General features: G+C 71.8%; 102 protein-coding genes and 1 pseudogene (1 of these 103 cut by a window edge). 51 read left to right on the forward strand and 52 right to left on the reverse strand.

Annotated elements, in window-relative coordinates; all coding sequences use genetic code 11:
• Positions 1–426: 426 nt before the first annotated feature.
• The 3 genes from ACFZB3_RS12305 to ACFZB3_RS12315 form a co-directional block, all read right to left on the reverse strand.
• Complete coding sequence (locus ACFZB3_RS12305) at positions 427–1251, reverse strand: purine-nucleoside phosphorylase (protein WP_351485257.1); 825 nt, start codon at positions 1249–1251, stop codon at positions 427–429.
• A 148-nt stretch (positions 1252–1399) separates the two neighbouring features.
• A complete protein-coding gene (locus tag ACFZB3_RS12310; RefSeq protein WP_391373602.1) occupies positions 1400–1678 on the reverse strand; it encodes a type II toxin-antitoxin system RelE/ParE family toxin in 279 nt (92 codons plus the stop codon).
• A gap of 49 nt (positions 1679–1727) precedes the next feature.
• Complete coding sequence (locus tag ACFZB3_RS12315) at positions 1728–2168, reverse strand: gamma-glutamylcyclotransferase (RefSeq protein ID WP_391373605.1); 441 nt, start codon at positions 2166–2168, stop codon at positions 1728–1730.
• A 96-nt stretch (positions 2169–2264) separates the two neighbouring features.
• Here ACFZB3_RS12315 and ACFZB3_RS12320 point away from each other — a divergent pair, with 96 nt between their 5' ends.
• Positions 2265–3713 (forward strand): NAD(P)H-quinone dehydrogenase, encoded by a 1449-nt coding sequence (locus ACFZB3_RS12320; RefSeq protein WP_391373607.1) that lies wholly within the window; start codon positions 2265–2267, stop codon positions 3711–3713.
• A gap of 190 nt (positions 3714–3903) precedes the next feature.
• Positions 3904–4842 (forward strand): DeoR family transcriptional regulator, encoded by a 939-nt coding sequence (locus ACFZB3_RS12325; RefSeq protein ID WP_391374066.1) that lies wholly within the window; start codon positions 3904–3906, stop codon positions 4840–4842.
• Between the two features lie 13 nt (positions 4843–4855).
• Here the strand turns inward: ACFZB3_RS12325 and ACFZB3_RS12330 are convergent, their stop codons facing one another.
• On the reverse strand, positions 4856–5476 hold the full coding sequence (locus ACFZB3_RS12330; RefSeq protein ID WP_391373609.1) for a TetR family transcriptional regulator: 621 nt from the start codon (positions 5474–5476) through the stop codon (positions 4856–4858).
• A 71-nt stretch (positions 5477–5547) separates the two neighbouring features.
• The gene (locus tag ACFZB3_RS12335; RefSeq protein WP_391373612.1) at positions 5548–7320 is read right to left on the reverse strand and encodes a biotin carboxylase N-terminal domain-containing protein; all 1773 of its coding nucleotides are present in this window, start codon (positions 7318–7320) and stop codon (positions 5548–5550) included.
• A 375-nt stretch (positions 7321–7695) separates the two neighbouring features.
• Between ACFZB3_RS12335 and ACFZB3_RS12340 the strand changes: the two genes are divergently transcribed.
• The gene (locus ACFZB3_RS12340; protein ID WP_391373615.1) at positions 7696–8244 is read left to right on the forward strand and encodes a hypothetical protein; all 549 of its coding nucleotides are present in this window, start codon (positions 7696–7698) and stop codon (positions 8242–8244) included.
• On the opposite strand, the gene ACFZB3_RS12345 is transcribed toward ACFZB3_RS12340, so the two are convergent.
• The 4 genes from ACFZB3_RS12345 to ACFZB3_RS12360 form a co-directional block, all read right to left on the reverse strand.
• Complete coding sequence (locus ACFZB3_RS12345) at positions 8216–8818, reverse strand: Maf family nucleotide pyrophosphatase (protein WP_391373618.1); 603 nt, start codon at positions 8816–8818, stop codon at positions 8216–8218. The genes ACFZB3_RS12340 and ACFZB3_RS12345 overlap by 29 nt on opposite strands.
• A 37-nt stretch (positions 8819–8855) precedes the next feature.
• Positions 8856–8984 carry a morphogenic membrane protein MmpB gene (mmpB, locus tag ACFZB3_RS12350; RefSeq protein WP_391373621.1) on the reverse strand — a complete coding sequence of 43 codons (129 nt, stop codon included), beginning with the start codon at positions 8982–8984 and terminating at the stop codon, positions 8856–8858.
• Positions 8985–9094: 110 nt separating this feature from the next.
• A complete protein-coding gene (locus tag ACFZB3_RS12355; RefSeq protein WP_391373623.1) occupies positions 9095–9304 on the reverse strand; it encodes an acyl-CoA carboxylase epsilon subunit in 210 nt (69 codons plus the stop codon).
• 9 nt (positions 9305–9313) lie between these two features.
• On the reverse strand, positions 9314–10906 hold the full coding sequence (locus ACFZB3_RS12360) for a carboxyl transferase domain-containing protein (RefSeq protein WP_391373626.1): 1593 nt from the start codon (positions 10904–10906) through the stop codon (positions 9314–9316).
• A gap of 110 nt (positions 10907–11016) precedes the next feature.
• Between ACFZB3_RS12360 and ACFZB3_RS12365 the strand changes: the two genes are divergently transcribed.
• Positions 11017–11892, forward strand: coding sequence for a biotin--[acetyl-CoA-carboxylase] ligase (locus ACFZB3_RS12365; RefSeq protein WP_391373628.1), 876 nt, complete (start codon positions 11017–11019; stop codon positions 11890–11892).
• A 298-nt stretch (positions 11893–12190) separates the two neighbouring features.
• Positions 12191–13306, forward strand: coding sequence for an adenylate/guanylate cyclase domain-containing protein (locus ACFZB3_RS12370; RefSeq protein ID WP_391373631.1), 1116 nt, complete (start codon positions 12191–12193; stop codon positions 13304–13306).
• Positions 13307–13381: 75 nt separating this feature from the next.
• Here ACFZB3_RS12370 and ACFZB3_RS12375 read toward each other — a convergent pair whose 3' ends face one another.
• Positions 13382–14035: a hypothetical protein gene (locus tag ACFZB3_RS12375; RefSeq protein WP_391373633.1), complete on the reverse strand. Its 654-nt coding sequence runs from the start codon at positions 14033–14035 to the stop codon at positions 13382–13384.
• Positions 14036–14250: 215 nt separating this feature from the next.
• On the opposite strand from ACFZB3_RS12375, the gene ACFZB3_RS12380 reads away from it, so the two are divergent.
• The 3 genes from ACFZB3_RS12380 (at position 14251) to hutH (ending at position 18028) form a co-directional block, all read left to right on the forward strand.
• Complete coding sequence (locus ACFZB3_RS12380) at positions 14251–15045, forward strand: enoyl-CoA hydratase-related protein (protein WP_391373636.1); 795 nt, start codon at positions 14251–14253, stop codon at positions 15043–15045.
• A gap of 196 nt (positions 15046–15241) precedes the next feature.
• On the forward strand, positions 15242–16387 hold the full coding sequence (locus ACFZB3_RS12385; RefSeq protein ID WP_391373638.1) for a diguanylate cyclase domain-containing protein: 1146 nt from the start codon (positions 15242–15244) through the stop codon (positions 16385–16387).
• Between the two features lie 102 nt (positions 16388–16489).
• A complete protein-coding gene (gene hutH / locus ACFZB3_RS12390; protein WP_391374069.1) occupies positions 16490–18028 on the forward strand; it encodes a histidine ammonia-lyase in 1539 nt (512 codons plus the stop codon).
• A 126-nt stretch (positions 18029–18154) separates the two neighbouring features.
• Here the strand turns inward: hutH and ACFZB3_RS12395 are convergent, their stop codons facing one another.
• Together ACFZB3_RS12395 and ACFZB3_RS12400 are read right to left on the reverse strand one after the other, a co-directional pair.
• A complete protein-coding gene (locus ACFZB3_RS12395; protein ID WP_391373641.1) occupies positions 18155–18937 on the reverse strand; it encodes a hypothetical protein in 783 nt (260 codons plus the stop codon).
• 41 nt (positions 18938–18978) lie between these two features.
• Positions 18979–19296, reverse strand: coding sequence for a hypothetical protein (locus tag ACFZB3_RS12400; RefSeq protein ID WP_391373643.1), 318 nt, complete (start codon positions 19294–19296; stop codon positions 18979–18981).
• Positions 19297–19405: 109 nt separating this feature from the next.
• Here ACFZB3_RS12400 and ACFZB3_RS12405 point away from each other — a divergent pair, with 109 nt between their 5' ends.
• The 5 genes from ACFZB3_RS12405 to ACFZB3_RS12425 all read left to right on the forward strand — a co-directional run bounded on the left by ACFZB3_RS12405 (position 19406) and on the right by ACFZB3_RS12425 (position 27307).
• Complete coding sequence (locus tag ACFZB3_RS12405) at positions 19406–19750, forward strand: hypothetical protein (protein ID WP_388906555.1); 345 nt, start codon at positions 19406–19408, stop codon at positions 19748–19750.
• Between the two features lie 206 nt (positions 19751–19956).
• On the forward strand, positions 19957–21216 hold the full coding sequence (locus ACFZB3_RS12410) for an Ig-like domain-containing protein (protein ID WP_391373646.1): 1260 nt from the start codon (positions 19957–19959) through the stop codon (positions 21214–21216).
• A 145-nt stretch (positions 21217–21361) separates the two neighbouring features.
• Complete coding sequence (locus tag ACFZB3_RS12415; RefSeq protein WP_391373649.1) at positions 21362–22846, forward strand: ABC transporter permease; 1485 nt, start codon at positions 21362–21364, stop codon at positions 22844–22846.
• Between the two features lie 241 nt (positions 22847–23087).
• Positions 23088–23771: an ATP-binding cassette domain-containing protein gene (locus ACFZB3_RS12420; RefSeq protein ID WP_391373652.1), complete on the forward strand. Its 684-nt coding sequence runs from the start codon at positions 23088–23090 to the stop codon at positions 23769–23771.
• A gap of 290 nt (positions 23772–24061) precedes the next feature.
• Positions 24062–27307, forward strand: coding sequence for a S8 family serine peptidase (locus tag ACFZB3_RS12425; protein ID WP_391374071.1), 3246 nt, complete (start codon positions 24062–24064; stop codon positions 27305–27307).
• Positions 27308–27386: 79 nt separating this feature from the next.
• Here the strand turns inward: ACFZB3_RS12425 and ACFZB3_RS12430 are convergent, their stop codons facing one another.
• The gene (locus tag ACFZB3_RS12430) at positions 27387–28289 is read right to left on the reverse strand and encodes a helix-turn-helix domain-containing protein (RefSeq protein ID WP_391373654.1); all 903 of its coding nucleotides are present in this window, start codon (positions 28287–28289) and stop codon (positions 27387–27389) included.
• Positions 28290–28463: 174 nt separating this feature from the next.
• On the opposite strand from ACFZB3_RS12430, the gene ACFZB3_RS12435 reads away from it, so the two are divergent.
• A complete protein-coding gene (locus ACFZB3_RS12435) occupies positions 28464–29507 on the forward strand; it encodes an alcohol dehydrogenase catalytic domain-containing protein (RefSeq protein ID WP_391373656.1) in 1044 nt (347 codons plus the stop codon).
• 1 nt (position 29508) lies between these two features.
• On the opposite strand, the gene ACFZB3_RS12440 is transcribed toward ACFZB3_RS12435, so the two are convergent.
• From ACFZB3_RS12440 to ACFZB3_RS12450, 3 genes are all read right to left on the reverse strand, one after another.
• Positions 29509–30585: an iron chelate uptake ABC transporter family permease subunit gene (locus ACFZB3_RS12440; protein ID WP_391373659.1), complete on the reverse strand. Its 1077-nt coding sequence runs from the start codon at positions 30583–30585 to the stop codon at positions 29509–29511.
• 137 nt (positions 30586–30722) lie between these two features.
• Positions 30723–31715 carry an iron chelate uptake ABC transporter family permease subunit gene (locus ACFZB3_RS12445; RefSeq protein ID WP_391373661.1) on the reverse strand — a complete coding sequence of 331 codons (993 nt, stop codon included), beginning with the start codon at positions 31713–31715 and terminating at the stop codon, positions 30723–30725.
• Positions 31716–32768 (reverse strand): ABC transporter substrate-binding protein, encoded by a 1053-nt coding sequence (locus ACFZB3_RS12450; RefSeq protein WP_391374074.1) that lies wholly within the window; start codon positions 32766–32768, stop codon positions 31716–31718. It abuts the gene before it with no gap.
• Between the two features lie 91 nt (positions 32769–32859).
• On the opposite strand from ACFZB3_RS12450, the gene ACFZB3_RS12455 reads away from it, so the two are divergent.
• Positions 32860–33243 carry a VOC family protein gene (locus ACFZB3_RS12455; protein WP_391373664.1) on the forward strand — a complete coding sequence of 128 codons (384 nt, stop codon included), beginning with the start codon at positions 32860–32862 and terminating at the stop codon, positions 33241–33243.
• On the opposite strand, the gene ACFZB3_RS12460 is transcribed toward ACFZB3_RS12455, so the two are convergent.
• The 3 genes from ACFZB3_RS12460 to ACFZB3_RS12470 form a co-directional block, all read right to left on the reverse strand.
• Positions 33225–33977, reverse strand: coding sequence for a hypothetical protein (locus tag ACFZB3_RS12460; RefSeq protein WP_391373666.1), 753 nt, complete (start codon positions 33975–33977; stop codon positions 33225–33227). The genes ACFZB3_RS12455 and ACFZB3_RS12460 overlap by 19 nt on opposite strands.
• Positions 33974–35089 carry a serine hydrolase gene (locus ACFZB3_RS12465; RefSeq protein ID WP_391373669.1) on the reverse strand — a complete coding sequence of 372 codons (1116 nt, stop codon included), beginning with the start codon at positions 35087–35089 and terminating at the stop codon, positions 33974–33976. Before ACFZB3_RS12465 ends, ACFZB3_RS12460 begins: the two co-directional genes overlap by 4 nt.
• A gap of 125 nt (positions 35090–35214) precedes the next feature.
• Positions 35215–35985, reverse strand: coding sequence for an FCD domain-containing protein (locus ACFZB3_RS12470; RefSeq protein ID WP_391373672.1), 771 nt, complete (start codon positions 35983–35985; stop codon positions 35215–35217).
• A gap of 79 nt (positions 35986–36064) precedes the next feature.
• Between ACFZB3_RS12470 and ACFZB3_RS12475 the strand changes: the two genes are divergently transcribed.
• The 3 genes from ACFZB3_RS12475 (at position 36065) to msrA (ending at position 38978) form a co-directional block, all read left to right on the forward strand.
• Positions 36065–36937, forward strand: coding sequence for a nitrilase-related carbon-nitrogen hydrolase (locus ACFZB3_RS12475; protein ID WP_391373674.1), 873 nt, complete (start codon positions 36065–36067; stop codon positions 36935–36937).
• A 65-nt stretch (positions 36938–37002) separates the two neighbouring features.
• On the forward strand, positions 37003–38385 hold the full coding sequence (locus ACFZB3_RS12480; RefSeq protein ID WP_391373677.1) for an amino acid permease: 1383 nt from the start codon (positions 37003–37005) through the stop codon (positions 38383–38385).
• Between the two features lie 80 nt (positions 38386–38465).
• On the forward strand, positions 38466–38978 hold the full coding sequence (msrA, locus tag ACFZB3_RS12485; RefSeq protein ID WP_391373680.1) for a peptide-methionine (S)-S-oxide reductase MsrA: 513 nt from the start codon (positions 38466–38468) through the stop codon (positions 38976–38978).
• A 167-nt stretch (positions 38979–39145) separates the two neighbouring features.
• On the opposite strand, the gene ACFZB3_RS12490 is transcribed toward msrA, so the two are convergent.
• From ACFZB3_RS12490 to ACFZB3_RS12505, 4 genes are all read right to left on the reverse strand, one after another.
• Positions 39146–40126 (reverse strand): pyridoxal-phosphate dependent enzyme, encoded by a 981-nt coding sequence (locus tag ACFZB3_RS12490; RefSeq protein WP_391373683.1) that lies wholly within the window; start codon positions 40124–40126, stop codon positions 39146–39148.
• Between the two features lie 114 nt (positions 40127–40240).
• Positions 40241–40771, reverse strand: a complete 531-nt coding sequence (locus ACFZB3_RS12495; protein WP_391373686.1) for a hypothetical protein — start codon at positions 40769–40771, stop codon at positions 40241–40243.
• A gap of 198 nt (positions 40772–40969) precedes the next feature.
• Positions 40970–41524, reverse strand: coding sequence for a hypothetical protein (locus ACFZB3_RS12500; protein ID WP_391373689.1), 555 nt, complete (start codon positions 41522–41524; stop codon positions 40970–40972).
• Positions 41525–41933: 409 nt separating this feature from the next.
• Positions 41934–42623, reverse strand: coding sequence for a TetR/AcrR family transcriptional regulator C-terminal domain-containing protein (locus ACFZB3_RS12505; RefSeq protein WP_391373692.1), 690 nt, complete (start codon positions 42621–42623; stop codon positions 41934–41936).
• Between the two features lie 145 nt (positions 42624–42768).
• Here ACFZB3_RS12505 and ACFZB3_RS12510 point away from each other — a divergent pair, with 145 nt between their 5' ends.
• The gene (locus ACFZB3_RS12510) at positions 42769–43836 is read left to right on the forward strand and encodes a zinc-binding dehydrogenase (RefSeq protein WP_391373695.1); all 1068 of its coding nucleotides are present in this window, start codon (positions 42769–42771) and stop codon (positions 43834–43836) included.
• Between the two features lie 181 nt (positions 43837–44017).
• On the forward strand, positions 44018–44470 hold the full coding sequence (locus ACFZB3_RS12515; RefSeq protein ID WP_391373698.1) for a hypothetical protein: 453 nt from the start codon (positions 44018–44020) through the stop codon (positions 44468–44470).
• Positions 44471–44536: 66 nt separating this feature from the next.
• On the opposite strand, the gene ACFZB3_RS12520 is transcribed toward ACFZB3_RS12515, so the two are convergent.
• Positions 44537–44854 carry a hypothetical protein gene (locus ACFZB3_RS12520; protein ID WP_391373701.1) on the reverse strand — a complete coding sequence of 106 codons (318 nt, stop codon included), beginning with the start codon at positions 44852–44854 and terminating at the stop codon, positions 44537–44539.
• Positions 44855–45299: 445 nt separating this feature from the next.
• On the opposite strand from ACFZB3_RS12520, the gene ACFZB3_RS12525 reads away from it, so the two are divergent.
• Genes ACFZB3_RS12525 through ACFZB3_RS12535 form a run of 3 tightly spaced genes read left to right on the forward strand, consistent with a single transcriptional unit; the run spans position 45300 to position 47459 of the window.
• Complete coding sequence (locus ACFZB3_RS12525) at positions 45300–45884, forward strand: dihydrofolate reductase family protein (RefSeq protein ID WP_391373704.1); 585 nt, start codon at positions 45300–45302, stop codon at positions 45882–45884.
• Between the two features lie 10 nt (positions 45885–45894).
• Positions 45895–46239, forward strand: a complete 345-nt coding sequence (locus ACFZB3_RS12530; protein ID WP_391373707.1) for a YciI family protein — start codon at positions 45895–45897, stop codon at positions 46237–46239.
• 8 nt (positions 46240–46247) lie between these two features.
• Complete coding sequence (locus tag ACFZB3_RS12535) at positions 46248–47459, forward strand: sigma-70 family RNA polymerase sigma factor (RefSeq protein WP_391373710.1); 1212 nt, start codon at positions 46248–46250, stop codon at positions 47457–47459.
• A gap of 198 nt (positions 47460–47657) precedes the next feature.
• On the opposite strand, the gene ACFZB3_RS12540 is transcribed toward ACFZB3_RS12535, so the two are convergent.
• Positions 47658–50093, reverse strand: a complete 2436-nt coding sequence (locus ACFZB3_RS12540; protein WP_391373713.1) for a SpoIIE family protein phosphatase — start codon at positions 50091–50093, stop codon at positions 47658–47660.
• Between the two features lie 199 nt (positions 50094–50292).
• Complete coding sequence (locus tag ACFZB3_RS12545; protein ID WP_391373716.1) at positions 50293–51537, reverse strand: GNAT family N-acetyltransferase; 1245 nt, start codon at positions 51535–51537, stop codon at positions 50293–50295.
• A 313-nt stretch (positions 51538–51850) separates the two neighbouring features.
• On the opposite strand from ACFZB3_RS12545, the gene ACFZB3_RS12550 reads away from it, so the two are divergent.
• Positions 51851–53110 (forward strand): vanadium-dependent haloperoxidase, encoded by a 1260-nt coding sequence (locus ACFZB3_RS12550; protein WP_391373719.1) that lies wholly within the window; start codon positions 51851–51853, stop codon positions 53108–53110.
• Between the two features lie 248 nt (positions 53111–53358).
• Here the strand turns inward: ACFZB3_RS12550 and ACFZB3_RS12555 are convergent, their stop codons facing one another.
• The 4 genes from ACFZB3_RS12555 to ACFZB3_RS12570 form a co-directional block, all read right to left on the reverse strand.
• Complete coding sequence (locus ACFZB3_RS12555) at positions 53359–53667, reverse strand: hypothetical protein (protein ID WP_391373722.1); 309 nt, start codon at positions 53665–53667, stop codon at positions 53359–53361.
• Positions 53668–53843: 176 nt separating this feature from the next.
• The gene (locus tag ACFZB3_RS12560; RefSeq protein WP_391373724.1) at positions 53844–55127 is read right to left on the reverse strand and encodes a GNAT family N-acetyltransferase; all 1284 of its coding nucleotides are present in this window, start codon (positions 55125–55127) and stop codon (positions 53844–53846) included.
• Positions 55128–55204: 77 nt separating this feature from the next.
• Positions 55205–56839 carry a M48 family metalloprotease gene (locus tag ACFZB3_RS12565; RefSeq protein WP_391373726.1) on the reverse strand — a complete coding sequence of 545 codons (1635 nt, stop codon included), beginning with the start codon at positions 56837–56839 and terminating at the stop codon, positions 55205–55207.
• A gap of 175 nt (positions 56840–57014) precedes the next feature.
• Positions 57015–58133: a hypothetical protein gene (locus ACFZB3_RS12570; protein WP_391373729.1), complete on the reverse strand. Its 1119-nt coding sequence runs from the start codon at positions 58131–58133 to the stop codon at positions 57015–57017.
• Between the two features lie 119 nt (positions 58134–58252).
• On the opposite strand from ACFZB3_RS12570, the gene ACFZB3_RS12575 reads away from it, so the two are divergent.
• Positions 58253–59410, forward strand: a complete 1158-nt coding sequence (locus ACFZB3_RS12575; protein ID WP_391373732.1) for a cystathionine gamma-synthase — start codon at positions 58253–58255, stop codon at positions 59408–59410.
• 5 nt (positions 59411–59415) lie between these two features.
• Here ACFZB3_RS12575 and ACFZB3_RS12580 read toward each other — a convergent pair whose 3' ends face one another.
• The 3 genes from ACFZB3_RS12580 to ACFZB3_RS12590 all read right to left on the reverse strand — a co-directional run bounded on the left by ACFZB3_RS12580 (position 59416) and on the right by ACFZB3_RS12590 (position 60949).
• A complete protein-coding gene (locus ACFZB3_RS12580) occupies positions 59416–59664 on the reverse strand; it encodes a hypothetical protein (protein ID WP_391373734.1) in 249 nt (82 codons plus the stop codon).
• The gene (locus ACFZB3_RS12585; RefSeq protein WP_391373737.1) at positions 59661–60167 is read right to left on the reverse strand and encodes a sigma factor-like helix-turn-helix DNA-binding protein; all 507 of its coding nucleotides are present in this window, start codon (positions 60165–60167) and stop codon (positions 59661–59663) included. Before ACFZB3_RS12585 ends, ACFZB3_RS12580 begins: the two co-directional genes overlap by 4 nt.
• Before the next feature lie 281 nt (positions 60168–60448).
• Positions 60449–60949, reverse strand: a complete 501-nt coding sequence (locus ACFZB3_RS12590) for a MarR family transcriptional regulator (RefSeq protein WP_391373741.1) — start codon at positions 60947–60949, stop codon at positions 60449–60451.
• A 163-nt stretch (positions 60950–61112) separates the two neighbouring features.
• Here ACFZB3_RS12590 and ilvA point away from each other — a divergent pair, with 163 nt between their 5' ends.
• The 4 genes from ilvA (at position 61113) to ACFZB3_RS12610 (ending at position 65095) form a co-directional block, all read left to right on the forward strand.
• Positions 61113–62342, forward strand: coding sequence for a threonine ammonia-lyase (gene ilvA, locus ACFZB3_RS12595; RefSeq protein WP_391373743.1), 1230 nt, complete (start codon positions 61113–61115; stop codon positions 62340–62342).
• A gap of 217 nt (positions 62343–62559) precedes the next feature.
• Entirely contained in the window at positions 62560–63576 is a 1017-nt protein-coding gene (locus tag ACFZB3_RS12600; RefSeq protein WP_391373746.1) for an ATP-binding cassette domain-containing protein, read from the forward strand.
• Positions 63577–63593: 17 nt separating this feature from the next.
• Entirely contained in the window at positions 63594–64373 is a 780-nt protein-coding gene (locus ACFZB3_RS12605; RefSeq protein WP_391374075.1) for an ABC transporter permease, read from the forward strand.
• Between the two features lie 248 nt (positions 64374–64621).
• Complete coding sequence (locus ACFZB3_RS12610; RefSeq protein ID WP_391373748.1) at positions 64622–65095, forward strand: VOC family protein; 474 nt, start codon at positions 64622–64624, stop codon at positions 65093–65095.
• A 420-nt stretch (positions 65096–65515) separates the two neighbouring features.
• Here the strand turns inward: ACFZB3_RS12610 and ACFZB3_RS12615 are convergent, their stop codons facing one another.
• Positions 65516–66427, reverse strand: a complete 912-nt coding sequence (locus ACFZB3_RS12615; protein WP_391373751.1) for a LysR family transcriptional regulator — start codon at positions 66425–66427, stop codon at positions 65516–65518.
• A 352-nt stretch (positions 66428–66779) separates the two neighbouring features.
• Between ACFZB3_RS12615 and ACFZB3_RS12620 the strand changes: the two genes are divergently transcribed.
• Positions 66780–67568, forward strand: a complete 789-nt coding sequence (locus tag ACFZB3_RS12620; RefSeq protein ID WP_391373754.1) for an SDR family oxidoreductase — start codon at positions 66780–66782, stop codon at positions 67566–67568.
• 89 nt (positions 67569–67657) lie between these two features.
• Positions 67658–68005, forward strand: coding sequence for a carboxymuconolactone decarboxylase family protein (locus ACFZB3_RS12625; RefSeq protein WP_391373757.1), 348 nt, complete (start codon positions 67658–67660; stop codon positions 68003–68005).
• Positions 68006–68213: 208 nt separating this feature from the next.
• Here ACFZB3_RS12625 and greA read toward each other — a convergent pair whose 3' ends face one another.
• Together greA and ACFZB3_RS12635 are read right to left on the reverse strand one after the other, a co-directional pair.
• Positions 68214–68714, reverse strand: coding sequence for a transcription elongation factor GreA (gene greA, locus ACFZB3_RS12630; protein ID WP_293996585.1), 501 nt, complete (start codon positions 68712–68714; stop codon positions 68214–68216).
• A gap of 168 nt (positions 68715–68882) precedes the next feature.
• Entirely contained in the window at positions 68883–69281 is a 399-nt protein-coding gene (locus ACFZB3_RS12635; RefSeq protein WP_391373759.1) for a DUF4307 domain-containing protein, read from the reverse strand.
• Between the two features lie 138 nt (positions 69282–69419).
• Between ACFZB3_RS12635 and mca the strand changes: the two genes are divergently transcribed.
• Together mca and ACFZB3_RS12645 are read left to right on the forward strand one after the other, a co-directional pair.
• The gene (mca, locus tag ACFZB3_RS12640) at positions 69420–70301 is read left to right on the forward strand and encodes a mycothiol conjugate amidase Mca (RefSeq protein ID WP_391373762.1); all 882 of its coding nucleotides are present in this window, start codon (positions 69420–69422) and stop codon (positions 70299–70301) included.
• Positions 70294–70542 carry a hypothetical protein gene (locus tag ACFZB3_RS12645; RefSeq protein WP_391373765.1) on the forward strand — a complete coding sequence of 83 codons (249 nt, stop codon included), beginning with the start codon at positions 70294–70296 and terminating at the stop codon, positions 70540–70542. The genes mca and ACFZB3_RS12645 overlap by 8 nt, the downstream gene beginning before the upstream one ends.
• 6 nt (positions 70543–70548) lie before the next feature.
• On the opposite strand, the gene ACFZB3_RS12650 is transcribed toward ACFZB3_RS12645, so the two are convergent.
• Both ACFZB3_RS12650 and ACFZB3_RS12655 read right to left on the reverse strand, forming a co-directional pair.
• On the reverse strand, positions 70549–73749 hold the full coding sequence (locus ACFZB3_RS12650) for a tetratricopeptide repeat protein (RefSeq protein ID WP_391373767.1): 3201 nt from the start codon (positions 73747–73749) through the stop codon (positions 70549–70551).
• Between the two features lie 130 nt (positions 73750–73879).
• Complete coding sequence (locus tag ACFZB3_RS12655; RefSeq protein WP_391373770.1) at positions 73880–74284, reverse strand: hypothetical protein; 405 nt, start codon at positions 74282–74284, stop codon at positions 73880–73882.
• 329 nt (positions 74285–74613) lie between these two features.
• Here ACFZB3_RS12655 and ACFZB3_RS12660 point away from each other — a divergent pair, with 329 nt between their 5' ends.
• From ACFZB3_RS12660 to ACFZB3_RS12685, 6 genes are all read left to right on the forward strand, one after another.
• Positions 74614–75330, forward strand: coding sequence for a helix-turn-helix domain-containing protein (locus ACFZB3_RS12660; protein ID WP_391373772.1), 717 nt, complete (start codon positions 74614–74616; stop codon positions 75328–75330).
• On the forward strand, positions 75311–77347 hold the full coding sequence (locus ACFZB3_RS12665; protein WP_391373775.1) for a DUF255 domain-containing protein: 2037 nt from the start codon (positions 75311–75313) through the stop codon (positions 77345–77347). Before ACFZB3_RS12660 ends, ACFZB3_RS12665 begins: the two co-directional genes overlap by 20 nt.
• 397 nt (positions 77348–77744) lie before the next feature.
• Complete coding sequence (locus ACFZB3_RS12670; RefSeq protein WP_391373777.1) at positions 77745–79040, forward strand: glycosyltransferase; 1296 nt, start codon at positions 77745–77747, stop codon at positions 79038–79040.
• Positions 79041–79044: 4 nt separating this feature from the next.
• Positions 79045–80997 (forward strand): right-handed parallel beta-helix repeat-containing protein, encoded by a 1953-nt coding sequence (locus ACFZB3_RS12675; RefSeq protein ID WP_391373780.1) that lies wholly within the window; start codon positions 79045–79047, stop codon positions 80995–80997.
• Positions 80994–82346: a right-handed parallel beta-helix repeat-containing protein gene (locus tag ACFZB3_RS12680; RefSeq protein ID WP_391373783.1), complete on the forward strand. Its 1353-nt coding sequence runs from the start codon at positions 80994–80996 to the stop codon at positions 82344–82346. The genes ACFZB3_RS12675 and ACFZB3_RS12680 overlap by 4 nt, the downstream gene beginning before the upstream one ends.
• A gap of 143 nt (positions 82347–82489) precedes the next feature.
• Positions 82490–83836, forward strand: coding sequence for a nucleotide sugar dehydrogenase (locus tag ACFZB3_RS12685; RefSeq protein ID WP_391373785.1), 1347 nt, complete (start codon positions 82490–82492; stop codon positions 83834–83836).
• Positions 83837–83861: 25 nt separating this feature from the next.
• Here ACFZB3_RS12685 and ACFZB3_RS12690 read toward each other — a convergent pair whose 3' ends face one another.
• The 4 genes from ACFZB3_RS12690 to ACFZB3_RS12705 all read right to left on the reverse strand — a co-directional run bounded on the left by ACFZB3_RS12690 (position 83862) and on the right by ACFZB3_RS12705 (position 87650).
• Positions 83862–84584: a Mut7-C RNAse domain-containing protein gene (locus tag ACFZB3_RS12690; protein ID WP_391373788.1), complete on the reverse strand. Its 723-nt coding sequence runs from the start codon at positions 84582–84584 to the stop codon at positions 83862–83864.
• Positions 84585–84617: 33 nt separating this feature from the next.
• The gene (locus ACFZB3_RS12695; RefSeq protein ID WP_391373791.1) at positions 84618–85241 is read right to left on the reverse strand and encodes a TetR family transcriptional regulator; all 624 of its coding nucleotides are present in this window, start codon (positions 85239–85241) and stop codon (positions 84618–84620) included.
• Entirely contained in the window at positions 85238–86806 is a 1569-nt protein-coding gene (locus ACFZB3_RS12700) for a DHA2 family efflux MFS transporter permease subunit (RefSeq protein ID WP_391373794.1), read from the reverse strand. The genes ACFZB3_RS12695 and ACFZB3_RS12700 overlap by 4 nt, the downstream gene beginning before the upstream one ends.
• 127 nt (positions 86807–86933) lie before the next feature.
• Complete coding sequence (locus ACFZB3_RS12705; RefSeq protein ID WP_391373797.1) at positions 86934–87650, reverse strand: hemolysin III family protein; 717 nt, start codon at positions 87648–87650, stop codon at positions 86934–86936.
• A 353-nt stretch (positions 87651–88003) separates the two neighbouring features.
• Between ACFZB3_RS12705 and ACFZB3_RS12710 the strand changes: the two genes are divergently transcribed.
• The 3 genes and pseudogenes from ACFZB3_RS12710 to ACFZB3_RS12720 all read left to right on the forward strand — a co-directional run bounded on the left by ACFZB3_RS12710 (position 88004) and on the right by ACFZB3_RS12720 (position 92152).
• Positions 88004–89842, forward strand: coding sequence for a phosphoenolpyruvate carboxykinase (GTP) (locus tag ACFZB3_RS12710; RefSeq protein ID WP_391373799.1), 1839 nt, complete (start codon positions 88004–88006; stop codon positions 89840–89842).
• 274 nt (positions 89843–90116) lie between these two features.
• Positions 90117–91949 (forward strand): annotated as a pseudogene (locus tag ACFZB3_RS12715) (calcium-binding protein); the annotation flags it as partial.
• Complete coding sequence (locus ACFZB3_RS12720) at positions 91892–92152, forward strand: hypothetical protein (protein WP_391374077.1); 261 nt, start codon at positions 91892–91894, stop codon at positions 92150–92152. The pseudogene ACFZB3_RS12715 and the gene ACFZB3_RS12720, both read left to right, overlap by 58 nt.
• A 45-nt stretch (positions 92153–92197) precedes the next feature.
• Here ACFZB3_RS12720 and ACFZB3_RS12725 read toward each other — a convergent pair whose 3' ends face one another.
• The 6 genes from ACFZB3_RS12725 to ACFZB3_RS12750 form a co-directional block, all read right to left on the reverse strand.
• Positions 92198–92800, reverse strand: a complete 603-nt coding sequence (locus ACFZB3_RS12725; protein ID WP_391373802.1) for a hypothetical protein — start codon at positions 92798–92800, stop codon at positions 92198–92200.
• Positions 92787–94319 carry a substrate-binding domain-containing protein gene (locus ACFZB3_RS12730; RefSeq protein WP_391373804.1) on the reverse strand — a complete coding sequence of 511 codons (1533 nt, stop codon included), beginning with the start codon at positions 94317–94319 and terminating at the stop codon, positions 92787–92789. The genes ACFZB3_RS12725 and ACFZB3_RS12730 overlap by 14 nt, the downstream gene beginning before the upstream one ends.
• Positions 94316–95515, reverse strand: coding sequence for a toxic anion resistance protein (locus ACFZB3_RS12735; RefSeq protein WP_391374080.1), 1200 nt, complete (start codon positions 95513–95515; stop codon positions 94316–94318). The genes ACFZB3_RS12730 and ACFZB3_RS12735 overlap by 4 nt, the downstream gene beginning before the upstream one ends.
• A 30-nt stretch (positions 95516–95545) precedes the next feature.
• Complete coding sequence (locus tag ACFZB3_RS12740; RefSeq protein ID WP_391373807.1) at positions 95546–96634, reverse strand: hypothetical protein; 1089 nt, start codon at positions 96632–96634, stop codon at positions 95546–95548.
• A 218-nt stretch (positions 96635–96852) separates the two neighbouring features.
• The gene (locus tag ACFZB3_RS12745; RefSeq protein WP_391373810.1) at positions 96853–97260 is read right to left on the reverse strand and encodes a hypothetical protein; all 408 of its coding nucleotides are present in this window, start codon (positions 97258–97260) and stop codon (positions 96853–96855) included.
• A gap of 93 nt (positions 97261–97353) precedes the next feature.
• Positions 97354–98565: an aminotransferase class I/II-fold pyridoxal phosphate-dependent enzyme gene (locus ACFZB3_RS12750; RefSeq protein WP_391373812.1), complete on the reverse strand. Its 1212-nt coding sequence runs from the start codon at positions 98563–98565 to the stop codon at positions 97354–97356.
• A gap of 203 nt (positions 98566–98768) precedes the next feature.
• On the opposite strand from ACFZB3_RS12750, the gene ACFZB3_RS12755 reads away from it, so the two are divergent.
• Positions 98769–99410: a hypothetical protein gene (locus ACFZB3_RS12755; protein WP_391373815.1), complete on the forward strand. Its 642-nt coding sequence runs from the start codon at positions 98769–98771 to the stop codon at positions 99408–99410.
• A gap of 180 nt (positions 99411–99590) precedes the next feature.
• On the forward strand, positions 99591–100424 hold the full coding sequence (locus ACFZB3_RS12760; protein WP_391373818.1) for a trypsin-like peptidase domain-containing protein: 834 nt from the start codon (positions 99591–99593) through the stop codon (positions 100422–100424).
• Between the two features lie 80 nt (positions 100425–100504).
• Here the strand turns inward: ACFZB3_RS12760 and ACFZB3_RS12765 are convergent, their stop codons facing one another.
• On the reverse strand, positions 100505–102115 hold the full coding sequence (locus tag ACFZB3_RS12765; protein ID WP_391373820.1) for an amidohydrolase family protein: 1611 nt from the start codon (positions 102113–102115) through the stop codon (positions 100505–100507).
• Between the two features lie 19 nt (positions 102116–102134).
• A complete protein-coding gene (locus ACFZB3_RS12770) occupies positions 102135–103412 on the reverse strand; it encodes an alanine racemase (protein WP_391373824.1) in 1278 nt (425 codons plus the stop codon).
• Between the two features lie 194 nt (positions 103413–103606).
• On the opposite strand from ACFZB3_RS12770, the gene ACFZB3_RS12775 reads away from it, so the two are divergent.
• The 5 genes from ACFZB3_RS12775 to ACFZB3_RS12795 all read left to right on the forward strand — a co-directional run bounded on the left by ACFZB3_RS12775 (position 103607) and on the right by ACFZB3_RS12795 (position 108358).
• The gene (locus ACFZB3_RS12775) at positions 103607–104788 is read left to right on the forward strand and encodes a PfkB family carbohydrate kinase (protein WP_391374083.1); all 1182 of its coding nucleotides are present in this window, start codon (positions 103607–103609) and stop codon (positions 104786–104788) included.
• On the forward strand, positions 104785–105552 hold the full coding sequence (locus ACFZB3_RS12780; protein ID WP_391373826.1) for an IclR family transcriptional regulator C-terminal domain-containing protein: 768 nt from the start codon (positions 104785–104787) through the stop codon (positions 105550–105552). Before ACFZB3_RS12775 ends, ACFZB3_RS12780 begins: the two co-directional genes overlap by 4 nt.
• The gene (locus ACFZB3_RS12785) at positions 105549–105959 is read left to right on the forward strand and encodes a Rid family hydrolase (RefSeq protein WP_391373828.1); all 411 of its coding nucleotides are present in this window, start codon (positions 105549–105551) and stop codon (positions 105957–105959) included. The genes ACFZB3_RS12780 and ACFZB3_RS12785 overlap by 4 nt, the downstream gene beginning before the upstream one ends.
• Before the next feature lie 117 nt (positions 105960–106076).
• Positions 106077–107558, forward strand: coding sequence for a gluconate:H+ symporter (locus ACFZB3_RS12790; protein ID WP_391373831.1), 1482 nt, complete (start codon positions 106077–106079; stop codon positions 107556–107558).
• 65 nt (positions 107559–107623) lie between these two features.
• Positions 107624–108358 (forward strand): hypothetical protein, encoded by a 735-nt coding sequence (locus ACFZB3_RS12795; RefSeq protein ID WP_391373834.1) that lies wholly within the window; start codon positions 107624–107626, stop codon positions 108356–108358.
• Positions 108359–108442: 84 nt separating this feature from the next.
• On the opposite strand, the gene ACFZB3_RS12800 is transcribed toward ACFZB3_RS12795, so the two are convergent.
• A complete protein-coding gene (locus ACFZB3_RS12800; protein ID WP_391373837.1) occupies positions 108443–109798 on the reverse strand; it encodes a M14 family zinc carboxypeptidase in 1356 nt (451 codons plus the stop codon).
• A gap of 385 nt (positions 109799–110183) precedes the next feature.
• Between ACFZB3_RS12800 and ACFZB3_RS12805 the strand changes: the two genes are divergently transcribed.
• Complete coding sequence (locus ACFZB3_RS12805; protein ID WP_391373839.1) at positions 110184–110552, forward strand: hypothetical protein; 369 nt, start codon at positions 110184–110186, stop codon at positions 110550–110552.
• A gap of 15 nt (positions 110553–110567) precedes the next feature.
• Positions 110568–111488: an MEDS domain-containing protein gene (locus ACFZB3_RS12810; RefSeq protein WP_391373842.1), complete on the forward strand. Its 921-nt coding sequence runs from the start codon at positions 110568–110570 to the stop codon at positions 111486–111488.
• A gap of 168 nt (positions 111489–111656) precedes the next feature.
• Here the strand turns inward: ACFZB3_RS12810 and ACFZB3_RS12815 are convergent, their stop codons facing one another.
• A protein-coding gene (locus ACFZB3_RS12815; protein WP_391373845.1) for a glycosyl hydrolase family 18 protein crosses the window boundary here: on the reverse strand, positions 111657–112305 show its end. 1076 nt of this gene lie beyond the right edge of the window; the window shows 649 of its 1725 coding nt (coding positions 1077–1725); its start codon lies off the right edge, out of view; it ends in the stop codon at positions 111657–111659.

Below are 112305 nucleotides of genomic sequence, written 5' to 3' on the forward strand. Positions count from 1 at the left end.
GTGCGGGGGGGGGGGGGCCCCCGGGGGGGGGGGGGGGGGGGGGGGGGGGGGCGGGGGGGGGGGGGGGGGGGGGGGGGCGGGGGCGGGGAGTCCCCGTCCTCGGACCGGCGGTGCTGTCTCTCGTGCCGTGCGGGTCGACCGACGCCGGCCGCTGCGGGCGGGAACTCCCCGCCCCGTCCCCTTGCGTCCCATGGCGACAGACGGCTGCTTCAGCGTCCCATTGCGACAGACGGCTGCTTCAGCGTCCCATGGCGACAGACGGCTGCTTCGGCGTCCCATTGCGACAGACGGCTGCTTCGGCGTCCCATTCCCTTTCCGTCGTGGGTGACCGGAGCGCCCCGTTGCGTTTCTGCCGTGGGTGACTGCAACGCCCCGTAAGGGGCGCGGGGAACTGCGCGATCGGCCACGGCAGCCCGGACGGCGTCCTCAGAGCCTGCCCAGTACCTGCGCCAGCAGTTCGCCCATGCGTGCCGCCGAGTCGCGGCCCGCCTGGAGGACCTCTTCGTGGTTGAGGGGCTCGCCCGTCATGCCCGCGGCGAGGTTCGTCACCAGGGAGATGCCCAGGACCTCGGCGCCCGCCTCGCGCGCGGCGATCGCTTCGAGGACCGTCGACATGCCCACGAGGTCCGCCCCGATCACGCGGGCCATGCGGATCTCGGCCGGCGTCTCGTAGTGCGGGCCGGGGAACTGCGCGTAGACGCCCTCTTCGAGGCTGGGGTCGATCTCCTTGCACAGGGCGCGCAGGCGGGGGGAGTAGAGATCGGTGAGGTCGACGAAGTTGGCGCCGATGATGGGGGAGGTCGCCGTCAGGTTGATGTGGTCGCTGATGAGGACCGGCTGGCCGGGACGCATGCCCTCGCGCAGGCCGCCGCAGCCGTTGGTGAGGATGATCGTCTTGCAGCCGGCGGCCACGGCGGTACGGACGCCGTGCGCGACGGCGGCGACGCCCCGGCCCTCGTAGTAGTGCGTGCGGCCCAGGAAGACCAGCGCGCGCTTGTCACCGGAGGAGTACGAGCGGATCTTGCCGCCGTGTCCCGCTACGGCCGGCGGCGGGAAGCCGGGCAGCTCGGTGACCTGGAACTCGGCGTCGGGAGCGCCCAGGGCGTCGACGGCCGGCGCCCAGCCGGAGCCCATCACGAGGGCGACGTCGTGGGTGTCGGCGCCGGTGAGTTCGCGCAGGCGGGCGGCGGCCGCGTCGGCGGCGGCGTGGGGGTCGCCCTGGATGTCGTCCGGAAGAAGAGATGCGTTCACGCGGATGAGAGTAGCCGGTCTGGGCCTACGCGCGTAGATGACGGAGCTCATGGGATTGCGATCGTTGTCTTGTCGTTTCCGACGAGGGGTGTGACGCAGGGAACTTTTGAGCTGGCTGTGGGGGGTCTGTGCTGGTTCCGGGGCGCGGTCACTCGTCGGTGACGAGGACGTCCTTGTCGTTGAAGACCTCGACGATGAAGATCAGCAGCCGGCCGCGGCTGACCGTGTACTCCACGAGGACGTTCTGGGTGAGGCGGATGGTGCGGTCGTCCCCTGTGGAGCTTATGGGGCGGGACACGGAGAGGAACGGGTCGCGGGCGAGGAGGGCGATGCCCTTGTCGAACGCGATGCGCTGACGGTCGTCCAGCCGGTCGCGGGCGGCCGCGGCCTGCACGGTGTAGTAGACGTCGTACGTGGTGGGGGACATCCGCTCTCCCGTTGGTGCGTCGGTCACACAAGTGTAGGGACGCGGTGTCTCAGCAGGGTCGCTTGCGCAGCTCCATCACGTAATCGTGTGGTGCGCCCGCGGACTCGGCTGCGTCGGCGATCTCGCCCAGGTAGCGGGCGGAGGGCAGGCCGCCCTCGTAGCCGTCGAGGACGTAGAGCCAGGCGGTCTCCTCGCCCTCCAGGGTGTGCACGCGGACCCGGGCGCGGCGGTAGATGCCCAGGCCGACGCCCTCCCAGCGGTCCATGGACTCCTCGTCCATGGGTGCGACGTCGTACAGGCCGACGAAGACCTGGGAGACGGGGTCCTCGACGATGGTCGCCAGGGCGCCCTCCCAGCCCATCTGCTCACCGCCGAAGGTCAGCCGCCATCCGTTCAGCCAGCCGGTGGCGCGCAGGGGCGAGTGCGGGGCGCGGCGGGACATCAGCCGCGCGTCGAGATTGCCGGCGTACGCGGCGTAGAGCGACGACATGGGGAGAGGGTACGGCAGGCGTCACGGGTGTCACTCACGTACCGGGGGGCGCCGGGTGGCGGCCCCGGGCAGTAGCACCTTGAAGCGTGCGGGACAATGGAGTACGTGACTCGGATCGTGATCATCGGTGGCGGACCCGGCGGCTATGAAGCGGCGCTGGTGGCCGCGCAGCTCGGCGCGGAGGTGACCGTCGTCGACTGCGACGGTCTGGGCGGAGCGTCGGTGCTGACCGACTGCGTGCCGTCGAAGACCCTTATCGCTACGGCCGAGGTCATGACGACCTTTGATTCGTCGTACGAAGAGCTGGGGATCATCGTCGCCGACGACACCCCGCCGCTGGAGCAGGCGGCGCGGGTGGTGGGGGTCGACCTGGGGAAGGTCAACCGGCGGGTGAAGCGGCTGGCGCTGGCCCAGTCGCACGACATCACCGCCTCGGTGACGCGGGCGGGTGCCCGGGTCATGCGCGGGCGTGGGCGGCTGCAGGGCATGCAGGCCCTGGACGGGTCGCGGAAGGTCGTCGTCGCGGCCGCGGACGGGAGCGAGGAGACGCTCGTCGCGGACGCGGTGCTGATCGCCACCGGAGGGCACCCGCGTGAGCTGCCCGATGCGCAGCCGGACGGCGAGCGCATCCTGAACTGGACCCAGGTCTACGACCTCACCGAGCTGCCCGAAGAGCTGATCGTGGTCGGGTCGGGTGTCACCGGTGCCGAGTTCGCCGGTGCGTACCAGGCGCTGGGGTCGCGGGTCACGCTGGTCTCCTCGCGGGACCGGGTGCTGCCGGGCGAGGACCCGGACGCGGCCGCCGTCCTGGAGGACGTCTTCCGGCGCCGGGGCATGAACGTCATGGCGCGGTCGCGGGCGGCCGCGGCGAAGCGGGTCGGGGACCGGGTCGAGGTCACGCTTGCGGACGGGCGGGTCATCAGCGGGTCGCACTGCCTGATGGCCGTCGGCGCCATTCCGAACAGCGCGGGGCTGGGGCTGGAGGAGGCCGGGGTCAAGCTGCGCGACTCCGGGCACATCTGGACCGACAAGGTGTCGCGGACGACGGCTCCGGGGGTGTACGCCGCCGGTGACGTGACCGGTGTGTTCGCGCTGGCGTCGGTGGCCGCCATGCAGGGGCGGATCGCGATGTACCACTTCCTGGGCGACGCGGTCGCGCCGCTGAACCTGAAGACCGTGTCGTCGAACGTCTTCACCGATCCGGAGATCGCGACGGTGGGGTACACGCAGGCCGACGTGGACGCGGGCAAGATCGACGCCCGGGTGGTGAAGCTGCCGCTGCTGCGCAACCCGCGCGCGAAGATGCAGGGCATCCGGGACGGCTTCGTGAAGCTGTTCTGCCGGCCGGGCACGGGGATCGTGGTGGGCGGTGTGGTCGTCTCGCCGCGGGCCTCGGAGCTGATCCATCCGATCTCGATCGCCGTCGACAACAATCTGACGGTCGAACAGATCGCGAACGCGTTCACCGTCTATCCGTCTCTTTCGGGGTCGATCGCCGAGGTGGCGCGGCAGCTGCACACGCGGAAGACCGGCAGCGAACTCTGACGGCCGGAACCGACTCCCCGCTGGTCACGGGGAGTTGTCGGTCATGCGTGCGGCATGTGCGGGGTGGGTAGCTCCTATACCACTCCCGACCCTGCTGTGCGAACAACTTCTGCTATTCGGCGCAAACTGCTGAAAGCAGACGGTCGTTGGGGTTACTGTCAGTTTCGTGTTCGCTGCAGAACGTCGCCAATTGATCCTCGAAATGGTGCGAGCGAACGGGGCCGTGTCGCTCCGTGAGCTCGCCCGCGTCGTCCAGACCTCCGAAGTGACCGTACGGCGGGACGTGCGCGCACTGGAGGCAGAAGGACTCCTCGACCGCCGGCACGGCGGTGCGGTACTGCCGGGCGGGTTCACGCGGGAGTCCGGCTTTCCGCAGAAATCTCATCTCGCGACCGCCGAGAAGACGGCCATCGCCGATCTCGCCGCGGGTCTCGTCGAAGAGGGCGAGGCCATCGTGGTCGGGGCGGGGACCACGACCCAGGAGCTCGCGCGCCGGCTGGCGAGAGTGCCCGGGCTGACCGTCGTCACCAACTCCCTGCTGGTGGCGCAGGCGCTGGCCCATGCCAACCGGGTCGAGGTCGTGATGACCGGCGGGACGCTCCGCGGGTCCAACTACGCCCTCGTGGGCTCCGGTGCGGAGCAGTCCCTGCAGGGACTGCGCGTGTCGAAGGCCTTCCTGTCCGGGAGCGGCCTGACGGCCGAGCGGGGACTGTCCACGTCCAACATGCTGTCGGCGTCCGTCGACCGGGCGCTGGTGCAGGCCGCCGCGGAGGTCGTCATCCTCGCCGACCACACCAAGCTCGGCACGGACACGATGTTCCAGACCGTGCCGACCGATCTCATCACCCGGCTGGTCACGGACGAGCCGCCGCCCCACGACGACCGTGCCGTCACCGAGCTGCAGGCCCTTGCCGACCAGGGGGTGCAGATCGCCGTGGCCGGGGCGTCGGGGCACCCGGGGGGTGATCAGGCCCCGGCGCGGCAGCAGCATCAGCAGCAGCGTCGGGACGTCGCCCTGCCGGGGCCGCGGCGGAGCCAGGGGCCGGGGCTGCGGTCCGCTTCGATGCTGGGGGGAGAGCCGCCGACGGGGGCCGAGCGGGGGCGGGTCGCTGACATGCGGCGCCGGTGAGGGGCTTGAGCGCCTAGGCGCCGTGGGGGTGCACGTGGTCGGGCGGGAGCGGGTTGTGTCCGGTTGCCCGCGCCGTGCCCCGCGCCCCTGGGGGTTGGTGCTTGAGCCCGTTCAGAGTCAAGGTCAGCAAGCGGTCCGCCAACTGCGGGTCTCCCGGTGACTCCTCCGCTGCCAGGGCGATGGCGTGGGTGAGTTGCAGGAGATCGTCGATGTATACGTCAGCCCTTACCGTGCCCGCCTCCTGAGCGCGGGTCAGAAGGGCGTTGCCCGCCTCCCGCATCGGGGTGCCGCAGCGGGACAGGGCCGAGTCCGGGGACGCCGACATCAGGGCCCTCGACAGGCCCCGGTACGCCGCCGCGTGGACGACCACCTCGTGGAGCCAGGTCAGCAGGGCCTGGCACGGGTGCGGGGCCGTCCGCAACTCGCGGGCTCTGGCCAGGAGTTCACTCACCGCGTCCTCGAAGACCGCGCTCATCAGGGCGTGCCGGGTCGGGAAGTGGCGGTAGAGGGTGCCGATGCCCACGCCCGCCCGGCGGGCCACGTCCTCCAGGGAGGCGTCCGTGCCGTGCTCGGCGAAGACGGTGCGGGCCTCGGCGAGCAGTCGGTCGTGGTTGCGGCGGGCGTCGGCGCGCATGGGCCGTTCCGGAAGGTCGGACGCCCGGCGAACGGGGTGACGTTCGCCGGGCGATGCCGTACGGGGCGGCGTCAGTCCTTGATCTCGCAGATCACGGCGCCGGAGGTGAGGGACGCGCCGACCTCGGCGGCGAGGCCCTTCACGGTGCCGGCCTTGTGGGCGTTGAGGGGCTGCTCCATCTTCATGGCCTCCAGGACGACGATCAGGTCGCCCTCCTTGACCTCCTGGCCCTCCTCGACCGCGACCTTGACGATCGTGCCCTGCATCGGCGAGGCGAGGGTGTCACCGGAGGCCGCCGGGCCCGACTTCTTGGCCGCGCGGCGCTTCGGCTTGGCGCCGGCGGCGAGGCCGGTGCGGGCCAGGGTCATGCCCAGGGACGCCGGGAGGGAGACCTCCAGGCGCTTGCCGCCGACCTCGACCACGATCGTCTCGCGGTCCTTGTCGTCCTCGGCCTCGGCGTCGGCCGGGGCGGCGAAGGGCTTGATCTCGTTGACGAACTCGGTCTCGATCCAGCGGGTGTGGACCGTGAACGGGTCCTCGGAGCCGGTCAGCTCGGGGCCGAACGCCGGGTCGCGGACGACGACGCGGTGGAACGGGATCGCCGTGGCCATGCCCTCGACCTGGAACTCGTCCAGGGCGCGGGCGGCCCGCTGCAGGGCCTCCGCACGGGTGCGGCCGGTGACGATCAGCTTGGCGAGCAGGGAGTCCCAGGCGGGGCCGATGACCGAGCCGGCCTCCACGCCCGCGTCCAGGCGGACGCCGGGGCCGGAGGGGGCGTCGAAGCGGGTGACCGTGCCGGGGGCGGGCAGGAAGTTGCGGCCCGGGTCCTCGCCGTTGATGCGGAACTCGAACGAGTGACCGCGCAGCTCCGGGTCGTCGTAGCCGAGTTCCTCGCCGTCGGCGATCCGGAACATCTCGCGGACCAGGTCGATGCCGGCGACCTCCTCGGTCACCGGGTGCTCGACCTGGAGGCGGGTGTTGACCTCCAGGAAGGAGATCGTGCCGTCCTGGCCGACCAGGAACTCGCAGGTGCCGGCGCCGACGTAGCCGGCCTCCTTGAGGATGGCCTTGGAGGCGCGGTACAGCTCGGCGACCTGGGCCTCGGAGAGGAACGGCGCGGGGGCCTCCTCGACCAGCTTCTGGTGGCGGCGCTGCAGCGAGCAGTCACGGGTGGAGACGACCACCACGTTGCCGTGGGTGTCGGCCAGGCACTGGGTCTCCACGTGCCGGGGGCGGTCCAGGTAGCGCTCGACGAAGCACTCGCCGCGGCCGAAGGCGGCCACCGCCTCACGGACGGCGGAGTCGTACAGCTCGGGGACCTCTTCGAGGGTGCGGGCGACCTTCAGGCCGCGCCCGCCGCCGCCGAAGGCCGCCTTGATGGCGATCGGCAGGCCGTGCTCCTCGGCGAAGGCCACGACCTCGTCGGCGCCCGAGACCGGGTCCGGGGTGCCGGCCACCAGGGGGGCGCCGGCGCGCTGGGCGATGTGCCGGGCCGCCACCTTGTCGCCCAGGTCGCGGATCGCCTGCGGCGGCGGGCCGATCCAGGTCAGGCCCGCGTCCAGGACCGCCTGCGCGAACTCGGCGTTCTCGGAGAGGAACCCGTAGCCCGGGTGGACGGCGTCCGCGCCGGCTTCGCGGGCGGCGTTGAGGACCTTGGAGATGTCCAGGTAGCTGGTGGCGGGGGTGTCACCGCCCAGGGCGAACGCCTCATCCGCGGCGCGGACGTGCAGAGCGTCCCGGTCCGGTTCCGCGTAGACGGCCACGCTCGCGATCCCGGCGTCCCGGCAGGCCCGGGCCACGCGGACAGCGATTTCGCCACGGTTGGCGATGAGCACCTTGCGCACGATTGAGGCTCCCTCCTTGAAACAAGCCGAGTTTAGGGACTGCCGACACGGCACTTCGACCCGTCCCCAATGGTGACCTTGCCCACACGGAGCGTGATGCGAGGCTCACCCGACCCGGGAAATCCCTTGTCGCACCTCGGTACGCAGGACTCCTTCGGGAAACCCTAGCTCCGTCATGTGGTCAAGGTCTCTGTGAGAGCGTGCCGCGCCCCACTCCGTTTCTTTGTTGAGTCCCTACGAATGGCCCAACGATTCTTTGCTGCCGACCGGACCCTTGTCCCGCGGTTTACCCGTTAGTAGCGTTCGCGATGTCTTGAACGTACTTCAAGTAACACCGGCTCGGACCGGGCCGTGAACGAAAGTGGGTGGGGACCGGTGGTGCGGAGACCGGTGGCGTGGGTGGTGGCGTTCATACTCTTCGCCGAGGCAGTCGGCATCGCGGCGCTCAACTGGTTCATGGGAGTGGTCGTCGACCGTCAGGACATGTCCCTGGCCGGTCTCGACCCGGACCGGATGTCGACGTCCGCGAAGGCCGGCGCGGTGGTCTTCGGCCTCTACTTCGCGCTGTGCGGCCTGGTGGCCCTGCTGGTCGCCGTGCGCAACCGGCCGCCCGCGGGCCTCGGCCGGGTGCTGCTGATCAGCGTGGCGGTCGTACACGCCCTCCTGGGCGCCGTGTCCTGGGGGCTGGTCGGCTGGAGGGCGTTCCTGTTCATGGTGGTCGTCCTCGCGCTCGTCGTGCTGCTGCTGATGACGTACGACCAGGTGGACGGGGCCGGCGTGGCCGGGGCGGAGGCCGACGGCGGCGGCGAGGGCGGCTCCGGGCCCGCGAGCGACCCGGAACCGGGGCCGGGGCCGGAGCCCGGGGCGAAGAACGACACGCCGCCCGCGGGGCCGTTCACTCCACCGGCGCCCACAACTCCGTGATGCCGACGCCGAGCTCCGCCAGCAGCCGGCGGACCAGGGGCAGGCTGATGCCGATCACGTTGCCGTGGTCGCCGTCGATGCCCTCGACGAACGGCGCGCTGCGGCCGTCCAGGGTGAACGCTCCCGCCACGTAGAGGGGTTCGCCCGTGGCGACGTACGCGGCGATCTCCGCGTCGGTGGGGTCGCCGAACCGTACGACCGTGGACGCGGTCGCCGACACCCAGCGCTTGCTCGCCGTGTCCCAGACGCAGTGCCCGGTCTGCAGGGTGCCGGCCCGGCCGCGCATCGACTTCCAGCGGGCGGTGGCCTCCTCGGCGTCGCCCGGCTTGCCGAGGGCCTGGCCGTCGAGGTCCAGCACGGAGTCGCAGCCGATGACGATCGCGCCCTGGACGTCGGGGCGGGCGGCGACCACGGACGCCTTCGCCTCCGCGAGGGCGAGGGCCAGGTCGGCCGGGGTGGGGGCGGTGACGGCGTCCTCGTCGACGCCGCTGACGATCACCTCGGGGGCGAGGCCCGCCTGGCGCAGGAGGTTCAGCCGGGCGGGGGACTGGGAGGCGAGGACGAGTCTGCGCATGGGGGCAGCGTATCGGTGGGGGCCGACGGAGGGCTGCTCACCTCACGCCGAGCACGATCATCAGTACGACCATGACCAGGGCCAGGAGGACGCCGAGCCGCCGGAGGCTCTTCTGCATGTCCTGCAGGTCCTTCGGCGGCTCGTCTTCGGGGTCCGACCACAGCATGTCACCAGCGTGCGGCTTGGCCGGGGGGCGGCGCCTGAGTAGGGGTACTCAGATTGGGGGCCGGGGTTCCACTTATGTGCGCGGTTCCCCGCCCCCCGAGTCTGTTGCTCCTAGGCCGGCCAGTAAGTGCGGGTCCATGCGCTTGGGCTCGGGTGCGGGACGCGGTGTTGGGCGATGCGGCCCGGGTCGGACCAGGCGCTCGTCGTCGGCGGGGTGCCGGACGGGGCGGCCGTCAGGGTCGCCGCGCGGGCCCTTACGACCGCCAGTGCGGCGGCCAGCTCCTCCGGGGTCGGGTTGCCCCGTATGACCTTGATCGTCACAGCGGCTCCTTAGAGGGGGATGTTGCCGTGCTTCTTCGGGGGCAGGGACTCGCGCTTGGTACGGAGCTGGCGCAGGCCCCGTACGACGTGGCGGCGGGTGTCCGACGGCATGATGACCGCGTCGATGTAGCCGCGCTCGGCCGCCGTGTAGGGGTTGAGGAGGGTGTCCTCGTACTCCCGGATGAGCTGCGCCCGGGTGGCCTCGCCCTCGCCCGATTCCTCCGCCTCCGCGATGGTGCGGCGGTGCAGGATGTTGACGGCGCCCTGGGCGCCCATGACGGCGATCTGGGCGGTCGGCCAGGCCAGGTTGAGGTCGGCACCCAGGTGCTTGGAGCCCATGACGTCGTAGGCGCCGCCGAAGGCCTTGCGGGTGATGACGGTGATGAGGGGGACGGTGGCCTCGGCGTAGGCGTAGATCAGCTTGGCGCCGCGCCGGATGATGCCGTCGTGCTCCTGGTCGACGCCGGGCAGGAAGCCGGGCACGTCGACGAAGGTGATGACCGGGACGTTGAAGGCGTCGCAGGTGCGGACGAAGCGGGAGGCCTTCTCGCTCGCCTTGATGTCCAGGCAGCCGGCGAACTGCATCGGCTGGTTGGCGACGATGCCGACCGGGTGGCCCTCCACGCGGCCGAAGCCGGTGACGATGTTCGGGGCGAACAAGGCCTGCGTCTCGAAGAACTCGCCGTCGTCGAGGACGTGTTCGATCACCGTGTGGATGTCGTACGGCTGGTTGGCGCTGTCCGGGACCAGGGTGTCCAGCTCGCGGTCCTCGTCGGTGACCGCGAGGTCGGCCTCCTCGGGGAAGACCGGGGGCTCGGAGAGGTTGTTGGACGGCAGGTACGACAGCAGCTGCTTGACGTACTCGACGGCGTCCTTCTCGTCGCCGGCCATGTGGTGGGCCACGCCGGAGACGGAGTTGTGGGTCCGGGCGCCGCCCAGCTCCTCGAAGCCGACGTCCTCGCCGGTCACCGTCTTGATGACGTCCGGTCCGGTGATGAACATGTGGGACGTCTGGTCGACCATGACCGTGAAGTCGGTGATGGCCGGGGAGTACACGGCGCCGCCCGCGCAGGGGCCGACGACGAGCGAGATCTGCGGGATCACGCCGCTCGCGTGGGTGTTGCGGCGGAAGATCTCGCCGTAGGCACCGAGGGAGGCGACCCCCTCCTGGATCCGGGCGCCGCCGGAGTCGTTGATGCCGATGACCGGGCAGCCGGTCTTCAGGGCGAAGTCCATCACCTTGACGATCTTCTGGCCGTAGACCTCGCCGAGGGCGCCGCCGAAGACGGTGAAGTCCTGGGAGAAGACGGCGACGGGGCGGCCGTCGACCGTGCCGTACCCGGTGACGACGCCGTCCCCGTAGGGGCGGTTCTTCTCCAGGCCGAAGTTGGTGGAGCGGTGCCGGGCGAACTCGTCCAGCTCGATGAAGGAGCCCTCGTCGAGGAGCAGCTCGATCCGCTCACGGGCCGTCAGCTTGCCCTTGGCGTGCTGCTTTTCGACGGCGCGCTCCGAACCGGCGTGTGTCGCTTCGTGGACACGGCGCTGGAGATCCGCGAGCTTCCCCGCGGTCGTGTGAATGTCGATCTCTTCCGGCTCGGACATCGGGATGCGGCTCCCTGCCTGCTCAAAAGGGGGGACGGTTACTCATCCGTAGAGTAGTGGGGCGCCTACCAAACGGCAGTGCGGCGTACAACACACCTAGGGTGGCTTGCATGACGCCGCGAGACGCAGCAGATGCGAACAACAATCGTTGGTCCGACCTGGACCGTCCACCGCTGAACGGGGCGGGGCTGCGCAAGGCCCTGGTGCGGGACGGCGGGCACGGGGGCCTGTACACCGACATCGAGGTGGTGGACCGCACCGGCTCCACCAACTCCGACCTCGTGGCCCGGGCCGTCGCGGGGGACGCCGACGAGGGCGCGGTGCTGGTCGCCGAGGAGCAGACGGCCGGGCGGGGCCGCCTGGACCGGCAGTGGACGGCACCGGCGCGCTCGGGCCTGTTCCTCTCCGTGCTGCTGAAGCCGGCCGAGGTGCCGGTGGCCCGCTGGGGCTGGCTGCCGCTGCTCACGGGGGTGGCGGTGGCGACGGGGCTGGCGAAGGCGGCGGGCGTCGACACGGCGCTCAAGTGGCCGAACGACCTCCTCGTCACCGTCGGTGACGAGGAGCGCAAGGCCGGGGGCATTCTCGCGGAGCGGGCCGGCGACGACGCCGTGGTGGTCGGCGTCGGCATCAACGTCACGCTCCGCGCGGCGGAGCTGCCGGTGCCGCAGGCCGCTTCGCTGGCGCTGGCCGGGGCGGTGAGCACGGACCGGGAGACGCTGCTGAGGGCCGTCCTGCGGTCTCTGGAGGACTGGTACGGGCGGTGGCGCGCGGCGGGCGGCGATCCGGCCGCGAGCGGGCTCCAGGAGGCCTACGCGGCGGGCTGCGCGACGCTGGGGCGGACGGTGCGGGCGGAGCTGCCCGGGGACCGGGCGCTGGTCGGGGAGGCGGTGGCGATCGACGGCGACGGGAGGCTGGTGATCGCCACGGAGGACGGGGTCCAGGAGCCGGTGGGGGCGGGGGACATCGTGCACTTGCGGCCGGCGTGAGGGTGGGTGCGGGTGCGGGTGGGCTGGGCCGGGGGGTGGGGTCGCTTACCGGCGCTGGCAGGGTGCCGCTGCGCCCACCCGTGCCGCCCTGCGGCACGCCTGCCCGCAGCTGGGTGGCTGTGAAGCGCCCCGTCAGGGGCGCGGGGAACTGCGCGAGCAACCCCCACCCGCCCGCACCCGGAACTCGACCCCGAGCCACCCCGAAGTCGGCTTACCTCACGAAGTGAGCTACCGCACAGCTGCCGTAGAGTTGAGCCTGGTCGGTATGCGACCGCGGTAGATCGGAAGGGCAGCAGGCGTGACCGTCGACGACACGGGCTCCGGCGCGGGCGCGGACGCCGCCGACTCCGGCGAGGACCCCCTCGCGCTGCGTCTCGAAGGCCTGATCCTCGGGGCCGAGCGCCGCTACACCCCCTTCCAGGCGGCCCGCAGTGCCGGCGTCTCCATGGAGCTGGCGTCGAGGTTCTGGCGGGCGATGGGCTTCGCCGACATCGGGCAGGCCAAGGCGCTGACGGAGGCCGACGTGCTGGCCCTGCGCCGGCTCGCCGGCCTCGTCGAGGCGGGGCTGCTCAGCGAGGCCATGGCCGTGCAGGTGGCGCGGTCCACGGGGCAGACCACCGCCCGTCTGGCCGAGTGGCAGATGGATTCCTTCCTGGAGGGCCTGACCGAGCCCCCCGAGCCGGGCATGACCCGTACCGAGGTCACGTACCCGATCGTCGAACTGCTCCTGCCCGAACTGGAGGAGTTCCTCGTCTACGTCTGGCGCCGCCAGCTCGCCGCCTCGGCCGGCCGGGTCGTGCAGGCCACCGACGACGAGGAGATGGTCGACCGCCGCCTCGCCGTCGGCTTCGCCGACCTCGTGGGGTTCACCCGGCTGACCCGGCGCATGGAGGAGGAGGAACTCGGCGAGCTGGTCGAGGCCTTCGAGACCACCGCCGCCGACCTGGTGGCGGCCCGCGGCGGCCGGCTCATCAAGACCCTCGGCGACGAGGTCCTGTACGCCGCCGACGACGCCGGTGTCGCCGCCGACATCGCGCTGCGCCTGGTGGAGACCATGGCGCACGACGAGACGATGCCGGAGCTGCGGGTCGGCATGGCCTTCGGCACGGTCACCACCCGAATGGGCGATGTCTTCGGTACGACCGTGAACCTCGCCTCCCGCCTCACCTCGATAGCCCCGCGCGACGCCGTGCTCGTCGACAGCGCGTTCGCGGAGGAGCTGATCCGGGTGGGGGAGGCGCCGGCCTCGGAGGCGGCCGCGGCGGAGGAGGCGGCGACCGCCGAGAAGGAGGGCGAGGAGCCCCCGGTGTACCGCTTCGCGCTGCAGCCGATGTGGCAGCGTCCGGTGCGTGGCCTGGGAGTCGTGGAGCCCTGGCTGCTCACCCGCCGGGACGGGGCGGTCCCGGCCTCGTAGGCCCGGTCTCCTCAGCTCTCCTCCGGTCTCCTCCAGCCCCTCCGGCAGTCTGCGGATTCGGCGGTCGACGTTGCGTCAGCTGCCGGGCCCTGCCGCCGCGTCGACGCACAGGCCGATGATCGGGACGCAGAGGCCGGGCCGGCCGGGGGCGGAGGGCTGCGGGGTGGGCGCGGGGGCGGACGTGGCGCGGGGTGGCGTCGAGGCGGGTCGCGGGGTGGCCGCCGGGGGCGGCGGGGGCGGCGGGTTGGGGGACTCGGGGATGGTGGTCGGGGCCGGTGCGGCCGGTGCGGCGGGCGCGTTCGACGGTGCGGCCGGGAGGGGTACGACGGTGGAGGTCGTCGTCGGCGCGGGAGCCGCCCCGCCCGTCACCGAGGTCACCGAGGTCGGCGAGAGGGCCGGCCGGGGGATGGCCGTGGCGGTGGCGACCGTGGCGGCGGCGGGGGTCGACCGGTCCGGCCCGGTGCCCGGATCCAGCCGCGGTTCCGCCTCGGCGGCGCCGGGGCCGCCGGCGTCCGGACCGACGCCCACCCGGACCAGGCTCAGGGCCCCGGCGGCCAGCGCGATTCCGCCGGCGACGAGCAGGACCCGGCGGGGGCGGGGGCGGCGGTGCCGGCCCCGGGGGTGGGGGATGAACAGGCGCGGGCCGGCCGGGGCGGTGTCCGCGGCCGATGCCGGCTCTGCGGCTGTGAGGTCGGTGTCTCGCGTCGGCTGCGTCGACGACTCGGTCATCACGATCCCTCCCCGGTGCGCTCGCGCCCCCGATGCGCCATGGCGAGCGCACGTTATGCGCTCCCTTGGGCGGTGAGGCGGGACTTGGGCGGGATGTCACTCGAACGGGTTGCCGGGGCTGGGTGCGGGAACCGGGCGGCGGCCCTTTCCCGTTCGCAACTCGGCTGCGATGATCGAGGCCAGGCTGTTAACCCACGTTAACCGGAGGGTGTGTCGTGAGCGAGGAGCGGTTCGGGGAGTTCGTGCTGGTACGGCGGCACGGCCAGGTCGCGGAGCTTGTGCTGGACCGGCCCAAGGCCATGAACGCGGTGTCGGCGGAGATGGCGCGTTCGATCGTGGCCGCGTGTGCCGCGCTGAGCGCCGACCGGGACGCCCGGGTGGTCGTGCTGACCTCCTCGCACGAGCGGGCGTTCTGCGTCGGCGCCGACCTGAAGGAGCGCAACGCGATGTCCGACGCGGAGCTGCTGCGGTCGCGGCCGCTGTCGCGCGGGGCGTACACCGGTGTGCTGGAGCTGCCGATGCCGACCATCGCCGCCGTGCACGGCTACGCGCTCGGCGGGGGCTTCGAACTGGCCCTGTCCTGCGACGTGATCGTGGCCGACGGCACGGCCGTGGTGGGCCTGCCCGAGGTGTCGGTGGGCGTGATCCCGGGCGGCGGCGGTACGCAGCTGCTGCCGCGCCGGGTGGGAGCGGCCCGCGCGGCCGAGCTGATCTTCTCGGCGCGGCGGGTGGAGGCGCCGGAGGCGCGTGCGCTGGGGCTGGTCGACGAGCTGGTGGAGGCGGGGCGGGACCGGGAGGCGGCGCTGGAGCTGGCGGCGCGGATGGCGGCGAACTCGCCGGTGGGGCTGCGGGCGGCGAAGCGGGCGTTGCGGCTCGGACACGGGCTCGATCTGCGGACGGGCCTTGAGGTCGAGGACGCGGCGTGGCGGACGGTGGCGTTCTCGGGGGACCGGGCGGAGGGGGTGGCGGCGTTCAACGAGAAGCGGCGGCCGGAGTGGCCGGGGGAGTAGCCCTGCGGGTGGGCTGGGGCCGGGGGGTGGGGTCGCTTACCGGCGCTTGCAGGGTTCCTCCCCCAGCCTTCGGCCGGGGGAGGAACTGTGCGAGCAACCCCCACCGGGCCGCAGGCCGCGACGATGCGCCCGCCCCGCAACACCTGTTCGCCGCACCAGCGTCCCGAATCATACAAATCATCCCTAACCTGGAGTAATGGGTGAGGACAACCGGCTCGCCGCCGTCGTGGCGCTAGCGCAGGGCATGGCCGCGGCTCACACCCCACACGAGTGCTGGTGCGCCGCCGCCGCCGGTGCCTGCCGCGCGCTCGACGGCAGCTTCGCCGCGCTCTCCGTCTGGGAGCGCGAGCTCGGCCGGCTCCGGGTCCTCGTGAACGTCGGGGAGCGCGCCCCGGACGAGGAGGAGTTCCCGGAGGCCGAGGCCTATCCGGTGCACCAGTTCCCGGAGATCACCGAGTTCCTCCACGAACGCTGGGCGGGCGGCGGCGGCCCCAACGCCTGGGTCGAGACGGCCGGGGGTCCCGCCGCCGGCCGCCCCGGCTACTCCCACCAGCGCGTCGCCGCCCTGCGCCGCCGGGGCCGCGGCTGCTGTCTGGTCGCCCCGATCGTGCTGCACGGCAGGGCCTGGGGCGAGCTGTACGTGGCCCGCGCCGTCCACGCCCCCGTCTTCGACCGCGCCGACGCCGACTTCGCCACCGTCCTCGCCTCCGTCGTCGCCGCCGGGATCGCGCAGACCGAGCAGCTGGAGGAGGCGCGCCGGCTCGCGTACACCGACGCCCTCACCGGGCTCGCCAACCGCCGCGCCGTCGACGTGCGCCTCGACGAGGCGATCGAGCAGCACCGTGCGGACGGGGTCGTGGTCAGTCTCGTCGTCTGCGACCTGAACGGGCTGAAGAAGGTCAACGACACCTGCGGGCACGCCGTCGGCGACCGTCTCCTGGAACGCTTCGGCTCGGTGCTGTCGCTGTGCGGGGCGATGCTTCCGGGCGCGCTGGCCGCACGGCTCGGCGGGGACGAGTTCTGCCTGCTCGCGGTCGGCCCGCCGGCCGACGACGTGGTCAAGGCGGCCGGCGAACTCTGCCGCCGGGCCGGGGAGTTGGAGCAGGGGGAGGGGGTCGCGTGCGGGGTCGCCTCGACCGCCGACCCGATCGGTCCTGTGCGTTCGGGGCGCCGGCTGTTCCGGCTCGCCGACGCGGCCCAGTACCGGGCCAAGGCGCTGCGTGCCGAGCGGCCGGTGGTGGCCGGGCGGGAGGGGCCGGACGACCCCGTGGTGCGGCTGGCCGACGCGCCGCCGCCGGAGCGGGCCGAACGGCGGAGCTTCCGCGGGCGCCGGGGGCTGTGACGTACGGGTGTGGCGTACGGCTGTGACGTACAAGTAAGGGGCAACCCCGTACCCCACTAGTGACAGCGGCCGCATTCACTGCGTACGCTCCTGAATATGGATATGCACACTGTGGTGGTGGGGACGTCCGGTGTCACCGCGTCCGACGTTCTCGCCGTGGCGCGCGGCGGCGCCCGGATCGAACTGTCCGCGGAGGCGGTCGCGGCCCTCGCGGCGGCCCGCGAGATCGTGGACGCGCTGGCGGCCAAGCCGGACCCGGTCTACGGCGTCAGCACCGGCTTCGGAGCCCTGGCGACCCGGCACATCAGTCCGGAGCTGCGGGCCCAGCTGCAGCGCAACATCGTCCGTTCGCACGCGGCCGGCATGGGGCCGCGGGTGGAGCGCGAGGTCGTACGGGCCCTGATGTTCCTGCGGCTGAAGACCGTCTGCTCCGGACACACCGGTGTGCGTCCCGAGGTCGCCCAGACCATGGCCGACGTGCTGAACGCCGGCATCACCCCGGTCGTGCACGAGTACGGCTCCCTGGGCTGCTCCGGGGACCTGGCCCCGCTGTCCCACTGCGCCCTCACGCTCATGGGCGAGGGCGACGCCGAGGGCCCCGACGGGGTCGTGCGGCCCGCCGGCGAGCTGCTCGCCGAGCACGGGATCGCCCCCGTCGAACTGCGCGAGAAGGAGGGTCTTGCCCTCCTCAACGGCACCGACGGCATGCTCGGCATGCTGGTCATGGCCCTCGCCGACCTGGACATGCTCTACAAGTCGGCCGACGTCACGGCCGCGTTGAGCCTTGAGGCGCTGCTCGGTACGGACCGGGTGCTCGCGCCCGAGCTGCACGCCATCCGGCCGCACCCGGGGCAGGGCGACAGCGCCGCCAACATGCTCGCCGTGCTCCAGGGCTCCCAGCTGACCGGGCACCACCAGGACGACGCGCCGCGCGTCCAGGACGCGTACTCGGTGCGGTGTGCTCCGCAGGTGGCCGGGGCCGGGCGGGACACGCTCGCGCACGCCCGGCTGGTCGCGGAGCGGGAGCTGGCGTCGGCCGTCGACAACCCCGTCGTCCTGCCCGACGGGCGGGTGGAGTCCAACGGCAACTTCCACGGGGCGCCGGTCGCCTACGTCCTCGACTTCCTCGCCATCGCGGTGGCCGACCTCGGGTCCATCGCCGAGCGGCGCACCGACCGGCTGCTGGACAAGAACCGCAGCCACGGGCTGCCGCCGTTCCTCGCCGACGACGCGGGCGTCGACTCGGGGCTGATGATCGCGCAGTACACGCAGGCGGCGCTGGTGAGCGAGCTGAAGCGGCTGGCCGTTCCGGCGTCGGCCGACTCGATCCCGTCCTCGGCGATGCAGGAGGACCACGTGTCGATGGGGTGGTCGGCCGCGCGCAAGCTGCGGACGGCCGTGGGCAATCTGACGCGGATCATCGCCGTCGAGCTGTACGCGGCCACCCGGGCCGTCGAGTTGCGGGAGGGGCTGGCGCCGGCACCGGCCTCGCGGGCGGTGATCGACGCGGTGCGCTCCGCGGGGGTGCAGGGGCCGGGGCCCGACAGGTTCCTCGCGCCGGATCTGGCCGCGGCGGAGGAGTTCGTGCGGGGCGGGGGAGTTGTCGCGGCGGCGGAGAAGGTGACCGGGGCGCTGCGGTAGTTCGTCGGCCGCGGGCGGGTGGGGGCTGGTCGCGCAGTTCCTCCCCCAGCCTTCGGCCGGGGGTACCCCCAGCGCCCCTGAGTTGCTCCCCGCGCCCCTGTTCAAGGGGCGCGGGGAACCGCGCGTCTACTTCAGCTTCGCCGACTGGGCCTTGATCACTGCCGTCGGGACCGTGTACGTCTTGCCGGTCATCATCGCGCCGATGTTCATCGTGAAGTACGTGGCGACCGTGTTGCCGTAGCGGACGACCTCGACGTGCAGCGGGCCCTTGTCGCCGTCCATGTCGGTGACGGCGGTGAAGGCGACCGACTCGTCGCCCGATCCCGACGCCTTCGTGGCCGTCACCTTGGTGACCTTCTGCTTGTCGGCGGCGGTGCCGCCGGTGAAGCCCGTGGCGCAGTTCGCGAGGGCGTCCTCGACCGCCTTCAGGGCCTGCTGCGCGCCGTCGCCGTCGTACGACGACAGGTCGAGGGAGGTGATGTCCAGGTTCAGGGAGTCCTTGAGCGCGCTCTCGAACTTGCCGTCGGCCATGTCGTCGAGGGAGGTCGCGTCGTCGGTGGGGTCCTTCTTGTCCTCGCGGACCGTGCGGCCGATCTCGGTCGCCGGGTCGGCCGGGGCGAGGCCGGTGAGGACGTAGGCGAGCGGGCGGCACTTCTCGTCGCTGGACTTGACGGTGCTCCGGGTCGGTGCGGCCTCGCCGATCGCGTTGACCTTGTAGCCGTCCACCTCGCCCTGCGCGAGGATCCGCTGCTTCAACTCGCCGGTGCTCAGCGCCTTGACGGCGGACGCCGCACGCGTGGTGCCCGAGGAGTCCGTGGAACTGGCGTCGGAGCAGCCCGTGATGAGGGCGAGGGACAGCACGCCGCCGGCGGCGAGGGCGCAGGTCCGCACGCCCGATGATCTCTTCATGAGAGGACTCTGAGTCCCCGGTCAAGGATTGGTCAAGTTATTTAGAACTCCAGGCGTTCCCGGCGGACCGAATAGACCACGAAGCCCGCGCCGACGGCGAGGAAGAGGGTGCCGCCGATGACGTACGGCGTGGTGTCCGGGCTGCCGGTGTCGGCGAGTTGGGTGGCGTCCCCGGTCGCCTCCGACGTGGCCTCGGACAGTGCCTTCGCCTGCTGGGTGACGCGGATCGCCGTACTCTCCGACGTGCCGGTTCTCGCCTGGGCGTCCTGCGACGCGTGGGCGGACGGGACGAACCACAGTGCGCACAGGAGCGTGCCTGCGGCGGTGGCGGTCAGCAACGGGCGGCGAGCGGATGACACGGAATATCGATCCCCTTGTGACGCTGGCGAATTGGCCGTGTGGGCAGATGTTAGTGAAAGTCGCGGGTCACGGGAAAGTCACGGGAGGTTTCGGTCGTACGCTCCCGCCATGAGCACTCCAGAGACATCACGTTTTGTGCGGCTTCGGGTGGAGCTGGTCCTCGAAGTGGAGGACGCCGGCGAACTCACCAAGGCCGCGCTGCGCCGGATCGCCGGGGATCCCGACCTGCCCGGCGAGGAGCGGACCCAGGCCGAGGCGGCTGTGACGGAAGACACCGCCGAGGCGCTCGCCTATCTCGTCGACCCGTTCGACCTGGTCAGCGAGGTGCCCGGGGTCGAGCTCCAGCAGGCCTCCTGGTCCAGCGAGCGGATTTCCTACGATCCTGATTCGCCGGACTGGGATCTCGACGAGGATGATGGCGAGGGCGACGACGAAGAGGGCGGCATCGGCTGAGCGATCCGGGGAACCGGTGACCCCGGGCGGCAACCGCCGTCCGGGGTTTCGTCGTCTTCGGGGGCGTGTGACCGGTCCCTCCCGCACCGGCCGCCCCGGTGGGCGTGGTGTGCCCCACAGATCCGGAGAATGTGGAACGGGACGGTGCGGCCTCAGCGTTGAGACCTCCTGACGGGGACTCTCGGTGTGTTCGCGACTCGGCAACGATGGAGAAGCGTGTGATTTCGGACAGTAAGCGGCGCAAGGGCCTGGTGGCCGCGTCCGCTCTGCTCGGCGGTGTGCTGGTGCTCACGGCGTGTTCCGGCAGCGACGACAAGGCGTCCGGGGGCGGCCAGAGCTCGCAGGCCCAGGCGGACGAGGCCGCGGCCAAGAAGTCGTCGAAGGCCGACATCACCATCACGCCCAGGGACGGCTCGGCCAACGCGTCGATCAACAACTCCGCGGCCGTCACCGTCAGCAAGGGCACGCTCACCAGCGTCACCATGACCACCGCCGACGGCACCGCGGTCGCCGGCGCGCTGTCCGCCGACAAGACCAGCTGGAAGCCCTCGGCCCAGCTGGAGCGGTCCACCACCTACAAGGTCGCCGCCGAGGCCAAGGACTCCGCCGGCCTGGTCGCGCACGAGAACGCGTCCTTCACCACGGTCTCCCCGACCAACAGCTTCATAGGCACCTTCACCCCCGAGGACGGCTCGACCGTCGGCGTCGGCATGCCCGTGTCGATCAACTTCGACAAGCAGATCACGAACAAGGCCGCCGTCCAGAAGGGCATCACGGTCACCTCCACCAGCGGCCAGGAGATCGCCTGCCACTGGTTCTCCACGCAGCGCATGGACTGCCGTCCCGAGGACTACTGGAAGGAGAACTCCACCGTCACGCTGAAGCTGGCGCTCGACGGTGTCGAGGGCGCCTCCGGTGTCTACGGCGTCCAGCAGAAGACGGTCACCTTCCACATCGGCCGCAACCAGGTCTCCTACGTCGACGCCCAGACCAAGGAGATGAAGGTCACCCAGGACGGCAAGACCGTCAAGACCATCCCGATCTCCGCCGGTTCGCCCGAGAACAAGACGTACAACGGCGTCATGGTGATGTCCGAGAAGTTCAAGGAGACGCGCATGAACGGCGCGACCGTGGGCTTCACCGACAGCGACGGCAAGGGCGAGTACGACATCAAGGACGTGCCGCACGCCATCCGCCTCACCAGCTCCGGCACCTTCCTGCACGGCAACTACTGGGGCGCCAAGTCCGTCTTCGGCGCGGTGAACACCAGCCACGGCTGCGTGGGCCTGTCCGACACCAAGGGTGCCGACGACACCAGCACGCCGGCGTACTGGATGTACAGCCACTCGATCATCGGTGACGTCGTGGTCATCTCCCACACCGGGGACAAGACCGTGGCCCCCGACAACGGCCTCAACGGCTGGAACATGAACTGGGCCGACTGGAAGGCCGGTTCGGCCGTCTGACCACAGCCACAGCACAGCAGGCGCACAGCGCACCGATGCCGTCCCCAGGGGCGGCATCGGTGTTTCCGGGGACCCGCACAGCCTTCTCATGCATCTCTTATTTAGGCCTTATCGAGCCATCACGGTGCGTCCCTACCTTGCGGTCATGTTCTTCACCTACCTGAGGCGCGAACTGCGCCGCCGCAGAAAGGCGGCTCTCGTCGTCGCCTCCGGCCTCGCGCTGGGCATCGCACTGGTCATCGTGGTCAACTCCGTGTCCAACGGCATGGGGAAGGCGCAGGACAAGGTCCTCCAGTCGTTGTACGGCCTGGGAACGGACATGACGGTCACCAAGGCCGCGTCGGCGTCCACGAGCGCCTCCCAGCGGCCGCGCTTCAACTTCGACGCGCAGAACAACGGTTCGTCGAGCACGCAGAGCAGTGACCGCGTCATGGTGCAGGGCTTCACCACCCTCGCCTCCACCACCGTCACCAAGGTCGGCGACCAGAAGGGCGTCGCGACCGCGGTCGGCGGGCTGAACCTCAACGTGGTCAAGATCAGCGGCCAGTTCACCCGGGGTCAGTTCCAGCAGAACCAGGGATCCGGCGGCAACGGCGGCACCCGTGGCGGCGGTGGCACCGGGGCACCGCAGGGCGAGGTCCAGGGCGGCGGCGCCAACTTCGACGTCAACTCGTACACGGTCTACGGCACCGACGTCACCCAGACCGCGGTCGGCCCGCTGACCTCGTCGAAGATCACCAGCGGCCGTACCTTCAAGACCACCGAGACGAACTCCAAGGTGCTGGTCGCCGACTCGGCGTACGCCAAGGAGAAGAAGTACAAGGTCGGTTCGACCGTCACCATCAACAAGGTCAAGTTCACGATCATCGGCATCGCGACGGCCGACAGCGGTGACGCGGCGGCCAACCTGTACATGCCGCTGAAGCAGGCGCAGACGCTCGCCGACGAGAAGAACAAGGTCACCACGATCTACGTCAAGGCGACCGACTCCAAGCAGATCTCCTCGGTGAAGAAGACCATCCAGAGCAACGTCTCGGGTACGACGGTCACCACCTCCGCCGACCTCGCGGACACCGTCTCCGGCTCGCTGTCCACGGCGTCCTCGCTCGCCACCAACGTCGGCAAGTGGCTGTCCATCGCGGTGCTGGTGGCCGCGTTCCTGGTCGCCGGCCTGCTCACCTCCTCGGCGGTCTCCCGCCGCGTCCGCGAGTTCGGCACGCTGAAGGCGCTGGGCTGGAAGTCCGGCCGGGTCACCCGGCAGGTCATCGGTGAGGCCATGGTCAACGGCCTGGTCGGCGGTGCGCTCGGGATCGGGCTCGGTCTGGTCGGCGCCTACGTGGTCACCGCGATCAGCCCCACGCTGGACGCCTCCGTCGGCAGCGGCGGTGGCGGTGGCGGCGGCACCGGTGGTGGCGGCTTCGGCGGTGGTGGCGGGGGCGGCGGCTTCGGCGGCGGTCCCGGCCGGCAGGCCGCGAAGACGCTGGAGGTCGCCCTCACGGCGCCGGTCAGCGTGACGACGATCGCGCTGGCGGTGGGCCTCGCGGTGGCCGGCGGTCTCATCGCGGGCGCGTTCGGCGGCTGGCGCGCGTCGCGGCTCCGTCCTGCGGATGCGCTGCGGCGGGTCGAGTAGTTGACGTCGGCTGTGGCTGGGGTGGGGGTGTCGCCCGCGCTCGCGGGGTGCCTCCCCCAGCCTTCGGCCGGGGGGACCCCCAGCGCCCACCCGTGCCGCCCTGCGGCACGCCTGCCCGCAGCTACGAAGCTGACGCGACTACAGCGCCCCATTAGGGGCGCGGGGAACTGCGCGACCAGCCCCCACCCATCCGCAGCCGACGATCAAGCCGCCCCACCCCGAACACCCTCCAGGAGCCACCATGTACGAACTCAGAAACGTCACGAAGCTCTACACACGCGGCAAGGACACCGTCCGCGCCCTCGACGGGATCGACCTCACCATCGCCGACGGCGACCGCCTGGTCATCCAGGGCCCCACCGGCGGCGGCAAGTCCACCCTCCTGCAGATGCTGGGCGGCCTGGACCGGCCGACCTCCGGCGAGGTCGTCCTCGACGGCACCGACCTGGCCAAGCTCTCCGAGACCAAGCTGACGAGGGTCCGCAGCGAGAACATCGGCTTCGTCTTCCAGTCGTTCAACCTGATCCCGACGCTCACCGCCCAGGAGAACGTCGAGACCGCCCTCGTCCCGCTCGGCATCAAGACCAAGGAACGGCGTGACCGCGCCGCCGAGGCGCTGACGTCGGTCGGTCTCGGCGAGCGCCTCGGCCACCTGCCCTCCGAGCTGTCCGGCGGCCAGCAGCAGCGCGTCGCCATCGCCCGGGCCCTGGTCAAGCACCCCAAGGTGCTGCTCGCCGACGAGCCCACCGGCAACCTCGACGAGGGCATGCGCGACGAGATCATGGACGTACTGGAGCGCATGTGGAAGGAGCACGGGCTGACCTTCATCATGGTCACCCACGACTCCGCGATCGCGAAGAAGGCCCCGCGCCTCGCGACCATCCGCAAGGGCAAGATCACCGTCAAGGAGAACGCCGGCGCGTAACACCGGCGCGCCGCGTGGAACCACGCGGTTGTGTAACGGTGTTCACCCCGGCGCGTAACAGTTGTCCCGCACTCTTCTTACCGGTCTCTCATCTATTGAGCCCGCTGATCACCCCCCGGCATACTCCGTATTCCGGGGGGTTGACGTATGTGCGTACGGGACTGCCCCCGGCCGGGTGAACGGGGAATTCACCCGGCACACCGTCTCCTGGGGGAGTCTTGCGCAGACAAGTGAAAAGAGCTGCCGTGGCCACGGTGGCCACGGCGGCGGCCGTCGCGCTCGCCGCGGGCATGACCAGCCCGGCCTCGGCGAAGCCGGAATCGCGTGCCGCCACGGCCGCGGCCGCCTCTTCGCTCACCGCCAAGCACCACGTCACCCTGATCACCGGCGACCGGGTCGCCCTCGACGCCAAGGGCCGGGTCGTCGGCCTGGAGCGGGCCAAGGGGCGCCAGCACATACCCTTCCGGATCAGCAAGGTCGACGGGCACACCCTCGTCGTCCCCGGTGACGCCGTCCAGCTGGTGGCCTCCGGCAAGCTGGACCAGCGGCTCTTCGACGTCACCGAGCTGAACAAGGCCGCGATACGCAAGGCGCAGAAGAACGGCCTGAAGGTCATCGTCGGGTACAGCGGCGCCGCCACCGCCACCAAGGCCGACGTCCGGGACGCGGGCACCCTGCGGCACAGCCTGAAGACGCTGAACGCGGACGCCGTGCAGACCCCGGTCAAGGAGACGCCCGAGCTGTGGGACGCGGTCACCAACGGCGACAAGGCCGCCGCCGGTATCGCGCACGTCTGGCTCGACGGCGTCCGCAAGGCCAGCCTGGACAAGTCCGTGCCGCAGATCGGCGCGCCCGTGGCGTGGAAGGCCGGTTACAACGGCAAGGGCGTCAAGATCGCCGTCCTGGACACCGGTGTCGACGCGACCCACCCGGACCTCAAGGACCAGGTGATCGAGTCCAAGAACTTCAGCGCGGCCGCCGACGCCACCGACCACTTCGGCCACGGCACGCACGTCGCGTCCATCGCGGCGGGCACCGGTGCCAAGTCGCACGGCAAGTACACGGGTGTCGCGCCCGGCGCGAAGATCCTCAACGGCAAGGTCCTGGACGACACCGGCTCCGGTGACGACTCCGGCATCCTCGCCGGCATGGAGTGGGCGGCGGCCGAGGGCGCCGACATCGTCAACCTCAGCCTCGGCGGCTACGACACCCCGGAGATCGACCCGCTCGAAGCCGAGGTCAACAAGCTCTCCACCGAGAAGGGCATCCTGTTCGCGATCGCCGCGGGCAACGAGGGCCCCGAGTCGATCGGTTCGCCGGGCAGCGCGGCCGCCGCGCTCACCGTCGGCGCCGTCGACGGCAAGGACAAGCTGGCCGACTTCTCCTCCACCGGCCCCGCGGCCGACGGCTCCATCAAGCCGGACGTCACCGCGCCCGGCGTCGACATCACCGCGGCCGCCGCCAAGGGCAGTGTCATCGACCAGGAGGTCGGCGAGAACCCGCCCGGCTACCTGACCATCTCCGGTACGTCGATGGCGACCCCGCACGTCGCGGGCGCCGCCGCGATCCTCAAGCAGGAGCACCCGGACTGGGGCTACCAGGAGCTGAAGGCGGCCCTGACCGGCTCCGCGAAGGGCGGCAAGTACACGCCGTTCCAGCAGGGTTCGGGCCGGATCGCCGTCGACAAGGCCATCGGGCAGACCGTGCTCGCCGACCCGGTGTCGGTGAACTTCGGTGTGCAGCAGTGGCCGCACACCGACGACACCCCGGTCACCAAGCAGCTGACCTACCGCAACACCGGCACCGCCGACGTGACGCTCACGCTGACGTCGTCCGCCACCGACCCCAAGGGCGCGGCGGCCCCGGCCGGCTTCTTCAAGCTCGGCGCGACCCAGGTGACCGTCCCGGCGGGCGGCACGGCCTCCGTCGGCCTCACCGTCGACACCAAGCTGGGCGGCACCCTCGACGGCGCCTACTCGGCGTACGTCACGGCGACCGGCGGCGGCCAGAGCATCCGCACGGCGGCCGCGGTCCAGCGCGAGGTGCAGTCGTACGACGTCACCGTCAAGCACATCGGGCGCGACGGCAACCCGACCGGTGTCTACAGCACCGACCTCGTGAACTACTCGGGCCTCGGCAACGGCCGTGACTACGTCGTGCCGGTCTCCGCCACCGGGACCGTCACGTTCCGGGTGCCGAAGGGCACGTACCTGCTGGACGCCCTGATAGCCAAGGACTTCACCACCTTCGACGGCGGTGTCGACTGGCTGGTCAACCCGAAGCTGAGCGTCACCAAGGACCTCACGCTCACCGTCGACGCGCGCACCGCCAAGGCCGCCGACATCACCGTGCCGGACGCCCAGGCCAAGCCGCACATGGCGACGATCGACTACATGTACGACCCGGCGGGCGTCGGGTTCGGGATCGCCCTGGACAGCTTCGACAAGGTCCGGGTGGCCCCGCTGGGCGGCGAGGTCAGCGGTCTGACCCAGACCTGGAGCGGCCAGTTCACCAAGGGCGGCAACGAGGAGTACGACGTCGCCACCAGCGCCCGGGTCAAGAAGTTCCAAGGCGGCAAGGTCCGGCACTTCAAGACCGGCGAGCTCGCCACGGTCAGGAACGCCTTCGGCGCCTCGGCCCCGGGCAAGACCGGCTCGGTCGCCCCGTGGGGTGTCGTCGGCGACGACTTCGTCGCGGGCGACGCGGTGGAGCAGAAGCTGCCCGGCACCCGCACCTTCCACGTCTCCACCGTGGACGGCGCCCAGTGGGCCTTCGACGCCATGCAGTACTCCGGCCACGACGCCCAGGGCCTGCCGGTCGTCGACGCCTACTACACGATGGGCGACCCGAAGACCTACAAGGCCGGCAAGACCTACCGGAACACCTTCAACACGGCCGTCTTCGGACCGGAGCTGGGCAGCGGGTACGGCCTGTACCGGGACGGCAACCAGATCTACGGCATCGTCCCGCTCTTCTCCGACGGCGCCCGGCACGCCGGGTCCTCCGTCTTCCTGTCGGTGAACACCACCCTGTACCGCAACGGCACCAAGGTCGGCTCCAACAAGGACCCGCTCTTCGGTGACGGTGTGTTCACCGTGCCGTCAGGTGACGCCTCGTACAAGCTGACCACCTCGGTGGTCCGCTCGGCCGGGGTCGCCGCCGCCTCCACCCGGATCGACGCGAGCTGGACCTTCCGCTCGAAGAAGCCCGGCAGCAGCACCCCGCTGGCCCAGCTGCCCGCCTCCACCGTCCACTTCGGCGCCAAGACCGGACTGGACAGCCGCGTCGCGGCGGGCAAGAAGGTCACCTTCCCGGTCACCGTGGAGGGCTCCGCCGCCGGCCGCAACCTGAAGTCCCTCACGGTCTACGTGTCCTACGACCACGGCCGCAACTGGCGGAAGGTGACGGTCGCCCACGGCAAGATCACCGTCAAGAACCCGGCCAAGGGCAAGGCCGTCTCCTTCCGCGCCGCGATCGCCGACAAGAAGGGCAACAAGTCGACGGTCTCGATCTACGACGCGTACTACGGCAAGTGAGCCGTGGCCGCTGAGTAGCACCCCAGCGAGCGGCCCGTCGGAAGCGCGGCTTCCGGCGGGCCGTTCTCCATGCGGGCCCTCAGGCCGTGGGCGCGACCCGGGTGGCGTCCGTGCCCCAGCTGGCCAGCAGGCGCAGTGCCTCGGCCGACGGGGAGCCCGGTTCCGCGTGGTAGGTGATCAGGGTCTGGTCCTGGTCGCCCGGCATCCGGAACGACTCGTAGTTCAGGGACAGCTCACCCACCAGCGAATGGTGCATCCGCTTCACCCCGTACGACTTCTCCTTGACGTCGTGGGTCGCCCACAGCCGCCGGAACTCCTCGCTCTTCACCGAGAGCTCGCCGACCAGCGCGGAGAGCCGGCTGTCGTCCGGGTAGCAGCCCGCGTCCATCCGCAGTTGGCAGACGATGTCGATCGCCTTCTGCTCCCAGTCGACGAAGAGCTCGCGGTAGCCGGGCCGCAGGAACGTCAGCCGGGCCCAGTTGCGCTCCGCCACCGGCAGCTCCGCCCAGTCGCCGAAGAGGGCGGCCGCCATCGGGTTCCACGCCAGGATCTCCGAGCGCCGCCCCACGATGTACGCCGGCACGCCCTCCAGCGACTCCAGCAGCTGCCCCAGCGACGCCCGCACCTGCTGCGGCCGCGCCGACGCCTTCTTCTTGTGCTGCTTGCCCTTGGCGAGGTGGGTGAGATGCGCGTGCTCGGCGTCGGTGAGCCGCAGCGCGCGGGCGATCGAGTCCAGCACCTCCACCGACACGTTCCGCCCGTTGCCCTGTTCCAGGCGGGTGTAGTACGCCACCGACACCCCGGCCAGCTGCGCCAGCTCCTCGCGCCTGAGCCCCGGCACCCTGCGGTGCCGCCCGAAGTCCGGCAGCCCCACGTCCGAGGGGCGCAGCCGGGCCCGCCGGGTGCGCAGGAACTCGCTGAGCTCGGCACGCCGGTCCAGGGACGGGGAGGCGGAGGTGGGGGGCAGGGGCTGGTCTTCCATACATCCAGTATTCACGGTCGTACGCACCGGAACCTGATCCCGCCAGTGGTAGGCACGGCAGACGTACGCAGAGGCGGGGGCTGGGTGACGGACGTAGCGTGGAGGAGCCTGGAAACGTGCCCGGGACGGCAGAAGGCGACCGGGTGCGAAGACACCTCTAGGAGAACCCCCCTCATGACCACTGTTGCTGCTTACGCCGCGCCTGCCGCGAAGGCCCCGCTGGAGCGGACCACGATCGAGCGGCGCGCGGTCGGCGAGTTCGACGTCCTCATCGACATCGAGTTCGCCGGTATCTGCCACTCCGACATCCACCAGGCCCGCGAGGGCTGGGGTACGGCGATCTTCCCGATGGTGCCCGGTCACGAGATCGCGGGCGTCGTCTCGGAGGTCGGCCCCGGTGTCACGAAGTACGCGGTGGGGGACCGGGTGGGCGTCGGCTGCATGGTCGACTCCTGCCGTGAGTGCGACAACTGCAAGGCCGGTCTCCAGCAGTACTGCACCGGCGGCGGCCCGACCTGGACGTACAACGCCGTCGGCAAGGACGGGCAGCCCACCTACGGCGGCTACTCGCAGAAGATCGTCGTCGACGAGAGCTACGTCGTCCGCATCCCGGACGGCCTCCCCCTCGTCGTGGCGGCCCCCCTGCTCTGCGCCGGCATCACCACGTACTCCCCGCTCAAGCACTGGAACGCCGGTCCCGGCAAGAAGGTCGCGGTCGTCGGCCTCGGCGGCCTGGGCCACATGGGCGTGAAGATCGCCGCCGCGCTGGGCGCGGAGGTCACCGTCCTGTCCCAGTCCCTCCGCAAGAAGGACGACGGCCTGAAGCTGGGCGCCACGCACTACTTCGCGACCAGCGACCCGCAGACCTTCGCCGATCTCGCGGGCACCTTCGACATCATCCTCAACACGGTGTCCGCCCCGCTCGACTTCGACGCCTACCTGTCGCTCCTGAAGACCGACGGCGCCATGGTCAACGTGGGCATCCCGGAGGAGCCGGTGCACATCCTGCTCTCCTCGGTCTTCGGCAACCGCCGCAGCCTGAGCAGCTCCGGCATCGGCGGCATCGCGGAGACCCAGGAGATGCTCGACTTCTGCGCCGAGCACACCCTGGGCGCCGAGATCGAACTCATCGGCGCCGACCAGATCAACGAGGCGTACGAGCGGGTCGTCAACAGCGACGTCCGCTACCGCTTCGTGATCGACACGGCGACGATCTGAGTCACGGCCTCGGCCTGCGGCCGAGGAGGTACAGCAGATAGGGGCCGCCGACCAGGGAGGTCAGCGCACCCACCGGGATCTCCAGCGGAGGGACCAGGGTGCGGGCCACCAGGTCGGCGGCCACCAGCACGAGTGCGCCCGTCAGCGCCGAGCAGACCAGCGGCAGCTGAGGGGTGCGGGTGAGCCGCCTGGCCAGCTGGGGAGCGGTCAGCGCCACGAACCCGATGGGCCCGGCGGCACCGGTCGCGGTGGCGGCGAGCATGACGCCGAGAGCGGTGAGACCGAGCCGGGCCCGGTCGACGCGGAGGCCGAGGGCGGCGGCGGTGTCCGGGTCGAGCCCGAGCGGCCGCGCCGCCCGGGCCGCCCACACCAGCCCCGGCAGGGCGAGCACGAGGACGACGGCGAGCGGCCCGGCCTGCTCCCAGCCCCGCCCGTTCAGGCTGCCGGTCAGCCACAGCTTGACCTGCTCGGCGGCGTCCAGCTCGCTGTCGGTGAGATACAGCTGGACGACGGCGGAGAGGGCGACGCCGATACCGACGCCGGTGAGCACGAAGCGGCTGGGCTGCATGCCGTGGCGCCAGGCGAGCGCGTAGACGAGGGCGGCGGCCGCGAGGCCGCCGGCCACGGACACGGCGGGCATCGCGGACGGCGACGCGACGGTCCCCGTGGCCAGCGCGAGCACGGTCGCGGCGGCGGCGCCGTGCCCGACGCCGATGACGTCCGGACTGGCGAGCGGGTTCCGGGTGACGGTCTGCACGAGCGCCCCGGCGAGCCCGAGCGCCCCGCCGACGAGAGCGCCGAGCACGATCCGGGGGACGCGCAGCTCGTTCACGACGAGGCCGTAGGGGGTCTGCTCGCCGCGGAGGGTGCGCCAGACGTCGGCGGGGGAGATGTAGGTCTGGCCGACGCAGGCGGAGGCGGCCATGGCGAGGGCGAGGAAGGTGAGCAGCACGAGGGCGACGAGGATCGAACGCTTGTGGAGGACGAGGGAGAAGCGGGGGTGCGGCCGTAGTACTACGACTGCGGGCCGTCGGGGGCTGGTCGCGCAGTTCCCCGCGCCCCTTACGGGGCGCTTCACAGCTACCCAGCTGCGGGCAGGCGTGCCGCAGGGCGGCACGGGTGGGCGCTGGGGGTCCCCCCGGCCGAAGGCTGGGGGAGGCACCCGGCCAGCGCCGGTGAGCGTCCCCACCCCCCGTCCCCAGCCCCGGGTGCGCCTCACGTCACGGCCCCCTTCCGCCGTACCAGTGCCACCAGCACCGGCACCCCCACCAACGCCGTCATCACACCCGCCGGCACCTCCGCAGGAGCCCGCACCACCCGCCCCAGCACGTCCGCGGCCACCAGCAACCCCGCTCCCAGCAGCGCCGACAGCGGCAGCACCCGCCCGTAGCCCCCGCCCCTGACCAGCCGCCGCGCCAGATGCGGCACCACCAGCCCCACGAATGCGATCGGCCCGGCCGCCGCCACCGCGGCAGCGGTCAGCAGGGTCGCGCCCAGTGCCGCGCACCCCCGTACGACATGCACCCGGTGCCCCAGTGCCCGCGCCGTCTCGTCGCCGAGCGCCAGCGCGTCCAGCCCGCGGGCGCAGGCCAGCACCAGCACGGCGCCCGCCGCCAGGAACGGCAGCATCCGTACGACCGTCCCCGCGTCCCGCCCGCTGAGCGCCCCCACCTGCCAGAACCGGAACTGGTCGAGGGTGGCGGAGCTGGAGGTGAGGACGACCGTCGTGGCGCCCGCGGTCATCGCGGACAGGGCGGTGCCGGCCAGCGCCAGCTTCACCGGGGAGGCTCCGCCGCGCCCGCGCGCCGCGACGCCGTACACCAGGCACGCGGCGAGGACGGCGCCGGTGAAGGCGTACCAGACGTAGGCCCCGAAGCCGTACCCGGAGCCGCCGAGGACGATGGCGAGCACGACCCCGGCGGCCGCCCCCTGGCTCAGGCCGAGGATGCCGGGGTCGGCGAGCGGGTTGCGGGTGACCGCCTGGAGGGTGGCGCCGGCGAGGCCGAGCGCCGCGCCCGCGGTGAGGCCGACCTCGGTGCGGGGCAGGCGCAGGGAGCGGACGACCAGCGCGTCGGGGGAGGACCCGCCGTGCAGGAGGGCGTCGAACACCGTGGCCGGCGGTACGGCCCGGGTGCCGACGGCGAGGCTGAGCACGGCGACGACGGCCACCACGAGGGCGGCCGTCGGCCAGAGCAGGGCGCGGCGCACTTACCGGAGGTGCTCGGCGAGCTGCCGTACGACCAGACGCGCGGCCGTGGGACCGGCGTTGAGGTACCACGGGTCGTCGTCGACCTGCACGGCGTGCCCGGCCCCGACCGCCTTCAGGGACTTCCACAGCGGCCCGGCGAGCACGGTCGCCGCGTCCGTCTTCTGCGCGTCGCCCTGCACGGAGTAGAAGATCCAGTCGGCGTCGGCGGTGTCGACCTTCTCCGCGCTGATGTCCTGCGAAATCGCGGTGAACTGCTGCGACTTGGGGCGGGACAGGCCCATGTCGACGGCTATCGAGCCGGTGAAGGAGGAGACGCCGAACATCCGGGTGCGGTCGGGCGTGAAGCGGACCATGGACACGGTGGCCGAGCCGTCGACGGCGGAGCCGCTCGCCTTCGCGTTGCCGACGATGTCGTCGAGGAGTTCCTGGGCCTGCTGTCCTTCGCCGACCGCGTCCCCGACCAGCAGCAGGTCGCGCTTCCAGTTGATGCCCTGGCCGGCGGTGACCACGGTGGGCGCGATCTTCGACAGCTGGGGGTAGAGGTCGCCGAGCGAGTCGTTGACCAGGATCAGGTCGGGCCTGGCGGCGGCCAGGGACTCCAGGTTGGGGGACTGGCGGGTGCCCGCGTCGGTCATCGCGGCGAGCTTCTTCCTGTACTGCGGGAAGGCTTCGGCGAGGTAGTCGGGGACGAGTCCGGCGTTCTCGGCGCGGGTGCCGGCGGTCGGGACGATGCCGAGAGTGAGCAGGTCGTCGAGCTGCCCGGTGCTGAGCACCGCGATCCGCTTCGGCTCGGCCTTGATGGTGGTCTTCCCCTCGAAGTGGGTGACCGTGCGCGGGAAGACGCCGTCGGTGTCGGTGTCGGAGCCCATCCCGTCGGCGAGCGCGCTCGGCGCGGCGGACGGGCCCTCGGAGGCGCCGGCGACCTTGTTCACGGTTCCGTCGCCGTGGGCGGCGGTACCGGCACCGTCGTCACCGCCGGACGACGAGCAGCCGGCCAGCAGGCCGCCCACCACGGACACGGCGGACACGGCCAGGACGGCCCTCAACCTCAACGCACGCACGACTGACTCTCCCGATTAACGACTAAGGCGAGCCTTACCTTAGCTGGTGCCGGGAGTACGTTGGACGGGAGGAGGTCCCACGATGACCGTGAACCTGAACCACACCATCGTCGCCGCACACGACAAGCACGCGTCGGCAAGGTTCCTCGCCGACATCCTCGGTCTCGAAGTAAGCCCGGAGTACGGCCCGTTCGTCCCGGTCGCGCTGCCCAACGGCGTCACCCTCGACTACATGGACACCCCCGGGAACATCCCGCCCCAGCACTACGCCTTCCTGGTCTCCGAGGACGACTTCGACGAGATCTTCACCCGCGTCCGGGAGGCCGGCCTCAGCTACTGGGCCGACCCGCACCACAGCCGTCCCGGCGAGGTCAACACCAACGACGGCGGCCGCGGCACCTACTTCGACGACCCCAGCGGCCACCGCCTGGAGATCCTCACCCGCCCCTACGGCAGCGGCGGCTGACCCAGCGGCACGGACTCACCGGGCGCGTACGACCGTACGACCGCAGCCGCCGCGCCGCCGTCGTCCGCCGGTCGTACGACATGGACGCGCCCGCGCCCGCCGACCCGGCCGGTCCGGCCGGTCACCTCCAGCACGGTGTTCTCGTCGATCGCCACGCCGTACCGGACCGACCCGCGCGACACGGCCGCGACCAGCCGTCCCAGGGTGCCCCACTGGGCCGCGTGCACGTCCACCGCGAAGGGCACGAGACCCAGGCCCGCTCTTACTTCGACCTCTTCGAGGTCCTCCGCGGTGTCCGGCGGGCAGACCGGCACACCGTCCGCCAGCCAGCCGCCGACCACGGCCCGCCGGGCGGCGAGCACGGCACCGGCGGAGAACCCGGCGTACGGGATGCCCTGTTCGGCGAGCAGGCCGGTCAGCCGCTCCGCGCATCCGGCGAACGCCTGCTGGTACGCGGGTGTGAGTCCACCGCAGACCAGCAGCCCCGCCGGTGCGTCTGCCAGCAGCGCGTCCGGCTCGATCCGGCCGCCGGGCGGCACGAGCAGCGGCACCGCGGCATCCGCCGCCGCCCCCGCGTTCCGCAGCGCTTCCGCGTACCGCGCGAACTGCTCCTCCCCGTCGCCCTCGTCGACCACGACACACCCGATCCGGCCGCCGCCCGCGGCCCGCAGCAACGGGCCGTACACCTCGGGCGCGTCCCAGCCGCCGCCGACGAGGGAGATCCCGCCGCTCATGTCGCCCGCAGCCCCTTGAGTCCGTCCTGGGCGGCCATGACCAGCTCGATGCCCCGCTGGTCGGTGGCGGGTTCGCGCATCTGGTTCGTCACGTACGCCAGCGCCAGTCGCTCGTCCGGGTCGACCCAGACCAGCGCGCCGCCCCAGCCGCCCCAGCCGAGGGCGCTGCCGAAGAGGCCGTAGCCGAGGCCGTACCGGGCCGGCATGCCGAGGACGCGGTCCTCGCCCTCGAACTGGAGGTCCCGCGCCCGCTCGCACCCCTCCGGGGACAGCACCCGCACCCCGCCGACCGCTCCGCCGCAGGCGAGCAGGGACTGGACGAGGGCGACCGAGCGGGCGTTGCCGTAGCCGCTGGCCGCGGGAATCTGCGCGCGGCGCCAGGCGAGGCCGTTGCCGTCCCGGACGCGCAGGGCGGTGGCGGTGGTGGGGGCGGCGGCCGCGTCGCGGTTCGCCGCACTCGCCGTGTAGTCCTCGTCCCTGCCCGGCGGCGGCACGGTCAGCGCGACCCGGTGGTCGTGCCCGGGGCCGAGGCCGAGGTGGAAGTCCGCGCCCAGCGGCCCGGCCACCTCCGCGGCGAAGAACTCGCCCACGGTCCGCCCGGTGATCCGGCGCAGCACCTCGCCCACCAGGAACCCCTGGGTGAGCGAGTGGTACCCGGCCGCGGTCCCCGGCTCCCACCGCGGGGCCTGCCCGGCGAGCCGCGCCGTGGCGGCAGGCCAGTCGTACAGCTCCTCGACCGGTCCCTCCCAGTCGGGCAGCCCGGCGGTGTGCGACAGCAGATGCCGCACCAGCACGTGCCGCTTGCCGGCCGCGGCGAACTCGGGCCAGTAGCGGGCGACCGGCGCGTCCGGATCCAGCTTCCCCCGGTCGATCAGGACGAGCGCGCACAGCGCGGTCATCGTCTTGGTCACGGAGAACACGTTGACGATCGTGTCCCGCTCCCATGCCCGGGTCCGCCCGGCGTCGGCGAACCCGGTCCACACGTCCACCACCGGTTTCCCGTCCACGAAGACGGCCACGGCACCGCCCACGTCGCCGTCGTCGGCGAATCCGGCGAGCATGGAGGGCACGGCGGTGAACAGCTCGTCGTACGAGCCCTGGATGTCGGCCATGTAGGCCATTGAGCCCGCGGGGGCGCGTCCCGGCAACCGAATATCGGTGCGTATCCGTATGCGGCTCCAGCCACGACGGCGCCGCAGTCGGCGGACAGCGTGTCGCGGCACTTCCAGCGGAGCGCTCAGCGCACGAGCCCCACGAACATCGTCCGGTGCAGGGTCTCCACGTGACGGCGGGCGATGTCGGCCGCCCCGGCCGCGTCACCCGCGCGGAGCGCCGCCACCAGGGCCCGGTGCTCGTCGTTGGACTCGCGCAGGGCGGCGAGGGGGTAGGGGAGGTAGTACGCGTAGAGCCGGCGCAGCACCGTCCCGTAGGTCTGCACGCCGGCGTCGAGGCCGGTGGCGCGGGCCACGGCGAGGTGGAACCGCTCGTCGCAGGAGTGGAACTCCGCCCAGCTCTCCGCCCGGTCCATGGCCTCGACCAGCAGGTCGAGCTCGTCGAGGGCCGCGGCGGTCACGCTGCGGGTGGCGAGATGCGCGATCCCGCACTCCAGGACGGTCCGGTCGTCGATCAGGCGGTGCACCTCGGCGGTCTGCCCGTGGTACGCCTCGGCCGCGTCGACGGCCCCCCGGGCCGGCTGCTCGGCGACCAGCGTGCCGCCGTTGCGGCCCCGCCTGCGCTCCAGGACGCCGTCCGCGCACAGCGAGCTGAGCGCGCGGCGCACGGTGATCTCCCCGACGCCGAGCGCCTCGGCTATGGCGTCGGTCTGGGGCAGCCGCTCACCGGGGGAGAGCAGCCCGAGATCGACCGCCATGGCGATCCTGGCGCGCACCGTGTCCAGCGCGGTGAGCCGGCGGATCCCGTTCAGCTTGGGCGAGTTGAGGGCGAGGACGGTTCCCCCGGGGGGCGCCTCGGAGGGCGCGGGCGCGGATCCGTGCGGGGTGCCGGTCATGCCTTCAATGTAGCGGCCAGTAAAACTGCTCATAATGAGCCCATTGTATAAGGGCTCATATTGAGTTAATTTCCTGGCCATGCCCCGACCCCTCCCCGTCGCCCTGGTCCAGGCCCCGCCCCGCCCGGCCACCGACCCGCTGTCCGGCTTCGCCGAAGACGTCGCGGGAGTGCTGGCACGCTTCCCGCAGACCCGCCTCGTCGCCTACCCGGAGCTGCACCTGTGCGGCACCGACGGCCCGCCCGCCGAGTCGGAGAGCCGGCTGGCGGCCGCGGCGGAGCCGCTCGACGGCCCCCGGGTGCGCCAGCTCGCCGAGCTCGCGGGCGACCTGGGCGTCTGGCTGTTCCCGGGCACCGTCTGCGAGCGCGGCCCGGCCGGCGAGCTCTTCAACACCGCCCTCGCCTTCTCCCCCGAGGGACGGCTCGCCGCCCACTACCGCAAGGTCTTCCCGTGGCGGCCCTTCGAGCCCTACGCCCCCGGCGACCGCTTCGTCGTCCTGGACCTCCCGGACACCGGCCGCGTCGGCTTCGCCATCTGCTACGACGCCTGGTTCCCGGAGGTGGCCAGGCACCTCGCCTGGATGGGCGCCGAGGTCATCGTCAACCCGGTCATGACCACCTCGGCCGACCGCGCCCAGGAACTCGTCCTGGCCCGGGCCAACGCCATCGTCAACCAGGTCTACGTCGTCAGCGTCAACACCGCGGGCCCCGTCGGCACCGGGCGCAGCCTGGTCGTCGACCCCGAGGGACGCGTCCGCGTGGAATCCCCCGACTCCGCGCCCACCGTGCTGACCGACGTCCTCGACCTGGACGACGTGACCCGCGTACGGACCTTCGGCACCGCAGGCCTCAACCGCATGTGGGACCAGTTCACCGAGGCCGACGCCCCCATCGACCTCCCGCTCTACGACGGCCGCCTGGACCCGCGCCGCTGGCGCCCGGCCGGCAACTGACCCACCCCCGTCCCCGCCCCTGCTCCCTCCCCGCCCCGTCCCGCCCCTTCCCCGCAAGGAACGCCATGTCCGCTCCCGCCGCCCCGCCCACCCTCACCCGCAGCCTGACCCTCAGATCCGTCGTCCTCTTCGGGCTCGCCTACATGGCCCCGATCATCGTGCTCGGCACCTACGGCGTCGTCGCCGACAGCACCCACGGCTCGGTCCCGACGGCCTACCTGCTGGCCCTCGGCGCCATGCTCTTCACCGCCCACAGCTACGGGAAGATGGCCGCGGCCCACCCCGTCGCCGGGTCCGCGTACACCTACGTACGGCGCTCCATAGACTCCCGGATCGGCTTCCTCGTCGGCTGGGCCACCCTGCTGGACTACTTCTTCCTGCCCATGGTCATCTGGCTCATCGGCGGGGCCTACCTCCAGGCGCAGTACCCCTCGGTCCCGTTCTGGGTGTGGATCATCGCGTTCATCACCGTCACCACCGCGCTCAACGTCCGGGGCATCAAGACCGCGGAACGGGTCAACGACCTGCTGATGGTCTTCCAGGTCCTGGTCGTCGCGATCTTCGCGCTGCTGTGTCTGCGGCACGTCGTCCAGCACCAGGGAGCGGCCGCGATCGTCAGCACCACGCCGTTCGCGAACCACGCCACCAGCCTCGCGGGCGTCTCCGCGGGCGCCGCCATCGCCGCGTACTCCTTCCTCGGCTTCGACGCGGTCACCACGCTGACCGAGGAGACCGTCGAACCGCAGCGCACCATCCCCCGGGCCATCCTGCTGACCGCGCTGATCGGCGGCGGCATCTTCGTCGTCGTCGCCTACGCCACCCAGCTCGCCCACCCCGGGTACGCGTTCACCGACTCCAGCTCGGCCGCGTTCGAGATCGCCAAGGCGGTCGGCGGCGACCTGTTCTCCTCCGTGTTCCTGGCCGGCCTGATCGTCGCGCAGTTCGCCTCCGGGATCGCGGCGCAGGCCAGCACGGCACGGCTGCTCTACGCGATGGGCCGCGACTCGGTACTGCCCAGGAAGGTCTTCGGCAGCATCCACCCCAAGTACCGCACCCCCGCCGTGAACATCCTCCTCGCCGGTGCGGTGGGCCTGATCGCGCTGCGCCTGAACGTCGCCACCTCCACCTCCTTCATCAACTTCGGCGCCTTCACCGCCTTCACCTTCGTCAACCTCTCCGTCATCGCCACCTACGTCCGCGAGCGCCGCGCGGGGCGCCGTCCCGCCGTCTGGTCGTACGTCCTGCTCCCGGCGGTCGGCGCCGTCGTCGACGTGTGGCTGCTGTGCCACCTCGACGACCGGGCCCGCACCCTCGGCCTGATCTGGCTGGCCCTCGGCGTCTGCTACCTCGCCTACCTCACCAGGGGCTTCCGCAAGGCCCCGCCGGAGATGACCTTCGACGACGACCCGGCCCCGGTGACGGAATCGCCAGGAACCCTCACGCGTTGAGGAGGGTGAGCATCGGACGCCGCCGGTGCGCGAGCCGAGGAGCCCGGGCGACCGGGCCGACGAGAACTGGAGGGGTCGCGATGACCGTGCAGACGCAGAGGGCCGTGCTGGCGGGCGGGTGTTTCTGGGGGATGCAGGACCTGATCCGCAAGCAGCCGGGAGTGACGGCGACCCGGGTCGGCTACACCGGGGGTGACGTGGCGAACGCGACCTACCGCAACCACGGCACGCACGCGGAGGCCATAGAGATCCTCTTCGACCCGGAGAAGACCGACTACCGCGCCCTCCTGGAGTTCTTCTTCCAGATCCACGACCCGAGCACCAGGAACCGCCAGGGCAACGACATCGGCCTCAGCTACCGCTCGGCGATCTACTACGTCGACGACGAGCAGAAGCGGATCGCCGAGGACACGATCGCGGACGTGAACGCCTCCGGTCTGTGGCCGGGCCCGGTCGTCACCGAGGTGGAGCCGGTCGGCCCCTTCTGGGAGGCCGAGCCCGAGCACCAGGACTACCTGGAGCGCTACCCGGACGGCTACACCTGCCACTTCCCGCGCCCGGGCTGGAAGCTGCCCGTCCGCACGGAGGGCTGACGACCGGACGGTCCGGTGGCACGCGGAGGCCTCGCACGAGGCTCCGCGCGGCGCCGGGCCGTGTCATGACGGGGACCGACGCACTGGGCGGCGGCGGTGGCGGACACCGGCGCAGGGGGTGCTCCCGCTGCCGCAAGGACGCACGCCGTCGGGCGCGGCGCACCGCGTCAGGACCCGTGGACGGGAGCGGCGCCGACCCAGCGGTGGTAGGCGTCCACGTCGACGTTGCTGCCGCACACGATGGTGACCACGTGCCGGCCGGTGAAGCGGTCGCGGTCCTCCAGGACCGCCGCGATGCCGAGCGCGGCCGACGGCTCCACGACGAGGCCGGCGTGGTGGAGGAGCATCCGCATACCGGCGACGATCGACTCCTCCCGGACCAGGACGGCGTCGTCGGCGACGAGGAGAAGGTCGTCCAGGACCGCAGGGACGGGGTGCCGGCCGGCGACGCCGTCGGCGATGGTGTCGGCCGAGTCCGTGGTGACCACGTGCCGCTCGCGCCACGAGCGCGTCATCGCCGGCGCGCCCAGCGGCTGGACGCAGATCACCTCGACCCCGGGCGCCGCGGCCTTCACCACGTGCCCCACACCGGTGGCCAGCGCCCCGCCGCCGAGCGCGATCAGGACGGCGTCGAACGACGGCGCGGTGCCGACCAGTTCCAGGCCGATGGTCGCCGCGCCCTCGCAGGTCTCGATGTCCAGGCTGTCCTCGACCAGCCGGATGCCGTCGCGGTGCGCGATGGCCGCCGCCCGCTCGCGGGCCGTCTCGTGGTCGCCGTCGACCAGTTCGAGCCCGGCGCCCAGCGCGCGGATGCGGTCGAGCTTGGCCGCGGTCGCGAAGCGCGAGGCCACGACGGTCACGTCGAGTCCTCGGACGCGACCGGACCAGGCGAGGGCCTGGCCGAGGTTGCCCGCGCTCGCACACACCACGGCCGGCACCCCGCGCTCGACGAGCAGGCTCGCGACCACCTCGGTGCCGCGGGCCTTGAAGCTGCGGACCGGGTTCGCCGTTTCGAGCTTGACGCTCACCGCGCATCCGAGGACGGGTTCCAGCGCCTCACAGCGGTACAGCGGAGTGTCCAGAAAAACCGGGTCGATCACCCGGCGAGCCGCCCGGATCCGAGCGGTGTCGAGGCGTGTCCCCTGCATGAAGCAGCAGCGTAGCGCCGCCGGGCCGCCGGTCCCCTCCGGGAGAAGGCGCGGGACCCCGCTGCAGCCGGCCGGCAACGGGAGTGTCCCGGCCCGGCCGGAAGCTCCGTGGCGTCACATGCCCCGGCAGGCCGTGGCCTTGAACTGCGTCATGGGGACGGCGATCACGGATTCGTCGCCGTCGTCCGAGATGTTGTCGTAGAGGACCTCTCCCGGAGCGAGCCGGTCCCGGTCGGCCCGGGTGAAGGAGACGCTGCCCGCCGACCAGGAGTTGTCCTTGGTCCAGCCGTACAGGGTGTAGGTGGTTCCGGCGGTGAGCGGACGGAGAGCCCGGGTCGTGGTCCAGCCGGCGCCCGGGGAATCGAGGGACCAGATGACGAGACCGGACTTGAGGGAGCGGTCGGACGTCCATTCGCCGGCCTTCACCGCCTTGTCGGGGTCGGCGTTGTCCACGTAGAGGGTCGCGCCGTCGATGTGATGCCCGCAGATCATCATGACGCCGAGCAGATGCCCGTCGCCGGTCACGGAGACACCGGCGACGGCGTCGACGGGCACCGTGCACCCGGAGGTCGCCGCCAGAGCGACGCCGACCAGGACGGCGCCGAAGAAGCGCCGGAACACCGGCCGTGAAGTGGTCGGCCGCACAGCTCCCCCCTGCCCGGAGGGCGCACGGACCCCCTGATCCCGGATGGTAGGGGCGGGCACCGCCGGGCGGCAGCGCCGCCGCCCACCCGATGCGCCCTCGTTGCCGCCCCGTATCCGCCTGGCCTGCCACCCCCGTTGCCCGGCCGCCTCCGCGAGACGGAACGGTCCCGGCGAACCTCGGGGGGCACGGGCCCGTCGTCAGGCGCTCAGCCGCTTCCGGTCACCCATCACCACGACGGGGTGAAGACGGGGATCGAGGGTGTGCAGCAGGGCCTTCATGCCGGACTCGGGAACGGTGACACAGGCGGACGTGCCGTCGCCGTGATCCAGGTGCAGCCATATGCCGCCGCCCTTCTCCACCCCGTCGGGACGGCTCCAGTCGAACGGCGGGACACCGGTGAGCCGGTTGTAGTCGACGGCGATGACGTAGTCGAAGTCGTGGACGTGCTCGTCACCGTCCTCGATCATCGAGGCGAAGGCGTTGTCGTCGTACCAGTAGTGCAAGCGGCTGCCCGGATCCTTGAGCGACCCTCCCGCATCCGTCAGGGAGAACACGCCCACGGGACTGCGCTCGTCGTCCATGCGGTGGTCGGTCGTCCAGCCCAGCCTGCCGTTGTGCGCGGGCCAACTGCCGCTGCGTCTCCAGGCAGTGCCCTGCTTCTCGTAGAGCACGACGGTGCTCTCGGCGGAGTCCGCGCCGTCGCCGTAGACGACCACGGCCTGGTGGGCGCCGGCCGGTACCCGCTTGCTCATGCGGTTTCCGACACCCGGAAGGCGCGGGCCCCTTTCCGGGCCGGGGGAGCCGGGCGCGGCCGGGTTGTTGACACCGGGGGCACCGACGCTGCTCCTGTGCCCGCCGGTGCCGGCGCACCCCGCGGTGCCGGCCAGCAGTACCCCGCAGGCGAGAGCCACGGATATGGCATGACGCGCACCGCCGCGTCGCACCGGCAGGGAACAGGGCTGTATCTCAGAGGATGTCCGCATGAGCAGGATCCTGCGGCGGGCCGTTCCGGCACGCACTCCGAGGACGGCAACCGGCCTAGCGGCCGGGCGGACCCGCGGGCCAGGACCTGCTGTCGGGGGATCAGCCCGTCATCCGCGAAGGTGACCGGGCGGTGCCACGCCGCCCACGGCAGCCTTCACGCCCCTCCGTGCCGGTTCGTCAGCCCGCCGCCCGCTGGAGGCCGTCGAGGACGAGGTCCAGCCCGAACGCGAACTCGTCGCCGTAGGCGTACCCGGGACGCATGACGTGGGCGGTCGCGATCTCGGTCAGGTACGGGTACTCGCCGTCGCCGAAGCCGCTCATGATGGACTCCGCCAACTCGGCGGTCTGCTCCGGGGTGTCGAAGGGCAGGGTCTTCTCCTGCTGGGCGAACCCGTAGATGTAGCTGTCGAGGACCGAGACGGCGTGGGCGGTCAGGGCGAGGGAGAACCCGCCCCGGCGCAGGCAGCCGAGAACGGCGTCGTGGTGGCGCAGGGTGGCCGGGCCCGGCGCGGACCGTGACTCCATCAGCCCGATCGCCCACCGGTGACGGGACAGCACCTGGCGCATGGAGAAGGCCCGCTGCCGCATCGCCTGCCGCCAGTCGTCCCCCGGCGTGGGCAGGTCGACCTCGCCGAAGACCAGGTCGACCATGCCGTCGAGCAGGTCCTCCTTGTGGGCCACGTGGTTGTACAGGGACATCGCCTCGACCCCGACGGCCTCGCCGAGCCTGCGCATGCTGAGCGTCCCCAGGCCGCCGGCGTCGGCGATCTCGACGGCGGCGGTCAGCACCCGCTGCCGGGTGAGCGGTTCGCGGGTCGGCTGCCGGGTCGGCTGCCCGGTCGGCTGCCGGGCGGTGCGTCGGGTCACGGTGGGCGGTCACTTCCTCTCGCGGTCTCTCGCGGTCTCCCGCCGTTGACGAGCTTACGCAGTAAGTGCTGTACTTACGGCGTAAGTGAACGCTTACACCGTAAGTATCGAGGCCATGCGATGGGGGGCAGTGACGATGCGGAACGTGGGCGAGACGATCGCAACCACCGGTGGGACCCGGACGATGGCCGCCGTCGTCCAGGAGCGCTACGGCGCCGAGCCGGAAGCGGTGCTGCGCATGGCACGGCTCGCCCGGCCCGGCGCGGGACCGGGCGAGGTGCTGGTCCGGGTGCGGGCCTCCAGCGTCGACCGGGGCACCTGGCACCTGATGGCCGGCCTGCCCTACGCGGTCCGGCCGGTGAGCGGGCTGCGCGGGCCGAAGCTCCCCAACCCCGGCCGCAACATCGCCGGTGTCGTCGAGGCGGTCGGCTCCGGCGTGACGGGCTTCGCGCCCGGCGACGAGGTCTACGGCACGGCTGCCGCCGCGTTCGCCGAATACGCCGTCGCGCGGCCCGACCGGATCGCCCCCAAGCCGGCCGGGCTCACCTTCGAGGAGGCGGCGACCGTACCCGTCAGCGCGCTCACCGCACTCCAGGCGGTGCGGGACAAGGGCCGTGTCCAGGAGGGCCAGCAGGTCCTGATCACGGGGGCCGCCGGCGGCGTGGGCACCTTCGCCGTCCAGCTCGCCCGGTTCCTCGGGGCCCGTGTCACGGCCGTCGCGAGCACCCCCAAGCTCGATGCCGTACGGGCACTGGGCGCCGACCGCGTGATCGACTACACGCGCGAGGACTTCCTCGCCGGCCCGCAACGCTACGACGCCGTCGTCGACATCGCGGGCAACCGATGTCTGCGGGACCTGCGTCGGGCCCTCACACCCCGCGGCAGGCTGGTCATCACCGGCGGCGAGACGGACGGCCGCTGGCTCGGCGGCACCGACCGGCAGCTGCGCGCGCAGCTGCTGTCACCGTTCACCAGTCGTCACCTGGGCACCTTCATCGCCTCCGAGCATGCCGACGGGCTCCGCGACCTGACCGCTCTCGTCGACGCGGGCGCGCTCCGCCCTGTCGTGGACCGTGTCTACCCTCTCGCCGAGACCGCCGCGGCCGTCCGCCACCTGCTCGACGGCAGCGTCACAGGCAAGCTGGCGCTCGCACTGCCCGCCGGTGATCACCTCGGCGCCACATCCGACGCCGAGCGCGAAGCGGCCGGCTGAACCACCCAACGGCCGCTTGAACCACCCAACGGCCGACCGAGTGCCCCGAGTGAACCGAGGGCCAGAAACGACGGCTTGACCCAAGCCGAGCCTTGCTCGAAGACCTTGCCGGACGGAGCGGCGGCGCTCCGGTTTCTCCGCGGACTCCCGAACGGTTGTGCAGGCTGGCAGGATGGTCGGCATGGAGATCATTCCAGGACAGGGCGTGGCCCTCGTCAGGATCGGCGATCCGCGCTCGCAGGTCGAGGAGCGCGTCGGGGCCCCGTACCACGGCCCAGGCGGACAGCGGGCCGTCTACACCACCTCACCCACGCTGGTGATCACCTACGCGGCTGACGAGACGGTCGAACTCGTGGAGATCGGCTACAGCGGCGAGGGCGGCGATGCCGAAGCGCACTACGACGGGGTCCAGCTGACGCATCGTTTTCTGGACGACGTCGTCGCGGACCTCCACGCGCTGGGGCACTCCAGCACACCCTCGGACATCGGCCACGACTTCCACGCCGGCTTCTCCGTGTGGTCCATGCACTCGTTGTGGGCACGCGACCTCGACCCGGAGGCCGGTGAGGACGACGAACGCGCGGTCTCCGAAGGGGTCTCGGTGGCGCCGTACGCCTACTTCACCGAAGGGTAGGGAGCGGCAGGGGGGCCGCGGGCATGCCCGGGGCGCGAACGCACTCCGGTGCCGCCCCTCCGCGGCTCAGCCGGTGTGCCGGTCCGCGGAGAGCAGCCACTGCCGGCGTCGACGTTCCGTGACGAGGGCGGCGGCCACCAGGAGAGACACGAGGACTGCCGCGTAGGTCGGCCATGCCGGCCATGCGGCGATCACGGCGGCAGCGAGCCGGAGCAGCACGAGCAGGATCGTGACCGTACCCGGGACAGGGATGATCACCTGAGCCTTGTCGCCCGGAGTGGAGAAGACGGTCGGGAGCCCGATCAGCGCCACCACCGCCAGGACGGCGAGCAGCCACGAGTACGTGGACAGGGCGTAGTCGACGCGGCGGCGGGGCCCCGGCATGTGCGTGACGCTCTGTCAGCCCGTCCGCGAGCAGACGGCGCAGGGAGTAGGCCGGCACCTTGTCGCTGACACCTCCGATGACGGCACGCGACGCGCGGCGCCGGCGCGGTCCGGGGCGGAGCGCCGCCGGCACCACGGGGTCCCGGGTACGGGCGAAGAGATCGGTGCCCGCACGCAGGCGGCAGTCGGCGACCAGCTCATGACCGTGGATGTCGTCATCGGTCATCTCGCCGTCCGGCATCGCGCGTCTGTCCCGCACTGAGGGGAAGCCGCTGATCGACAGCTTTCGACGCAGGTAAAAGCCGTGATCGTGAGCGATGGCGGCTTCGGTGGTGACCCAGCCGGAAATTTGGTGGCATGGATGGTGTCGATTTCGGCGGGGCCCGTTCGTGTAGGGGGCGAGCCGGGCCGCACAAGAGCGGTCCGCCAAGGACAGGGGCAGGTCATGCGGACGATCACGGCGACGATGTCGGTCACCCTCGATGGAGTGGTCCAGGGCCTTGGCCGCCCGGACGAGGACACCCGCGGCGGATTCACCCACGGAGGCTGGGGCGGGAAGTACAACGACCAGGTCATGGGCAGGGAGATGGGCAGGAGCATGGCCAAGCCCACCGACATGCTCTTCGGCCACCGCACCTGGAACGACTTCATCGGCGCGTGGGCAGGTGCGACCGACGGCAACCCGTTCACCACGCACATGAACAAGGCCACGAAGTACGTCGTGTCCCGGACCCTGAAGGACGCCGACGCCTGGCAGAACTCGACCCTGCTCAGCGGGGAGGCGGCCGAGACCGTGGCCGAACTCAAGGCCGGCACCGGCAACGACCTGTCGATCATCGGTAGCGCCTCGCTCATCCACTCCCTGCACGCCGCCGCGCTGATCGACCACTACCAGCTGCTGATCCACCCGCTGACCCTGGGCGGCGGCACGCGCCTGTTCGAGGGCCCCGCGCCGCTGACCGAGTTCGAGCTCACCGACTCCGTCACCACCACCAAGGGCGTGATCATCGCCCGTTACTCCCGCCGATAGGGGAGGAGCCGTGCCCCAGTACCTGCTCGCCATCCAGCAGCCGGACGGTCCACCGCCCGACGCCGAGACCATGGCCGAGGTCATCTCCGCTCTGCACCGGTTGAACGAGGAACTGCGCGAGAGCGGCTCGTGGGTGTTCACCGGTGGCCTGCACCCTCCCGGCACGGCCACCGTCGTGCGCGCCGACGGCATGTTCACCGACGGCCCGTACGTCGAGGGCAAGGAGCACATCGGTGGGATCTGGGTGATCACCGCGCCCGACCTGGACGCGGCGCTCTCCTGGGGCCGCAAGGCGGCAGCCGCCACCACGCTGCCGATCGAGGTCCGCCCCTTCCAGGACGTCGAACCGTATTGAGCACCACCATGACGCCGCAGGAGATCGCGGCCGTCTTCCGCGCCGAGTACGGCAGAGCCGTCGCCGTACTCGTGCGCGGGCTCGGCGACATCACCCTGGCCGAGGACGCGGTCGCCGACGCCTTCGAGACCGCACTCGTCAGGTGGCCGGTCGACGGCGCCCCACCCCGGCCGGTCGGCTGGATCATCACCACCGCCCGCAACCGGGCCGTCGACCACCTGCGCCGCGAGAACGCCCGCGCGCACAAACACGCCGAGGCCGCCCTCATCCAGGCTCCGGCAGCCGAACCCGTCGAGGAGGGCGCCGTGCCGGACGACCGTCTGCGGCTCGTCTTCACCTGCTGCCACCCGGCCCTGGCCCGCCCCGCCCAGGTCGCGCTCACCCTGCGCCTGCTCGGCGGCCTCACCACACCCGAGATCGCCCGTGCCTTCCTCGTGCCCGAAGCCACCATGGCGCAGCGGCTGGTACGGGCCAAGGCGAAGATTCGCGACGCACACATCCCCTACCGGGTGCCGTACGACGCCGACCTGCCCGAACGCCTCGGCGCGGTGCTCGCGGTGCTCTTCCTCATCTTCAACGAGGGCTACGTCGCCACCTCCGGCGCACAGCTCGCCCGCGGCGAACTCTGCGTCGAAGCGATCCGGCTGGCCCGCCTGCTGGTCGAGCTGATGCCCGACGAGCCGGAGGCAGCGGGCCTGCTCGCGCTGATGCTGCTGACCGAGGCACGCCGCCCCGCCCGCACCGACGCCGACGGCGCCCTCGTACGCCTCGCCGACCAGGACCGCTCGCTGTGGGACGCCGACCTGATCGCCCAGGGCAGGGCGATCGTGCGCGCCTGCCTGCGCCGCAACCGGCCCGGCCGCTACCAGCTGCTCGCCGCGATCAACGCCGTGCACACCGACCCGGTCACCGACTGGACGCAGATTCTCACGCTCTACGACCAACTCGTCCGACTCGATCCCGGTCCGGTGGTCGCGCTCAACCGCGCGATCGCCCTCGCCGAGATCGAAGGCCCCGCGGCGGCGCTTCGGCTGGTGGACGACCTGGACCTCGAAGCCTTCCACCTGTTCCACGCAGTCCGCGGCGACCTCCTCGCCCGCCTCGGGCGGACCGGCGAGGCCCGGCAGGCCTTCGACACCGCGGCCTCGCTCACCGACAACCGGACGGAACACACCTACCTGACCGCCCGACGCGACCAGCTCGGCGAAACCCCCGGCTGACCTCACTGCGGCGGGTGCCCCCCCCAGACCAACTCGCCCGGCCGACTCACGCTCTACACACGCCGCGTCGCGTGCGCCGATTTCAGGGGAGTACGCCTGGTAAACGGTGATTGGGGATGGCGAGTGGGACGCACGCCCGTTCGCCGTCGTGGCACCGGTGGTCGGGCGGATGCCTTCTGTGGTGGTGGGGGACGTGGGTCACGCGGGCGGCAGTGGCTGTTCCGTCCAGACGGTCTTGCCCTCGTGGGCGTAGCGGGTGCCCCAGCGCTCGGTGAGCTGTGCGACCAGGAAGAGCCCGCGTCCGCCCTCGTCCGTGCTGCGGGCCCGCCGGAGATGCGGGGCGGTGTGGCTGGTGTCGGACACCTCGCAGATCAGGCAGTGCGTACGGATGAGGCGCAGGACGACGGGACCGGCCGCGTACCGGTAGGCGTTGGTGACGAGTTCGCTGGCGACCAGCTCGGTGGTGAAGGCGAGTTCGGACAGCCCCCATTCGGTCAGTGCCGCCGTGGCCAGCTCCCTGGCACGGGCGGCGGAGGTCGCTTCCAGGGGCAACTGCCACGAGGCGACGTCCTGGGGCCGCAGTACCCGGGTACGGGCGATGAGCAGCGCGACGTCGTCGCTGGGGAGGTGGCCCTTGGGCAGCAGCGCTTCGACAACGGCGTGGCAGGTCTGTTCCAGGGGGTCGGTGGTGTGGGTGAGACACGCGTGCAGGTCCATGAGCGCGGCGTCCACGTCGCCGTTGCGCGCCTCCAGGAGACCGTTGGTGTAGAGCGTGAGCAGGGTGCCCTCGGGGAGGTCGAGTTCGTACGTCTCGAACGGCAGTCCGCCCAGGCCCAGTGGCGGCCCCGCGGGCAGTTCGAGCACGGTCACCTCGCCGTCCGGGGTGGACACGACCGGCGCCGGGTGGCCGGCGCGGGCCAGGGAGCAGTGCCGGGAGACCGGGTCGTAGACCGCGTAGAGGCAGGTGGCCCCGAGCACCTGCTCGATCGCCGAGTGGTTGCCGTCGGCGTTCGCCTCCTGCTCGGTGGCCAGCAGACTGACCAGGTCGTCCAGCCGCGCCACCACTTCGTCCGGCTCCAGGTCGAGGCTGGCCAGGGTGCGCGCCGAGGCACGCAGACGGCCCATCGATGCCGCGGCGTGGATCCCGTGGCCGACCACGTCGCCCACCACCAGGGCGACCCGGGCACCCGACAACGGGATCACGTCGAACCAGTCGCCGCCGATGCCCGGTTCACCGCTCGCGGGGAGATACCGGCAGGCCACCTCCACCGCCGGCAGGTCGGACGCCACGCTCGGCAGCAGACTGCGCTGCAGGGTCAGGGCGGCGCTCTGCTGCTGGGTGAAGCGGCGCGCGTTGTCGATGCAGACGGCCGCCCGCGAGGAGAGTTCCTCGGCCACGGTCGCGTCGCCGTCCTCGAACGGCTCCGCGTTGCGCGACCGCCACAGGCTCACCACGCCCAGGACGAGGCCGCGCGCGACCAGGGGCACCGCGATCAGCGAATGCACGCCGAGACCCGAGGCGATCTCGATCCGCCGCCGGTCCATTGCGTACCACTCGGGGCGCAGGGACAGCAGCCCTTCGAGAATCGGGCGACGCTCGGCCAGGCACCGCGCCTGCGGAGATTCCGGCAGCAGCGGTACCACCTCGCCCTCCTGGAACGGGACCCGGCGTTCCGGTGGCGCGAGGGCGGCCCGGAGCAGCGGACCCGCCGCACCCGGCACCGGTTCGTCACCGATCGTCACCGGCTCAAGGAGGTCCACCGAGCAGTGGTCGGCCATGCCGTGGACGACGACCTCGGCCAGTTCCCGAGCGGTCTGTGTGACGTCCAGCGAGGTTCCGATCCGGGCGCTCGCCTTGTTCAGCAGGGCGAGCCGGCGTTGCGCCCGGTAACGTTCGGTCACGTCCTCGATCGTCTCCGCCACGCCGAGGACCTTGCCCGAGGGGTCCTCCATCCGGAACGCGGAGACGGACACGATCCGCTCCCGGCCCGGATCGTGGCGTGCGCGGGCGGACTGCTCCGTGAAGATCAGCGGTTCGCCGGTCTCCAGGACGTGCCGGACGCGTTCGTCCGCCGGACCCGCGTCCTCGTCGACCATGAATTCGCGGGGCCGGTGGCCCACCGGCGCCTCGGCCGGGACGCCGCTCGCCTTTTCGACCGCACGGTTGACCCGGATCACTCTCCGGTCGGGGTCGTACGTGACCAGACCGATCGGGGACCGGCGGTACAGGCCGTCCAGCAGCGCACGGTCCCGCTGCCAGGCGATGACCTCCGCGGCGGGAGCACCGACCAGGAGCCACTCCTGACCACCCCCCTCGCGGGCGACCGCCCGGGCCCGGAACGCCATCTCGGTGCGGTGTCCGTCGCGGTGCAGGACGGGCAGGACGCCGAACCAGCCCCCCGACTTCACGGCGTCCACGACCACGGACCGCACGACGGCCACGTCACGGTCGTCGACCAGGAGGTCCCGCCATGCCCGGCCGAGCACCTTCCCGGCCGGATAGCCCAGCAACTCCTCCGCGCGTACACTCCAGCCGACCACGGTGCCTTGATCGTCGAGCACGGCCGAGGCCCCACGTCCGAGGGCGAACGGATCCTCGGGGCTCTCGCTGAAATGCATCGACGGCGTCCCCATAGCCACACCACCTTGCCTCCGTCATTCCGATGTTCCTCCCCGTCGTCCCCGTCCGCGACTCTCCCGCTCCGCCCGGCCCGGGGCTTCGGCAGGAGTGCAGGGGCGGCCGGCGCGCGGTCGCAACCGGTGCGGGCGGTTCGGTACTGGCGCGGGCAGTTCGGAACCGGTGCGGGCAGTTCAGGCACCGGTGCAGGCGGTTTCAGAACCAGTGCAGGCAGTGCGGCGGGCGGTCGGCGCGGAAGAGGGCGTCGGCGAGGGCGGCCGCGTCCGGGCGGTGGGCCCGGACGTGTCCGGCACGTACGAGCGTGCTCGGGGCGGTGCCGCCGAGGTAGAGGGAGCCCAGGTCGCGCACGTCCAGGGACAGGTCGGGCCGCCGGTCCGTGGGGACGCAGTCGGCCTTGCCGTCCCGGACGGTCAGCAGGTAGCGGCCGTGTTCGCCGAGGAACGGGTCGTCGATGTCGAGGACGAGCTCGCCGTCCGCGCACCAGCCGCGCGCGGTCAGGGCCCGCGGGACGTCCAGCAGCCGTACCCAGAGCCAGTCGGTGTCGCCGCTCACCTCGCCGGCGCGGAAGTCCGCGAACTGCCAGCGCAGCGGGTGCCCGGGCGGGACGTGCTTGAACACGACCTGCGAGACCAGATCGTGCCCGAGTACGAACCGGGCCAGGTCCGTGAAGACGGCGTCGTCGGTGCCGATCGTCTCGTCGACCGTCAGGGTGCCGGACTCCAGCGAGTAGCTGGCGTACCCGTCCGGGACCCCGTCGGGGTCCCGGTGGACGGCGACGTAGCGGGGCGCCGGTGAGATCGGGGGCTGCCCGGCGCGCAGGGTCCACCAGCGGTGCGGCCGGGACAGCGCGCCGGGCTGGGCGCGGCGGTACCGGTCGTAGACCTCTTCCAGGATCTCGCCGCATTCGGCACGGCGCAGTACCTCGACCGAGCCGCTGCCCGAGCCGGTCGCCGCGGGGGCGGACGCTGCGGGGGCGGCCGCCGCGTGCGCCCGGGGAACGGTGAGGGCGGCCCGGTGGCGGGGCACCGTCAGCCGCGCCGTGTAGGTCGCCGGTCCGTAGCCGAACCTGCCGTAGATCGGGGCCTCGGAGGCCAGCAGCACGGAGAGGAACTCCCCGCGGGCCCGCAGGTCGGCGAGCTGCTGCCGCATCATCGCGCTGAGCACGCCCCGGCGCCGGTGCGAGGGCAGGACGCCGACGGCGGTCACCCCGGCGGCCGGGACGAGGGTCTCGCCGGGCAGGGTGAGCTCGAAGGAGTACGCGGCGGCGGTGCCGACGGGCCGCCCGTCCGCCGTCAGCGCGAGCAGGCAGCGGTCCACCTCCAGCGCCGACCACCAGAGCCCGCCGCCCTCGACCGGAGGTTCCGGAAAGAGCCCGAACGCGGCGTGGACCGTGTCGACGAAGACGTCGAAATCCCTGTCGGTCGTGGGACGGATCTCCATCGGTGTCGCTGCCTCCTCGGGATACGCACCACGACTCGTGGCGTCCGGCCACAGTGCAGCGTCGCCCCACAGCCCAGGGCAAGCGATTTACGGCCGCGCCAGGCGGCCCTTGCCCACTGCCCTTCGCGGCGGGTGGTGAGGCGTGCGGGCGGGGGGCACCCCGAGCCTGTCCGGTTCGCGGCGAGTTGTCTTGATCGCGCAGTGGGCCGTTGCTAAGCCTTGGGCACTCGACCCCAGTGAGGACGCCGTGTATCAAGAGCCCTCTCGCCCCGGTCCTCCGCGCTCCCGCGCCAGGGGACTCGTCTGCGCCGTCGTGGCCGCCGCCCTCGTGACGCTCACCGCCGCGACGAGCCCGGCCGGCGCGGACGCCCGGACCGCGGCGGACCCGGCAGCCGTGGTCCGCGAGTGGAACGCCGTCGCCACCGACACGATCAAGACCAGTCTCGGCCCGCGCCCCTCCGGGCAGGCGGCGATCTGGGAGGGGTTCGTCTCCGTCGCCGTGTACAACGCAGTGGTGGGGATCGAAGGCGGCTACGCCCTGTACAAGTGGCGCGAGCGCGGTCCGACCAGGGCTTCCTCCGCGGCGGCCGCCGCCACCGCGGCCCACGACGTGCTGCTCGCCTGCTTCCCCGCCTTCAAGGGGCGGCTCGACGCCGCCTACGCGGACTCGCTCGCCGCGCTTCCGGCCGGCCAGGCCAGGGACCGGGGCGTCGACTACGGGAAGCGCGCCGCCGCCCGCGTCATCGAACTCCGGGAAGGGGACGGAAGGTTCGCGGACGTCCCGTTCACCGCCTCGCCGGCACCGGGCGTCTGGCGGCCCACCCCGCCCGCGTTCCAGCCCTTCATCGACACCTGGCTCGCGAGGCTCCGCCCCCTCCTGCTCGCCTCCCCGCAGCAGTTCCGCCCCGGCGGACCACCCGCCCTCTCCTCGGCCGCCTACGCGCGGGACGTCCAGGAGCTGAAGGCCATGGGCGGGAAGACCGGCTCGGGCAGAACCGCGCGGCAGACCGAGACCGCCCTCTTCTTCAGCGGCAACCTGGTCGAACAGGCCCAGACCGCCGTACGGGACCACGCCGCCCGGCACCGGCTCGGCATCGCCGAGACGGCCCGGCTGTTCGCCGCGGTGAACGCGGCGGCGACCGACGCCGTCGTCACGGCCTGGGACGCCAAGCTCCACTACGGCACCTGGCGGCCGATCACCGCCATCCGCCTCGCCGACACCGACGGCAACCCCGCGACGACGGCGGACCCGGCGTGGGAGCCGCTGCTCCTCACCCCACCGCACCCCGACTACGTCGCCGGCCACACGACCGTCGCCGCGGCCGTGGTGCGCGCCCTGACCGGAGTCCTCGGCACCTCGCACATCGACCTCTACGTCCCCTCCGAGGTCACCGGCACCACGCGGTACTACGGTTCCGCCGACGACCTCGACCGGGACGTCGTCGACGCCCGGGTGTGGGGCGGCGTCCACTCCCGCACGGCGGACGTGGCCGGCCGCCGGGCCGGCACCCGCGTGGCCGCCTGGGCGCTGGACCACTACTTCCAGCCGCTCGCCAGGAACGGCACCACCTGAACCGCGGAGCCCGTGAGCGGGGCTCGACGACCTGCCTCAAGCCCCGCTCACAGCCCCTTCCCCGCACGGCTCGCCACCCGGTGGTACCCAGGGGTACCCACCGGTCCCCGGTGGTACCCGTGGGACGACTCAGCCGACACCGTCACCCCTCCTGCCGCCTTCGACGCCGAGGGCCTCGACCGGCTTCGAACGGCTCCGATCGCGCGCTCAGCCCGCCGAAGCTCCTCGCCGTGTTCGCGCTCATCGCGTCACAGGAGGCTCTCGTCCCGTACGACCCACCCCGCGCCCAACTCCCGGCGCAGGGTCTCCAACGCGGCGTTCGCGCGCCGCTTGAAGGCTTGCAGTTCGTCGTCGGACCACGGGGACGGATCCGGCGGATAGTCCCAGTCGATCGACGACTGGTACCACTCGCTCAGTCCCGCCAGCTCGGCCCGCGTCTCCTCGCTGATCGGCAGGCGCGACAGATCACAGGGGTAGCCGTACGGGCTGGCCATGTCCTCGGGCCACAACGGAGTGTCCACTCCGGCCTCGAAGAAGTACCGCAGACAGTGGACCATGCCCCACCCTCTCCCACGCTTGCCGATCGCCCTGCTGACCGTAACCACGACACCACGTCAGCGGGGCCGGTTGCGGACGGCGACGCCACGCAGATTCTCCGGGTACCCGCTCCGACCGCCGGTACGGTGCGTGCGGCATGGCCGCGCTACCCGGACGGTGCTGGATGCCGTCCGCCTCAGAGACGGCGGTACTTGTCGATGTCCTCCGCGAATTCCTGGATGGCCTGTGCGGTGAGTGTGGGGCGCGTGTCGGCGATGGCGCTCATGTAGTCCTCGGTCGTCGCCGGCCGGCCCTGGCGGTGGGTGACTTCGCGCTCGAATGCCGCCTGTGCGCCCTTGCGGGCGGCGAATTCGATGTCGGCCGGGGTGAACAGCTCGCTCGCCCCGACGAGTTGGGCGATGTCCACCGAATCGGCGGAGGCCTTGAGGTACCGGCTCCAGATCGCCGCGCGGGCGGTTGCGTCCGGCGGGCCGATGGGGATGACGTAGTCGAACCGGCCCGGCCGCAGGAACGCCGCGTCGAGGGAGCGGACCGAGTTGGTCGCGCAGGCCAGCAGCCGTGCGTCGTGCTCGCGGAAGATGGGGATGAGCTTGAGCAGCTCGTTGGTCACGCCGTGCCCGGGATCGACCGCCTTTCCGGAGCGCGCGCCGGCGATCTCCTCGACCTCGTCGATGAAGAGCAGGACCGAGTCCAGTTCCGCCAGGTCCGCGAAGACCTCCCGCAGCGCCACGGCCAGGCCCTCGCTGGTGTCGGCCGCGAGCCGGGACGGGAAGAGTTCCACGAACGGCCAGCCGAGCCGTGAGGCCACCGCTTTGGCGAAGCTGGTCTTTCCGGTCCCCGGCGGGCCGAACAGGATGATCGCCTTGGGCGGGGCGACGCCGTAGCGGTCCGCCAGCGCCGGTTCGGTCAGCGGGAGCACGACACGGCGTTCGACGACCTGCTTCTCCTCCTCCATGCCGGCCATGGCGTTCCAGAGGCCCTCGGGCAGCATGCGCCCGCCCAGTGCCGCGAGGACCTCCGCGTTGGCGGTGTCCACGGGTTCGAGTTTCTCGTAGTAGGTGAGCCCGTCACGGAACCGGTAGCCGGAGTTCTCCAGAGCCTTCGTCCCCGCCGCGTCGGCGGGCAGCAGCGCGCTGATGTGGCGGACGCCCAGCGCCCGCAGGCGCCGCTCCAGATCGGAGAGCAGGGCGCTCCCGATCCCGCGCTCGCGCCAGCGGGAGGAGAGCGCCACCAGGAGGATCCACCCCCGCTTTCCGTACGCCTGTGCCACCGCCATGCCGACCAGTTCGTCGCCGACGACGGCGACGACCGCCGGCTGTCCGGCCTTGGCCGCCGTCATGACCTCGGAGACCGCGAACACCTGGTCCTCGTCGGCCCGGCGGCTCTGATCCCAGATGTCGATGGCCTGGTCGAGATCGTCTTCGTGGTATTCGCGCAGGTGCCAAGCAGGCATCGCCATCACCTCACACGGCGCGGGAGTCCCATTGTTCTCTCCGCGGCCCCGCCTGACGAACCGAGGCGGGGCCCGTGGCGGGGTCAGGCCGGCTGCGGGGTCGGCGGCAGCAGTGCCCGTAGCGGGCCGGTGTCGGGGTGGTCGGCCAGCGCGGCGGCCACCGCGGCGTGGAGCGCGGCCTCCGTGCCCGCCTCGCCGTCGAGGTCGGACGCGGAGCCCGGCAGCCGTACCGCCGCCGGGCGCGACCAGGAGAACTCCCAGTGCAGCAGCGACCGCGCGCTGAACTCGGCCAGCACCATGCTCCGGAGCGCGTCCCGCAGCACCGGCCGTACGGACTCCCGGAACGCCCGGTCCTGCGCAGTCGCCGTCTGCCCCGACGAGGGCAGCCGCTGCGCCAGCTGCCACAGCTGGCCCTCGTCGATCACCCTGAGCAGCGCGGGCAGCGTCGGCCGGTCCTCGGTGTGGAAGGCGAGCGCCCGGTGCAGCGGGGTGTCGAGCGAGGCCAGCCCCGCGGCCATCGACGAACTCAGCAACTGCTCCCACTCCCCGGCCCGCTCGAACCGCCGTACCTCGTCGGTCAGCACCGCGTCCTCCAGCACGGCCAGGGTCCGGGCCGGGTCGGCGAGGAGGGCGAGGGCCGGGCCGCCGTCCTGCTCGCCGCGCCCGTCGGCGGGCAGTTCCTCGATCCGCCGCACCCGGTCGGCGATCGGCGGATGCGAGTCGTACGGCGATCGGGGCTCCACCGGCAGCTTCTCCCGCAGCCCCGCCAGTTCCGTCCCGCGCGCCGTCAGCATCCGGCCGAAGCCGCCGAAGAACTGCCCGCGCGGCGGCAGCTGCCGGGCCGGCAGGCCGAGCGTCGCGTACGCGTCGAGGTAGAAGCCGTGGGCGGCGGACAGGACCGGGATCTCACGGAGCGCCGACGCCGTCGCGTCCCGGCCGGCGATCCGCGCGGCGGCCAGGTCCGCGGCGTACTCCTGCGCGCGGGCCGTCGACAGCGTGGCCCGCATGTACAGCTTCGCGTACGCCGTGTAGACCGCCGCCATCAGCCGGTACGTGATGCCGGCGCCGGCGGTGTCGATCCTCTTGGCCTGCCTGCCCTTCGCGGTGCGCCGTGCGGCGGCCTTCTCCTGCCGGGCGCGCTCGGCGGCCTCCTTGCTGTCGGCCCGCGCGTGGAAGTGCCCGACGGTCCGCGCGATCTGCACCCGGCCGCGCACGGCGAGCGCCGACAGCCGGGTGTCACCGCCGGTGAAGTGGCCGTACTCATGGGCGAGTACGGCCTTCAGCCCGGCCTCGGTCAGCCCGGTCAGGAGCGGCACGCCCAGGTAGAGGCGGCGCGGTCCGGGGCGCAGGCCGAGCAGCCGGGGCTCCTCGCCGACCGCCGCGTTGACGTCACCGGTGAGCACGACGGCGTCCGGCGCACGTGTGCCGGTGGCCGCGGCGAGCTCCCGCAGCAGCGCCCACAGCCGGGGCTCGTCGGCCTCCGTGACCGGGAGGCCGGGCGGGTCCTCGCCCTTGGGGGAGCGCAGCATGAACATGCCTCTGACGACCGGGATCGCCAGCAGCAGGGAGACGATCACGATCTTCCCGGCGAAGGCGTCGGGCGCCCACCTCACCGCCGCCGCGTCGACGGCGGCCACCACCGCCAGCAGCACGAGGCTCAGCAAGTAGAAACCGCACAGCAGAACGAGGGCGCGCAGCGCCCGCAGAGTTGCGCCCATCGGGCAGATCCCCCCACAGGACCCCGGGAGACGGGGCCGACCACAGCCAACAGAAAACGAACGGGAGTGTGCAGGCGGCGCGACGGCGCCTCGCACGGCCGGTCAAGCGCCCGGGGTCCCGCGCGCCCCCCACCGGCCCGCACCCGGCGAACGACCGTCTCTCCGGCCGGCGCCCTCAGGTGTGCAGCGTCGCCGGGCTGCCGCCGTTCGCCTCGTAGCCCGCCACCGCCAGTGCGCGGAAGAGGGCGAACTCGGCGGCCGGGTTCGCGGACAGCGTCCAGGGGAGGGCGCCGACATGCCCGTCGACCCGTATCAGCTCGCCCATGGCCTCCGCCCAGCGCTCCGAGCGGACCAGGAAGAAGACCAGCAGGTGACGCACGTGTGCGAGCATCGGGTCGTCCTGGCGGGCCGAGTGCACCGCGTGCAGGGCGCCGTGCACCGCCTTGGTGACGACCTCGCTCTGGTACAGGCTCGCCACCAGGTTCACCTCGGGCAGGTGCTCGAAGACCGCGAACAGCGGCATCGCGGCCAGCAGCGAACCCTGCGGGGCGCGGGCGGCGGCGGCCTCGGCGAAGGAGTACGCCAGCTCGCGCGAGCCGTGCCACTTCTCGCACCAGTAGTGCAGCGCCGCCAGGTGCGCCCCCATGTGTGTCGGCGCGCGGTCCAGGATCTTCAGCCACAGCTGCTCGAACTCGGACTGCGAGTAGTTCAGCCCGCGCGCCACCGACAGCTCGACGACGTACGGCACCGGGTCGCCGGGGGAGAGCAGCGCCGCCTGCCCGCAGGCGTCCCTGGCCTCCTCCATGATGATCCGGAAGTCGTCGGTGCCGGGCGTCGACGTCCGCCACGCCTGCTGGACCAGGAACTCCGCGTGCACGGCCGCGCCGCCCGCGTCCTTGGGCTGCTCGGCCCGCCAGACCCGCAGCCACTGCCCGCCCGGCGTCTCGCTGACCCCGCCCGGCCGCTCCTTCAGCTCCAGCGCCGCCGCACCGGCGAAGGCCTGCACGCGCTGCCAGCGCAGCTCGCCCGCGATCTCCGTGCCCGCGAGCAGCTGCGCGGCCGCCCGGTAGTCCTGGGTGCGCTGCACGACGTCGAGGACGTCCAGCAGGTCCTGGTCGGGGCCGGGCATGCGGATGTCCAGGTCCTCCTCGCGCACGAAGCCGTAGTCCGCCGGGTCGGCGGCGTCCGGGTGGCTCGGGTGGACCTGCTCGATCATGCCGCGCCGCCGCCGCAGGACGGGGAGCAGCACGAAGCTCAGCAGGAGCGCCGCCATCAGGGCCCAGAGAATCGCCATGCGTCAAGCGAACCAGACGGCGCCGACAATTGGCCAACCGGTGCCCTGACCTGTGGACAACCGGCGGCCCGGCCTGTGGACGACGCACCGGGGCCGTCGGAGCACTAGGCTCGTCGACCATGAGCGACAGGCACCACATCAGTCAGCACTTCGAGACGCTCGCCATCCACGCGGGCAACACGGCGGACCCCCTCACCGGTGCGGTCGTACCGCCGATCTACCAGGTCTCGACCTACAAGCAGGACGGCGTCGGCGGCCTGCGCGGCGGCTACGAGTACAGCCGGAGCGCCAACCCGACCAGGACCGCCCTGGAGGAGAACCTCGCCGCCCTGGAAGGCGGGCGGCGCGGGCTCGCGTTCGCGTCCGGGCTGGCGGCCGAGGACGCCCTGCTGCGCACGCTGCTCAGCCCCGGCGACCACGTGGTCATCCCGAACGACGCCTACGGCGGCACCTTCCGGCTGTTCGCGAAGGTCGTCTCCCGGTGGGGCGTGGAGTGGTCCGTCGCCGACACCAGCGACCCGTCGGCCGTGCGGGCCGCGATCACCCCGAAGACCAGGGCGGTGTGGGTGGAGACCCCCTCCAACCCGCTGCTCGGCATCACCGACATCGCCGCCGTCGCCCAGGTCGCCCACGACGCGGGCGCCCGGCTCGTCGTCGACAACACCTTCGCCACGCCCTACCTCCAGCAGCCGCTCTCCCTCGGCGCGGACGTCGTCGTGCACTCGCTGACGAAGTACATGGGCGGTCACTCGGACGTGGTCGGCGGCGCGCTGATCGTGTCGGACCAGACGCTCGGCGAGGAGCTGGCCTACCACCAGAACGCGATGGGCGCGGTCGCCGGGCCGTTCGACTCGTGGCTGGTGCTGCGCGGTACCAAGACGCTCGCGGTGCGCATGGACCGGCACAGCGAGAACGCCACGAAGATCGCCGACATGCTGAGCCGGCACGCGCGCGTGACGCGGGTCCTGTACCCGGGCCTGCCCGAGCACCCGGGGCACGAGACCGCCGCCAAGCAGATGAAGGCGTTCGGCGGCATGGTGTCCTTCCAGGTCACGGGCGGCGAGGAGGCGGCCGTCGAGGTCTGCAACCGCGCGAAGGTGTTCACGCTCGGCGAGTCCCTGGGCGGCGTCGAGTCCCTGATCGAGCACCCGGGGCGCATGACGCACGCCTCGGCGGCCGGCTCCGCGCTGGAGGTGCCCGCCGACCTGGTGCGCCTGTCCGTGGGCATCGAGAACGTCGACGACCTGCTGGAAGACCTCCAGCAGGCGCTCGGCTGATCGTTTCACCAGCCGACGATGGGCGGAGTCGTCGTGGACGGCGGCTCCACCCACGGATGCACCGTCGCCGCCCAGACCGCGAACGCCACGGCCGCCGCGCACAGCAGCAGCCACAGCAGGCGGCGGGCCCTGCGCCGGCGCCGCAGCATCCGGCCGCCCCGGCGCAGCACCTCGCCGTAGAGGTCGGGCGGTACCGGGGGCGGTGTCCGCTCCATGAGCCGCCGGGCCGCGGCCTCGCGTTCGACACGGTTCACGACGGCGCCACCTTCGCCTCCAGCACCGCGGGCGCCGCCTTCCGCGGCGGATGCAGCAGGGTGGCCGTCGCCCGGTCGCACAGGGCGTGCACGCGCTCCGTGGGCAGGCCGAGCAGCGCCGCCGTCTGCTCCTCGGCGACCCCTTCGTACAGCCGCAGCACCAGGATCAGGCGTTCCCGGGGCGTGAGTCCGGCGAGGGCGCTGCCGGGGTGCGGGCGGGTGCGGCTGAACGGGCCGCCGTACTGGTGCCAGGCGGAGTTCGCGAAGCGCAGGGCGAGGTGCTGACGGGCCCGGTCGTACGGGTCCTCGCCGCGCAGCCGGTCCCAGCCCGCGTACGTGTGCGCGAGCGCGTGGGCCAGCAGACGCCGCGCGCGGGGATTGGCGTCGGGTGCCTCGGCGGTCAGCAGGGTGGCGGCATGCAGCAGCCGCCCTGCCGCGCCCGCGACGAACGCCTCGAACTCCCGGGCCCGGCGGGCGTCCTGCAGCGCCTGCCGATCACGCACCGTCCCTCCCCGACTGTGGGGGCCCGGACACGGGTACGCCGGGGCCCGGTCTCATATGAGGCCAGGGTCGGGCCCACGGTCAAGAGCCGCGCGGTACGCGCGCGTGACGGATACGGCGGATGCCTGCGGGAAGCCCGGACGGCGCCCGTGCCCGTACCCATGGCTATGCCTATGCCTATGCCTGCGCCTGTGCCCGGCCGACGGCAGGCCGGCGGTCCGGAGGGTCGGGGGTCGGGAGACCGGTCGTCGGGAGACCGGCCGTCGAGAGATCGGTGGGGCGGTCAGGAGGCCGGCGGCGTGTCCGGGCCCGGCGGCACCGCCATCCGCGCGGACAGCGCGCTGTTGAAGCGGGTGAGCAGCGCGCAGAACGTCTCGCGCTCCGCCGGCTCCCAGTCCTGCGTCAGCTCCGCCATCAACTGGCGCCGCGACGAACGCACTTCCTCCAGCCGCGACAGCCCGCGCGGGGACAGCTGGAGCACCACGGCCCGGCCGTCCTCGGGGTGCGAGGTGCGCTTGACGAGCCCGGTGTCGACCAGCGGAGCCACCTGCCGGGTGACCGTGGACGAGTCGATCCCCATGCTGGCGGCGAGCGCCTTGACCCCCATGGGGCCTTCGTTGTCGAGGCGGTTGAGCAGCAGGTACGCGGCGCGGTCCATGGAGTTGCGCACCTGGCCGACACCGCCGAGCCGGGTCTGTTCGGCACGTCGGGCGAACACCGCCACCTCGTGCTGAAGCGTGTCGAGAAGACCGCTGTCACCGACGGTCGTCATGTCCATCGACATTTCAGGTGTTGTGGGCATGGCGGGGGGCTCACTTCATGAAAGGAGTGCTGATGTGGGGGACAGAGTACGCGGACAGGGGGCGAGCCGTACCGGCGCTGCGCAAACCGGTCTCGGAGCTTGGTCACACCCGCGCCTTCGGCCTGTGAACTGCGAGACTTGAGTCATGAGCTACAGCACGGCTGACTCCTTGCGCCCCGTCACCCTCGACGATGTACGGGGCGCCCAGAAGATGCTCACGGGCGTGGCGCGGGCGACCGCGATGGAGGGCAGCAGGCACCTGTCCCAGCTGGTCGGCTCGCCGGTGCACCTCAAGTGCGAGAACCTCCAGCGGACCGGTTCGTTCAAGCTGCGCGGTGCCTATGTCCGGATCGCCGGGCTGCTGCCCGAGGAGCGCGCCGCCGGGGTCGTCGCCGCGAGCGCCGGGAACCACGCGCAGGGCGTGGCGCTGGCCTCCTCGCTGCTCGGGGTGCACTCGACGGTGTTCATGCCCAACGGCGCCCCGCTGCCCAAGATCAGTGCCACCCGGGAGTACGGCGCGGAGGTGCGGCTGCACGGCCAGGTGGTCGACGAGACGCTGGCCGCCGCCCAGGAGTACGCGGCCGAGACCGGCGCGGTGTTCATCCACCCCTTCGACCACCCGGACATCATCGCCGGTCAGGGCACGGTGGGACTGGAGATCCTGGACCAGTGCCCCGAGGTCGGCACGATCGTCGTCGGGATCGGCGGCGGCGGGCTCGCGGCCGGGATCGCGGTCGCGGTGAAGGCGGTCCGGCCGGACGTGCGGATCGTCGGCGTCCAGGCGGCGGGCGCGGCCGCGTATCCGCCCTCGCTGGCGGCCGGGCACCCGGTCACGGTGGCGAACCCGGCGACGATGGCCGACGGCATCAGGGTGGGACGGCCCGGTGACGTGCCGTTCGCGCTCGTCGAGGAACTGGTCGACGAGGTCCGCACGGTCAGCGAGGACCAGCTGTCCGCCGCGCTGCTGCTGTGCCTGGAGCGGGCCAAGATGGTCGTGGAACCGGCCGGGGCCAGCCCGGTCGCGGCGCTGCTGGGCGAGCCCGGCGCCTTCGCCGGACCGGTCGTCGCCGTGCTGTCCGGCGGCAACGTCGACCCGGTGCTGCTGCAGCGGGTGCTGCGGCACGGCATGGCCGCGCAGGGCCGCTACCTGGCCGTACGGCTGCGGCTGACCGACCGGCCGGGCGCGCTCGCCACCCTGCTCGGGGTGCTGTCGGGGGTCGACGCGAACGTCCTCGACGTGAGCCATGTCCGCACCGACCCCCGCCTCGGGCTCGCGGAGGCGGAGGTCGAACTCCACCTGGAGACCAAGGGCCCGGCCCACTGCACCGAGGTCGGCCAGTCCCTGCGCGAGGCCGGTTACACGGTCATCGACTGACCGCGGCGGCCGTTCCCGGCGCGAGACGTCCTGGTCAGCGCCTGTTTCCTCACTCGTTCGGGGAAATCCGTCGACGAACGCGATACATCGCGTTATGGTGTGTCGCGTGGCCACCGCCGCTGTCCCCGCCTGCCGTCGCGCCGGCGGAAAACCATAGGCGGACCGAGGCCCGCATACCTAGCCTTCTCACAGCATCCCCGACGACGTGGAGACCCACATGCCAGGCGCCATCTATGCCGAAGGGCTGGTCAAGACCTTCGGCGACGTAAGGGCTTTGGACGGCGTCGACCTCGACGTCCCCGAAGGCACGGTCCTCGGACTGCTCGGGCCGAACGGCGCGGGCAAGACGACAGCCGTCCGCTGCCTGACGACCCTGCTCCGCCCCGACAGCGGCCGGGCCGTCGTCGCGGGCATAGACGTGCTCAAGCAACCGGACGCCGTACGCCGCTCCATCGGCCTGTCCGGCCAGTTCGCGGCGGTCGACGAGTACCTCACCGGCCGCGAGAACCTGCAGATGGTCGGCCAGCTCTACCAGATGCGGGCCAAGCAGGCCAAGGCCCGCGCGGTCGAGCTGCTGGAGCAGTTCCACCTCACCGACGCCGCCGACCGCCCCACCAAGACCTACTCCGGCGGCATGCGCCGCCGCCTCGACCTCGCCGCCGCCCTCGTGGTCTCCCCGCCGGTGATGTTCATGGACGAGCCGACCACCGGCCTCGACCCGCGCAACCGCCAGCAGCTGTGGGAGGTCATCCAGCAGCTGGTCTCCGGCGGCACGACCCTGCTGCTCACCACCCAGTACCTGGAAGAGGCCGACCACCTCGCCCACGACATCGCGGTCGTCGACCACGGCAAGGTCATCGCCCAGGGCACCTCCGACGAACTCAAGGCCCGCACCGGCGGCGAGCGCGTCGAGGTCGTGGTGCACGAGCGCGAGCACATCCGGACCGCCGCCGAGGTGCTGACGGGGTTCGGAAAGGGCGACACCACCGTCGAGGATCACACCCGCAAGCTCACCGTGCCCGTCACCGGCGGCGCCAAGCTGCTCGCCGAGGTCATCCGCGAGCTGGACTCCCGGGGCATCGAGATCGACGACATCGCCCTGCGCCGCCCCACCCTCGACGACGTCTTCCTGTCCCTGACCGGACACACGGCCGAGGAGAAGCCCGAGAGCAACGGCGACCGGGACAGCAAGAAGAACAGCCGCAAGGACAGCCGCAAGGAGGCCGTGAAGTGAGTGCCGTGAACGACTCCATGGTCGTGGCCCGCAGAAACCTGATTCGCATGGGCCGGATCCCCGAGATGCTGATCTTCGGGCTGATCCAGCCCATCATGTTCGTGGTGCTGTTCACCTACGTGTTCGGCGGCTCGATCACGGTCGGCTCCTCCACCTCCACCCAGGCCTACCGCGAGTTCCTGATGGCCGGCATCTTCGCCCAGACCGTCACGTTCGCCACGGCGGGCGCCGGCGCGGGCATCGCCGACGACATGCACAAGGGCCTCATCGACCGCTTCCGTTCCCTGCCCATGGCGCGCGGTGCGGTCCTGACCGGCCGCACCCTCGCGGACCTGGTCCAGACGGCACTCACCCTCGTCGTCCTGGCGATCGTCGCCGTGATCGTCGGCTGGCGCACGCACGAGAACCTCGGCAAGGTACTCGCCGGGTTCGGCCTGCTCCTGCTGCTCGGCTACGCGTTCTCCTGGATCGGCGCACTCATCGGCCTGACCGTACGCACCCCTGAAGCGGCGACCTCAGGTGGCCTCATCTGGCTGTTCCCGCTGACCTTCATCTCCAACGCCTTCGTGGACGCGAACCACCTGCCGGCCTTCCTGCGCCACATCGCGGAGTGGAACCCGTTCAGCGCCACCGTGCAGGCGTGCCGCGAACTGTTCGGCAACCTCCCGCCGGGCTTCAACGCGTCCGATGCCTGGCCCATGCAGCATCCCGTCTGGGCCTCGCTGATCTGGTCGGTCGTGATCATCCTGGCCTTCCGGACGCTGGCGGTTCGCAAGTATCGCCGGGCGGCCGGTTGAGCTTGTGCCCCGCAGACTGTCTCCGTCGTGGAACGGGCCAGAGGAAGCAACGGCCCCCGACGCGACCGTCTGCGGGGCCTGGTGTCGTGGAAAATCCGAGACGAGCACAGCCGCTCGGACATGCCGCTCCAGAATGCGATGCAGTCACGCGCGAGTGACAATGGTGGAGCGTGTCGGCAGCATCTGAAATCCAGTCAGCGGAATTTCACATTCTCTCGGAATTCAATCCTGTGAGAGGGTGAAGAAAGATGGACCTGAAGCTCGAAGTTATTGTACTTCCTGTCTCCGACGTCGATCGCGCCAAGAGTTTCTACGAGACAGCGGGGTTCCGTATGGACGTTGACAACACGTTCAGCGACGACTACCGGCTGGTACACCTCACGCCCCCCGGTTCGGCATGCTCGATCATCTTCGGCAAGGGCATGATCGACGCTGCTCCCGGCTCGGCTCAGGGCTTGTATCTCATCGTCTCGGATGTCGAGCAGGCGCGCGCGGAACTCGTCAGCCGCGGAATCAAGGTCAGTGACGTGTTCCACGACGCCGGGGGGCTCCTCCACCACGGCCACGAGGCCGGAGAGGCTGTGCATCGGGGCGCCGGTCAGGAACGGATCGCCGGCCCGAGCCCTGACCGCACGTCCTACGCCTCCTTCGCCACCTTCAGCGACCCGGACGGAAACGGGTGGGTGCTTCAGGAGATCACGCAGCGGCAGCCCGGCCGATGACTCACACCTGACCGGCGGCGGCGGTTTCTGCCTGGTAGCAGGGGTCGCACGTGATCCGCCGGGCCTCCGGCGCTCCAGCGGATGCGGGTGAACCGGGAATCGGTGCGTACGTGGCGTGGGCATGTCTGCCGCAGACACCGGCTCCGCATCGCGCGCACGCGGCTGCGGCTATGTCCGGGTTTACCGGAACGGTCGAGGCGCGACTTTCAAGAAAGCAGTCATAGCACTGCATGGTGACTGGCCTCTCTGGGTATTGAAGCTCGCTACGGATATAATAGACGTGCTCCGTTTAACGCGCATCCGTAGGCCGGTCCACGGCAATGCGGAAATCCATGCGGTCGCCGACGCCTCTCTTGGAAGTTCGTTTAGGAAATTCCCGCCCTTTCCGGCCGACGGGAGCGGGGGCTGTGGCGGTACCGGTTATCGCCGGTCCTCCGTCCGTCGCGGTGCCGGGGCCGGCTCGACCAGTGCGGTGAGCGCGTCGACAAGCTCGTCCAGGTCGGCTCCCAGCGGGGTGTCGCAGTTCCAGACGGCCTCGTAGGCGAGCTCGACCGGCGTTCCGGCCTGCAGGAGGGGGCGGCAACTCGCGTGCTCGTAGGTGATCTTGGAGCGAGGCAGGAGGGCCGCACCGAGACCTATGGCCGCCCACTCGTCCACGGCCCGGAAGCTGGCGGCTTCGCCAGGATAGGTGCGCAACGCCAGGTTGTTGTCGTGGAAGAGGTCCGTGGTGAAGGTGGTCAGGCCGCAGGTGCGCGGACCGAGGATGTAGGCCGCGTCTGCCACTTCCTTCAGCTCCACCGGGCCGTCCTCCGCCGTGGCTGCGGTGTCGACGACGACCACCGGTTCACGGGCGATCACGCGGTGCCGGAACCTGGGCAGACCAGGCACGGCGGGGACCAGGATGATGTCCAGGCGGCCCGCCTCAAGGTCGTTGGTCAGGGGCTCGTGATCCGCCTCTCGCAGGATCAGGTCGCTCGGACGCTTGAGGGTACGTGCCGCCTGGTATGCCCGCCCCACCAAGTCGGCGCCGATCAGGGGCGACACGCCCATGCGGATCGGCTCGGTGACCGGTCGGGCCAGCCGCTGGGTCTCGGCGAGGAGGGTGTCCAGGTCGTCGAGGACGCGGTCGATCAGCGGCAGGATCTGCGCTCCGTGCGGCGTGGGCTTGACTCCCCGCGGCGAGCGGTCGAAGAGCTTGACGCCGAACTCCTCCTCCAGCCGGGCAACGCCGTTGGACAGAGATGGCTGCGTCACCCCGTAGGCCCGCGCGGCGGCACTGAAGGAATTCGTGCGGGATACGGCCTGGGCATAGCGCAATGTCTCGATGTTCACGACTGCGGCTCTCTCCTCCAGGCATAGCCATCCGCTATATCCGCATTCGCCCTGATCCTCTACCGCCTCCACGGAGGGCGCCCTACAGTCGAGGCATCCTCCGAAGCGGAGGGACGGTCCGGCGCCCCGAGGCCCCGGGCCACGGCGCCGGGTCGGCGCCTCCGTAAAGGCCGGCAGCTCGACAATCCTGAGCCCTTACTTGCATTCCGCAAGCAAGGAGTTTATCGCCGCGCCCGGGAGGGGCACTCGCCACTCTCCGCGCGTGGCCACACCTACACGGTCCCTTTTATCCACATACCTTGCAATTCGCGAACCCTACGAGATTCGCGATGCACCAGAGGAGCGCCCCAGCATGTCCACCAACACCCTCGACTTCACCGGACGCAAGGTCGTCGTCATCGGCGGCACCAGCGGCATAGGGCTGGCTTCCGCCCGCCGCGTGCTCGAAGGCGGCGGCACCGCCGTCGTCACCGGCCGGAGCCGGAACAGCGCCGACAAGGCCGTCGCCGAGCTGGCCGACTACGGCAAGGCCGTCGGTCTGGCCTCCGACCTGTTCGACCGTGCTGCCGTGGACCGCCTGCGCGACGAGCTGACGGAGCAGCACCCCGACGCGACCCTGCTCGTCAACGCCGCCGGTGTCTTCCAGCCCAAGTCGTTCCTGGAGCACAGCCAGGAGGACTACGACCGCTACCAGGCCATCACCCGCGCCTTCTACTTCGTGACCCAGACCATCACCGGCAACATGATTGCCCGCGGTAACAAGGGTGCCGTGGTCAACATCGGCGGCATGCTGGCGCACCAGGCCATGGCCGCGACTCCGTCCTCGGCGTACTCGGTGGCCAAGGCCGGCCTGCACTCCCTCACCCAGCACCTCGCCATGGAGCTGGCTCCGCACGGAATCCGGGTCAACACCGTGGCTCCCGCGGTGGTTCGCACGCCCATCTACGAGGCGTTCATCCCGAAGGACGAGATCGACTCCACCCTCGACGGGTTCAACAGCTTCCACCCCCTCGGCCGGGTCGGAACGCCCGACGATGTCGCTCCCACGGTGGCCTTCCTGCTGTCCGACCAGGCGGACTGGATCACCGGTGCCACCTGGGACGTCGACGGCGGTGTCAGGGCCGGCCGCAACATCTACTGACGCGGCGGTCAGCCGCCGGCTCCCCCCCCACGCACACCCACCGGCCAGGGACGCGCACGTCCCCGACCGGTCGATATCGCAGGAGCATCGTGTCCTACCACGAGCACACCGACCACCAGTACGCCAAGCACATCCGCGCCGGCGCCCCTGACGCGTTCAAGGCATTCGTAGCCTGGGACAACCAGGTCCTGCGCGGCAGCAACAACGTCATCCCGCCCAAATACACCGAGCTCATGGCCGTGGCCGTGGCGCTGACCACTCAGTGCGCGTACTGCATCGAAGCGCACACCACGGCAGCGCGCTCCGCCGGCGCCAGCCGGCAGGAACTCGCGGAGACCATCATGACGGCCGCGGCGCTGCGTGCCGGCGGCAGCTACGCCCACGGGTTCATGGCGATGAAGTTCTTCGAAGAAGACGGTGACACCACCACTGCGTGACCTGCTCCGAGAGCTCGGAGGGCCGACCACGGCGTCGGCCGGCGGTGAGATCGCCGCGCCGGGACGGCGTCGCTCATCTACTCGGTCCTGATCATCGCGGTGTTCCGGACGCTCGCGGTCCGCAGGTACCGTTCCGCCACCGCCTGAGGCCCGGCACGGCAAAGGCCCCCGGCGTCGCATCGACGCCGGGGGCGGGTGTCTGTCCTGGTCAGCCCGAGTAGGGCTCGGCCTTCAGGATCTTCACCGAGGCCTTCTTGCCGTTCGGCAGCTCGTACTCCGCGTCCTCGCCCACCTTGTGGCCGATCACTCCGGTGCCCAGGGGGGACTGCGGGGAGTAGGTCTCGACGTCGGCGCTGGCGTATTCGCGGGAGGCCAGGAGGAAGGTCATGGTGTCGTCCTCGTCGCCGTCGAAGGCGATGGTCACGACCATGCCGGGCGCGACGGCGCCGTCCGCGGACGCCGGGGCCTCGCCGACCTTGGCGTTCTCCAGGAGCTGGGTCAGCTGGCGCACACGGAGCTCCTGCTTGCCCTGCTCCTCCTTGGCCGCGTGGTACCCGCCGTTCTCGCGCAGGTCGCCCTCCTCGCGCGCGGCCGCGATCTTGGCGGCGATCTCCGTGCGCGCAGGACCAGACAGGTACTCCAGCTCGGCCCTGAGCTGGTTGTACGCCTCCTGGGTCAGCCAGGTGACGTTCTCGCTGGTCTGGGTCACAGGTGCTCCTCGTCGGTACTGGGAATACAAAGCATCGCCCTACCCGGAAGCATGTTCCTTCATGGAAGGGCGAAACCACGAGCCTAACAATTCAACGGCGGAAGGGGGAGGACATAAGCCATCAGAATCACGTCAACGCAGGTCAGCGCCTACGTTTTCCGGCTGATGTCAGTCGGCGTGGCAGCCGAGCAGTTCCGCCGTGGTGCCACGGGCCGTCGTACGGAGCGTGACCACCCGGTCGATCTCGGTCGCGGACCCGGTGAAGCGGAAGTCCGCCCGGCCCACCTCGGAGCCGTCCGCCGCCTGGGAGCGCAGCGTGCAGTAGCCGGAGGCGCCGGCGTCCTTGTGGACCTCCAGATGCACCTCGACCGCGTGGGCCGAGGCGGCGAAGGTGACGACCTGGGCGCTGATCTTGTTCTGTACGACATAGTGGTAGGCCCAGTAGCCGACCAGGACGAGCAGCAGCGCGCCCAGCACCGCGCCGGCGACCTTGAGCTTGCGGTCGGCGCGCTCGTCCGAGGAGCTGCCGTAACGGCCCTCGGGCAGCCGCGTGCTCGCGGTACTCATGATCGTCCTCCTGGCAGGAACCACCCCGGACCCGTTCGAGAACCGGACCCCGGAATTATTCGCCCCCCGATTCGGTCACTATAGAAGCCGCCGATTGCCCCCGAGCTACCGGGGCGCCGAGTTACCAAGGATTGAGTCTTGACTGACCAGCTGCGACTGATGGCCGTCCACGCCCACCCCGACGACGAGTCGAGCAAGGGCGCGGCCACCATGGCGAAGTACGTGTCCGAGGGGGTGGACGTGCTGGTGGTGACCTGCACGGGCGGGGAGCGCGGCTCCATCCTCAATCCCAAGCTGCAGGGCGACAAGTACATCGAGGAGCACATCCACGAGGTACGCAAGAAGGAGATGGACGAGGCCCGCGAGATCCTCGGCGTCAAGCAGGAGTGGCTCGGCTTCGTCGATTCGGGTCTGCCGGAAGGCGACCCGCTGCCGCCGCTGCCCGAGGGCTGCTTCGCCCTGGAGGACGTCGACAAGGCGGCCGGCGAGCTGGTGCGCAAGATCCGCGCGTTCCGCCCGCAGGCGATCACCACCTACGACGAGAACGGCGGCTACCCGCACCCCGACCACATCATGACCCACAAGATCTCGATGGTGGCCTTCGACGGCGCGGCGGACGCCGAGAAGTACCCCGAGGCCGAGTTCGGGCCGGTCTTCCAGCCGCAGAAGCTCTACTACAACCAGGGCTTCAACCGCCCGCGCACCGAGGCGCTGCACAACGCCATGCTGGAGCGCGGCCTGGAGTCGCCGTACGGGGACTGGCTGAAGCGGTGGAACGAGTTCGAGCGCACCGAGCGCACCCTGACCACGCACATCCCGTGCGCGGAGTTCTTCGAGATCCGCGACAAGGCGCTGATCGCGCACGCCACGCAGATCGACCCGGACGGCGGCTGGTTCAAGGTGCCGATGGACCTCCAGAAGGAGGTCTGGCCGACCGAGGAGTACGAGCTGGCGAAGTCGCTCGTCGATACCTCCCTCCCCGAGGACGACCTCTTTGCGGGCATCCGCGACAATGCCTGACATGAGCGCAAGCCTGGCACTGACGCACCTCGTCCCCCTCGCCAAGGAGGTCGACGAGAACAAGGTCACCCCCGGAGTCCTCGGCTTCATCGTTTTCGCGGTGATGGCCCTCGCGGTCTGGGGCCTGATGAAGTCCATGAACAAGCACATGCAGAAGGTCGACTTCAAGGAGTCCGCCTCCGCCCGGACCGTCCAGGCAGGGGCGGACTCCAAGGCGCCGGCGGCCGATCCCAAGGGCTGACCGGCGTCACGTCCCGGCCGGAACCGGCACGCCCATCACCTCGCGGGCGTGCCGGCTGGGCACCATGCCCAGCCGCCAGGCCTGCCAGCCCGACTCCAGCCGCACCGCGCGTTCCAGGAGCAGGCCGTACGCCGTGACGTACTCGGCCAGCTTCCCGTCGCGCAGCGGATGCGCGGTGCGGGCGAGCTGGGCCAGTTCCTCCTGGGCGACGGCGGTGCCGACCTCCACGCCGCCGGGCGCGGCGTACGGAAGCAGGGTGCAGCGCAGGAAGCGGGCCCAGTCCTCGCCGCGCCGGTCGCCGTACGACGTGAACAGGACGACCGCCTCGTCGCACAGGGCGAGGGCCTGCTGGGTGCGGGTGTTGCCGGCGTCGACGACGGCCAGCTCCAGGCAGGTCCAGGCCTCGCCGTGGACCACGCCGATGCGCTGGAAGTCGGCGCGGGCGTCGACGAGGAGCTGGCGGGCGAAGCCCGAGTTGCGCAGCGAGCCGGTCTGGGCGGCCCGCTGGTCGCGGGTGACCCGGGCCGAGTGGTGGCGGGCGCAGGCCAGGCCGTAGACGTCCCGCATCCGGGAGAACATCGTCCGCGAGCGCTCCAGCTCGCGGACCGCGTGGTCGAGGTTGCCGGTCTCCTCCAGGGCCAGGCCGAGGTAGTACACCGTCCAGGCCTCGCCGCGCGCGTCCTCGTTGTCCCGGTGCCGGGCCGCCGCCGCCCGCAGTCCGTCGGCCGCCGGGGACGCGTCGCCGCCCACCAGCCGGGCCCGCGCCAGCTGGGTCAGCGCCCAGGCCTCGCCACGGGCGTCCCGGGTACGGCGGTAGCGGTCCAGCGCGGCCCCGAGCTCCCGGTCCGCCCGCGGTACGTCACCCATGCGCAGCGCCAGCTGGCCGAGCTGGAAGTGCGCCCAGGCCTCGCCGTGCACCGAGCCGCCCTCCCGGTGCAGGACGAGCGAGCGGGTGAGCAGGTCGAGGGCCTCGGGCAGCCTGGCCCGGTCGCGCTGCACCGCGGCCAGCGCGTGCATCGTCCACGCCCGGTCGGTCGCCAGCTCGGGGGCCGCCTGCAGGTCGAGGGCCTCCTGGAGCTTGGCCGCCGCCTCGGTGAGGTTGCCCTGGTGGTGCAGGGTGATCCCGAGCGAACACAGCGCGCGGGCCGCACCCGCGTCGTGATGCGCCTCCAGGTAGAGGTCGACGACCGAGGTGAGAGTGGTGCGGGCCTTGTCCAGCTCGCCCAGCTGACGGGCCGCGATACCGGTACGCCACTGCACCGAGCGGACAAGGAGGCCCTGGTCCACCGACTGCGCCAGCTCGCTGATCTCACCGAGCCGGTAGAGGTCGCCGCGCAGCAGGCAGTAGTCGCACAGCGCGCCCAGCAGGTTCTGCACCGCCGCCTGGTCGACGCCCTCCGCGTGCCGCAGCGCCGCCGTGATGAAGCTCGACTCGTCGTCCAGCCAGCGCAGCGCCTCGTCGAGCGAGGTGAAGCCGTGCGGGCTGAACCGGTCCGAGCGGGTCGACATGTTGCCGTCGACCAGCCGCAGCACCGAGTCGGCCAGCTCCGCGTAGTTCACGATCAGCCGCTCCTGCGCCGCCGTGCGGTCGGCCGGGGTCTCCTCGTCCAGGAGCCGGGCCTGGGCGAACGAGCGGACCAGGTCGTGCAGGCGGTAACGGCTGCCGCGGACGTGGTCGATCAGGCCGGCCCGGGTGAGCGTGACCAGGTGGCGCGTGGCCTCGGCCTCGTCGGTGCCCAGCAGGGCGGCCGCGGCCGCCGCGCCCATCGAGGCCCGGCCGGCCAGCGCCAGCCTTCTCAGCAGCCGCCGCCCGGTCTCCGACTGGTCGGTGTACCGCAGCCACAGCACCCGCTCCACCGGCCCGACCGGACCGTAGGCGCCGAGGTCCGTGGCCAGCTGGAGCGGTGAACGCGAACCCAGCGACGAACCCGCCACCCGCAGCGCCAGCGGCAGCCCGCCGCACAACTCCCGGATCCGGTCCGCGGACTGCGCGTCGTACGGCCCCGACACCTCCTCGGCCACCGCGCCCAGCAGCTCCTCCGCGCCGGCCGCGTCCAGCGCCGTGACCGGCAGCCGGTGCACCCGGGCCGGCAGGTCGGCGGGCAGGTCGAGCTGGTCCCGGGCGGTGACCAGGACCAGGCTGTCGGAACGCTCCGGCACCAGCGTGCGCACCTGCTCCGGATCCGAGGCGTCGTCCAGCACGATCGTCACCGGCAGGCCCGCCAGGTGCTGGTGGTACAGCTCGCTCAGCCGCTTGACCTGCTGGTCGGCCGAGGAACGCTCACGGAACAGCAGCTGCTCGCGCGGCGCGCCCAGCCGGTTGAGCAGATGCAGCAGGGCGTCCCGGGTGGACAGCGGCGGCTCCTCCCGGCTGGCGCCGCGCAGGTCGACGACGACCGCACCCCGGAAGAGGTCCCTCAGCTCGTGGGTGGCCCGCACCGCGAGGGCGGTACGGCCGGAGCCGGGCTCGCCGTGCAGGACCACGACCGCCGGCCGGGTCTCCGTGGTCGCCCGGGCCGCCTGCGCCCACTGCCGGATCCGCGCCAGCTCCTGCTGCCGGCCGGCGAACGGCCGGTCCGCGTCGGGGAGCTGGCCGAACGACTGCTGCAGCACCGTACGCCTGCGGGCCGCCGCGCTCTTGTCCGCGCCGCGCAGCCCCGGGCCCTGCTTCTTCGGTCCCGTGGAGGCGCTGAGCACCCGCTGCTGATCGAGGAAGGGCCGGATGCCCCGCACCTCCAGCGCGGTCAGCCACTGCAGCCGCAGCTGCTCGGGGCCGCCGGGCTGACCGGCCGCGCCGGCGTGGTGATGAGCGGCGGGCAGATGGGAGCCGGCGACCTTGACGACCGTGGCGGCCGCCCCGACCACCCCGACGGCCACGCCCGCGCCGAGCGCCGTGGCCGCCCCGGTGCCGAGGGAGAGGTCGGCGACGGTGGCGGCGACCGCCGCGACGGCCGCGACCAGCAGGGGAGTTCCGGAGCCTTCCTTGGCGTAGCGCCGGCCGAAGCTGGGCCGGCCTGCCTCCGTCTCGTCGAGGGCGTGGGTGTACGCCGCGTACTCCTCGGCGGCCGTCCGCTCCATCTCGTCGAGCCCGCCGCGTGCGCGGGACAGCAGTACCTGCCCGTCGACGCGGCCGCCCGAACGGCGGACCTCCTCCTCCACGGCCCGTACCAGCAGCCGATCGGCTTCCGCCCGATGGGCGTCCCGCATGTTCCGTCCCCCTCCAGCGGCAACTCCTTTGTCTGCAAGTGTCCTTGCGAAGGGTCGCGATGGCGAGGGGGCGACGATCAGGGGGTGGGTGAGGGTTCGGTGGTCGCGGCTGCCGGGCGGCCGGTTCCGGTCACCGGGCGGCCGGGCCGGGCTGGGCGGTCATCCGGCCCCACCCCTTGGACAGGGCCAGGTACACGCAGGCCGCCGCCAGCCCCGCCTCCGCCACCGCACTCGCCAGCGCCACCAGCAGTTCGGAGCCCATCGCCGACGTCGTTATGTCGAACCACGCGTCCAGTACCGCGACGGATGCGGTCGCCGACGCCGTGAGCCGGGCCCGGGCGTCGCCCCGCAGGCCCAGTACCGCCGTGGCCGCGCACCCCGCCGCCATCAGGACGTCCAGCCCGATCCAGGCCACCGACCAGTTGTGGACCTCGGTCTTGGTGGGCAGCGTCAGCGCCAGCACCACCATCCACGGCACGAGCAGCACGGAGGACGATCCGAGAAGGATCAGTGCCCACCGTTTCAGCCGCCTCATCCGCTTCGCCCTTCGGGTCTGCGTCGCCGTCAACCCGTTGAACACCTGATCCCCCTCGCCTTGTTCCGGATCCGCGGCTGTGGAACCTGTGAATCCGTCCGGCTCCTCCGCCATTGCCTTCACGCTAGACCGCAGAGAAAATTCTGCAAAGAAAATTCGGCAGACATCGGGGGAGCGTCAGGGAGGCTCAGGGATGTCTCAGGGTTCGCAGGGCTTTCGGGGTTCTCGGAGCCAGGGGCCAGGGGTCAGGAACGCGGGGCCACGGGCTAGGGGCCCGGGGCCAGGGGCGCGGGCCCCGGGGTTCTCCGAGTCGGGGATACGGTGGCCGCATGACCGACGGCACGCCCCGGACGGCCGGACCCCCCGAGCCCGCCGCACCCGCAGGGTCCGCCGGGCCCCCCGCACCCGCCGGGATGCCCGCCGCACCCACGGGGAAGCCCCCCGCACACAGCGAGACCCCCACCGCCCCCGCCGAGCTGACCAGCCTCGAACGCACCGCCCTCTACAAGTCCCTCGGCAACCCGCTGCGCCGCCGGATCCTCGACTACCTCGGCCGGCACGGCGAGGCCAACTCCACCGTGCTCGCCCGTGAACTCGGCGAGAGCTCCGGCACCACCAGCTACCACCTGCGCAAGCTCGCCGAGCAGAAGCTCATCGAGGAGATCCCGGAGAAGTCGGGCGGCCGGGAGCGCTGGTGGCGGAGCCTGCCCTTCAGCCACACCACGCCCGACCCGGCCACCATGACGACCGAGGAGTACGCCGCGGCCGAGCACCTCGCCCTCCTGAAGATCGAGGTCGACACCAGGCTCTTCCGGCGTGCCCACGAGGAGTACCGGGGCCCGCGGGGCTGGGCCCAGGTGCAGCGCACCGGCACCTGGATGACGAAGACCGACCTCCACGACTTCGTACGCGCCTACCAGGAACTCCTCGACCGCTACGGCCACCCCGACGACGCCGTCCCCGACGGGGCGCGCCGGGTCAATCTGCGCTTCTACGCGGCTCCCGACCCCGTGGGAGAGTGGGAGGGTGAACCGACTGGCCCATGAGACGTCCCCGTACCTCCTCCAGCACGCCGACAACCCCGTGGACTGGTGGCCCTGGTCGGCCGAAGCCTTCGAGGCCGCGCGGACCGCGAACAAGCCCGTGCTGCTGAGCGTCGGGTACAGCTCCTGCCACTGGTGTCATGTGATGGCCCACGAGTCCTTCGAGGACGAGGCCACCGCCGGCTACCTCAACGAGCACTTCGTCAGCATCAAGGTCGACCGCGAGGAGCGGCCCGACGTCGACGCCGTCTACATGGAGGCCGTGCAGGCGGCCACCGGGCAGGGCGGCTGGCCCATGACCGTGTTCCTCACCCCGGACGCCGAACCCTTCTACTTCGGCACGTACTTCCCGCCCGCCCCCCGCCACGGGATGCCCTCCTTCCGGTCGGTCCTGGAGGGGGTCCGGGCCGCGTGGGCGGACCGGCGGGACGAGGTCGCCGAGGTGGCCGGGAAGATCGTGCGTGACCTCGCGCAGCGGGAGCTCGGGCACGAGGGCGGCCGGCCGCCCGGTGAGCAGGAGCTCGCACAGGCGCTGCTCGGGCTCACCCGCGAGTACGACCCGCAGCGCGGCGGATTCGGCGGTGCCCCCAAGTTCCCGCCGTCCATGGTGATCGAGTTCCTGCTGCGGCACCACGCCCGGACCGGTTCCGAGGGGGCGCTGCAGATGGCCGTGGACACCTGTGAGCGGATGGCCCGGGGCGGCCTCTACGACCAGCTCGGCGGTGGCTTCGCCCGTTACTCCGTCGACCGCGACTGGATCGTGCCGCACTTCGAGAAGATGCTCTACGACAACGCCCTGCTCTGCCGGGTGTACGCCCACCTGTGGCGGGCCACCGGGTCGGAGCTCGCCCGCCAGGTCGCCCTGGAGACCGCCGACTTCATGGTGCGCGAACTGCGCACCGCCGAGGGCGGGTTCGCCTCCGCGCTGGACGCCGACAGCGACGACGGGAGCGGGCGGCACGTCGAGGGCGCGTACTACGTGTGGACGCCCGCCCAGCTCCGTGAGGTCCTGGGCGAGGACGACGCGGGCCTGGCCGCCCAGTACTTCGGGGTCACCGAGGAGGGCACCTTCGAGCACGGCCGGTCCGTGCTCCAGCTCCCGCAGCAGGAGGGCGTGTTCGACGCCGGGCGGATCGAGTCCGTCAGGCGGCGGCTGCTGGCCGCCCGCGCCGAGCGCCCCGCACCCGGCCGGGACGACAAGGTCGTCGCCGCCTGGAACGGACTCGCGGTCGCCGCGCTCGCCGAGACCGGCGCCTACTTCGACCGCCCCGACCTGGTCGAGGCCGCCGTCGGCGCGGCAGATCTCCTCGTACGGCTCCATCTCGACGACCGCGCGAGGATCGCCCGCACCAGCCGGGACGGCAGGGCAGGCGCCAACGCGGGCGTGCTGGAGGACTACGGCGATGTCGCCGAGGGCTTCCTCGCGCTCGCGTCCGTGACCGGCGAGGGCGTCTGGCTGGAGTTCGCGGGACTCCTCCTCGACCATGTCCTGGCCCGCTTCACCGACCAGGAGAGCCCGGAGAGCGGGGCCCTGTACGACACCGCCGCCGACGCCGAGCAGTTGATCCGGCGGCCGCAGGACCCGACCGACAACGCCACGCCCTCGGGCTGGACCGCGGCCGCCGGTGCCCTGCTCGGCTACGCGGCCCACACCGGTGCCGAACCCCATCGGACGGCGGCGGAAAGGGCGTTGGGGATCGTCAGGACGCTCGGGCCGCGCGTGCCGCGCTTCGTCGGGTGGGGGCTCGCCGTCGCCGAGGCGCTGCTCGACGGTCCGCGCGAGGTGGCGGTCGTGGGGCCGGCCGCGGACCCCCGCACGGCCGCCTTGCATCGCACGGCGCTGCTGGGTACCGCGCCCGGTGCGGTCGTGGCTGTGGGGACTCAGGGGAGTGACGAGTTCCCGTTGCTCGCGGGGCGGCCGCTGGTCGGCGGGGAGGCGGCCGCGTACGTGTGCCGCAATTTCACGTGTGACGCACCGACCGCCGACCTGGAGCGGCTGCGGGCGGCACTCGGGGGCTGAAGTCGGTACAGGGCACGTTGTCGGCCGCGGGCGCGTGGGGGTTGCTCGCGCAGTTCCTCCCCCAGCCTTCGGCCGGGGGTACCCCCAGCGCCCCTTTGGGGCGCTCTCGCTGGGCGCATGTTCGAATAGAGCGCGCTTTCCGGTCGTTGGGCCGAAACACGCCATTTATCAGACGAGTTCACGGTCTTCACATCACCCTCATAGGATCCACCCATGCCGTGGCAGGTGTGACACACCGTCACGGGTGGGGCGGGATGGGCGTGAAGAGTCTGTGAGCGAAGTTTGTGCTCTGTGTGATCGCTGTTCACCCACGAGCCCCTAGCATCGCTGGAGCAGTGCCCGGTTCTGTCGCATTTCGGACCGTGGCAGTCATGTTATGTGGGGGGAGAGCGCAACTTTGTCCGAGTTCTTCGACCAGCTCTGGTCGTGGATCGTCGAGGCTGTGGGGGAGACTTCGTGGCGGGAGCTGATGCCGCTGGGGCTGGCCGGACTGTTCGTCTGGGCGCTCTGGCTGTACCGGGCGGTGCTCTCGCGGTTCGCCAAGCCGGTCGTCAACAACTTCCGTACCAGTGTCTCCGTGGTGGTCCCGGCCTACCGGGAGGACCCCGAGATCCTGCTGGAGTGCCTGGAGACCTGGCTCGCCCAGGACCCGGCCGAGATCATCATCGTTCCTGACGTCGAGGACCACGAGGTACTGCACCGGCTGTCGCTGGTGGAGGACCCCCGGGTCCGGGTGCTCGCCTTCGAGCACAGGGGGAAACGTTCCGCCCTGGGGGTCGGCATACGCGCCGCCACCAGTGAGCTCCTCGTCCTGGTGGACTCCGACACCCGCTGGGAGCCGGGGCTGCTGGACGCCGTGCAGATGCCGTTCGAGGACCCGACGGTCGGCGGCGTGGGCACCCAGCAGAACGTCTACCAGCGCACCACCAGCGTCTGGCGCCGCATCGCCGACTGGCTGGTCAACCTCCGTTACTACGACTACGTCCCCGCGATGGGCCGGGCCGGTGCCGTGGCCTGCCTGTCCGGCCGTACCGCCGCCTACCGCCGCGCCGCGGTGCTGCCGGTGCTGGAGAACCTGGAGAACGAGTTCTTCCTCGGCCGCCGCTGTGTGGCGGGCGACGACGGCCGGCTGACCTGGCTGGTGCTGGCCTCGGGCTACAAGACCGTGCACCAGTCCTCCGCGCGGGCGGTCTCCATGTTCCCGTCGTCCTTCCGGGCCTTCGTGAAGCAGCGCGTCCGGTGGAGCCGCAACTCCTACCGGTGCTACTTCACCGCGCTGTACAAGGGCTGGCTGTGGCGGGTCCCGCTGGTCACCAAGATCACCGTGCTGCAGATCCTGCTGACCCCGGTCACCATGGGCATGGCCCTCGGCTACCTGCTGCTGAGCCGGCTGGACTTCAGCCCCCGCGGCATCGTCCTCACCCTGATCTGGCTGCTGCTGGGCCGGGCCGTCCGCGGCTACTCGCACCTGCGCAGGCACCCGCAGGAGATCTTCCTGCTGCCGCTGACGGCCCTCGTGGTCATCATGATCTCGCTGCCGATCAAGCTGTACGCCTTCGCCACCATGAACAAGCAGGGCTGGCTCACCCGCAGCAGCACCAGCATCGGGGGCGAGGGCCAGAGCGCGGCCACGCTCTCCGGACCCGCCGGCGGCGGACAGAGCCACTCCGCCCTCCAGCCCGAGGTGATCTGACGCCATGGCCACCCCCCTCATGACGTATCCCAGGACGAAGAGAAGACCCGGCCCCGGCACCCGGCTGCGCCGGGCCGGTGCCAGGACCGCGGCCCTGCTGGGCGCCTTCGCGGTGGCGGCGTCGCTGCTGCTCGGCGCCTCCGGCACGGCCCACGCCGACGGGGACGGCGACAAGAAGCAGAAACTGGCCGCCGAGGACGCCGAGACCCAGGCCGCGCTGGTCGCCGACGAGGACCACCGGCTCAACCAGGTACGGGCGTTCACCTCGGTGGCGCCCCTGCAGTCCACCAAGTGGACCGTGCCGTACCGGCTGGACACCGACAACGGGTACACCCTGGTACTCACCGATCGCAGCAACCCCTACACCATCGCCGACCTGCTGAAACTCGCCCCGCAGACCTTCGTGCGGCGCAAGGACGGCTCGTACCTGCTGACCGAGAACATCTACCTCAACGTCGGCGCCAAGCTGAAGCTGTCCAACCCGGGCGGCCTCACCCTGCGGATGGCCAGCAACCGCACCGGCTTCGTCTCCATCGTCTCCTTCGGCGGCGAACTGACCCTCCAGGGCACCTCCCAGGCGCCGCTGACCATCACCAGCTGGGATCCGCAGGCCAACAAGGCCGACGGCGACGTCCGCGACGGCCGCGCCTACATCCGCACCATCGGCGGCCAGTTCGAGATGACCCACGCCAAACTCGCGAACCTGGGGTTCTGGAGCGGGCGCACCGGCGGACTCAGCCTCACCGGCACCGACCGGCCGAACACCGGCTCGCTGGAGGACACCGGCCAGGTGCACGGCAAGACCGCACGCGAGCGGGCCCGCGCGCAGGACGGCTCGGGCGACCAGAACACCACCAGCGGCGACGTCACGGCCATGCCGTCGGGCGAACTGACCACTCCCGACGCCCGGTTCTCCACCGGCGGCCTCTCCTACGTCTCCGGGTCGATCACCCACTCGACCATCACCGGCAACGCCTTCGGGGTCTTCATCTCCAGCGCGACCGGGATCGAGATCAGCGACACGACCGTGGAGAACAGCCTGGAGGACGGGGTGGTCATGCACCGCTTCGTCTCCAGCTCGCTCGTGCAGCGCACGGTCGCCAAGGACAACGGCGGCGACGGCTTCATCCTCTCCCGGGCCACCCAGCAGGTGCGGGTCAGCGGCTGCACCGCCGAGGGCAACGGCGGCAACGGCTACACGCTCAGCGGCAGGCCGCTCGCCGAGGGGCCCTCCGCCTCCGGGCAGGCCGTCGACAGCTACGGCTCCAACTCGGTCGCCAACAGCGTGGCCAAGGACAACGGCCGCTACGGCGTCGAGGTGCTCGGCGGCTTCGACGTCGGCGTGCAGAACAACCGCATCGAGGGCGGTGACATGGGCATCGTGGCCCGCCTGGCCGCGGACAAGGTCTCCATCACCGGCAACCGCCTGACCGGCCAGAACCGGCAGGGCATCTCGGTACGCGACGGGGTCACCGGCGCCACCGTCACCGGCAACATCATCGACGGGCCGGAAACCGGCGTCTACGTCCGCGACTCGGCCGCCGAGATACGCGGCAACACCGTCCAGGACGCCACCAACCACGGCGTCAGCCTGGTCGGCGGGGTGGACGGCACGACCGTCTCCTACAACGTCATCGGCGGGGTCGGCCCCAGCGCGCTGGACTCCAGCCGCTCGCACGGCGGTGCCGACATCAAGGAGAACCAGACCTTCGCCTGGTACGACACCAGTTCCTTCTGGGTCAAGGTCAAGCACTACGCGAGCCCGATGACGCTGCTGTGGACGGGCATCCTGCTCCTCATCCTGTTCTCGGCCGTCATGGGCCGGCGCAGGCGCCGGGCCGGCGGGCGGGGCGCGGTCATCGTCCACCCGTACTCCGACAAGGCCCCGCTGCCCTCCCCGCCGCCGGACGAGATCGCCGTGGCGGGCCGCCGACGGGAGCCGGTGATGAGCGAATGAGCGACGGCATCCCGGCGGCGCCGTCCGCTGACGGCGGTCCGGGCGGCAACAGCCCGGGCGACAACGGTCCGGGTGGCAACGGTCCGGGTGGCAACGGTCCGGGCGACGGCGGTGGTGCCGCGGCGGGCGAGTCCGCCGCGGAGCGGCTGCGCCGGATCTGGCTGGCCGGCGGGCTGCCGCTGTGGGTGGCCTCGGCCGCCCTGGTGATCTCGGTGGTGGCACTGATCGTCGCGGGCGTCTCGGCCGGCGACGGCCGGCCCGTCGTGTACGGCGCCGGTCCCACCGCCGGCCCCACCATCCCGGTCGCCGAACCCACGGACGACGGGGACGACACCGGCGACCCCGGTGATCCCGGCGCCACCGCCTCCGACCCGGCACCGAGCGGCACGACCGCCACCGACGGGCCGGCCACGCCCACCGCGACCGGCTCGGCCGCGGCCCTGTCCTCCGGACCGGTGAAGTGCCCGGCCGCCACCGTCACCGTCAGCGACGCCAAGTCCCTGAAGGACGCCCTGGACCAGGCACGGCCCGGTGACGTCATCGAGATGCGGGACGGGGTCTACCCGGACCGCTTCACCGCCGCCACCCCCGGCACCGCGGACCGCCCGATCTTCCTGTGCGGCGGCCCCGGCGCGGTGATCGACGCCGGGGGCGTCGACGGCGGCTACGGCTTCCACCTGGACGGCGCCAGCCACTGGCGGCTGATCGGCTTCACCGTGCGCAACGGCCAGAAGGGGGTCATGGCCGACCAGGTCCAGGGCACCGTCATCCAGGGCCTGACCGTCGAGAACATCGGCGACGAGGGCATCCACCTGCGCGACTTCAGCTCCGGCAACGTCGTCGAGAACAACACCGTGCGGGCCACGGGCAAGCGCAAGGAGCAGTTCGGCGAGGGCATCTACGTCGGGTCCGCCGAGTCCAACTGGTGCACCGTCACCGACTGCAAGCCCGACAAGAGCGACGACAACGTGATCCGCGGCAACCACGTCAGCGACACCACCGCGGAGTCCGTCGACATCAAGGAGGGCACGACCGGGGGCTCCCTCCTCGGCAACACCTTCGACGGCGCCGCCCTCAGCGGAGGTCACAACGACTCCTGGGTCGACGTCAAGGGCAACGACTGGCTGATCAAGGGCAACACCGGCCGCCACTCCCGCGAGGACGGCTTCCAGACCCACCGGATCCTCGACGGCTGGGGCACCGGGAACGTGTTCCAGGCCAACACCGCGCAGGTGGACGGCCCCGGCTACGGCTTCCACTTCGCACCGGTCGAGAACAACAAGGTCACCTGCGACAACAAGGTCGCCGACGCGGCGCAGGGCCTCGCCAACGTCGCCTGCTCCTCCTGACGGCGAGGGGCCCGGTCCGCACCCGGGCCCCACGCGGCCGCAGGACCCTCTCCTGCACCCGCTCCACCCACGTCACCACCCACTTCACCCACGTGCGTCCTCGGCATGCGCACGTTCCGCTCGGACATCCCCTCGGAGGCATCATGGACACTCTTCCCGGCAGCACCGACGCCCTTCCCCGCCTGACCGTCATAGGCACCGGTTACCTGGGCGCCACGCACGCCGTGTGCATGGCGACGCTCGGCTACGAGGTGCTCGGCGTCGACGTCGATCCCGGCAAGATCGAGCTGCTCAGAGCCGGGCAGGTACCGTTCTTCGAGCCAGGACTGCCCGAACTCCTCGTCAAGGCGCAGGAGTCCGGCCGGCTGCACTTCACGACCAGCCTCGCGGAGGCCGCGGAGTTCGGCGACATCCACTTCGTCTGCGTGGGCACCCCGCAGCAGCCCGGCTCCTACGCCGCCGACCTGCGCTACGTCGAGGGTGCGGTGACCGAGCTGGCCCGGCACCTGAACCGGCGGGCCCTGGTGGTCGGGAAGTCGACGGTGCCGGTGGGCACCGCGGCCCGGCTCGCGGAGCTGGTCCGCACCACCGCCCCGGCCGGGGACGCCGTGGAGCTGGCCTGGAACCCGGAGTTCCTGCGGGAGGGCTTCGCGGTGGACGACACCCTGCACCCCGACCGGCTGGTGTTCGGCACCGAGTCCGCGTGGGCCGAGCAGCAGCTGCGCGCCGCGTTCGCGCCGGTCATCGCGCAGGGCACCCCGGTGGTGGTCGCCGACCTGCCGACCGCCGAACTGGTCAAGGTCGCCGCCAACTCCTTCCTCGCCACGAAGATCTCGTACATCAACGCCATGGCGGAGGTCTGCGAGGCCACCGGCGCCGACGTGCACCGGCTGGCGGAGGCACTGGCCTACGACGACCGGATCGGCGGCCGGTTCCTGAAGCCGGGTCTCGGCTTCGGCGGCGGCTGCCTGCCCAAGGACATCAGGGCGTTCATCCACCGCGCCGAGGAACTGGACGTCGCCCAGGCGGTCGCCTTCCTGCGCGAGGTGGACGCGATCAACCAGCGCCGCCGGGCCCGCACCGTGGACCTGGTCCGCGAGCTGGTCGGCGGCGAGCTCGCCGGGACGAGGGTGGCCGCGCTCGGGGCGGCCTTCAAGCCCGACTCCGACGACATCCGGGACGCCCCGGCGCTGGACGTCGCGGCCACCCTGCACCGGGCCGGCGCGCAGGTGACGGTCTACGACCCGGTGGCGATGGACAACGCCCGCCGCGTCCACCCCGAGCTGGCCTACGGGACGGACGCGCTGCAGGCCGCCGCGGACGCCGACGTCGTGGTCCTGCTCACCGAGTGGACGCAGTTCCGGGAGATCGACCCGGAGGCCATGGGCGCCGTGGTGAACCGGCGCCGGGTCGTGGACGGCCGGCACGCCCTCGACCCCGCCCAGTGGCGCGCGGCCGGCTGGGAGTACCGGGCGCTGGGCCGCAACTGACAGCGGGCCGCGGCCGGTTCACGGCTCAGGCGAACTCGGCGAGGGCGCGCGCCACGATGGCCTCCAGCTGCTGGTGGTGCGCGCCCTTCCAGTACGCGCGCCCGCACTCCGCGCACTGCGCGAAGACGTCGTACGACTTCTGCGTCCCGCCCTTGAGCTGGTCCGCCACCTCGTCCTTCGTCGCGTCCTTCAGCAGTCCGTTGCAGGCGGTGCAGCGGGTCCAGGGGCGCAGGTCCGGGGCGAACCGGTCGAGGACGTCGCGGAGCTGGTCGTCGGGGCCGGTGCTGTAGACGTAGCCGCCCGCCCAGAGTTCGCGGCGGCGCAGCAGGCCCCGGTCGCGGCTGAGCAGCACGCGCTTCTCGGCCGCCGAGCGGGCCGCGAGGGCCGGGTCGCCGATGTCCGTCGACTCGTACGCCGTGTCCACGCCGAGCAGGCGCAGGCGGCGGGCCAGGGTGCCGAGGTGGACGTCGAGGAGGAAGCGGAGCGGGGCGCCGGGGACCCGCTGGGGGCGGGCGACCGGGCGTACGGTCACCCGCTCGCCGTGCGCCGGGATGTGCGCCACGGGGACCTCCCGGCCGTCCACCACCAGGGTGCCCACCTCGGTCAGGGGGACGCCGAGGGACTCGATGACGTGGCCGAGGGTCGAGACGCCGTCGACGGCGAGGGGATGGACGCCGACGCGGCGGGCGTGCGGGACGAACAGGGCCAGCTCGGGGGCGACTTCGACCTGGATCTCGGAAGCGTTCACCTGGTCAGGATGGCACGGGAGACGGCCGTGACCTCAGTGGTTTTCCGGGGGCAGGCCGTACTCGATGACGTCCAGGGCGCGGTCGACGAGGGCCTCGAAGTCGCCCTCGTGCTCGTTCTCCGCCCAGTACATCGAGACCTCCATCAGGCCGCCGACGAAGGACATCGCGTAGACCCGGACCTCCAGGCTGTCCGGGTCGCGGCCGGTGCGCTCCCCGATGGCCTGGCAGAGCAGGCGCCCGGTGGACGACATGCTCTCCATCATCCGGGAGCGCACCGAGGGGACCTCGACCATCAGCCGGGTGCGCAGCCGGGAGACCACCGCATCGTCCTTGACGCCCAGCCGGATCGCCCGGTGCATCACATAGCGCAGGGACGTCGGCCACGGCTCGTCGGCGGGCCGGGCCCGGAGCTCTTCCATGATCAACAGGTCGTACTCGTCCGTGAGGACGATGTCCTCCTTGGTCGGGAAGTACCGGAAGACCGTCGACGGCGACACCTCGGCCCGCTCGGCGATCTGCTCGATCGTCGTGGCGTCCCAGCCCTGCACCTCGACCAGCGCGTACGTGGCGCCGCGGATCGCCTCGCGCGTCTTGATCTTCTTCCGTTCGCGCAGGCCGGGCTGGGGGGAGGTGTGCGGTGCCGTCATGCTGGTCATTGTCCGGCATCGGCCGTGGCGGGGGCCACGGCCGGGGACTCGTTCCCTTCGGTGCGGCGCCCGGTCGGGGCGTTGGGCAGGAGCGCGGCGGCCAGCAGCGCGGTGGCGAGCGCGGCGATCCCGCACACCATCAGGACCAGGCCCATGCCGTGGACGTAGGAGGCGTTCGCGGAGGCGACGAGGTCGGCCGAGCCGGTCTTCGCGGCCACCAGGTGGGCGGCGACGACGGACTCCCCCGCGGTGTGGCCGAGCGGGGCGGGCAGTCCCGTGACGTCCAGGCGGTCGCGGAAGGCGCCGGCCAGCAGGCTGCCGAGCAGCGCGATGCCGATCGCGCCGCCGACCTGGCGTGTGGTCATCAGCAGCCCGGAGCCGCTGCCGGCCCGGTCCGCGGGCAGGGCGCCGAGGGCCCCGTCCATGGCGGGAACCACCGAGAAGCCGAAGCCGAGGCCGGCGATGGACAGCCACAGCGCGGTGAAGCCGTAGCCGTCGCCCACCGAGGTGCGGCTGCCGAGCAGGGCGGCGAAGGCGAGCACGACCAGGCCGGCGGCGACCACGGCGCGGGCGCCGAAGCGGGCGACGACCGGCTCGGCGGTGCGCGCGGCGATGATGAGGCCGCCCATCATGGGCAGCAGGCGCAGGCCGGTGCCGAAGGCGTCGTTGCCGAGGACCGCCTGGAGGTACTGCGGCAGCACGAACAGCAGACCGGACAGCACGAACATCACCAGGGTCGCGGCGAGCGTGTTGAGCAGGAAGCCGCGGTGGGTGAGGAGCCCCATGTCGAGCATGGGGCGCTCGGCCCGGCGCTCGCGCAGCACCAGCGCCGTGCCGAGGACGGCGGCGACCGCGAACAGGGCGAGGACCAGCGGGTCGCCCCAGCCGCGGTCGGGGGCCTCGATGATCGCGTAGACCAGGGCGCCGAGGCCGACCGCGGTGAGCGCGGTGGAGAGGACGTCGACCTTGGGGGAGGCGGGGTCGCGGGTCTCGGGGAGCAGGAGGACGCAGGCGGCGACGCCGATGGCGGCCATCGGCACGTTGATCAGGAAGACCGAGCCCCACCAGAAGTGGTTGAGCAGGAAGCCGCCGATGATCGGGCCGAGCGGCAGGCCGAGCGCCGAGGCGGCCGAGACGATGCCGACGGCCCGGGTGCGCTCGGCCGGCCCGAACAGCGAGGGCAGCACCGACATGGCGAGCGGCATCACCAGTGCCGCGCCGACGCCCATGGCCGCGCGGGCGGCGATCACCCAGTTCACGTCGCCGGCCAGCGAGCCCATCACCGAGCCGGCAAGGAAGACCAGCAGGCCGACGACGAGCATCCGGCGGCGCCCGAAGCGGTCGCCGAGGAGTCCGGCGGGGAGCATCAGCGAGGCGAAGACGATGACGTACGCGTCCGCCATCCACTGCTGCTGGCTGGTGGTGGCGCCGAGCTCCCCGGCCATCGTCGGGAGCGCCACGTTGAGGATCGTCGTGTCGAAGCCGAGCACCAGCATGCTCGCGACCAGGGCACCGAGGGCCCACCAGCGGCGGGGGTTCTGGTGTGTCTCTTCAAGTTGAGTGACAGTAGCCATGAAATGAGAGTAGCTCTCAAAATCTAGTTGCTGTCAATGGGGAGTCGATGTCTTAATGTGGGGGAGGGCATGAAAAAAGTGGCCACGGCTCGGAAGCCGTGGCCACTCGGGGGAGCGGCGGTGGGGGCTACGCGTGCTGGTAGGCCACCAGGGAGATGCCGACGTAGTGCACGACGAACGCGGCCAGCGTGAAGGAGTGGAACACCTCGTGGAAGCCGAAGTAGCGCGGTGACGGGTTCGGGCGCTTGATGCCGTAGATCACGCCGCCCGCGCTGTAGAGCAGGCCGCCGACGACCACCAGGACCAGGACCGCGATACCGCCGGTGCGCATGAAGTCGGGCAGGAAGAAGACCGCCGCCCAGCCCATCGCTATGTAGCAGGGCGTGTAGAGCCAGCGGGGTGCGCCGACCCAGAAGACCCGGAAGACGATGCCCGCGGCCGCCGCGCCCCAGATGCCCCACAGCAGCCACTGCCCCTTGGCGTCGGGCAGCAGCAGCATGGTCAGGGGCGTGTAGGTGCCCGCGATGATCAGGAAGATGTTGGCGTGGTCGAGTCTGCGCAGGATGCCGTCCATGCGCGGGGTCCAGTTGCCCCGGTGGTAGAGCGCGCTCACGCCGAACAGCAGGCACGCCGTCAGGGCGAAGATCCCGCAGGCGATGCGGCCGCGCGGCGAGTCGGCGAGGGCGGTGAGGACGAGGCCCGCGACGAGGACGGCCGGGAACATGCCCAGGTGCAGCCAGCCGCGCAGCTTGGGCTTGACCTGTTGCGACAGGGAGGAGAGCGCGGCGGGACCGCGGCCGGCGGCCGGCGGTTCCGTGGGCGCGTCGGGGACGGACGCAGTCATGAGGGGCATCGTACCTACGGAACCGTAAGTTACGGATCAGTCCCGCTCGATGACCGCCGGAGAGTGGCCATCGTCTCACGAAGCCTCGGTTGCGCTCACATCGATGAGCAAAAAGACCTTGAGGCGAACTCAATGTGGACGCAAAGAAACGCAGGTGGACGCAGAAACCGTGGCCTTCCTCACGTCGCTCATCTGTGACTCCCTCTGGACAGATGGGAGATCGAGTCGGAGGATCAAATGAGTGCGGTCGGCACCGGATGAGCGGCTACGAAGCATCCGGGTCGCAGCCCCCACGGGGCAACAAGGCCTGAAACAGGGCCGCAAGATCAAAAATCCCTCATTTAGGAGCAATCGTGGCGCGCGACATCGCGGCTCCCACCGTCATCCCCACCCACCATCAGGAACTGGTCTCGTGGGTCAACGAGATCGCCGAACTGACGCAACCGGACAGCGTGGTCTGGTGTGACGGATCCGAGGCCGAGTACGAGCGCCTGTGCGAGGAGCTCGTGGCGAAGGGCACCTTCAGGAAGCTCGACCCGATCAAGCGCCCGCACTCCTACTACGCGGCCTCCGACCCGACCGACGTCGCCCGGGTCGAGGACCGCACGTTCATCTGCTCCGAGCAGGAGCAGGACGCCGGCCCGACCAACCACTGGAAGGCCCCGGCCGAGATGCGGGAGATCTTCTCCGGCGAGAAGGGCCTGTTCCGCGGCTCCATGAAGGGCCGGACGATGTACGTCGTCCCGTTCTGCATGGGCCCCCTCGGCTCGCCGCTGTCCGCCCTCGGCGTGGAGATCACGGACTCGGCGTACGTCGCCGTCTCGATGCGCACCATGACGCGCATGGGCCAGGCCGTCCTCGACGAACTCGGCGACGACGGCTTCTTCGTCAAGGCCGTCCACACCCTCGGCGCGCCGCTCGCGGAAGGAGAGGCGGACGTGGCCTGGCCGTGCAACCAGACCAAGTACATCTCGCACTTCCCCGAGTCCCGCGAGATCTGGTCCTACGGCTCCGGCTACGGCGGCAACGCCCTGCTCGGCAAGAAGTGCTACGCCCTGCGCATCGCGTCCGTCATGGCGCGCGACGAGGGCTGGCTCGCCGAGCACATGCTGATCCTCAAGCTCACGCCCCCGCAGGGCGAGTCGAAGTACGTCGCCGCGGCCTTCCCGAGCGCCTGCGGCAAGACGAACCTCGCCATGCTGGAGCCCACCGTCTCCGGCTGGACCGTGGAGACGATCGGCGACGACATCGCCTGGATGCGGTTCGGCGCGGACGGCCGCCTCTACGCCATCAACCCCGAGGCCGGCTTCTTCGGCGTCGCGCCCGGCACCGGTGAGCACACCAACGCCAACGCGATGAAGACGCTGTGGGGCAACGCCGTCTTCACCAACGTGGCGCTGACGGACGACGACGACATCTGGTGGGAGGGCATGACGGAGGAGACTCCGGCCCACCTCACCGACTGGAAGGGCAACGACTGGACGCCGGCGTCCGACGCCCCGGCCGCCCACCCCAACGCCCGCTTCACCGTCCCCGCCGCCCAGTGCCCGATCATCGCGCCGGAGTGGGAGGACCCGAAGGGCGTGCCGATCTCGGCGATCCTCTTCGGCGGCCGCCGCGCCACCGCCGTCCCGCTGGTGACCGAGTCCTTCGACTGGAACCACGGCGTCTTCCTCGGCGCCAACGTGGCCTCCGAGAAGACCGCCGCCGCCGAGGGCAAGGTCGGCGAGCTGCGCCGCGACCCGTTCGCGATGCTGCCGTTCTGCGGCTACAACATGGGCGACTACATGGCTCACTGGATCGATGTGGGCAAGGCCGCCGCGGAGCGGGAAGGGTCCCAGGCCAAGCTGCCGAAGATCTACTACGTCAACTGGTTCCGCAAGAACGACCAGGGCAAGTTCGTCTGGCCCGGCTTCGGCGAGAACTCCCGGGTCCTGAAGTGGATAGTGGAGCGCCTCGACGGCAAGGCCGAGGGCGTCGAGACGCCGATCGGCGTGCTGCCGACCCGGGACGCCCTCGACACCGACGGGCTCGACCTCGCCGACGGCGACCTCGACTTCCTGCTGACCGTCGACAAGGAGGTCTGGCGGGAGGAGGCGGCGCTCGTCCCCGACCACCTCAACACCTTCGGCGACCACACGCCGAAGGAGCTGTGGGCCGAGTACCGGGCGCTCGTGGAGCGGCTGGGCTGAGCCCCGACTGAAGACTCCGCGGCCGGTACGGGTGTGCCCTGACCAGCGATCGTCACGACCGGCCGCGGTGTGAACCGGCGAGGCCGCGCACAACGGCGTGCGCGGCTCCTGGGCCTGTCGTCACCTGCTCCCGTCCGCCCCGACGGGAGTCCGGCGGCGACAGGCCTTCGCCTGTGTGCGGGCCTCACCCGCGCGGGTGGATTCCTGCGGCCGGTGAGCCCAAGACGGCTCGTGGCGAGCCGACTTGCGGACCGGCGTCGGAACGCTGTCGCCCATGTTCACACCTCACGTTCGACCGTTCACACCTGGTGTTCGATCACGCACGATCCGCGCCGGAACCGTCACGGCCACCCTCCTGGCACTGCTCCTGGCCCTGCCCGGCACCGCGGTCGCCGCCCCCGGCGACCTGGACACCGCCTTCGCCGGCGACGGCACGGTCCTCACCGACTTCGGCGGCACCGACTCCGCCGCCGACGTGGCGGTGCAGTCCGACGGCAGGATCGTCTCCGTCGGCACCACCTTCGACAGCTCCGCCTCGGAGGGCGACTTCGCACTGACCCGGCACAACGCCGACGGTTCCCTGGACACCACCTTCGGCGGCGACGGCAGGGTGACCACCGCCGTCAACAACCTGCCGTCCAACGAGGGCCTCCAGTGGAGCGAGGCCCACGCCGTCGCCCTGCAGCCCGACGACGGCAACATCGTGGTGGCGGGCAGCAGCTGGCGGGGACCCGAGAACTGCTGCTGGTTCGCACTGGCCCGGTACAAGGCGTCCGACGGCTCGCTGGACACGAGCTTCGGCAACGGCGACGGCCGCGTGTTCACCGACTTCGGCGTCCCCGAGGAGGCCACGGACGTGGTGGCGCTGCCCGGCGGCAAGATCGTCGCCGCGGGCTACGTCGGCGGCCAGGCCGCGGTTGCCCGCTACAACGCCGACGGCTCCCCGGACACCACCTTCAGCGGTGACGGCAAGGTGACCACCGCGCTGGGCGGCTCCCTCCAGGAGGGCGGCGACGTACGCGCCCTGGCCGTGCAGCCCGACGGGAAGATCCTGGTCGCGGGCGAGGTCGGGACCACCCGGTTCGACTTCGTGCTCGCCCGCTACAACACCGACGGCAGCCTCGACACCGGGTTCGGGACCGGCGGCATCCAGCGCACCGACTTCGGTGACTACGACTCCGCCGAGGCGCTCGCGGTCCAGCCCGACGGCAGGATCGTCGCGGCCGGTTCGAGCGGCGGCCGGGTCGCACTCGCCCGCTACACCACCGACGGCACCCTGGACCCGGGCTTCGACGGCAACGGCCTCGTCGTCACCCCCGGCGGCGGCGCCCAGGACATGAAGCTGCAGAGCGACGGGCGGATCGTCGTCGCCGGCAACGGGCCGGGCGGCTTCAACGTCCTGCGGTACAACACCGACGGCAGCCTGGACAGCGGCTTCGGCACCGGCGGCCGGGCGGCCACGAGCTTCGGCGGCAGCGACGTCGCCCACGGTGTGGCCGTCCAGTCCGACGGCAGGATCGTCGCCGCCGGCCAGGGCGGACCGGACGACGACTTCGCCCTGGCCCGCTACCTGGGCGGCGGCAGCACACCCCCGCCCCCGCCGCCGAGCGCGGACCTCTCCGTCACCAAGACCGGCCCCTCCACCGTGACCATCGGCGACCGGGCCGGCTACACCGTCCGCGTGACCAACGCGACCGCCTCCACCGCGTCCGCCACCGGCGTCACCCTCACCGACACCCTCTCCGGAGCGGGCGCCACGCTGATCTCGGCCACGCCCTCCCAGGGCAGCTGCGCCACCACCGCCACCGGCGCCGGCTGCGCCCTCGGCACGCTGGCCCCGGGCGCGAGCGCCACGGTCACGGTCCTCGCCGAACCCCGCGCCACCGGCACGCTCACCAACACGGCCACGGTCACGGCCACCCAGACCGACCCGGCGACCGGCAACAACACCGCCACCGCGACCGGGACCGTCAACAACTCCCGGGGCTGCACGATCATCGGCACCAGCGGGGCCGACACCCTCAACGGCACCTCCCGCAACGACGTGATCTGCGGCCTGGGCGGCAACGACACCCTCCGCGGCAACGACGGCGCCGACACCGTCTACGGCGACTACGGCAACGACAACATCGACGGCGGCCTCGGCAACGACTCTACGGCGGTCCGGGCAACGACACCGTGAACGGATCCTCCGGCAACGACCGTGTCGTCACCACCGACGGCGTGTCCGGCAACGACACCGCCAACGGCGGCGCCGGCTTCGACACCTGCACCACCGACCCGGGTGACGGCCGCATCAGCTGCCCCTGACCACCCGCTCCGGCCCGGCCCCCCGCGAGCACGCGGGGGGCCGGTTCAGTTGTTCCGGTCCTCCAGGTACCGCGTGTGCGTCTCCTGGCGCCTGGCCTCCGCGTCCCGCAGCCCGGCCGCCAGCTGCTCGGCCTCCTCCTTCAGGAGGGCGAACTGGCGCTCCAGATGCCGCTCCGGCGGCTCCTGCCCGGGCGTCAGACGCGTCCACCACCGGGTCCGTACGAAGCTGTCCACCGCCTCCGGGATGTCCTGGCGCACCGTCCGCGACAGGACGTGGACGCCCTCCGGGTCCTGGGCCAGGAGCTCGGCGGCCCAGCCCGGGTCCAGCAACGCCGTCAGCAGGCCGGTCAGTTCGGCGAGCCGGGCCTCCGTCGGGGCCGGCAGGCCGACCTCCGCCAGATAGGTCTCCAGTTTGCGGAAGTCCGCCCGCACCTCCTCCAGCTGGGCGGAGGGCGTCGGGAAGTCCGGCAGCGGGGGGCGCTCCGGCGGGGCGATCAGCGCGCCCGCGCCGTACAGGCCCGCCACCACCACCGGCCAGTACGGGCCGGCCACGCCGGTGAACGTCAGGACCAGGCCCAGCAGGCCGCCCGCCGAACCGGTGAGGTTCTTGCGGGACTCCAGGTAGGCGAGGGCTTTACTGGTAGCCACGGATCTCCTCGAAGGCGCCGTCCAGGGAGCCCTTCTGGGCGTCGAAGAGACGGCCGCCGGTCAGGGTCGCGATGTGCTGGAGTTCGGCGCGGGAGGAGTCGCCGAAGAGGATGGGGAAGACCGGGATCTGCTGCCGGTCGGCGGAGAGCTTGTTGTAGAACTCGTCGAAGTCACCGACCTTGGCGCCCGTGGTGTTCTCGCCGTCGGTCATCAGCACGATCGACGTGAAGGTCTCCTGGGAGGGGTTCAGCCGGCCGTACGCCTTCTCCAGGGAGGTGTAGATCGCCGTGCTGCCGTCGGCGCGCAGGGCGTCGGTGTCCTTGCGGATCGCGGCGAGGTCGGACCTGTCGTCGACCACGTGGGTGCTGACGCTCTTCACGTCCGAGCCGAACGGCATCAGGGTGACCTCCTCCCGGTCGCGGAAGTCGCCGGTGAGACCGGTGAGGGCCGTCTTCAGACGGGAGAGGCGGTCGCCCTTCATCGAGCCCGAGGTGTCCAGGACGTAGACCGTACGGGAGGGCCGGCGCAGGTCGTTCTCGTAGGCCGAGATGAGCCCGTCGGCCACCGACTGGCTGCCGGGGAAGGGGAGTTCGCGGCGGCGGCTGGTGTCCAGGCCGGCGGCGGGGGCGACGGAGGCCACGACCGGGCGGCGGTGGGTGGTGTCCGTGATGAGCTTCTGCACGGCCGCCGTGCGCAGGTCCTCCGTCACCCGGCGGACGTCCTCGCGGGTGGCGGAGGAGGTCGAGGCCAGCGAGGAGAACGGGTAGTCGGCGGTGATCACGCCGTCCTTCGGGCGGATCACGGTGAGACCGGGGATGCCCTGGAGCACGGACTCGTAGTTGAGCAGGGCGTCGACGTTGCCGCGCCGCTGGTACGCCGAGGCCAGCCAGCCGGAGGAGCCCGAGGTCAGGGTCTGGCCCCGGAAGAACTTCTTCAGCCGGGGAGTCGCCTTGGTGACGTCGTCGTCCGTGAGCGCCGACTGGGCGCCGGAGAGCGCGGAGGCCACCGAGACCAGCGTGGCGAAGCCGGAGTTGGAGCGCGCCGGGTCGGTCATGCCGTACGTCAGCTTCCCGGCTTCCACGGCCCGCTCGACCGTGGACCAGGTGACGTCGGCCGGCTGCCAGCCGAGCGCCCGCACGGTGGCCGTCTTCACGCCGATCGCGACCGGGCTGGACATGATCGCCGTCTCGGAGACGACCTTCCTCGCCGCCTCGGGGCGCAGCCGCAGATAGTCGTCGGAGGACAGCCACAGCGCGTCGTACCTGCCGTCCGTCTTCCCCCTGGCCACCAGGTCGATGGCGTCGAGGGTGCCCATGTAGGTCGGACGGATGGTGACCCCGGTGTCCTTGCGGACCCGGTCGAAGACGGCCGTCATGTCGCTGAGTTCGGAGGAGGCGAGGACCCGCAGGGTGCCCGCCTTCGGGGCCGTGGAGTCGTCGTCGCCGTGGTCCTCGGAGGTGCAGCCGGCCAGGACGACGGCCGCCGTCGCGAGGAGGGCGAGGAGCGGGCGTCTGCTCATGCGGGGCCGCCCTCCAGCGCGCTCTTCGAACGGCTGCGCTCCAGGTAGGCGCTCGCCTGGTGGAGTTCGTCCGTCAGCGACTGCACGGTGTTCGCCATCACCTCGGTCGCCTGCACCTTGTAGGTGTCGATGGCGTCGAGGGTCCGGTAGATCTGCTGGAACGCGGCCCGCAGCGTCTCGGCGCCCACGGCCGGGTCGGCGGCGATCCGCTGGATCTCCCCGCTCTGGGTCGCGAGCATCTCGGCGTTGCCCCGGATCAGGTCCTCGGTCGTCCCGCGCAACGCGTTGACCTGCTCGATCACCTTCTTCTGGTTGTCGAGCGCGGAGGCCAGCATCACCGAGATCCGCAGCGCGGAGACGGTGGTGGTGGCGGCGCGTTCGACGCCCTTGATCAGCTCGTCGTTGTTGCGCCGTACGACGTCCATCGCGAGGTAGCCCTGCGCGGACACCGCGAGCTGGGTGAGCAGGTCCTGGTGCTTCTGCCGGACCGGGAAGAGCACGTCCGCCCGCACGGCGTCGGCCTCCTGGGGGTCCGGGATCCGGGCGGCGTGCTGCTCGACGGCGGTGTCCAGGGCCTGGGTGAGGACGACGTACTCCTGGAGCTTGCCCATGGTCTCCCAGAGCCGCACCCGCTCCGTCTGCAACGCCGCGTTGTCCCGGCGCAGTTCGTCCTGCCCGCCGCGCAGCGACCCCACGATCTTGTTCAGTGTGCCCTGCGCCGAGGCGTACTTGGCGACGTGGTCGCGGAGCCTGTTCCCGCCGGGCAGCCGGGAGAGGAACTTGCGGCCCTTGCCCGCCGGCAGGTCGCGCGGGTCCAGGTCCTCGACGACCCGGCGCAGCTCGACCAGCGAACCGGCCACCTTCGCCTGCGCGTCGCCGCCCTTGTCGGGCAGGCTGCGGACGGCACGCTCCAGCATGCGGTTGGACTGCGAGGCGGCGGTGCGCATCTCGCCGGCGCCGAGGCCGGTGATCTCGCCGACCTTGCTCGCGAACTCCGGTGACCGGGCGTCCAGGGCGGCGAGGTCGCGGACGTAGTCGGAGGCCTTGCGCGCCATGTCCGTACGGACGCCGTCGTCGACCGGCACCAGTCCGCCGGCCTTCTCCCGCGGCACGGGCGCGACCGCCTCGGGCGGGGTCAGCGTGAAGACGTCCTCGCCGCTCAGCGTGGGCGGGTGCTCGCCGCCGCTCGGCCTGATCTTGTCGAAGTTGCTCACAGGGTCCCCCCGTCAGCCGCGCGCCCGGCGGGCCATCTCGTGCAGCACCGCGGAGGTGGGCACGGGCGCCTGCCGGACGCCGGTCAGTGTCTGGTTGAGGTAGGCGGCGTGGTCGGCGGTGTCCTTGACGAACTCGGCGGAGTCGCCCTGCGGCCGGAAGCCGTGCCGGACGGCGAGCTTGCGCAGGGCCGGGTCGGTGCTGAGGAGTTCGCCGAGCTGCCGGCCGGCGTCGTCGAGCGGCACGATGGTGTGGTCGCTGTTGACCGTGGTGTCCGGGTAGAGGACGACGAGGTCGCCGGCGGCGCCCTGCTGTCCGTTCTGTTCGCCGAGCAGCGACACCACCTGCGACTCGTACAGGCACACCAGCGGGTTGCCGGCGCCGCTGATGAAGTCCCTGAACACCGAGTCGCTGCTGGGCTGTTGCGCGCCCTGCACGCTGACCAGCTTGTGCAGCAGCGGCGCGGTCCTCGCGACGTCGCCGTCACTCGCCACCACCCGCCCCGCGTTGGCGACATAGGAGGCGGCGGCGAGGTACAGGGCACCGGAGTTGGAGGTCTCCGGATCCGTGCTGGTGATGTACAGCGTCCCGGTCAGCTCCCCGTGCGCCTTGGCCCCCTTCAGCTGCTGCCAGGTCCGGTCGTGCCGGGCGGCGTCCAGGTAGGCGGCCATCTTCAGGGTCCCCTTGCCCTTGCCGTCGAGCACGGCGAGCCCGTTGGCGGCGAGCACCTGGGCCGCGCTGCGGTGGGCGACCACGACGAGGGGCGAGTAGAAGGGGCGGGGGAGGGGCTGGCGGGCGTGGTACTTCGCGGCCAGCGTGTCGGCGGGCGCCGAGCTGGACGGGAAGGCGAAGTCGTAGCCCTTCAGGTCCAGATCCTCCATGGCCCAGGATCCGGACGCCTCCGTCTTCACGGTGTAGCCCTTGGCGGCGAGGGCCTTCACCACATCGGGATCGGCGAAGAAGTCCGACTTCTCCGAACCGATCACACCGCGCACGGTCTTCGTTGCCGTGCCCTTGTCATCCCCTTGCCGGCCTGCGACGACAGCAGCCACCACGCCACCGATCAGCAGCACCGCGAGGACGATTCCAGCGATACGTCTCACGAGGTGGAGAGTGCTCCCGGAATCCCTCAGTCCTGGGTGGAACGGGTGAACGACGGGTGAAGGGGGCGCCCCGGAACGAAACCGGAGCACCGAAGTCCGCCGGGCGCCGTCAGACGGTTCCCGCACGGCTCGGAGTGCGCCTCGATCGACTGGGATGTGGCAACCCGGTCCGCGCGTCGCTGCGGGAGCGCGCGGACCGGGGCCGTGCGGGGGGTGGGTCAGCCGGCCGTGGTGAGTTCCGTGGCTGCCGCGTGGGCGTCCATGCGTTCCGCCGCGAGGATCGCCGCCGCGGTGTCCGCCCGGGACGCCGCGACCACCAGCGCGCGGCCGGCGAACGCGTGCGCACGCTCGTGGAGCGCGGCCGGCTCCTGGACCGCCGTCAGTGACGCGCGGACCGGTGTCCGTCCGCCCCGCAGCCGGGCCACCTGCTCGGCCAGCCGGGTCGCGGCGGCGTCGAGGTCGGCGGACGGCGTGAGGGCGCGCAGCTCGTCGGTGACGGCGAGCAGTGCGGCGAGGTGTCCCGCGAGCTGGATGTCCAGCTCCTCCTCGCGCGTCCGGTGGGGGAAGTCGGAAGGGGGGCCGGCCATCGTGCTGTGGACCGACTTGGTGCGGATCGGCTCGTACATGGGAGATGGCCTCCTGTGCTCTGACAGGAAACCATCCTAGCTTAGATTCCGTCTAAAGTTGACCCGGTTCACGGACGGTGGCCGGGCGGCTGCCTACGGCTGGCCGTACCCGTCCAGGAACCGGCCGATCCGGGTGATCGCGTCCCGCAGATCGCCGACCGACGGCAGGGTCACCACCCGGAAGTGGTCCGGCTCCGGCCAGTTGAAGCCGGTGCCCTGGACGACCATGATCTTCTCCTGCCGCAGCAGGTCGAGGACCATCTGCCGGTCGTCCTTGATCTTGAAGACCTGGGGGTCGAGGCGCGGGAAGAGGTACAGCGCGCCCTTGGGGCGGACGCAGCTCACGCCCGGGATCTGGGTGAGCAGGTCGTAGGCGAGGTCCACCTGCTCCTTCAGCCGCCCGCCCGGCAGGACCAGGTCGTTGATCGTCTGGCGTCCGCTGAGCGCGGCCACGACCCCGTGCTGACCCGGCATGTTCGCGCACAGCCGCATGTTCGCGAGGATCGTCAGGCCCTCGATGTAGGAGTCGGCGTGCGCCCGGGGCCCGGAGACCGACATCCAGCCGACCCGGTAGCCGGCCACCCGGTAGGCCTTGGACATGCCGTTGAAGGTGAGCGTCAGCAGGTCCGGGGCGACGGCGGCGGTGGGCGTGTGCGTGGCGCCGTCGTAGAGGATCTTGTCGTAGATCTCGTCCGAGCAGACGAGCAGGTTGTGGCGGCGGGCGATGTCGGTCAGCCCGCGCAGCATCGCCTCGTCGTACACCGCGCCCGTCGGGTTGTTCGGGTTGATGATGACGATCGCCTTGGTGCGGTCGGTGACCTTGCGCTCGACGTCGGCGAGGTCGGGCATCCAGTCCGACTGCTCGTCGCAGCGGTAGTGCACGGCCGTACCGCCGGAGAGCGAGACCGCCGCCGTCCACAGCGGGTAGTCCGGCGCCGGTACGAGGACCTCGTCCCCGTCGTCGAGCAGCCCCTGCATCGCCATCACGATCAGCTCGGAGACGCCGTTGCCGATGAAGACGTGCTCGACGTCGGTCTCGATGCCGATGGTCTGGTTGTGCATGACGACCGCGCGCCGGGCGGCCAGCAGACCCTTCGCGTCGCCGTAGCCGTGTGCCGTGGAGACGTTCCGGAGGATGTCCTCCAGGATCTCCGGCGGGCACTCGAAGCCGAAGGCGGCCGGGTTGCCGGTGTTGAGCTTGAGGATGCGGTGCCCCGCCGCCTCTAGCCGCATCGCCTCCTCGAGAACCGGGCCCCGGATCTCGTAACAGACGTTGGCGAGCTTGGTCGACTGGATCACCTGCATGCCGGTGAGCTTACGGGGCGGTAACGCCCGTCGGGCCGTGTTTTCCACCACGTGAGACACGTGTGGGGGACAGGCGGGGGCGGTCGGGGGACGAGCCGGGGGGCCGCCGGAGGTCGACGGGGGCCGGGCTGCCGCTCGGTGATTTGGCCTGTTATCGCCGGTAGCTGTCTCAAAGGACCCTCCCCTCCCTAGAATCCGCGTCCATGCCGAGACCTGCCGAGGACGAGACCGGGGCGCCCAGCGTCTACCGACCCGAGGGCGAACCGGCCCCCGCCTACGAGGGGTACCGGGACCCGGCGGCCGCGCACGGCTGGCTCAACGCATACGACGAGACGCGCGAGCTGCCGGCGATCGCGCCCGCCGTGCCGGGACCGGGCCGGGCGGAACGGCGGCGGCAGGCGCGCGGGGCGGGTGGCCGGCGCGGCAGGTACGTGGTCGGCGCGGCGGGAGCGGTCGGGGCCGCGTCCGTGCTCGCGCTGGTCGTCGGCCTTCCCTTCTCCTCTTCCTCCTCCTCGTCGCCGGCCGACGGCACCCCGGGCGGCCCGAACCGTACGAAGCACGCGGCCGCCGAGTCGCCGGGCGCGGCGGCACCCGGCCAGAGCCCGCGCACCGATTCCGCCACCTCCTCCTCGCCACCGTCCGCGCCGGGCACGGTGTCGCCGTCGACCCGGTCCACCGCGTCGGCGAGCACCGCAACCAGCGCCTCCCCGAGCGTCACCGCGACCCGCGCGACGAGCCAGGCACCGTCACCTACCGCTGGTGCCGCGACGACATCGGCCGGGACTCCCACGGGCGGGGGGCACGGCTGGGGGCACGGCAGGGGTGGCGGCGGCCGGTCCCACTAGGGCGGCCAACCACGGCAGTTCGTCGTCGTCCGTGCCGGGAAGTGGCGCTGGATCGCGCCAACACGCCGACCTGAAACGACTCCTTGCCCGAGCGCGCCCTGGTGATGAGAATGTGCATGACAAAAACAGCGGGTGGCCGGAAGATCTCCGGTCACCTCGTCATATAGAGGGGACCCCCACATGAACAAGCCTCTCGTCGCCGCGCTCGCCTCCCTGGCCATCACCGGGATCGGCGCGGCTCCGGCGGTCGCGGTGCCGCAGACGGCCAAGGCCGCCGCGGTGACCGTCAACTTCGCGGGCACCGTCTCGCTCAGCAACTGCTCCGGCTCCGTCATCCGCTTCCCGAACTCCGCGGACAGCGACCCGGCGCTGGTCCTCACCAACGGGCACTGCCTGGAGACCGGCTTCCCGGAGCCCGGCGAGGTCATCACCGGCCAGTCCTCCAGCCGTACCTTCGGCCTGCTGAACTCCTCCGGCACCAGAGTCGCCACGCTCCGCGCCAACCAGGTCGTCTACTCGACGATGACCGACACGGACATCACGATCTACCGCACGACCACCACGTACGCGGCGATCAAGAGCTCCTACGGCATCAGCCCGCTGACCGTCAGCGCCTCCCACCCCGTCGCCGGCACCGCCATCAAGGTCGTCTCCGGCTACTGGAAGACGATCTACAGCTGCAACATCGACGGGTTCGTGTACCGGCTCAAGGAGGGCGACTGGACCTGGAAGGACTCGGTCCGTTACACCTCCGCGTGCAACACGATCGGCGGGACGTCGGGGTCGCCGGTGATCGACACCACCACCGGCCAGGTCGTCGCCGTCAACAACACGGGCAACGAGGACGGGGAGCGGTGCACCGTCGACAACCCGTGCGAGGTGGACGAGAGCGGGAACGTCACGGTCCGGCAGGGCATCAACTACGCCGAGGAGACGTACATCATTCCGGCGTGCTTCACGACGGGGAACGTGCTGAGCCTGAGTGCGAGTGGTTGCACCCTGCCGAAGCCGTAGGGGGTGGCTTGCGTTTCGTTTCCGGGTGCGGGTGCGTGGGGGCCTGGTCGCGCAGTTCCCCGCGCCCCCAACAAGGGGCGCTACAGCGGGGCGCGTCGAATTGCTCGGCCCGCCAGTGTGTCTGTGCGGTGGCCGTCCTCGATCACGAAACGGCCGTCGATCAGGACGTGCGGGATGCCCGTCGGCAGCCGACGCGGGTTCTCGAACGTCGAGCCTGCCGCCACCGTCTCCGGGTCGAAGAGGACGAGGTCGGCCCGGTAGCCCTCGCGGACGAGGCCGCGGTCCGGCAGGCGCAGCCGGGCCGCGGGGCGGGACGTGAGGTGGGCGACGCACTCCTCCAGGGTGAGGACGCCCAACTCCCGTACGTAGTGGCCGAGGTAGTGCGGGAACGTGCCGTAGGCGCGGGGGTGGGGTTTCGTGCCCTGGAGGATGCCGTCCGAGCCGCCGGTGTGGACCCGGTGGCGCATGATCGTGCGGACGTTCTCCTCGTGGCCCACGTGCTGGAAGATCGTGGTGCCCAGGCGGTCGGCGACGAGGAGGCGGCGCGCCGTCGTCCAGGGCGACTCCCCGCGGGCGTCCGCCGACTCCTGGACCGTGCGGCCGACGAAGTCCGTGAGGGCCGGGTCGGTCACGCCCGAGATCTCGATCGTGTCCCACTCGATGGGGACGCCGTGGCAGCCGTCGGAGCCGACGGCCTCCAGGTGGTGGCGGACGCGTTCGGCCGTCCCGTCGTCCGCCAGCCGGGCCAGGGCCGCGGCCGGGCCGCCCTCGTTCGCCCAGCTCGGCAGCATCGCCGCGAGGGTCGTGCTGCCGGGGGTGTAGGGGTAGGTGTCGAGGGTGATGTCGGCGCCGGCGGCGAGGGCCTCGTCGAGGAGGGCCAGCAGCTCGGGGGCCCGGCCCTCGTTCACGCCGAAGTTCATGGTGGCGTGGGCGAGGTGGAGGGGGCAGTCCGCCTCCCGGGCCAGGGCCACCATCTCCGCGTACGCCTCCAGGGCGCCCGCGCCGTAGGAGCGGTGGTGCGGGCAGTAGTAGCCGCCGTACGCCGCCACCACCCGGCACAGCTCGGTCAGTTCGGCGTCCGGCGCGTACATGCCGGGGGTGTAGGTGAGGCCGGAGGACAGGCCGACCGCGCCCTGTGCCAGGCCCTCCGCCACCAGCCGGCGCATGTGGTCCAGCTCGGCCGGGGTCGCCGCGCGGTCCTCCCAGCCGACGGCGAGCGCGCGGACCGTGCCCTGGGGGATGAGATAGGCCGCGTTGACGGCGATGCCGCGGTCGAGGCGGTCCAGGTACTCGCCCACCGACCGCCAGTCGAAGTCGATGTCGTCGCCCGGGCCGTTCCAGCCGGCGATCGCACCGCGGACCTCCGCCAGCGTCCGGTCGTCGACCGGGGCGTACGACAGCCCGTCCTGGCCCAGGACTTCGAGGGTCACCCCCTGCGCGGCCTTCGCGCTGTGGTCGGGGTCGCGCAGCAGGGCCAGGTCGCTGTGGGCGTGCATGTCGACGAAGCCGGGGGAGAGGACCAGGCCCTCCGCGTCCAGCTCGCGCACCGCGCGCGGGCGCTGGCAGCCCGCCGCCGCGGCCTCCCTGACGATCGACACGATCCGGCCGTCGTCGACGACCACGTCCGCGCGGTAGGAGGGCGCGCCGCTGCCGTCCACGACGTCGGCGTCCCGGATGACCAGATCCTCCACGACAGGCTCCCCAGTGGTCCTAGAAGTAGGTGCGGATGTAGTCGACGACCGTGCCGTCCGCCTCGGCGACCGGGATCAGCTGCCACTTGTCGAACGACGTGCACGGGTGGGAGAGGCCGAGGCCGATCCAGTCCCCGACCTCCAGGTCCGCCTCGGGGGTGGTGTGCAGCCAGGCGTGCTGGTCGGACAGGCCGGTGACCGAGACCCCGGTCGCCGGGCGCTCCGGGCCCGCCCGGCGGATCACCTGGGCGACGGGGAGGTCGAGGTCGTAGGCCGCGTCCCGCTTGCCGGCGTTGGCGAAGGCCTGCTCAGGGGAGGGGCGCGAGACGATCTGCGCCCAGAGCCGGAAGGCCGGCTCCAAGGTGCCCTCCTCCGGGACGCGGTTGAAGGGGGTGACCTCGCGGTAGCGGCCGTCGTCGTGCGAGACGTACGCGCCCGAGCGGAGCAACTTCAGCACGGGGGAGGACAGTTCGGGGATCCCGGCGAAGACGTCCGCGACCGCGTCGAACCAGGCGCTGCCGCCCGCGCTCACGACGATCTCCTTCAGCCCCGCGAACCGGCCCGCCTTGTCGAACTCGACGGCGAGGGCGACCAGCCGGCGCAGATAGGCGTGCACCCGGTCCGGGTCGGCCTGCGGCACCTCCCCCTCGTACCCGGCCACCCCGACCAGCCGCAGGGTCTTTGCCCCGGCCACCGCGTCCGCGACCGCGGCGCACTCCGCCTCGGTACGGACCCCGGTACGGGCGCCCTCCCCGGCGGCGAGCTCGACCACGACGTCCACCGGGCGCCCCGCCCCGTGCAGCGCCGCGTCCATCAGCTCCACCCCGCGCACGGAGTCGACGTAGCAGACGAAACGGAAGTCCGCGTCGCGCTCCAGCTCGGCGGCGATCCAGCGGAGTGACGGCGCGTCCACGAGCTCGTTCGCGAGGAAGACCCGGCGGGTGCCGAACGCCCGCGCCACCCGCACCTGGTGCGGCACGGCGAGGGTGATCCCCCACGCCCCGCGCCCGGTCTGCCGGTGGAAGAGCTGCGGGGCCATCGAGGTCTTGCCGTGCGGGGCGAAGGCGAGGCCGTGCCGTTCGGTGTACGACTCCATCAGCGCGAGGTTGTGCTCCAGCCGCTCGGCGGAGAGGGCCAGTACGGGGGTCGCGAAGCCGCCCGAGAACAGGTTGCGGCGCTGGGCGGCCAGTTCGCCGACCGTGAGGCCCTCGGCGTCCGGCGGGAGGCCCTTGAAGCGGTGGTCGACGCGTTCCTCGGCGAGCCGGGCGAGCGCTGCACTGCCGGTGTCGAGCGACACGGAGCCTCCCTGATCGGGTCGGTTGCACTCTGTGCAACGTCCATTGCGTATATCGCTTACCGCTGTCTAACATCCACGCCAACGCCGGGTCAATGGAGTCCACGGCGACCCTTCCCCGACGACGAGGAGCCACGACCATCGTGAAGGCCACCGGCGCCGTTGACGCCGTGGACGTCGTCGCGCTCGGCGAGTCCATGGTCACGTTTCTGCCCACCCGGCCGGGGCGCCTCGCGGACGTGCCGTCCTTCGACCGCGCGATCGGCGGTGCCGAGTCCAACGTGGCCTGTGCGCTGGCCGCAGCCGGGCACGCCGTGCGGTGGGTCAGCCGGGTCGGCGCGGACGGGTTCGGCGACCATCTGGTGGAGGCCGTCGCGTCGTACGGCGTGGACGTCTCGTACGTGGGCCGGGATCCGGGGCGGCCGACGGGCGTCTACTTCCGCACCGCCGGTGACCGGGCGACGGACGCGCACGAGGTCGCGTACTACCGGGCGGGGTCGGCGGCCTCCGCCATGTCGCCGGCGAACGTCGATGCCGGCGCGTTGCGCGCGGGCCGGATCCTGCACCTGTCGGGGATCACGGCGGCGCTGTCGCAGGGGTGCCTGGGGCTGCTGCGCGAGCTGACGGCTCCCGCCGGGGAGCGGCCGACGCTGGTGTCGTTCGACGTGAACTACCGCGCCGGGCTGTGGGGTTCGGGTGACGGCGCGCAGATCCTGCTGGAGCTGGCACGCCGGGCCGACCTCGTCTTCGTGGGGGAGGACGAGGCGGAGCAGGCGTGGGGGGTGACGGGAGGGCCGTCGGCGGTCCGGGAGTTGCTGCCGGAGCCGGAGGTGCTCGTGGTGAAGCAGGGAGCGAAGGGGGCGACGGCGTTCGTTTCGGCCGCGGGCCGGCGGGGGTTGCTCGCGCAGTTCCCCGCGCCCCTTACGGGGCGCTGCCCAGCCGCTCCTCTCCCAGCCACCCAGCTGCGGGCAGGCGTGCCGCAGGGCGGCACGGGTGGGCGCTGGGGGTCCCCCCGGCCGAAGGCTGGGGGAGGCGCCCTGCCAGCGCCGGTAAGCGTCCCCACCCCCCGGCCCCAGCCCACCGTCACCTTCGAACCCGCCCCCACCGTCGACGTCGTAGCCCCCGTCGGCGCCGGTGACGCCTTCGCCGCCGGATTCCTCTCCGGCATCCTGCGCAGCCTCCCGCTCCCGCAGACGCTCCGGCTCGGCCACCTGTTCGCCGCCGCCGCCCTCACCACCCCCGCCGACCTCGCCCCGCCCCCCGCCCGCGACACCACCGACCGCCTGACCGCCCTGGACGCGGGCGCGTGGGAGAGACTTCGACTCGGCCCCGGCTGGACCGAAGCCGACGCGGCCGAAGAGGAGGTACGCACCCTATGAGCCAGACCGTCGACCGAGCGCTCAGCATCCTGCCGCTGCTCGCCGAGGGCCCCGCCGACCTCGGCCAGGTCGCCGACCGCCTCGGTGTGCACAAGTCCACCGCACTGCGGCTGCTGCGCACCCTCCACGAACACGGCCTGGTGTACCGCCAGTCCGACCAGCGCTACCGCCTCGGCGCCCGCCTCTTCGCCCTCGCCCAGGAGGCGATGGAGAACCTCGACGTCCGCGAGATCGCCCACCCCCACCTGGCCCGCCTCAACACCGCCTGCGGACACACCGTGCACCTCGCCGTGATCGAGGAGGGCGAGGTCCTCTACATCGACAAGGTCGAGAGCCGCTACCCGGTGCGCATGTACTCGCGGATCGGCAAGCCCGTCGCCATCACCGTCGCCGCCGTCGCCAAACTGCTCCTCGCCGACCTGCCCGAGCCCGAGCGGCGGGCCCTCGCCGACAAGCTCGACTACCCCATGTACACGGCCCGTTCGACGCCGAACGCGGAGGCGTTCCTCAGGGAACTGGCCAAGGTGCGCGAACAGGGCTGGGCCACCGACCTCGGCGGCCACGAGGAGTCCATCAACTGCGTGGCCGCACCGATCCGCGGTGCCGACGGGCGCGTCGTCGCCGCGATGTCGGTCTCCGCGCCCAACGTCGTCGTCACCGCCGACGAACTCCTCACCCTGCTCCCGCAGGTGCGTCGTACGGCGGACGCGATCAGCGGCGAGTACTCAGGCAGAACACCGATCACAGAAGCCGGAAACAGATGACCGAGAAGATCGCGCTCACCCCCACGACCCACACCACCCCGCCCGCGAAGTTCTCGCACGGCGTCCGCAAGGGCAACATCCTCCAGGTCGCCGGCCAGGTCGGCTTCCTGCCCGCCGAGGAGGGCAGGCCCCCGACGCCGGCCGGCCCCACCCTGCGCGAGCAGACCCTCCAGACCCTCGCCAACGTCAAGGCGATCCTGGAGGAGGGCGGCGCCTCCTGGGACGACGTCATGATGATCCGCGTCTATCTGACGGACGTGGACCACTTCGCCGAGATGAACGGCATCTACAACACCTACTTCGAGGAGCAGGCGCTCACCGCCCCGCCCGCCGCCCGCACGACCGTGTACGTCGGTCTGCCCGCCGGCCTCCTCGTCGAGATCGACGCCCTCGCCGTCCTCGGCTGAGGCCACCCCCCCAACTCCCGCACACCGTACGTCCGTCACGGTACGGCGCCCGCCCGGGTGCCGTACCGCGATGCCCCCTGCCCGAAAGCCCCATGAACTCACGCAGAGGACCCCCACATGTCCCAACCGCTCGCCGCGTCCGCCCCCGCCCCCACGACCCCACCCCACACCGGCGGCCTGCTCCTCCTCCTCGACGGCACCGCCGGACTCCTCACCGTCGCCGCCATCGGCATCGCCCTTCTGCTCTTCCTGATCATCAAGGCCCGGCTCCAGCCCTTCGTGGCCCTCCTCGCCGTCTCCATAGCCGTCGGCCTGCTCGCCGGGCTCTCGGTCACCGAACTGTTCGGCACCGTCCAGCGCTCGGACGCCGTCTCCACCGTCGAGTCCGGCATGGGCGGCATCCTCGGCCACGTCGCGATCATCATCGGGCTCGGCACGATGCTCGGCGCGATCCTCGAAGTCAGCGGCGGCGCCGAGGTCCTGGCGACCCGTCTCCTCAACCTCTTCGGGGAGAAGCGGGCCCCGCTCGCCATGGGCCTCACCGGCCTGATCTTCGGCATCCCCGTCTTCTTCGACGTCGGCATCTTCGTCCTGGCCCCCCTCGTCTACGCGGCGGCCAAGCGCGGCGGCAAGTCGATCCTCCTGTACTGCCTCCCGCTCCTCGCCGGCCTCTCCATGACCCACGCCTTCCTGCCGCCGCACCCCGGCCCGGTGGCCGCCGCCGCCCTGCTGCACGTCCAGCTCGGCTGGGTCATCCTCATGGGCGTCGTCTGCGGCATCCCGGCGGTGCTGGCCGCCTGGGCGTACGCGGCATGGATCGGCAGGCGGATCTTCGTCGCCGTACCGCAGGACATGGTCGAGGCGGCCGAGGAGGCCCGGCAGGCGGTGGTGGCGGAGCAGCGCGCGGCGGGAGTGGAGCCCCAGGAGAAGCCGGTGCCGCTCGGCACGGTCCTCGCCATCATCGGCACGCCCCTCGTCCTCATCCTCGCCGCGACCTTCTCCTCCATCGCCCTGGACCCCTCCACCGGCCGCTCGGTGCTGGAGTTCTTCGGCACGCCGATGGTCGCCCTCACCATCGCCCTGGTCCTCGCCTACTACCTGCTCGGCATCCGGCGCGGCTGGTCCCGCAAGTCCCTGGAAACCGTGTCGACCGCGTCCCTCAAGCCGGTCGGCAACATCCTGCTGGTGGTCGGCGCGGGCGGGATCTTCGGCGCCGTGCTGAAGGCGAGCGGCGTCGCCCAGGCCCTCTCCGACACCTTCAACGGCGTCGGCCTCCCGGTGATCGTCCTGTCGTACCTGATCTCGGTGGTCCTGCGGGTCGCCCAGGGCTCCGCGACGGTGGCGATCGTGACGACGGCCGGCATCGTCGCCCCGCTCCTCACCGAGGGCCACCACTCGCAGGCCTTCGTCGCCCTCGTCATCATGTCGATCTCGGCCGGCTCCATCTTCGCCTCGCACGTCAACGACGGCGGATTCTGGATGGTCGCCAAGTACTTCGGCATCAGCGAGCGGGACACCCTGAGGACATGGACCGTGCTGGAGACGGTGCTGTCGGTGGCGGGGTTCGCGGTGGCGGGTGTGCTCAGCGTCTTCGTGTAGGCGTCTGATAACGAAGTCCGGGGCTGGCTGTGTCCGGCACAGGTTCTTGGACCATACTGCCCGCTGTGGAGCAGCGCATAGGAGCCAACAGCCAGCCCCTGGAGGGCGCCGGATTCGACCCGGCCTTCATCCCCGGGCTCACCTCACCCGCGTCCGCCGAGCCCGCGGACGCGAAGGCGGAGGACGCCCGGCCGGAGGAGGCCGAGGAGGCCGTCGAGGCCGTGGCGGCAGAGGCGGCGGCAGAACCCGTGGCCGCGGCCGATGCCGAGGCCACGGCGGACCAGGACGCCGCGGATGCCGTCGACAGCGCCGCCGGCGACGCTGACGACGAGGACGACGAGGAGACCTCCGGGGGCCCCGCCTTCGAGGCCGCCGACCGGCGCGCCCGGATAGTGGCCGACCACCAGGGCGTGCGCCTCAGCCTCGACGAGGAGAAGTGCGAGTTCCGCTGGGACGAGATCGGCGCGATCGAGACCGAGGCACCGCGCTTCGGCAAGCGCTTCACGATCACCGTCCACACCCCGGAGCGCCGCTGGTACCCCATCGAGATCGAGGCGACGTCCCGCTCCCGCTTCAAGGAGTGGGAGGAGCAGCTGGACGAGGTCCTCGACGCGTACTTCGACGACGGTGCGGAAGACGAAGTCAAGGACGTCAAGGACGTCGAGGACGCCGAGGACGTCGAGGAAGCCGAGGACAAGGCCGCGGACGAAGCCGAAGCCGAGGCCGAAGCCGTCGACAAGGTGAGCGACAAGGCCGGCGACGAGCCCGTGGACAAGGACAAGGCCCTCCGCAAGGAGTAGCCCTGTCCCGTCCCCGACCGAGCCGCTCCGGCCCCGGTGGCTGCCCCACCGCCGGAGCGGCTCACCCGTCCGGGTCCCGGCCGGCTAGCTGCAGTACTGCGTTTCCTTCCCGATCGACCGGTACATACAGTCCGCGTTCTCCAGGAGCTGGAACACCGCGTCCCGGTTCCGTGAGGTCTCCCGCTCGATCACCTCGTCGGGCGGGTAGAAGCCGCCCCCGGAACTGGACGTCGGGTACATCTCGAAGGTGTAGTCGAAGATCTTCTGGGTGCCCCACAGATAGTCGTCGATCGAGCCGTCGGTGATGTACAGGTCGCTCGACTGCTCCGGCGTGTAGCCGTTGCTCGCCGCCATCTTCTGCCCGACCGCCTTGAACGCCGCGGCGTCGTCCGCGGTCATCCCGGTGGCCGTGTCCGCGGTCGTGTAGCCGAACGGCCACAGCACCAGCTCGCTGTACGTGTGGAAGTCGATCCCGGCCTTGATCTGCTGCTTGCCGCCGACGACCCGGCTGCGCACGAAGTCGGCGACCACCTTCACCTCCGGCGCCGACTCGGCGGCCGCGCCCCGGTAGGTCTCCGAGGACGTGGAGCCCGAAGAACCGCCGCAGCAGCCCCACTTGTAGTTCCAGTTCCGGTTCAGGTCCGTACCGACGTACGACGAACCGGAGTTGGGCTGCCGGTTCTTGCGCCACGACCGGTAGGAGCCGGTGGCGATGTCGTACTCGCCGCCGTCGGGGTTGAGATCGGGGACGATCCAGATCTCCCGGCTGTTGACGATGTTCGTGACCCGGGAGTCCGATCCGTAGCCCGCGCCCAGCTCCCGCAGCAGGTACAGCGCCATCTCCACCGTGAGGTGCTCGCGCGCGTGCTGGTGGAAGGTGAGGAGGACCTCGGGCTCGTTCTCGTCCGTCGCCACGTTGTCGCTGACCTTGATCGCGACGATGTCCCGGCCCTGGTACGACTTGCCGATCACCTGCTTGCTCATGATCGACGGGTAGGCGGCGAGCCGCTGGTCGATCTCGGCGTTCGCCTCGGCGTAGTTGTGGTACTTCGAGTCGGCCGTCGGGAAGTCGAACAGGCGCAGCTGGTCGGCCGCGGACGACCGGTCCGGGGCCGCGCCGAGCGGCGTGACGTCGTAGCCGAGGCGTTTGAGCGCGGCGATCTGCGCGGGCCGTCCGGAGACGACGACGGTCTCCTCGTCGGCCTCGTCCACGGAGACGCCGGTCTGCTGGATCGCGGCGCGGGTCACCGGGGTGGTGCTCTGGTGGATCTCGTACTGCCGGACGTCGTCGGCCGACGGGGCGGCCGGGCGGGCGCTGTCGGCGGTCGCGTGCGTCGCCGTCGCCGACACGGGGGCCGCGAGGGTGAGGGCGAGCAGGGCGCCGAGTGCGGCGGTCCGTCTGCCGGTGCGGGCACCGGAGCCGCGTATGCGAAGCCGCATGAAGTCTCCTGGGGAGGTGGGGGTGGTTCAGTGCGACGTACCTACGTACCTGTGCGATGGCTGTGCGAGTGCCGCTCATCGTCCAGGGAATGGCATGGACAGGTCAAGACAGTAAAATCGGCCGCACGGATCGGCCGCACGGATCGGCCGCACGGATCGGCCGCACGGATCGGCCGCGCGGATCGCCGGTTGACTCGGCCGCCTGAATCGGCCGTGCGAATGGGCCGTGCGAAGGGGCCGCCTGAACCGGCCGCGCAGTGTACGCGCGTACCCCCCGCCACAAGTGGCCCCCGCCGAAGTGCACCCGCCCGCGTGACGTCCGCGTGCGCTCTCCCGGTCCGGCGGGGGACCGTGGTCGGACGGCCAAGAGGAGGGCTGGCTGATCATGGGCGGATCGGCGCCGCGTGAGGGCTGCCGTCTGCCGGTCGGGACGACCGGCTTCGTCGACCGGAGAGACGAACGGGCCGCGGGCCGCGGGCTGTCCGCCGAGGCCCGCCGCGTCACGTTCACCGGCCCCGGCGAGGTCGGCCGGGGCGGTGGGACCCGGCTCGCCGCCCGCGCCGCGGCCCGCGCCGAACGCGCCCTCCCGGCCGGCCACCGCTGCGCTGCCGGGTCCCGGTCGGCCCCCGCCCGCTTCGCCGGCCGCCCGGTCGTCGCCCGCCGCTCCGCCGGGGGCCGTGCGCGACGCGCCCTCGGCACGCCCGGCTTCAGCAACCGCAGCCGGACCGCCGCCCGGGTGACCGCCCGGCGCTGACGCACAGGAGACCCGATGAGTACCAGTACGGGGGCGCGCCCCGCCGCGGCCCACGGGCAGTTCGACCACCGGATGGCCGTGTTCGGCTCGGACGACGCGTTCGTCGCCGCCGCCCTGCCCTTCCTCGCCGAGGGCCTCGCCGCCCCGGACGAGCCTCCGCCCGTCGCCATCGCCGCCCCCGGCCTGCTGGCCGCCCTGCGCGACGCGCTCGGCGCCGACGCCCGGGACGTCGGCTTCATCGACCACGCCGACTGGTACACCGGTACGGCCGCCAACGCCGTTGCCCAGGGCGCCGGTTACCTCGCGGCGAACGCCGGGCCCGGTGGCCGGGTGCACCTCCTCATGGAGCCCGACTGGGCGGGGCGCGCGGGCCGTTCGGCACGCGAGAGCACCGAGTGGATCCGCTACGAGTCCCTCGCCAACCTGCTGTTCGCCCCCTTCGCCACCACCGCCCTGTGCGCGTACGACACCCGCACGGCGGGCCCCGCCGTCGTCGACGCGGCCCGCCGGGCCCACCCGGGCACGGGGGTGTACGAGCAGCCACCGGTGCTGGTGCGGGAGCTGGACGCCGTGCCGCTGCCCCCGTCGCCGCAGTCCGCGGCCCGGCTGCCCGCGCCGGAGGCGGTCGGGGCCTGGGCCGCCGGGCGGGGGCTCGCGGCGGTGGACGCCGGGCTGTTCGGCCGGGCCGTCGGGGCGGCGGCGGCCGCGCACGGCCCGGTGATCGAGATCCTCGCCTGGGGCGAGGCCCCGGCCTGCGTCTGCGAGCTGCGGCTGTGCCGGGCGGTCGCGGACCCGCTGGCCGGGTTCGTGCCGCCGCCCGGCGGGGAGCCGGAGCCGGGGCAGGGGCTGTGGTTCACGCGCCAGGTGTGTGCGTACGTCGATGTCCGGGACGGGGTGGCGGGGGACGGCGCGAGGATCCGCGTCCAGTACGCGTGAGTGCGCAGGCGGCGTGCGTGAACGCGCAGCTCGCGTGAGAGCGCACTGCGCGGGAACGACATGCCGGTACCCGCGGACCCTGCGGCGGCGGCGCATCCGCTGGGGTGCACCCCTGCGGATGCGCCCGGGTCCCGGCGGCCTGCCCGGCCGCCGGGACCCACCTGCCGGTTACGGCAGGGCGTGCACGTGGGCGCCCACCGAGGACGACCACGCGTTGCCGGCCGCCGCGTCCCAGTTCGTCGACCAGGTCATCGCGCCCCGCAGGTCGGGGTAGGCCGTCGACGGCTTGAAGGAGCCGCAGTTGGTCAGCTTGGTCAGGCAGTCGAGGGCGTTGTTGACCACGGTCGGCGAGACGTAGCCGCTGCCCGCCGCGCTGGTCGACGCCGGCAGGCCGAGGCCCACCTGGGACGGCGACAGACCGCCCTGGAGCTGGATGCAGGCCAGCGCGGTGAGGAAGTCCACCGAGCCCTGGCTGTACACCTTGCCGTCGCAGCCCAGCATCGAACCGCTGTTGTAGTACTGCATGTTGACGACCGTGAGGATGTCCTTGATGTTCAGGGCCGTCTGGAAGTACCCGTTGGACGTCGACTGCATGTCGATCGTCTGCGGGGCCATCGTGATGATGAGCGAGGAGCCCGCCTTCGACGACAGGGAGCGCAGCGCCTGGCTCATGTAGGTGGCGTTGATGCCGTTCTCCAGGTCGATGTCGACGCCGTCGAAGCCGTACGTCTGCATCAGCGAATAGACGGAGTTGGCGAAGTTCGTCGCGGACGCCGAGTCGCTCACCGAGATCGTGCCGTTCTGGCCGCCGATCGAG

It is taken from the genome of Streptomyces sp. NPDC008092 (assembly GCF_042957285.1).
Lineage (GTDB): Bacteria > Actinomycetota > Actinomycetes > Streptomycetales > Streptomycetaceae > Streptomyces.

What these genes read in the sequence shown, in the direction of transcription:
- ACFZB3_RS12790 (WP_391373831.1), top strand. Translation starts at nt 106,077, where the DNA reads ATGTCCCAACCGCTCGCCGCGTCCGCCCCCGCCCCCACGACCCCACCC.
- ACFZB3_RS12465 (WP_391373669.1), bottom strand. Translation starts at nt 35,089, where the DNA reads ATGGCCGACATCCAGGGCTCGTACGACGAGCTGTTCACCGCCGTGCCC.
- ACFZB3_RS12675 (WP_391373780.1), top strand. Translation starts at nt 79,045, where the DNA reads ATGGCCACCCCCCTCATGACGTATCCCAGGACGAAGAGAAGACCCGGC.
- ACFZB3_RS12420 (WP_391373652.1), top strand. Translation starts at nt 23,088, where the DNA reads ATGTACGAACTCAGAAACGTCACGAAGCTCTACACACGCGGCAAGGAC.
- ACFZB3_RS12645 (WP_391373765.1), top strand. Translation starts at nt 70,294, where the DNA reads ATGCCTGACATGAGCGCAAGCCTGGCACTGACGCACCTCGTCCCCCTC.
- ACFZB3_RS12600 (WP_391373746.1), top strand. Translation starts at nt 62,560, where the DNA reads ATGCCAGGCGCCATCTATGCCGAAGGGCTGGTCAAGACCTTCGGCGAC.
- ACFZB3_RS12455 (WP_391373664.1), top strand. Translation starts at nt 32,860, where the DNA reads ATGACCGTGAACCTGAACCACACCATCGTCGCCGCACACGACAAGCAC.
- ACFZB3_RS12395 (WP_391373641.1), bottom strand. Translation starts at nt 18,937, where the DNA reads ATGAAGAGATCATCGGGCGTGCGGACCTGCGCCCTCGCCGCCGGCGGC.
- ACFZB3_RS12470 (WP_391373672.1), bottom strand. Translation starts at nt 35,985, where the DNA reads ATGACCGGCACCCCGCACGGATCCGCGCCCGCGCCCTCCGAGGCGCCC.
- ACFZB3_RS12610 (WP_391373748.1), top strand. Translation starts at nt 64,622, where the DNA reads ATGGACCTGAAGCTCGAAGTTATTGTACTTCCTGTCTCCGACGTCGAT.
- msrA (WP_391373680.1), top strand. Translation starts at nt 38,466, where the DNA reads ATGACCGTGCAGACGCAGAGGGCCGTGCTGGCGGGCGGGTGTTTCTGG.
- ACFZB3_RS12760 (WP_391373818.1), top strand. Translation starts at nt 99,591, where the DNA reads ATGAACAAGCCTCTCGTCGCCGCGCTCGCCTCCCTGGCCATCACCGGG.
- mmpB (WP_391373621.1), bottom strand. Translation starts at nt 8,984, where the DNA reads ATGCTGTGGTCGGACCCCGAAGACGAGCCGCCGAAGGACCTGCAGGAC.
- ACFZB3_RS12695 (WP_391373791.1), bottom strand. Translation starts at nt 85,241, where the DNA reads ATGACCAGCATGACGGCACCGCACACCTCCCCCCAGCCCGGCCTGCGC.
- ACFZB3_RS12430 (WP_391373654.1), bottom strand. Translation starts at nt 28,289, where the DNA reads ATGGAAGACCAGCCCCTGCCCCCCACCTCCGCCTCCCCGTCCCTGGAC.
- ACFZB3_RS12605 (WP_391374075.1), top strand. Translation starts at nt 63,594, where the DNA reads ATGGTCGTGGCCCGCAGAAACCTGATTCGCATGGGCCGGATCCCCGAG.
- ACFZB3_RS12785 (WP_391373828.1), top strand. Translation starts at nt 105,549, where the DNA reads ATGACCGAGAAGATCGCGCTCACCCCCACGACCCACACCACCCCGCCC.
- ACFZB3_RS12565 (WP_391373726.1), bottom strand. Translation starts at nt 56,839, where the DNA reads ATGGGCGCAACTCTGCGGGCGCTGCGCGCCCTCGTTCTGCTGTGCGGT.
- ACFZB3_RS12590 (WP_391373741.1), bottom strand. Translation starts at nt 60,949, where the DNA reads ATGTCGATGGACATGACGACCGTCGGTGACAGCGGTCTTCTCGACACG.
- ACFZB3_RS12385 (WP_391373638.1), top strand. Translation starts at nt 15,242, where the DNA reads ATGGGTGAGGACAACCGGCTCGCCGCCGTCGTGGCGCTAGCGCAGGGC.
- ACFZB3_RS12635 (WP_391373759.1), bottom strand. Translation starts at nt 69,281, where the DNA reads ATGAGTACCGCGAGCACGCGGCTGCCCGAGGGCCGTTACGGCAGCTCC.
- ACFZB3_RS12535 (WP_391373710.1), top strand. Translation starts at nt 46,248, where the DNA reads ATGACGCCGCAGGAGATCGCGGCCGTCTTCCGCGCCGAGTACGGCAGA.
- ACFZB3_RS12700 (WP_391373794.1), bottom strand. Translation starts at nt 86,806, where the DNA reads ATGGCTACTGTCACTCAACTTGAAGAGACACACCAGAACCCCCGCCGC.
- ACFZB3_RS12705 (WP_391373797.1), bottom strand. Translation starts at nt 87,650, where the DNA reads ATGACTGCGTCCGTCCCCGACGCGCCCACGGAACCGCCGGCCGCCGGC.
- ACFZB3_RS12330 (WP_391373609.1), bottom strand. Translation starts at nt 5,476, where the DNA reads ATGCGCGCCGACGCCCGCCGCAACCACGACCGACTGCTCGCCGAGGCC.
- ACFZB3_RS12515 (WP_391373698.1), top strand. Translation starts at nt 44,018, where the DNA reads ATGGAGATCATTCCAGGACAGGGCGTGGCCCTCGTCAGGATCGGCGAT.
- ACFZB3_RS12435 (WP_391373656.1), top strand. Translation starts at nt 28,464, where the DNA reads ATGACCACTGTTGCTGCTTACGCCGCGCCTGCCGCGAAGGCCCCGCTG.
- ACFZB3_RS12800 (WP_391373837.1), bottom strand. Translation starts at nt 109,798, where the DNA reads ATGCGGCTTCGCATACGCGGCTCCGGTGCCCGCACCGGCAGACGGACC.
- ACFZB3_RS12620 (WP_391373754.1), top strand. Translation starts at nt 66,780, where the DNA reads ATGTCCACCAACACCCTCGACTTCACCGGACGCAAGGTCGTCGTCATC.
- ACFZB3_RS12500 (WP_391373689.1), bottom strand. Translation starts at nt 41,524, where the DNA reads ATGAGCAAGCGGGTACCGGCCGGCGCCCACCAGGCCGTGGTCGTCTAC.
- ACFZB3_RS12360 (WP_391373626.1), bottom strand. Translation starts at nt 10,906, where the DNA reads ATGTCCGAGCCGGAAGAGATCGACATTCACACGACCGCGGGGAAGCTC.
- ACFZB3_RS12490 (WP_391373683.1), bottom strand. Translation starts at nt 40,126, where the DNA reads ATGCAGGGGACACGCCTCGACACCGCTCGGATCCGGGCGGCTCGCCGG.
- ACFZB3_RS12525 (WP_391373704.1), top strand. Translation starts at nt 45,300, where the DNA reads ATGCGGACGATCACGGCGACGATGTCGGTCACCCTCGATGGAGTGGTC.
- ACFZB3_RS12415 (WP_391373649.1), top strand. Translation starts at nt 21,362, where the DNA reads ATGTTCTTCACCTACCTGAGGCGCGAACTGCGCCGCCGCAGAAAGGCG.
- ACFZB3_RS12650 (WP_391373767.1), bottom strand. Translation starts at nt 73,749, where the DNA reads ATGCGGGACGCCCATCGGGCGGAAGCCGATCGGCTGCTGGTACGGGCC.
- ACFZB3_RS12575 (WP_391373732.1), top strand. Translation starts at nt 58,253, where the DNA reads ATGAGCGACAGGCACCACATCAGTCAGCACTTCGAGACGCTCGCCATC.
- ACFZB3_RS12520 (WP_391373701.1), bottom strand. Translation starts at nt 44,854, where the DNA reads ATGCCGGGGCCCCGCCGCCGCGTCGACTACGCCCTGTCCACGTACTCG.
- ACFZB3_RS12745 (WP_391373810.1), bottom strand. Translation starts at nt 97,260, where the DNA reads ATGTACGAGCCGATCCGCACCAAGTCGGTCCACAGCACGATGGCCGGC.
- ACFZB3_RS12375 (WP_391373633.1), bottom strand. Translation starts at nt 14,035, where the DNA reads ATGACCGAGTCGTCGACGCAGCCGACGCGAGACACCGACCTCACAGCC.
- ACFZB3_RS12755 (WP_391373815.1), top strand. Translation starts at nt 98,769, where the DNA reads ATGCCGAGACCTGCCGAGGACGAGACCGGGGCGCCCAGCGTCTACCGA.
- ACFZB3_RS12545 (WP_391373716.1), bottom strand. Translation starts at nt 51,537, where the DNA reads ATGGAGATCCGTCCCACGACCGACAGGGATTTCGACGTCTTCGTCGAC.
- ACFZB3_RS12310 (WP_391373602.1), bottom strand. Translation starts at nt 1,678, where the DNA reads ATGTCCCCCACCACGTACGACGTCTACTACACCGTGCAGGCCGCGGCC.
- ACFZB3_RS12730 (WP_391373804.1), bottom strand. Translation starts at nt 94,319, where the DNA reads ATGAGCAGACGCCCGCTCCTCGCCCTCCTCGCGACGGCGGCCGTCGTC.
- ACFZB3_RS12570 (WP_391373729.1), bottom strand. Translation starts at nt 58,133, where the DNA reads ATGGCGATTCTCTGGGCCCTGATGGCGGCGCTCCTGCTGAGCTTCGTG.
- ACFZB3_RS12655 (WP_391373770.1), bottom strand. Translation starts at nt 74,284, where the DNA reads ATGAGGCGGCTGAAACGGTGGGCACTGATCCTTCTCGGATCGTCCTCC.
- ACFZB3_RS12660 (WP_391373772.1), top strand. Translation starts at nt 74,614, where the DNA reads ATGACCGACGGCACGCCCCGGACGGCCGGACCCCCCGAGCCCGCCGCA.
- ACFZB3_RS12560 (WP_391373724.1), bottom strand. Translation starts at nt 55,127, where the DNA reads ATGGCGATGCCTGCTTGGCACCTGCGCGAATACCACGAAGACGATCTC.
- ACFZB3_RS12405 (WP_388906555.1), top strand. Translation starts at nt 19,406, where the DNA reads ATGAGCACTCCAGAGACATCACGTTTTGTGCGGCTTCGGGTGGAGCTG.
- ACFZB3_RS12480 (WP_391373677.1), top strand. Translation starts at nt 37,003, where the DNA reads ATGTCCGCTCCCGCCGCCCCGCCCACCCTCACCCGCAGCCTGACCCTC.
- ACFZB3_RS12365 (WP_391373628.1), top strand. Translation starts at nt 11,017, where the DNA reads ATGACGCCGCGAGACGCAGCAGATGCGAACAACAATCGTTGGTCCGAC.
- ACFZB3_RS12685 (WP_391373785.1), top strand. Translation starts at nt 82,490, where the DNA reads ATGGACACTCTTCCCGGCAGCACCGACGCCCTTCCCCGCCTGACCGTC.
- ACFZB3_RS12410 (WP_391373646.1), top strand. Translation starts at nt 19,957, where the DNA reads ATGGAGAAGCGTGTGATTTCGGACAGTAAGCGGCGCAAGGGCCTGGTG.
- ACFZB3_RS12315 (WP_391373605.1), bottom strand. Translation starts at nt 2,168, where the DNA reads ATGTCGTCGCTCTACGCCGCGTACGCCGGCAATCTCGACGCGCGGCTG.
- ACFZB3_RS12775 (WP_391374083.1), top strand. Translation starts at nt 103,607, where the DNA reads ATGGTCACGTTTCTGCCCACCCGGCCGGGGCGCCTCGCGGACGTGCCG.
- ACFZB3_RS12810 (WP_391373842.1), top strand. Translation starts at nt 110,568, where the DNA reads ATGAGTACCAGTACGGGGGCGCGCCCCGCCGCGGCCCACGGGCAGTTC.
- ACFZB3_RS12320 (WP_391373607.1), top strand. Translation starts at nt 2,265, where the DNA reads ATGGAGTACGTGACTCGGATCGTGATCATCGGTGGCGGACCCGGCGGC.
- ACFZB3_RS12425 (WP_391374071.1), top strand. Translation starts at nt 24,062, where the DNA reads ATGACCAGCCCGGCCTCGGCGAAGCCGGAATCGCGTGCCGCCACGGCC.
- ACFZB3_RS12540 (WP_391373713.1), bottom strand. Translation starts at nt 50,093, where the DNA reads ATGGGGACGCCGTCGATGCATTTCAGCGAGAGCCCCGAGGATCCGTTC.
- ACFZB3_RS12345 (WP_391373618.1), bottom strand. Translation starts at nt 8,818, where the DNA reads ATGCGCAGACTCGTCCTCGCCTCCCAGTCCCCCGCCCGGCTGAACCTC.
- ACFZB3_RS12805 (WP_391373839.1), top strand. Translation starts at nt 110,184, where the DNA reads ATGGGCGGATCGGCGCCGCGTGAGGGCTGCCGTCTGCCGGTCGGGACG.
- ACFZB3_RS12475 (WP_391373674.1), top strand. Translation starts at nt 36,065, where the DNA reads ATGCCCCGACCCCTCCCCGTCGCCCTGGTCCAGGCCCCGCCCCGCCCG.
- ACFZB3_RS12780 (WP_391373826.1), top strand. Translation starts at nt 104,785, where the DNA reads ATGAGCCAGACCGTCGACCGAGCGCTCAGCATCCTGCCGCTGCTCGCC.
- ACFZB3_RS12750 (WP_391373812.1), bottom strand. Translation starts at nt 98,565, where the DNA reads ATGCAGGTGATCCAGTCGACCAAGCTCGCCAACGTCTGTTACGAGATC.
- hutH (WP_391374069.1), top strand. Translation starts at nt 16,490, where the DNA reads ATGCACACTGTGGTGGTGGGGACGTCCGGTGTCACCGCGTCCGACGTT.
- ACFZB3_RS12680 (WP_391373783.1), top strand. Translation starts at nt 80,994, where the DNA reads ATGAGCGACGGCATCCCGGCGGCGCCGTCCGCTGACGGCGGTCCGGGC.
- ACFZB3_RS12555 (WP_391373722.1), bottom strand. Translation starts at nt 53,667, where the DNA reads ATGGTCCACTGTCTGCGGTACTTCTTCGAGGCCGGAGTGGACACTCCG.
- ACFZB3_RS12460 (WP_391373666.1), bottom strand. Translation starts at nt 33,977, where the DNA reads ATGAGCGGCGGGATCTCCCTCGTCGGCGGCGGCTGGGACGCGCCCGAG.
- ilvA (WP_391373743.1), top strand. Translation starts at nt 61,113, where the DNA reads ATGAGCTACAGCACGGCTGACTCCTTGCGCCCCGTCACCCTCGACGAT.